The organism is Haloplanus sp. (assembly GCF_028275055.1).
Lineage (GTDB): Archaea > Halobacteriota > Halobacteria > Halobacteriales > Haloferacaceae > Haloplanus.
On the sequence record NZ_JAQCNJ010000025.1, the window covers coordinates 1 to 82,010 of the forward strand.

The window sequence follows — 82,010 nt, forward strand, 5'->3', positions numbered from 1 at the left end:
AGCGAGTGGCCGGGAATAACGTTCGCTGAGCCGTCGTCGTTGAACTTGTCCATCCGCGGGCCGACCATGTACGCGGCGACGAGGCCACACACGCCGCCGGTCATGTGGACGACCGCCGCGCCGGCGAAGTCCTGAAAACCGAGGGCGGAGAGAAAGCCGCCACCCCACGTCAGGCCCGTCGCGACGGGGTAGATGAGTGCCCCGACGAAAACGGTGAAAACGAGGTACCCACGGAGTTGTGCGCGCTCGGCGACGGCCCCGGAGACGATGGACGCCGCCACCATCGAGAACGCGGCACCGAAGAGGATGCTCGCCCACGCCGTCGAACCGGCGCCGTAGTGGGCAAGGGGCGAGGAGAAGCCACCGCCGGACGTGACCCCGGCGATGACAGCGGATACGCCGACGCCGACGATGAAGTACGCGAGAACACCGATTCCCCACGTGAGCACGTTTTTCGTCAACTGGTTTGCGACGTTTTTCGAGCGGACCTGCCCGGATTCAAGCATTCCGAAGCCGGCGTGCATGAAGAACACGAGGAACGTCGCGACCATCACCCAGAGCAGGTTGACGCCCTCGGCGATGACCTCGGGGTCGGCTTGGAGGAGTACGTCCACCTCAGCGTCCCCCCGTTAGCCCGTTGCTGTCGTTCGGTGTCGGTACGACTCGGCTTGTTCCAGACGAGGTCTGAACAACGACCACGTCGATTCCGTCATCGTGCATGTGTATCCACATCCAACCGAACAAAGTCCTTTGATATAAAGTTTTGCTGAACGCGATATATTTCCAGTTATGTAGAGTATTCACCGTGTTATTTCGATAATATGGTTTCGTAATACCATTACATTCTGGCTGTCGTTCCGGAAGTTTTAATTTAAACACTCCCGACCCAACTAATTGAAATGGCGCAAGTAAGCACCCCTGAGGTCGAGCACCCGCTCGATCCCCTGACCGCGGCGGAGATCGAACTGACCACGGAGATCCTAGAGAAGCGGCCGGAGGTCGATGACGGCGTCGGGTTCTACAGCTACCAGCCGGTTGAGCCACCGAAGGACGAACTGTCCGAGTGGGAGAACGGCGACCCGTTCGACCGCAAGGTGACGGCCGTTCTCCGGGACTTCGAGGAGCGGAAGACCTACGAGGCGATCGTCTCCCTGACCGATAGCGAGGTCGTCTCGTGGGAGCACCTGCCGGACGCGATTCCACACATTCCGGACATGGACGTCCGCGAGGCGGAACAGGCGGTCATCGAGAGCGAGGCATTCCGCAAGGCCGCCCGCAAGCGCGGTGTGGAAGAGTTCGAGCACGTGATCGTCGACCCGTGGCCGGTCAACGCCAGCGAGTTCGTCCCCGACGAGGTCGAGGACCGGCGTCTCGCCCGCGGCCTCGCGTGGGTCGGCCGCGACGAGACGGACAACGCCTACTCCCGTCCGCTCGAAGGGATCCACACGTTCGTCGATCTCGACGAGATGGAGGTCGTCGAAGTCGTCGACAACGGTGTCGTCGACGAGGACAGCCCGCTACCGCCCGAGCGTGCCGACTTCCGAGCCGACGAGGTCGACACCCGGGACACGCGGGAACATCTCGATGTCGTCCAACCCGACGGCGTGAGTTGGGAGGTCGACGGCCGCGAGGTTGAGTGGGAGAAGTGGTCGTTCCGCGTGGGCTGGACCGACCGTGAGGGACTCGTTCTCCACGACATCACCTACGACGACGACGGCGAGGAGCGAAAGATCCTCCACCGACTCGCCGCGTCCGCGATGTCGGTGCCGTACGGCGACACCGACCCCAACCACAACTGGAAAAACGCCCTCGATATCGGCGAGTTCAACGTCGGCCGGATGGTGAACTCCCTCGACGAGGGCTGTGACTGCCTCGGTGTCATGCACTACTTCGACGCGGTCACCAACGACCGGAACGGGGAGATTCTCGAGTTCCCCAACGCCATCTGCATGCACGAGGAGGACGACGGACTGCTGTGGAAACACACCGAGGTCCGCAAGGGCAACACGGAGGTTCGGCGGCGGCGGCGGCTGGTCGTCTCACAGATCGCCACCGTCTACAACTACGATTACGCCTTCTACTATTACTTTTATCAGGACGGTCGGATCGAGGCCGAGATGCGGTTGACCGGCATCGACTCCAACGGTGTGGTGCCCGAAGGAACGTCCGCCGAGGACACGGGCGGCTTCTACGAGGTGGCCGCCCCACAGATCAAAACCTCGCTCCACCAGCACCACTTCAACTTCCGGATGGACTTCGATATCGACGGTGAGGAGAACTCGGTGTACGAGGTTCACAACGAACCGGTCGACGACATGGCCTGGAACCACGAGGAGTCGGACAACCCTGCGGGACAGGGCTGGTATATGGAGGAGACGCTGCTTGAGTCCGAGCAGGAAGCGCGGATGGATATCGATCCGAACAAGGGTCGATACTGGCAGGTCGTCAACCCCAACAAAACGAACGATTACGGCTACAACCCCGGGTACAAACTCCACCCCAAGACGAACGTGGAGTCGCCGATGCAGCCCGGGTCGCCGGCCCGCCGACGAGCCGGGTTTATCGACAACGACTTCTGGGTGACCCCGTACGACGAGGGCGAGATGTACGCCGACGGCGAGTACCCGACCCAGAACGACGATCCCTCTGGGCTCCGTGAGTGGACCAGTCAGGACCGCGACATCGTCGAGGAGGACCTCGTTGTCTGGTACACGCTCGGTGTCAACCACCGCACCCGACCCGAGGACTGGCCGGTGCTGCCGGTCGAGGTTGCGAGCTTCGAACTCGCGCCGGAAGGGTTCTTCAACGAGAACCCCGCTATCGACGTGGCGCCGGAGCCGTCGGCCTGCGAACACGACGCTCCCGACGCCCACGCCGACGACGACTGACCGGTCGGCGGGTCGCGGCCCAAGCGAACCGGGTTATTTCCACGGATTCGACACGAAATCGGCTTGAACCGTCGCGCCGACTTCGATCCGACAGTCGGATCTGGGTTCGGCCACACAGAACAAAACGTAGCCCGCGTCGTTGTGCCGGGGCCTTAGCGCACGCTGGCGGTGTGGACGAGATCACCCGCAAGCAACCGCCCGGTACAGGTGCCACAGGCTCCGTACAGACAGCCGTACGGGAGTCCGAGTCCCTCCCGCTCGGCCGCCTCAACGACGGACTCGCCTTCGGCCACGTCGACGGGTGCCTTTCGCCCGTCGCGCCACTCAAAGGAGACCCGGTGGCTCACTGCCAGACGTCGCTGGTGCAGTCGCCACCGGGCCACCGGATTTCGTGGGCACGGGCCGGGCCGCCGGGGGCGTCGCCGAAGTCGACGACGAACTCCTCGTCGAGAACCATCCGCCCCTCCTCGGGGACGACGTCCGCTTTCAACATCAGCGACCCCTCCTCGCCGATGTCGGGGTAGAACTGGTTGTCCCACGACGAAAAGAGGGAGGTCGTCCAGTAGAGCCGCCGCCCGTCGCGGGAGAGTTGGAGCATCTGTGGGGCGCCGCGGATATCGTGGCCGGCGACCGTTCCCCGGTCACCGAAGTTCCCGCCCGCCCAGACGCGGTCGACCAGTCTCGGGGTGGCCGGATCGCTCACGTCGTACATCCGCACGTCGCCGTGCAGCCAGTTGGCGAAAAAGAGGTACTGGTCGTCGAGCGAGAGCAGGAGATCGGTCGGCAAAGCCGGGACCGGCATGTCCCAATCCGGGTGTTCGCGGTCCTCAAGATCGATGGCCACATCCCAGTCCCACCCGCTGTCGGTCTCGTAGAACCGGATGATGTTCGAGGAGAGCGCCGCGCCGACATAGCCCTGTGTCTGCTCGGGATTGTGGAACATCCGGACCTCAAGCGGAATCAGTCCATCCTCGCCGAAGGTCAGCGTCTGGTCGTGTTCGCGGTCCGCCCAACTCCAGACGTGGATGCTGTCGCAGCGTGTCATAGAAGTCTTCACACACTATAGTTAGAATTATTATCTTTACAGAGAGATACGGTCTCAAAAGAGCGTGCACTAAGTGCACACCGCTCAAAATCAGTCAGAAACGGGTATTTTGTCTCCGAATAGTGATATTTCCCGTCCAGTTAGCTCGATTGAGCTTAGCGACTATGATCTCTGTAGAGTCGCAAACAGCAAGTTCAGATCTGTTAACGCTGAATCCACCGAGAAGTATGAGAACGGTTCTATGACACCGTCGTGGATGCTGTCGCCGTACTTGCCGGCCTCCACGTCCTCGAGGTCGAACCCCGGGTAGTACGTTTCGGGGGCGGCCCACTCGCTGGAGATCATGATGTCGTGACGGGGCTAATACCAGTAGTCGTAGTTCATCTCCATTGGGCCGGGGTCGGCCTCCCAGCGGCCGTCGATGGAGAAGTCCTCCTGGTCGAGTTGAAGGAAGCCACCCGGGAGTTCGCCGTCGGCGTCCCCGAGCATACTGATGACGATTTTTCCCTCGGGCGCGCAGTGAACCGTATGTGGCGCCGAGAGGTCGTGTTCGAACACCGCCTCCGGTTCGATCACCGTCCCTATCTCCGGGCTTCGCGGGTTCTCGGCGTCTATGATGTGGATGCGTGAGGACCGTTGTCCGGGAACGATCAGGTGGTCGCGTGCCAACCCCTCGGCGTGACACGACGAGGAGCAGGCGTTCCAGCCGAAGTGGTGGAGTTCGTCGCCCTTGTTCGGCATCTCGACCGTGTCGATCAACTCGGCGTAGGTGTCCGACTCGGGGTCGACGTCGACGACGCCGACGAAATCCGGGGCGTCGACGTCCATCCCCACCCGGAGTCCCATGACGAACGCGGTCTTTTCGCGTTCCGACTCTGTACGCATCGCCGCGGGTGTCGGGTAGCCGGGGCGGTCGGACTCGTGGTCGTGGTCGTGTGACTCCGCGGTCCGAGACGGCTCATCGGTGCTCATAATCGTGTGAACGTTGAACACGGTCCAACATAATACTGACTCGACTGAAACGATCGGCGGATCCCCGGACGACGTTTTTAGTGGGTCGGCAAGAACACGCCAGTATGGGTTCGTTGGATACGACCGTCGCCGACCACAGAGCGGACCGATGGTAGAGGTTGGCCTCTCCGCCGCACGGCTACTCGTCGCGTTGGTTCTGGTGGTGTTGAACGGCTTTTTCGTCGCCGCGGAGTTCGCCTTTGTTCGGGTCCGCGCCACGTCGGTCGAACAGCTCGTCGATGACGGGACCCCGGGTGCGACGGCCCTCCAAGCCGTAATGGGCGATCTCGACAACTATCTGGCGGTGACGCAACTCGGGATCACCCTCGCCTCGCTTGGACTCGGGTGGGCCGGCGAACCGGCCATCGCGTCCCTCATCGAACCCGTGCTTGGCTCGGTTCTCTCCCCGACGCTCGTCCACCTCGTCGCCGTCGCCGTCGGCTTCTCGGTCATCACGTTTCTCCATGTTGTCTTTGGCGAACTCGCGCCGAAGACGTTCGCTATCGCACAGACCGAGCGGCTCTCGTTGTTGCTCGCGCCGCCGATGAAGCTCTTTTATCTGCTGTTTTACCCGGGGATTATCGTGTTCAATGGGGCGGCCAACGCCTTCACGCAGGCGTTGGGCGTGCCACCGGCCTCCGAGTCCGACGAGACGCTCGGCGAGCGCGAGATCAGGCGGGTCCTCGCACGCTCCGGCGAGGAGGGCGACATCGACGTCGATGAGGTGGCGATGATCGAACGCGTGTTCGAACTCAACGACACCACCGTTCGCGAGGTCATGGTTCCGCGGCCGGACGTGACGAGCGTCCCGGCCGACGCCACGCTGCCCGACCTCCGGGAGACCGTATTCGACGCGGGCCACACGCGGTATCCGGTCGTCGAGGCCAACGGTCCGAACCAGGTGGTCGGATTCGTCGACGTCAAGGACATCCTACGCGCCGGCGAAACGGCGGATACGGCAACGACGGCCGACGACATCGCACGCGAGATCATCGTCGTTCCGGAGACGACCGCGATCAACGACCTTCTGTTGCAGTTCAGAGGGGAGCGCGGGCAGATGGCCGCCGTGATCGACGAGTGGGGGTCGTTCGAGGGTATCGCAACGGTGGAGGACGTCGTCGAGGCGGTTGTCGGTGATCTCCGAGACGGGTTCGACGTCGCGGAGCGCGAACCCACGATCCGCCGGCGGGGCGACGGCGGCTTCGACGCCGACGGTGGGGTCGCCCTCGCTACGGTCAACGACGCACTCGATGTCGACATCGAACACGAGACGGTCGGGACGATGGGTGGCGTCGTGCTCAGCCGACTCGACCGTGCGCCCGAGACCGGCGACCGGGTCGAGGTGGCGGGCCGTGTCGTCGAGGTGACCGGCATCGACGGAACCCGTATCTCGACGGTTCGGATTCATACGCCCGACACCGAGTCGGCCGACGAGTAGGTCGGCGGGCGTCCGGCGGGTGGCGGTATCGACGGCGGTCGACACCGGACGGGGCCGCCGTTTCCGGACCGATTCAGTTCGTGACGGCCGACCGCCGCCCGGCGTAGCGGCGGTATCCCTTCCGAGTCCCGACAGCGAGGAGGACGCCACCGACGAGTGCCAGTAGCCCCGCCTCAAGCGTCGCGGGGACGGCGTCGACGACGCCCAACCCGGCGACGACGCCGACGACGAACCCGATCTGCAGGAGACAGACCGCACCGAGTGCGACCCTGCGGGTGGTGGCGTACAGCGAGCCGACGGCCGCCGTCTCCGCCATTGCGTGAACCGCGAGGACGGCCGCACCCGCGACGCCGAGCGTCGCGTCGGCGGCATAGAGGGTGGCGAGGGCGGTCCCTTCGAGGCCGCGGTGGAGCGTCACGGCCCCCAGCGCGGCGTCCGTACAGGTCCCACAGCCCGTGAGGGTACGTCCGCGGACGGCAGCGCCGAAGCCCGCACCGGTCGCGACGCCGAGGGCCGCACTGACTGGGGCCCGGTCGAGGGCGAGCACGACCGAGAGGCCACCGAGGACGACGAACAGAGGGGAGACGGCCCGGATCGGAAAGGTAAATCGGCCGGCGACGGCGAGGACGAGGCCGCCACCGAACAGGCTGGCTCCGACCGAGGCGACGACGACGAGCGGGAAGCCGAGTCCGGTCTCGGCGGTCCCGACACCGTGTGCGGCGACGGGCGTCGAGAGGACGCCACTCCCGAGGGCGACGAGCAGAACGCGACGGCGGAGACGGGTCACCTCCACGGGTTCGGCACGAGGTCCGCCTGGATCTCGGCTCCGACCTCGATCCGACAATCCGAGCGTGGTTCGGCCACACAGAGCAGGACGTAGCCGTCGCGTCGGTGCCGGGCTTTCAATCCCCGGGGGCGTTCGACGTGGACGAGGTCGCCGTCCAGTAGCCGGCCGGTGCAGGTGCCACAGGCACCGTACAGACAGCCGTAGGGGACACCGAGTCCCGCACGCTCGGTCGCGTCGATGATCGTCTCACCCTCGGCGACGTCGATGGTTGCGTCCCCCCCGTCGCGCCACTCCAAGGTGACCCGGTGGCTCACTGCCAGACGTCGCTGGTACAGTCGCCGCCGGGCCACCGGATCTCGTGGGCACGGGCCGGGCCGCCCGGGGCGTCACCGAAGTCGACGACGAACTCCTCGTCGAGTTCCATCCGTCCCTCCTCCGGGAAGACGTCCGCCTTCAGCATCAGCGACCCCTCCTCGCCGATATCGGGGTAGAACTGGTTGTCCCACGAGGAAAAGAGGGAGGTCGTCCAGTAGAGGCGCTTGCCGTCCCGGGAAAGCTGGAGCATCTGAGGCGCACCGCGGACGTCGTGGCCGCCGATCGACTGTCGCTCGCCGAAGTTGCCGCCGACCCAACACTGGTCGACCAGCCGCGGGTTCCCCGTATCGCTGACGTCGTACATCCGCACGTCGCCGTGGAGCCAGTTCGAGAAGAACAGGTACTGGTCGTCGAGCGACAGGAGGGTGTCCGTCACCAGTCCCGGTACGGGCATGTCCCAGTCGGGGTGTTCGCGATCCTTGACGTCGATGACCGTCTCCCACTCCCAGTGGCCGTCGTCCTCCTCCCAGAACCGGATGATGTTCGAGGAGAGCGCCGCACCGACGTAGCCCTCCGTCTCCTCGGGGTTGTGTGGCATTCGGACCTCCAACGGGATCATCCCCTCCTCACCGAACGTGAGCGTCTGCCGGTGCTCTTTGTTCTCCCAGTCCCAGACGTGGATGCTGTCGCCGTACTTGCCGGCTTCGACATCCTCCAGATCGAAGCCCGGATAGTACGTCTCGGGGGCCGCCCACTCCGTCGAAATCAGCACGTTGTGCCGGGGCTGGTACCAGTAGTCGTAGTTCATCTCCATCGGACCGAGGTCGGCCTCCCAGTGGCCGTCGATGGAGAAGTCCTCTTGATCGAGTTGGAGGAAGCCGCCGGGGAGGCCACCGTCGGCGTCGCCGAGCATGCTGATGACTATCTTGCCGCCGGGGACGCAGTGGACGGTGTGCGGTGCCGAGAGGTCGTGTTCGAACACCTCCTCGGGTTCGATGATTTTCTCGATTTCGGGGCTACGCGGGTCGGACGCGTCGATAATGTGGACGCGTGAGGACCGTTGCCCGGGGACGATCAGGTGGTCCCGAACCAGTCCCTCGGCGTGACACGACGAGGAACAGGTGTTCCACCCGAAGTGGTGGAGTTCGTCGCCCTTGTTCGGCATCTCGACCGTGTCGATCAACTCGGCGTATGTGTCCGACTCGGGGTCAACGTCGACGACGCCGACGAAATCGGGTTCATCCACGTCCATACCCACCCGGAGCCCCATAACGAACGCCGTCTTCTCGCGCTCCGACTGGGTCCGCATCGCCGCGGGCGTCGGATACCCCGGTCCCTCTACCTCGTGGTGTTCGTGTCCGTGTTCCTCGGTCGATTGGCTTGGTTCGTCAGTGCTCATGGCAGATAATACCACTCACGACGCGAGCACAGATAATGATTGAGTTGTCGAGCGACAACTCCTGTCGGCCGAGGCTAGGGAACCCTTTTGACCTGGCCGGCGTATCGAAGAGGTGTGTCCGTGATGTCCGGCGACGACCCAGAGGATGCCTGATGCGTGAGTTCGCGTTCGATATCGAGTACGAACCGGGCGTCGACGCGGTGATGGACGTGTTCATCGAGCATCCGACACTCGTCGCCGAGGCGTTACACGGCTGTGTGACCGAGGACCGCATCTGGCGTATCGAGCGGCTGATCGGTCCGACGGCGGCGCTCGACGAAGTCGAACGGCTCCGCTTCGACGGGACGGTGCGGGCGGCGTCGGTGACCGAAGCGGACTGTTCGGCGACGCGGTACCACGACGTGTTGGACCGCTCGGACGACGAGCGGGTGATCTACACCCACGTCGAGGACACCGGTGGCGGCGAATCCGTACAGACGCTCGCCGCCCGGTATCTCCCCCACGGCTCGCTCTACTGCACCACGAGACGGGGGAGTCGCCACAGTTGGCGCATCTTCGTGAGATCCGACGAGAAGGTGGGCTGCTGTACGACGCCCTCGGCGCGACGTTGCGGACGGGCCTCTCCTTTCGCATGGGCCACCTCCGCGACGCCGACGGTTGGGGCACGACTCGCTGGGGTCGGTGGCGCTCCCCCCAAAACAGCGAACTACCATGCGCGCAGCCCTCAACCACGGCTACTACCGGACGCCACGGGAAGTCACGTTGGACGGCCTCGCGGCGGAACTCGGCGTGCCGCGGTCGACGCTCTCCTATCGGTTGCGTCGGGCGGAAGAACGGCTCGTTTCGGGGTATCTCGGCGAAACCTAGCTACTCGTACAGCCAGGTCTCGTCGATTGTCTCGTAGTCGACGAGTTCGTCCTCGTCGAAGAAGAGGTCGATCTCCCGGACGTTTGCGCCCTCGTCGGCGTGGTCGGAGCCGTGGATGACGTTCCGACCGAGGTCCAAGCCGAAGTCGCCGCGGATGGTACCGGGGTCGGACTCGGCGGGGTCGGTCTCGCCCATCATGTTTCGGACCTGCCGGGTGGCGTCTTGGCCCTCCCAGACCATCGCCATCACGGGACCGGAGGTGATGAACTCCACGAGGCCGTCGAAGAAGGGCTTGCCCTCGTGTTCGCCGTAATGTTTGTGGGCCAACTCCTCGGAGATTCGCATGAACTTCGCGCCGACGAGTTTCAGGCCGCGCTCCTCGAACCGAGAGATGATCTCACCGATCAGCCCACGTTGGACGCCGTCGGGCTTGACCATCACGAACGTTCGCTCGGTGTCGCTCATTCCTCACCCGCGTCGCCGCCGCTCGCCCGTCCCTCGGCGGTCCACTCCAAGTCCCGGGGCTCGCGCCCGAGGAAGTAGTTTTTCTCGGCTTTGGAGTCGACGAAATGCAGGACCGTCCCGTCCCTTTTGACGTACATCGTCCCCGTGCCGGGTTCGATTTCTTCGCCCGAATAGTCACAGATGCGTGTATCGACCATTACTGTCCTCCGATGGAGTCAGCGTCACGCTGTGTCTCGCGCAACTGGAGTATATCGCCCTCTCGGACGGGGCCAAGCACGTTGCGCGTGATGATGCGGCCCTGATTCGATCCCTCCTGAATGCGACATTTGACCTGCATGGCCTCGCCGTGCATGCCGGTCTTGCCGACGACCTCGATTACCTCCGCAGGCATCGAGTCGCTGGCACTCTCTTCGGCGCTCATGATGGCTTACCGGAGGTCCTCGACCTTCGTGGCGATGTCTTCGGCGCTCTCCTCGGCGTCGCCCGCGTCGACGATGGCGGCCGCCGCGCTCCCGACCTCAAGACCGGCCGCGTGGCCGACGTCGTCCTGCGTCTCGACGAAAACGTACGGAATGCCCTTCTCGTCCGCGAGTTCCGGCAGGTGCATCACGATTTCCTCCGGTTGAACGTCCTCCGCGATGACGACAAGGTCGGCGTTGCCACGCTCGACCGCCTTTGTCGTCTCGTTTGTTCCTTTTTTGACACTACCCGTGTCTCGCGCTACTTCGAGCGCCTCGATGGCGCTCTCGGCGAGATCCGCCGGGACATCGAAATTGACGTAAACTGACATGATTTGTACCCCCCGCCCGTAGGCTCGCACGCCCCACCAGACTGAGTCCCTGATGGCGGGGCGCGTCATCAACCCCGGGCAGGCCGTAGGATCCAGTAGCAGGGGGGCCCATAAAAGCGCTTTCAAACGCGAGACGGGGTGTGAGGCCGACACACGCGGGGCCGGTCACTCGTCCGTGGCCGAGACATCAAGCGGCGGCAGACCGGATTCGATCTCCTCGCGCCGGGCTTCCAACCGCTCGGGGAGAACGAGACGATCGCCCAGTGTGTCGAGAGTCTCGTCGGCGGTGTACCCCGGTTCCGTTGTCGCGTACTCTAAGCGGACACCACCCGCGGTGCGGGCGTACACCGACTCGAACCACTTGCGGTCGACGACCGCCGTCGGTCGGAGACCGTGAGCTGTCAGCACGTCGCGCCACTCGGACTGCTCCTCGCGGGTCACCCGGAAGGCGACGTGGTGGACCGTCCCCGCGCCGGGACGACCCTGTGGGCCGTCGGGAACCGCCCGCACGTCGACGGCGTAGCCCAGGTCGCCGTCGCCCTCGAAGCGCCGCCGGTCGCCCGCCGTCTCCGTCTCGTCGAATCCCATCGTCTCCAGAAGCGTCGCCATCCGTTCGGTATCGGCGAGTGAGATGGTGACGCTGTGGAAGCCACGGATCGCGTTGTCGGCGGGGACCGGACCGACCGGCGGGTCACCCGCCGGGGCGTCCGTGCGTGCGACGAGTTCCAACGGGAGTCCGTCGGGGTCTCGAAAGGGGACAACGGTGTCGCCAAACCGTTCTCGGGGTCGGTCGGTGTCGACACCCGCGTCGTCGAGGCGGTCGATCCAGTAGTCGGCGGCCGAGGCCGGGATCAAAAACGAGACCGCGGTCGCCTGCCCCGTCCCCGGCCGACCGGGGGACACGTCGGGGTAGGTAAAAAACGTCATACTCGTCCCGGGCGACCCGCCGTGGTCGCCGTAGAACAGGTGGTAAACGGAGGGATCGTCCTGGTTCACGCTCCGCTTGACGAGGCGGAGCCCGAGCGTCTCGGTGTAGAACTCGGCGTTCCGAGCGGGGTCGCTCCCGATTGCGGTGACGTGGTGGAGGCCCGGGATGTCGGCAGGCATACCCTCCGGTAGGTGGTGAACGGGCATAACCGCCACGAGACATCGCCGTCATCGCGGGGCACCGGTGTGCAGATCGGAGGACAAGGCCCTTACTCACCGGCGGAGTACGGCGACACATGGATCTTGAGGGCGCCGTCGTCGCTCTCGTCGCCGAGGCGGAACGGGCGAACGAGCGACGGCTTCTCGTTCTCGCCGGTGGCCGCGACCGCGGCCTCAGCGCCGCCGACACCGCCATCGAGGTGCTGGACGACCCGGCAGCGACGGTCGTCACGACCCGGGAGCGCCGGGGCGACCGCCTCCATCCCGACGACGCCGCCGACCTCCTCGGTGTCACGCGTGATGTCGTCGTGGTCGACGCCCACGAGGGGTTCACCGCGAACGTCCTCGGACGCGTCGTCGGCGCCGTCGACGGCGGCGGCCTCCTCGTTCTCGTTGTTCCACCGCTCGACGGCTGGCCGGCACACCGGGACGTGGCCGACGAGCGATTCGCCGTCCCGCCGTTCGGCGTCGAGGACGTGACCGGGCGCTTCCGTCGTCGGCTCGTGGAGACGCTCCGCGAGCATCCCGGTGTCGCCATCGCGAACGTGGACCGTGGGCGACTGAAGCGGTCGGGGCTGACCGACCCCCGGCCGGCCCGGTCCCGATTTCCCGCCACCGCCCCGGTCGACGCCGCCTTGCCGTCGGCGGCCTACACGGCCTGTCTCACCGCCGACCAGGTCGAAGCCGTCGCCACGCTCGAGCGTCTCCGAAAGCGTGGCGCGGCCGTTGTCGTCGAAGCCGACCGTGGCCGGGGAAAATCCGCCGCCGCCGGCCTCGCGGCCGCCGGCCTCGCCGCCGAAGGTCGGGACGTACTGGTGACGGCCCCCACGTACCGCAACGCAGAAACCGTCTTCGACCACGCGGCCGATCTGCTCTCGATGCTCGGAGCGGCGAGCCACGACGAGAAGGGCCACGTCCTGTCTGTCGACGGGGGCGAAGGGCGGGTTCGATATCTCGACCCCGACGAGGCGGTCGGTCTCCCCGGTGCTCCCGACGTCGTGATCGTCGACGAGGCTGCCACCCTTTCCGTCGACCGGCTGGCGTCGTTCGTCGAGTCACCGGATCCGCCCGCTACAGCGTTCGTGACGACGGTTCACGGCTACGAGGGGACCGGCCGTGGCTTCGAGGTTCGGTTTCGTGACCGTCTCTCGGCGGGTGACCGCGAGGTGAGCGACGTCCGACTCGACGACCCAATCCGATACGCCGCGGGCGACCCCGTCGAGGTGTGGGCGTTCCGCGCGCTCCTTCTCGATGCACGCCCGGCCGTCGACGGACTTCTCGATGGGACGACGCCCGCCGACGCGACCTACCGGGCGCTCACCCCGGCGACCTTGCTCGACGACGAGTACCTACTCCGAGAGGCGTTCGGGCTTCTCGTTCTCGCCCACTACCAGACGGAACCGGACGACCTAGCCCGCCTGCTCGACGCGCCCAACCTCGTCTGTCGGGCACTCACCGTCGACGGTCACGTCGCCGCCGTTGCCCTTCTCGCCCGCGAGGGTGGTCTCCCGAAATCGCTCCGAACCGAGATGTACGAGGGAACGCGCGTCCGGGGGAACATGCTCCCCGACGTGCTGACGAGTCAGTTACGCGACCTGCGGGCAGGGGTCCCCATCGGCTACCGTGTGTTGCGGATCGCAACCCACCACGCGGTCCGGTCCCGAGGGTTCGGCTCGCGGCTCCTCGACGGCATCCACGACGAGTTCGACGACGAGGTCGACTGGTTTGGCGTCGGCTACGGCGCGACGCCGCGTCTGGTTCGGTTCTGGGAGCAAAGCGGCTACCGGACCGTCCACTGCTCGACGACGCGCAACGCCGCGAGCGGCGAGCACTCGGCCGTGATGCTCCGCGCGACGACTCCGGTGGGGCGGGAGCTGCGCGAGCGACACGGCCGCCGCTTCCGGCGGCGGATGCGGGATGTGCTCTCCGACGCCCTCCGTGACATCGATCCGGACGTCGGTCGGGCGGTCCTCGGGGCGACAGAGGGAGGCCACGACCCCGACCTCACCGACCACGAGTGGCGCGTCGTCGCCGCCGCAGCAGACGGCCCCGGCCTCTACGACGCCGCCCCCGGAGCGTTCCGAAGACTGGCGCTCGCCCACCTCACAGCCCCCGTGGCCGACCTCTCTGCGCGCGAAGAACGGTTGCTCGTTCGGAAGTCGTTGCAGGGCCACTCATGGGAACGGGTGGCGGCCGACCTCGACTACGCCTCGACACGAGAGTGTATGCGCACGCTTGGGGACGCGTACCGGCCGCTGCTCGATCGGTACGGGACCGAGACAGCCCGCGAGGAACAGCGGCGGTACGATGGCGACGGCTGAGTCAGTTTTGCACACCCGTCATACACCGTCTGTGCCGGCCGCGTACCGACGATCAGCTCTCCGAGAGCCACGTCGCCAGCATGACCTCGTCGACGTAGTCGCCATCGATATGATAATGATCCTCTCGGATCGCCTCAACCACCCAACCCCGGGACTCGAGAAATGCGACCGCCGACTCGTTGGTCGACGGGACACTGTTGTACAGCTTCTCGAAGTCGCGTTCGTCGGCCCACCGGACACCGCGTTCGAGCAGCGTACTACCGATGCCGTTGCCGCGGTACTCGGGGAGGAGGCCAACGGTCAGTACGGCGGTGTGAGACAGTTTCTCCATCTCGGGGAGGTTGAGGTGGACCCAGCCGATCACCTCCTCGCCGACGGTAGCAACAAACACCATCCGAGACTGGACATCGTTGTGTCGGAGGATCACCTCCTCGTGGTCGAGCAGGTCGGCGACCGTCTCGGCCTCGATGTACACCCCTTCCTCCGCAACCTCTCGGATGACGGCGATCAGTCCCGAAAGATCCGATTGCTTTGCGGATCTGATGGTGTAGGCGGGGTCCGCGGCGTCGTGGTGCTCGACCGACTCCTCCTGATAGGCGACACGGAGGTGGTTCTCCTCCTGACGGATGTAGCCGTCGCGTCGCAGTACCGTAACGTGGTGACCGAACGCCTCCGGATCGAGGTTCAGCGCCCGACGGGCCTCGTCGGCCCGAACGGTCCCCTGAGCCTCGATGTGGTCGTAGATGTCCCTGCGGTCCTCGTGATCGAACTGCAGCCGTTCGGTCAGTTCCATGTTGACGTATACCACTGTTCGTAACTTAATTATTCGTGATAGAACGGGTCGCGCCTCAGACGCGGTTCTCGCGGGCCGGATCCACGTCGATGGCGTCGACCGGACAGACATCGACACAGAGCATGCAGTCGATACACTGGTTCTCGTGGGTCGGGTGGGCTTTGACCTCGCTCTCGGGGTGGTCGGGGGAGTCGACCCACTCGAAGACGTCGACCGGACAGTCCTCAAGACAGGCTTCGTCCGCCAGACAGATATCGAAATCGACCGCGACGTGGGTGCCGTGGATGCCCAGTTTCGTGGGCGGGTCGACCGGACCCCAGACGGCGATACCGTCCTCCTCGTCGACCTGTTCTCTGGTGCGCTCGAAGTTCGGATCGATGGTCATGTTCCCGTTCCGCGGTCCGGACGCATAAACCTGTGACCCGACGGGCCGGTCAGTCGGCACTCGCCGGGAGTGACCCGTCAGGGACGACACCGTCGTCGGTCCAGCCACGGGCGTCGTAGTAGGCGTCGAGTGCCGTCTCGAAGTTTGGCAGGTCGTACGGGAGGTCGTCGTCTGACCGGTCGAACCCCCGTCGGTTGTTGAAGTGTCGTTCGAGTTCGACGACACGGCCGCCGACCGCGAGGAGGTCGTCGAAGTCGGCGTCGAACAGCGTCTCGAAGCGTTGCTCGGTCATCGTCCCCCGAGAGAACCGGCAGACGACGCCACAGTCCTCTAACGCGCGCTTGTTTTCCAGTTCGACGAGCCGTCGGGCCTTGGCCGGCGAGAGTCCCTCGGGTGCGAACGCCTCGGCGTCGTCGACGAGGGGGTACTCGTAGGCGTAAAACGTCGCGTACATATGGTCCGCGCCGCGGTTCGCGGTCGCGAATCCGAGTCCTTGACCGTTGAGCGTGCGGCCGTCGTGGGCGGAGAATGTCATACCCTTGACTGTCCAGTCCTCGACGCCGAATTCGTCGTGGAAGCGGTGGATACCCTCCGCAAGACGGTCACCGTCGCCCGCTCGGTGGGCGATCTTCTCGACCGTCTCGTGGATCAACTCGGAGTCACCGAAGGCGTCGTTTGCCTTCAGGTATGCCGCAACCGCGTTGCCACACGAGATGGTGTCCATTCCGAGGCGGTCACAGAGCTCGTTCGACTGCATGATCGAGACGATGTCGTCTACCGCACAGTTGCCGCCGAAGGCCATGATCGTCTCGAACTCGGGGCCTTCCGTCTCGACGCCCGCCGTCTCGTCTTTCGTCGGCAACTTGCAGGCGAAAGCACACTGCGAGCAGGTCCCCTTTTTGTGTTTTTTCTCCTCGACCCGGTCGCCGTTGATCTTCTCGTACTCCTCGTAGCGGACGTCCTCGAAGTAACGAGTGGGAAAGGAGCCGATTTCATTTGCGAGGTCGGTGACGCTGCTCGTCCCCTGACGTTTCATGATGTGGTCGCTGGTCGCGGCCTCGCGGTGGATCGCTTCGGCCTCGGCGTCGACATCGACCGTCGGAACGGCGTCGCCGTCGAAGGTAAGCAGTTTCACCCCCTTCGCTCCGAGAACGGCCCCGAGGCCGCCACGGCCGAACGCCCGCGTCTCGCTCGTCATCAGCGAGGCAAAACGGACCCCGTTCTCGCCCGCCGGGCCGATACAGATGATGTGTTCCGCGCCGAGGTCGTGTTCGTCCTCAACATACTCCGTGACCTCGGGCACCTCCGCACCCGCCAACTCCGGCACCGCCTCGAACTCGACCCCGTTCTCGCGAACGTGGACCGCGAGGAGGTTCGGGCTCGCCCCGACGAGTTCCACAACCGCACTACCGGTCCCGAGCAGGTTCCGGGAGACGAACCCGCCGGCGTTCGAGGAACACAAGCCATCGGTCAGCGGCGAAACGGCGGTTGCCGAGGCGCGGCCGGTGAAACTCATCCCGGACGCCTGCATCGGTCCCGTGGTGAGGTAGAGACGGTTCTCCGGGCCAAGCGGGTCAACGTCGAAAGGGGTGCGATCGTGGGCGAGGCGGGTCGCGACACCTCGGCCGCCGATGTACTCGGCGAGCACGTCGTCGATGGAGTCGGTCTCGACGCGTCGCGATCCCACGTCGATGGTACGGAGCGGCCCCTCGATGTGGAGCATATCCCGAAACCGGGGATCACGATATTAAACCGTTGGCCCGCGACGGAGCTCAGGATGGTCGCGCGCTGTATCAATCCGACGGGCACACCGGGAGCGGCGACCTCTGAACGGACCGTTTCACACGCAAGCGGGGCAGACGCGTTCGTGGCGGTCAGCAACGCCGAACCGTACGGCCGGTCGGAACCGCGCCGGTAACAGCATCGGACCCCGCTGAGGTGTATTCGGACACACCGTTCTCGGGCGGAGACTCGGCGTCAGCGATGGGCGAGGTACGCGACCGACGCCGTGTCGTCGGCACCGTGACTGTCGACGCGGGCGAAGCCGATCCGTTCGAACTGGACGAGTTCGTCTATCGCCGTCGATCCGAACCGGGGTTCGGCGACACCGGTCACATCGCCGTCCATCGTACGCAGGCGGACGGGGACGCCGCCCTCGGCCGGCACCCAGTGAACCACCGGGACGCCCTCCTCGCGAACGGCCGTGATGTCGTCACCGACGTACTCGAAGTCGCCGTCGACGTGGCGGACACAGCCAAAGCCTTTCAGCCAGACGCGGTCGCCGGCCGGCGGCACGTCGTCGGGTTCGACGAGGACACCACCCGGAACCGGAATCTCGCGACGGCCCCGGTCCTCGTGGTCGGGGTGGACGGGTGGATTGCCGGCGTCCGGACCACCCACGACCGCCTTCTCGACACCGTTCCGGACGAGAAAGTGTCGGTCTGCATCGTCGTCGATCAGATCGCGGTTGGTCGCGTAGACGGCGCTCATCGACAGGTCCACGTTGCTTGTCGAGGTGCCGAGTTCCACCATGGCGTCGACGATGGCTTCGCCACGGATTCCCCGTCGCCGGAGGCTGGCAAGGGTCGGTGCGCGTGGGTCGTCCCAGCCGTCAAGATCGCCGGCGTCGATCAGCTCCTTGATCGTCGACGTCGAGAGTTGCACGTCGTACGCGTCGACCTGTACGTGCCCCCAGTGGACAACTTCGGGGTACTCCCAGTCGAAGTAGTCGTAAACGAACCGCTGGCGCTTCGCCGAGTCCTGCAGGTCGATGCCGCGGATGATGTGCGTGACGCCGGTGAGGTGGTCGTCGACGCCGGACTGGAAATCGAGCATGGGCCAACACCGGTAGTCCGCGGCCTCGGGTCGGGGGTGGGGCCGGTCGATCATCCGGAAGGCGACCCAGTCCCGGAGCGCGGGGTTTTTGTGGGTGATGTCGGTCCGAACCCGAAGGGTCATCTCGCCGGCCGAGTAGCCGCCGTCGACCATCGCCTCGAACTCCTCGCGTGTGGTGGCGGTGTCCTTGTCCCGGTGGGGGCAGGCTTGGCCCGCGTTCTTCAGGTCCGAAAACTCCGCTTGCGGACAGGAGCAGGTGTAAGCCCCGCCGCGGTCGATCAGTTCGCGGGCGTGGTCGTAGTACGTCTCCAATCGGTCGCTCGCACACAACACCTCGTCGGGGTCGAACCCGAGGTAGTCGATGGCGTCAAGGATGGCGTCGTATGCGTCGAGGTCCGGGCGCTTGGTCTCGGGGTCGGTGTCGTCGAACCGGCAGAGAAAGCGGCCGTCGTACCGCTTCTTGTACGTCCCGATGACCGCGGGCATCCGGGCGTGGCCGAGGTGCCATGGACCGTTCGGGTTGGGAGCCGCACGCATCACCACCTCTGCGTGGTCGTCGACGTTCGGCAGGTCGGGCAGGGGGTGGTCGTCGCCCTCGTCGTCTGCCTCGAGTTCGGCCAACTGCTCGGGGGCCAGTTCCTCGAGTTTCGCCCGACGCTTGGCGGCCGGAAGGTCGTTTACCTCGGCGACGACACCGCCGACGACGCCCGGAATCTCGTCGGCGTGTTCCCGAAACTCGGGGTGTTCGCCCAGCAGCGGCCCCATGACCGCACCGACCTCGGCATCGCTGTCGTACTTCACGGCGTTCAACAGCGCGTGCGTCCGCGCCGCCCGCTCGACGCGGTTGCGTAATTCGGAGTCCATCGTCCCGTTCTATCGGCCCGCGAGTAAAAACTGGCGTGGGTTGAGGGCCGCCGGTAGAGGTACGGTGTGTGTTATCGTTTTACACGTAAAACCCTTCTGCAGAACCGGATCCCGCCGGCGACGGGCGCGGCGCCCCAACGGGAGATCCACAAGCGGTTTGACGGTCGGACGGGACGGAAGCGTATGAAACGCGCACGCATCGCGGTCGACGGTGAGGTTCACGCCGGGACGTACCGAGACGGTGTCGTCGAAACCGACGCGGGAACGTTCGCCGTCGGCGAGGACGGCCGCCTCGCGCCGCCCTGTGACCCCTCGGCGCTCTACTGTGTCGGCCGGAACTTCGCAGAAACGCTCGATCAGATGGAGTACGACGTGCCCGACCAGCCGGCCTTTTTCATCAAGCCACCCGCCTCGGTCGTTGCACACGACCGGCCGGTTCCATACCCCTCCTTCTCCGAGGAGGTGACCTACGCGGGCGAGTTGGCGGCCGTGATCGACGAGCGGTGCCACCGGCTCGACGCCGGGGAGGTGCCGGAGGTGATCCGAGGGTACACGATTATGAACGACCTCGACGCACTCGATCAGCCGGGCCGCACCGCCCGGAAAGCCTTCGACGCCTCCGGTCCGCTCGGCCCGTGGATCGAGACCGACCTCGATCCACACGGGATCGACATGCACACCGACGTGAGCGGGGAGCGACGGCAGGAGGCCAACACGGAACTCATGTTGTTCGACCCACACGAGATCGTCTCCTTTTTGTCCGAGCGGTTCACCTTCCAGCCGGGCGACGTAATCGCCTTCGGCAGTCCGGCGAACCCCGGCGTGGTCGAACCGGGCGACACCATCGAGATCACCTACGAGGGGGTCGGCACCCTGCGAAACGAGGTCGCACCGCCCGAGCGTTAACGAACCTGATTCTCCAGCCCCTCGGTGTCGCCGGTTTCGGCCATCCGCCGGAGGTTCCCCGCGAGGATGTCCGCGAGTCGGTCGTGGTATTTCGGCGTGTTGCCGGCGTTGTGTGGCGTGATCTGGACGTTCTCGAACGACCAGAGCGGGTGGTCGGCCGGGAGGGGTTCGGGGTCGGTTACGTCGAGCGTTGCCCCCCGAATGTCCGTCCTGCGAAGCGTCTCGACGAGGGCGTCGGTGTCGACGATCGGCCCCCGGGCGATGTTGACGAGGAGGGCGTCGGCCCGCATCGACGACAGCGCGTCGGCGTCGATCAGGCCCCGCGTCGTCTCGGTGAGCGGGCACGCGAGGATCACGTAGTCGGCGCGAGCGAGCGCCGAGTGCACCTCGTCGAAGCCGACCACCTCGTCGGTCGGGCCCCCTTTCTCGGGCGTGTACCGGACGCCGATCGTTTCGACGCCGAAGGGGCCGAGGCGGTCGACCAGCGAGGTGCCGATTGCACCGAGGCCGACGACCGCCGCGGTGCTCCCCCGGAGTTCGCCGACGGGGTACGCTTCCCAGTGGGCCCGCTCCTGTTGTGCCCGGGCGCGCCGAAACCGACGTTCGTGGGCGATCAGCGAGCCGATGACGTACTCTGAGACGTTCGAGCCGTGGACCCCGGCGGCGTTGGTGACGGCGACGCCCGCTGCCTCGAACGCCCCGATATCGAGATGACCGGTTCCGGCGTACGCACACGCGAAAAGGTCGAGATGCGCCGCGAGGTCCAGCCATTCCGGATCGAAGCGGATACCCGTCGCCACGCTGGCGCGTGAGAGCAGGTCCCGCTCCTCGGCCGGCGTGGTCGCGACCGCCACTCCGTGGTCGGGGAGGCGGTCGCGGAGCTTCGCACCGTACGACTCGGGGGACATCCCGTGGATCTTCTGTCGCAGAACGACGACATCGGTGTCGGTCATGCGAGGGGGTGTGACCGCCGGGGTGATAAGTCTACGAGGTCGGAACGCGCCGGCGAACACGGCGATCCGATCCGGTCGATTAATACCGCCGCCGGCAAGGATGTGTGGTATGGAACAGGTCGACGTCGCCGTCGTCGGCGGCGGCCCCGCCGGCTCCGCGGCGGCACACGCGGCAGCCGAAGCCGGCGCGTCCGCGCTCGTTCTCGAGAAGGGGGTCCCGCGCGAGGACCGGTCGGGACTTGGTCCCGACTCGACCGACGCCGCCGGCATCCTCGACTACTGGGTCGACATCATGGGTATCCACCCCGACGAGTTGCCCGACGACGTCCTGTTGTCGGAACTCGATCGGGCGGCGTTTGTCGGGCCGTCGGAGTCCTGTGTGCTCCGGTCGACCGGCATCGGGGCCTCATACGACGCTTTCGGTTACACCTTCCACCGCGCGCGCTTCGACGACTGGCTCCGCGACCGGGCCGAACGGGCCGGGGCCGACTACCGTGTCGGCGTCTCCGTCCGGGACGTGGAGACGACCCCCGGTGACGACCCACGTCACGTCGTGCGAATCGCCGGGGGCGACCCGGTCGGGGCCGAGTTCGTCGTTCTCGCCGACGGACCACAGCGCACCGTCACCAACCGAGTGTTGGATCGGCTTCTCCCCTACCCGGTTACCGACCGCCTCGACACGACGAGTGTGAACCATATCGCGTATCAGGAGCATCGTCGTCTCCCGCCGGCCGTCGCCGAGGACCTCCGCGGTGCCATCTCGTTCTGGTGGGGGTATATGCCGGGCCACACGGCATACCCGTGGATCTTTCCGAACGACGACGACGTGGCCCGGATCGGGCTGACGATGCCTATCGGTCTCGACCTGTCGTCGGTCGCGAACCAGGAGTCGTACGCGTTGCTCCGGCCCGACGATCGGACGGTTCCGAGCGGGAGCGAGTATCTCCGCCGGTTGCTCGAACACGAGTACGGCGACGAGTACGACGTACCCGGCGACTTTCCGCTGGTGGAGAGCCGCGGCAAGTCGGAGGGAACCGAAACCTACCCCATCTCCTCGACACGGCCGATCGACTCGCCGGTCGGGGCCGGGGTGGCCGTCGTCGGCGGCGCGATGGGAACCACCTCGGCGTTTCACGAGGGCGGCGACCACGTCGCGGTCCGAACCGGAGCCATCGCCGGCGGGTTGGCCGGCAGGGGCGACCTCTCGGGGTACAACGGTGCGTGGAAGGCCGCGATCGGAGACGAGATCCGCCGTAACGTGACCATGGCCGACATGGTCCGGGAGTACGACCCGGACGACTGGGACCGGGTCTTCCGAACGGCCCGGAGGATGGTCGCCGACGAGTCGGGCGGCGGGCTGTTCGACCGGCGCTTTGCCGCCGGCTGGGACGCGACGAAGCTGTTCGCCCGGTATAAGTGGCACAAACGCCGTCTCCGGAAAGGCGGGTACGTCTCGATCGCCGCGAGCGACTACGTCTACTGACCAGGGGTTAAATCGCTGGGGCGCATATCCACAGTTGCGTGCCATCAGTCCCCGCCCGAGCACGCCTACGAGGGCGCGATGACGCGCGGCGAACCCGGGCACGTGACACGGGTGATTCGTGATTCCACGAATCGCCGGCAAGGCCGTCCGAGCGACGGCCCGTGACGCCGTCCCACGCACCCGACGGCCGCCCGGCACGAGGGTTAGCCGGCTGACTCGGCACGCCGCCAGGGATGAGGTCGGACGTTAGTGTTCCGGGCGCACATTTCAACACACCGCACCGCTCAGCCGTCACGACGGACAACGGAAACTAGGGTCGTAGGGGTCTCGGCGAGGTGCGAGAACACACCACCGAAGACGGGGCGTGGGTTCGGCACGGCGGTCCGGGACCTGAGCCGGGTTCACATGTCAGGCGTCCGTGCTTGGCGGCCCGTAACCCCGCCTTCCGCGGGGTCGGGCTTCTTACTGGAACGGGTGCGCTAGCCTGAAACGTTTTCGGGTGGCGATAGCTCCCGTTCGAACTCGTCGAACTCGTCGAACGATTCGGGGAACTCCATCGGGAGTCGTCGAGTCTCGCGGTTGTCCGGAAGCGGGCCTAGGTCGTCGGCGACCGACTCCCAGCCCGGTTTGATTTTGACGCTTTTCGCCGGCGATCCGGCCGCGATGTGGTGGGCCGGGACATCACCCAGCGTTTTCGCCCCCGCGCCGACCATAGCGTTTCGTCCGACTCGGCAACCGGCACTGATCATCGCTCCGTGCCCGAGTCGAACGTCGTCCTCTAAGATCGTCTCGTAGGCCGTCACGTCCGTCTGGTCGACGGTGTCGTGAGCGTGGGTGTGAATGTGACTCCGGTCCGCGATGGAAACGCGGTCACCGATCGAGAGCGTCCCGCGGTCGTCGAGAAGCACGTCGTTGTGGACGACGACGTTGTCCCCCATGACGATGTTGTGTCCACACTGGATCTTGATGCCGCCGAACAGACGGAGTCCGTCGTCGGCGTCGGCAAACAGGTGATCGGCGAGGGTCTCCCGAAACGGGAGGGCAAAAGCGAGGTTGTTCGACAACGGCGACAGATCGAATCCGTTCCAAAGATACCGCAGACATTTCGTTTCCTGTAACGCCGACAGCTCCTGTTCGGCCCAGTGTTCGGTTTCGATGAGTGCGTTTCGTGGGTCGTAACTCCGGAGCCGGTGTCGAGTCATCGGCGGGACCGACTCACCGCTTCGATACCGCTTGTAGGCGTCCCAGTCGCCGAACAGGTCGGCGAGTAGCTCCGCGACGGTGGGAGCCAGTGGCTCCTCGGCGAGCCGGGTGTCGATCCGGTCGATCGTGTCGTCGATCGCCGCCTGTGCCTCCGCCGGGACCTCGACGTGGCGTTTCGTCATCGTGCCTCCGGAACCGCCGCCGGGCGGTGGCACGATCCCACCGCCGAATCGAAGGTTAGTGAACGATTCAGGTGCGTTTCCCCGTTCATACAGACGTACACTGTACTATACGCTATTAAAGATGAATTTACGATCACTTCTTGCGGAACGGCTGTGAGGTGTCGAACGGCGGCCGGTCCGTCGAGGGGCGACACGACAGGGGGGTTGGCTCGGTCGGTAGCCCGGCGTCGCACCGCCGACGGGTCGGCGACCACGCCGGAAGGAGCGGAGCGACGCGTCAGCTTATTGATCTATCGGCCCCGTATTGGACCCGATGGTATCGATCAGTGCCCTACTCGGATCGGTCGTCTGGACGGGCATCGGGGCCGTCGTCGCGTGGAACGGATGGACGTCGTATCGAGGACAGGCGGACCGCGTCGAGAACGCGACCGAGGTGCCGGCGGAGATCACCGACGTCGGCGTCTCGGCGCAACGGCAGGCCATCGACGACGACGAGGGCGGTACGGGCGCGACCAGAACGGAGTACGTCCCGACGGTGACGTTCGAGTACACGGTCGACGGGGAGCAGTACACCTCGTCGAACGTCGGACCACCCTCGGACGGCCTGGACGGGACGCATCGATACCCCGGCAAAGCGGGGGCCCGCGACCACTTCGACTACGAGGTCGGCGACGCGGTGACCGCACACGTCGATCCGGCGCGGCCCGACGAGGGCTTCCTCGACCCGGAGACGGACGCCGCTCGAAACCTCGCGTTCGTCGCCGCCGGGGGCGTGATGGTTCTGCTCGGAGCCGCGTTCGCCGCTGCGTCGGTGGTCGTCCTCTGAGGCCGGCGGGGACCGATCGCGTACGGCGTGATCGGCGGAGCGAACTCACGCCCCACTGGCGACCGCTTGCTGGAGGACCTGCCCAACGTAGCCGATGGCGGGCACGGCGAAGACGAACGCGTGGACCCACGCGTCGTAGGTGATACCGGACGGCTTCGTCACGAGAAAGAGGCCGTAGACGGCGATCATGACGGCAATCCAGAGGACGGTGATGACGAGAAACGGGACGGCGTTGCGGACGGCGTCGGCGACGGACGCTCGCGGGCTGGTGGCCATACGCCCTCGTTCGGCGGGCCGAGATTAAATGTGGGTGCCGACGAGGGTCTCACCGCTCGACGACGCGGAACTCCGTCTCCGGGGCCATGCGCGCGGTCATGCCGGCGATCATCGGCGTGTCGTCGGCGTCGTCGCCGGGCCAAGCGAGGTGGTACTCGCGGCCGATGGCCGCAAGCGCCAGTTTCGCCTCCATCAGCGCGAACTGGCGGCCGATACAGCGGCGGGGGCCGCCACCGAAGGGCGCGTACGCGAAGTCGGGGATGCGCTGGCGGAGGTCGCCGTCCCACCGCCCCGGGCGGAACGTCTCGGGGTCGTCGTAGAACCGCGGGTCGCGGTGGACCTGATCGACCGTGAGCCACGTCGGCGACCCCTCGGGGACCCGGTGGCCGTCGACGGTCACGTCGGTCGTCGTCTCGCGGGGGATGGTGTACACCGGTGGGTAGAGGCGAAGCGCCTCGGTGACGATCCGTTCGGTCACGGCGAGGGCGTCAAGATCGTCGATCCCCACCGAATCGAGGGCGTCGACCTCGCCGTGGAAGCGGTCCCGCACGTCGGGGTGGGTCGCCAGCTCGTAGAACGCGAAGGCGATGGCGGTCGAGGTGGTGTCGTGGCCCGCGAAGATCATCGTCACCACCTGGTCGCGGATGCGGTCGTCGCTCAGGGCGTCGCTCTCGACGCCGGCCTCGCGGAGGCCGACGAGCAGGGAGAGGAGGTCGTCGGCCGCGGTCGGGTCGGCCGGCGGGTCGCTGGCCTTCTCGTCGAGCAGTTCCGTAGCGACCCGCTGGAGCCGTCGCTTGCCACGTTTGAATCGCCAGCGCGCGGGCGTCGGGACCCACTGGGGAAGCGGGTACGACGTGGGGGCGAACCAGTGTTGGAGCCGGTCGGCCGCCGTCCGGACCTCCTCGTCGCCGTCGACCTCGAGTTCGCGACCGAACAGGGTCGCAAAGAGCACGTCGAGGCTCAACTGGCTCGTCTCGTGGGTGAGGTCGATCCGGGTGCCCGGCTCCCAGCGGCGACTCCGGCGGCGGATCACCTCGACCATGCCGTCGGCGTAGTCGGCGAGGCTGTCGCGGGTGAACAGCGGTTGGAGGGTCTCCCGCTGTCGCCGCCACGTCTCCCCCTCGACGGCGACGAGGCCACCCTCGAACGCGATGCGGAAGTCGTCCGATTTACGGAAGTTCTCGCGGTCGTTCAACAGGACGCGTTCGAAGTGGTCCGGGTGGCCCAGATGGTAGACGTCGCCGGGGCCGAGGAGTTTGATCCGGACGAAATCGCGGTCGGCCATCGCTCGGTCGCGGAAGCCGAACACGTCGCGCATCGATCCGACGGTGTGGAGGAGGGGGTGCCCGACGGTGTCGGGGTACGGCGGGAGCGGCGGGGCGGTGTCCGTCGTCGTCGCTCGCCCGGCGGTCGTCTCGTCCGACATACGTGCCCCATACCGACTCGGACGCTTATAATCCCGGGAGGCGGCGTCCCGTCGCCCGAATGGGCCGGAACCTCAAACTCTTAGTGGCTCCGGTGGGTCGCACCGGCCAATGACCGAGGGCGACCAACCCGACCCGGAGGAGACGGTGCGCGAGGCGGTCGAAAGCTCCCGGAGCGGCGCACCGGCGGTCGGCGAGGTCGTCCGCGACCGGTTCTCGACGGACGAGGTGTTTCAGCGCATCGTCGCCGCCGCCGACGAGGAGATTACCGCCGGCCCCCGAGAACTGTTTTTCTCCGGGTTGGCAGCCGGGTTCGCGATCACCATCACGTTCCTGCTGTACGCGTCGCTGACGTCGGCGACCGACGGCCACCCGATCCTCGGGGCGATGCTGTACCCACTCGGGTTCATCTACATCATCATCGGCGGCTACCAACTGTACACGGAGAACACGCTCCCGCCGGTGGCGCTGACGCTCGAACGCCTCGTGAGCGTCCCGGCGCTGTTACGCAACTGGATCGTCGTCCTCCTCGGGAACTTCGCGGGCGGGACCGTCGGGGCCGCCGCGCTGGCGTGGGGTGGGATCTTCTCGGCCGAGACGGCAGCGACGGCGGTCGACCTCGGCCGAAAGGGCGTCGAGACCGCACCCGGGACGCTGTTCGCCAAGGCGGCGTTCGCCGGCCTGATCGTCGCCGGTGTCGTCTGGGTCGAGTACGCCGCCCGCGACACCATCTCCCGGATCGTCGTGGTGTATCTCGCCTTCCTCTCCGTGCCCCTCGGGAACTTGTTCCACATCGTCGTCTCGTACACCGAGATGGTGTATCTCGTGTTCGTCGACGACCTCTCGGTGGTCGTCGGCCTGACCGAGTTCGCCATCCCCGTGTTGCTCGGCAACACCGTCGGGGGGGTCGTGTTGGTGACGGTCGTCAACTACTTCCAGACGACGGAACACCGCCTCGAATCCGCACGGTTCGAGGGTGCGAAACGACAGCTTTCGTCCCGGGAGTGGCTGTTCGGCAGCCTCGCCGGCCGATCGTACGTCCCCCTCGTCAACACGGGCGACCGGACGGCGGACGAGAACGGCCCGTACCGGATCGTCGTCCCCATCTCGAACCCCCGGACAGAGACGCGGCTGATCGAACTCGCCTGTCTCATCGCCGGCGAACGCGAGAAGGCCGTCGTCCACCCCGTCCACGTCGTTCAGGTCCCGGGTCGGCGGGCAGGCGGGTACGGCTCCGGCCAGCACAGGCGCATCATCGACGAGTCCGACAGCAAACTCGGGGACATCCGGGCGCGCATCGAGGGCCACGGCGTCGAGTCCGAAACCTCGACCATCGTCTCGCACCGCTCGTTCGAGGAGATATTCGACGTCGCCGAGCGCGAAAACGCCGACCTCCTGATGATCGGCTGGGACGACGACCGGTCGTGGACCGCGGGGCGGGGCGGGCGGTCGCTGACCGATCTGGGCGGCGAACCGCCGTGTGACTTCCTCGCGCTCCGGGATCGGGACCTCGATACGTCCCGGTTGCTCCTCCCGACGATCGACTCGCCGGACTGTGGGCTCGGGGCCGAAGTCGCGCGGGCATTGACCACGACGACCGACGCGGAGAGTACGCTCCTCCACGTCGTCGACGGCCCGGACGACCGAACGGCCGGCGAGGAGTTCCTGAAGCGGTGGGCGACGGACTACGGCCTCGACGACGCCGAACTGGTCGTCGACGACTCCGGGGACGTCGAATCGTCCATCGCGAGGGGGGCGACCGACCACTCGCTGGTCGTCATCGGCGCGGTCGAGCGGGGGCTGTTCACCCGTCTGGTGGCCGACTCGCTCCGCCTCGACGTGGTCGACGAACTCGACTGCTCGGTGCTGCTCACCGAGCGGCCGGGACACCGGAGCCTCCGTGAACGGCTGTTCGGGCGGCGGACGGAGCCCCGGGAGCCGACCGACCGGTAGCCGGCCGCCGCTCGCGTCGAACGTTTATAACGATCGGTCGAGACGGTGGGATCGAAAATGGAGTACAACGCCACGTCGCTCTGGGTGAGTCGGGTCGTCGAGTGGGCGCGCGAGTACGTCGGCCACCCGCTCGTCGCCGGGCTAGGCACGATGGGGTGGATCCCGGTCGTCGCGACGGTCGTCGCGGTCGATCCCGCGGAGGCGTCGACGGCGTTTCTGGTCGGACAGGCGCTCGCCTGTCTGATGGTGGTGAGCGCGCCGTTCGACGTGTGGTACTACGACGAGCGGCTACTCCCCAAGTTCTTCGACGACATCGAGCGGATCACCGCCGAGTCGGACCGGTCGGCGCTCGACGCACTCGCGACACGGTACGACACCTACTACTCGCGGTACTGGTGGGTGAGCACGCTCGTGTGGGTCGTCCTCGTCCTCCTCGTGTTCGTCGTCGGGCAAGGCTACTTCCGGTCACAGGGGATCACGACCACGGTCGAGCGCGGGGCGTATCTCGCCTTCTTCTGTTACTGGCTCCTGTTCGCGGGTCTCCGGGCCCACGGGGGCTTGCTCACCGTCCTCGTGATCCGGGCGTTTTCCGAGCGGATCTCCCTCGACATCGACCCGCTCCACCCGGACGGGCTCGGCGGCCTCAGCACCGTCGGCACGTTCGCCATCCGGATGACGCTCATCATCTCGCTCGGCTCGCTCGCGCTCCCGCTTTCGTTCCAGATCGCCTCCCATATCGCGTACGCCGAGATCGTCTACGCCGGGGTCGCCCTGTTCGTCCTCCTGGTCGCGCTCAATTTCCTTTATCCAACGTACAAAGTGAACCGGCAGGCACAGGAGCTCCACGAGCGAATGCTCGACACCCAGCGCGAGCGGATCCGGCGACTCGAAGACAGGCTCGCGCTCCTCCATCAGGGAGCCGAAAGCGAGACGCTCCCAGTGACGGACCTGCCCGACCAAGGCCTGCCGGACGACCCGCTCGCGAAGACGGACGACGAACTGCTGGAACTGGAGATACGTCGCGCACGCCGCGAGTTCGAGGATTACCAGAACGTCCAGCTCTACCCCCTCTCGATCGGCATCGTCACCCGGCTCATCAGTTCGATCCTGCTCCCGATCTTTTTCATCGTGTTCGAACTGTTCATCACCGGGTCGCTGTGACGATCAGAGCCCGCGGACGAGGTCGAGACGGCCGACGGTTTCGAGGGCCATCCAGCCCAGAAAGAGGGCGTACAACCCGAGGAGGGCGTACGCCTCGGCGACCGAGAGTTCGAGTCGGTGCGGGTGAAGACGATGAACACGAGCGTCGCGGCGGCGAGAAACCCCATCATCGGGACGGCGACGAGGAAGTCGATGGTGGCCGACCCCGCGAGCAGGACGCCGACAGGGATGGCGACGAGGAGGTTGAACGTGTTGCTCCCGAGGACGTTCGTGAGGCTGGTCACGTCCTCGTCGTCGCGGGCGGCGCGGACGCTGACGAGGGCGTCGGGGAGGCTGGTCGCGGCGGCGATGACGGTCACGCCCCAGAGGAAGGCAGGGGTACCGAAGTACGCGCCAAGCCAAGCGCGGCGCTGACGATGCCTTCGACGCCGACGGAGATGAGCCCGAGCGCGAGGGCGAGGGTCGCCCACTCCCGACGGACGTCGATGTCACCCGGCGGCGGGGAGACGTAGTCGCGGGTGTCCTGATACTGGAGGAAGACGTAGATGCCGTAGGTGAGCAGGGGGACGAGCACGAGCGCCGGCGTGAGGATCGCCGCCTCGTTGGTGCCGCCGGGGACGTACGTCGCGCCGAGCGCGAACGTGATGAAGAGGACGAGGACGCTGATGATGTAGAACTGCGCGTCCTTGTGGACCACGTCGCGGGTGGCTCCGAGCTCCTCGCTCACGAGCGCCGACACGGCGGGAATCACGAGCAGATTGAAGATCGCACTCCCGACGATCGCACCGACGCCGAGCGAGAACTCACCGTGGAGGAGCGTGCTGATGACGACGGAACTGAGTTCCGGGAAGCTCGAGCCGATGGCGACGACGACGGCTCCGTGGACCGCCGCAGGCAGGCCGTACCGTCGGCTGAGTCGGCCGGCTGAGCGTTCGAGTCGGGTGCTCCCCGCCCAAATAACCGCCGTCGAAACGACCGCGAGTCCGAGCAACGCGAGAGAACCGAGCACGACGGAGGCGTCTCGGGCCGACGACAAAGGCGTGTCCCCACGGTCACCGGTCGAACCACACACGCCGGCGGTCGGTGAGGCGGGCGTGTCCGACCGGTGGCTCTACGCGTGTGGACTCACGTCGATATGGCTGTCCGACGCCTCGCCGATGGGCTCCGTGCCGTCGAACTCGGCGACGGTCCGGCGGCGCTTGTCCGTCTCGCGGCCGCCATCGCCGGCACGTTCTTGCTGGGACGATCACCGGCTGCCGGCCCGGCGTCCGGGTCGTTGAGGGTGGTAGACGCGTCGGCGCCGGGGAGACAAAGGAACGAACCGGCTCACCGGGACGGTGGCTCAGGGGGTGACGACGAGTTTCCCGAGCGTCTCGCGGTCGCGCATCGCCGCGAAGGCGTCGGCCGTCTCGTCGAGGGGGTAAGCCCGGTCGATCCGAGGATCAAGGTCGCCGTCGGCGACGAGGCCGACGAGTCGTTCCAAGTCGGCTTGGGTCCCCATCGTGCTGCCGATAACGCGTTTGTGTGTCCGAAACAGGTGTCCGATGTCGAGTTCCGAGGTGGGACCGGCGGTTCGTCCGCAGACGACCATCCGACCGCCTCGGCGTAGTACGTCGAGGCCGAGGCCGGTGTACGCCCCGCCGAGGTGGTTGATGACCGCATCGGGCGTCCCCACCTCCCTGACCGCGTCGCGGAGGTGGTCGGGGTCGGTTCCCTCGATGGTGTGGTCCGCACCGAGGTCGGTGAGGGATTCGAGTTTCGACGCCGCCGACGAGGTGCCGATGGAGCGGACACCCATCACGTCGGCGAGTTGGACGGCCGCAACACCGACGCCGCCGGTCGCTCCCGGAACGAAAAGAAGGTCGCCGGGTTCGAGCGCCGCCCGGCGGAGCATGTGGTAGGCTGTCAGGTACGCCGTCGGAAGCGCCGCGGCTGTCGTCGTTGCTACCCCGTCGGGAAGGTGGATGAGTCGGTCGGCCTCGACGCGGGCGTCCTCCGCGAGACCGCCGTGGTACAGCGCGTACGACGCACAGAGGTTCTCCGGCCCTTCCCGACAGAAGCGACAGGAGCCACAGGTCAGGTTCGGACAGAGCACGACCCGATCGCCGGACTCGACGCCGGTCACACCGTCGCCAACGGCGTCGACGACGCCAGCCACGTCGAGACCGGAGACGAAAGGGAGGTCCGTCGGGTCGATCATCGCGGACGCCCCGTCGAGAATCCAGAGGTCGTGGTGGTTGATCGAGCACGCGTCGACGTCGATCCGGGCCTCACCCGGACCGGGCGACGGTGTCTGTTGCTTGACGATGGCTACCCCGTCCGGTCCGGTCAGGTCGGTGAAAGCTGCGGCGCGCATCAGCCCCCGTTTTCTCGGGATCGGCAAAGGTTTCGCGATGTCACGTGAGACACGATAACGAGCGTCTCCGATGACTTAACCGTCCCCACGGCGTAGCGTTTGTATGAGCGAAGAAAGCGGGCGACGGGACCTCCGGATGCCCGACGACGACGAGTTGTTCGCGGTCGTAACAGAGCACAACGGTGGAAATCACGTCCGTGTCCGGTGTGAGGACGGCGAGAACCGGATGGGGCGTATTCCCGGCCGGATGAAATACCGGACCTGGATCAACGAGGGCGACGTCGTTCTCGTCGAGCCGTGGTCGTGGCAGGACGAGAAGGCAAACATCGAGTGGCGCTACTCCGGGCAGGACGCCGACCAACTCCGCCGTGAGGGCCACATCGACTGAGCGCCACGCCGGGGACGGACGGGGCGAGATGGACCGGGACGCCGGCCGAACGCACGACGGCTGTGGCGGGGGCGTCTCCGTCCCGAACGGGCCGTCGTAAGCCACGGGCCACCAAACGGTTTTGTGCGCGCGGGGTGTCGGCCGATGTATGGATTCGACCCCTGATATCGACCGGTTCGACTCGCGTCGGTCCACGGTGTATGCACAAAACGGCGTGGTCGCAACCAGTCAGCCACTCGCCGCCGAGGCGGGCGTCACGATGCTACGTGAGGGCGGCAACGCCTTTGACGCCGCGGTGACCACGGCGGCCGCGCTGAACGTTGTCGAACCGATGAGCACCGGCATCGGCGGCGATGTGTTCGCGCTCTACCACACCGCAGACGGCGACGTCGGCGCGTTCCGTAGCTGTGGTGGCGCACCCGCCGAGGCGACGCGAGACGCCGTTCGAGAGCGCGTCGGCGGCGACGCGTCGGCGGCGATGCCGTCGGCCGGTCCGTTGTCGGTCACGGTCCCCGGAACCGTCCGCGGCTGGGAGCGACTGCTTGAGGACCACGGCCGCCGGTCGCTGGCCGCGGCGCTCGATCCGGCCATCGAGTACGCCACGGAGGGGTTTCCGGTGAGCGAGGTGATCGCCGAGATGTGGACGGTCGCCGAGGCGTTGTTCGACGAGGCCGACGCCAGAGAGGAGTACCTGCTCGACGGGCGGTCGCCCGAGGTGGGCGAGATGATGCGGCTCCCGGATCTGGGATCGACGTTCCGGACGCTGGCCGAGGCGGGGGCCGACGCGTTCTACGAGGGGCCACTCGCCGACCGTATCGCGAGCGCGGTTCGCGAGCGTGGGGGGCTGCTCGCGGCCGACGACCTCGCCGGCTTCGAACCGGAGTACGTCGACCCGGTCTCGACGACGTACCGTGGGGCGGAGGTGTACGAACTCCCGCCGAACAATCAGGGACTGATCGCACTCGAGGCCCTCAACATCGCCGAGACGGTCGACGCCGGCTCCTACGCCTACGACTCGGTCGAACGCGTCCACTACTTTGTCGAGTCGCTCAAACGTGCCTTCCACGATGGCCACCACTACATCACCGATCCCGAGTTCGAGGCGGTGCCGGCGCTGGGATCGAAGTCGTACGCGGCGGATCGGGCGACCACGGTCGGACAACGCGCGGGGAGCGTTTCCGTCGGCGGCCCGGGAGCGCCGCCCGAGGACGGCGACACGGTGCTTCTGACCGTCGCCGATGAGGCGGGCAACGTGGTGTCGTTGATCAACTCCATCTTCGGGCAGTTCGGGAGCGGCGTGGTCGTCCCCGGGACGGGGATCACCCTCCAGAATCGCGGGAGTTCGTTCTCGCTCGACCCGGAGCACCCGAACCGACTCGAACCCGGCAAGCGGCCGTTTCACACCCTGATCCCGGGGCTCGTTCGCTTCGACCGCGACGACTGGGCGGCCTTCGGCGTGATGGGCGGGTCGATGCAACCACAGGGACATCTCCAGGTGCTTGCGAATCTGCTCGACTACGACATGCCGTTGCAGGCCGCGATGGACGCGCCGCGGTGGCGTTACTTCGAGAACGGATCGCTCGCCGTCGAGGACCGGTTTCCGGAGGGTATCCTTCCGAAACTCACGCGCCGAGGCCACGACGTGACGGTTCGACCCCCGACGGCGTTTGGCGGCGGCCAGATCACGCGGCTGTCCGGTGGCGTCATCTCGGGGGCGACCGAACCCCGGAAGGACGGGGTCGCGACGGGGTTCTAACCCGACAGCTCTCGGGGGTATCAAACGGTTCGGCGAAGGCGGGTGAGGGCGTGGTAGCCGACAACGCCGACGACAAAGGCGACGCCGACGTTTGTCAGAAGGGCGACGACACCGACGGCACCGGTCAGGAGGGGGTCGTCGGTGTCGACGCCGGCCCGGCCGAGTTCGACGGCGACGAGGGCGAGCACGACCCCAAGAACGGCCATCGGGAACGCCGCGACGGCGTCGACGGCAACGAGCGCGAGGAGGACGTAGCCCCCGCCCAGAAGCAGGTTCGAGGTGGCGGTTCGCGCACCGAAAGCGTACTTCCCGGCGACGCCCCCGCTCCCGTGACACATGGGCATCGCGCCGAGGGGGAGAGCGAGCAGATTCATCAGTCCCATACTCGCCGAGAGGTCGTCCGGCGACGTATCGGCGTCAAAGTACTCCCCGACCAGCAGTGACGTGGCGACGGCGGCGTTTCCGACGGTCATCGCCAGCTGACCGAGCGTCGCGCCGAGGGTGTTCCGGGAAAGGGAGAGACTCGCCGGGTCGACGAGAACGAGCGACGGAAGTCGTGGGGTGATCGACCCGGCCGCCGAAACGGCGAGCACACCGCCGAGAAGGAGGACCGCAAGCGGTGCGAGGCGCCGGTAGCCAACGAGGACGGCCACAAGGGCGACGACCCCCGAGGCGGCCGCGAGCGTGGGGTCTGCAAGCCCTGTCGTCACGCCGGTCCGCAGGAGGATCAACCCGACACCGAGTTGGATGCCGCGGACGACCGGTTCGCCGACGTACGGAGCCAGCCGATCCAATCCGCCCGCGCGGCCGACGACCAACAAGACACCGCCGGCGAGCAGGCCGGCCATGACGTACTCGCCGGTCGAGAGCCCGCCGGCGATTACCAACGCCGCGAGGGCCTTCATCGGCTCAACGGACATCGGGTAGCCGTAATGAAGCCCCCAGACGACCTGGAAGACGCCGAAGCCGAGCAACAACCGAGCGAGCGAGAGGTCGGTGAGCGCCGCGACGGCGACGACGATAGGGAGCACGGTCACCGCATCGCCCACCGCACCGGTCACCTCCCCGAAGTCGACCTCGAACCGCGACCTCGACTTCGCGTACCGTTCCCGTTCCGGCGTTCCCATCGCCGCGGTCTACCCCTCCGATACATAAAGAAGTATTGAAAAACTTATACAAACTACGATCGGGACGATACGTTACGTATTTCGGTTACACCAGAATGGGACAGGGGTTCGGCAAGGGTCGAGCCGTCCCGTCGGGGGTGACGACCGCTACCGACGGTATAAACTGTTTGAACCATTCTGTGTCGGTTGTAAAACGAGGTGAACGACACGACCGATTCCGCTGGGGGTTCGAACACACCTGAAGCCAGTCCAACGATTTGACCGTTATATGAACGTGGAGTGGAAAGGGGCGGGTGGAGCCAGTCATCATGTCCGTCCCCGAGTCCACCGCCGTTGCACGCACCGCCGTTGAGTCGCTCTCGGTCCCCACGGTCCTCCGGCGGGCCGCGTCGCTTGCGGCGCGGGCCGTTCGCTTCGTCGCGTTCTGGCTGGCGGCGCTTCTCCCGTTCAGTTATCTCCCCCTGCTGGCGACGGGACTGGCCGCCACACACCAGTTCGCCTTCGGCGGACTGGTCGGTCTCAACGCCGTCGCGTTCGTGATGGGGCACTCACACAACACGGAGTGAGCCGCGGTGGGGCAGACCCGGTGATGGACTCGACTCCCGTGGGCGGGCGGACCGGAATCCCTTTTCGACCGCCGGCGTAACCCGACGACATGGAAGTACGCGAAATCGAAGCGCTCGGGCCCGAAGAGCGCGCCGCGCTGTTCGGCCGCGACGCCGGCGTCGAGGAGGTCCGGAACGACGTCCGCAGGATCGTCGGTCGGGTTCGGGACGAGGGTGACGTGGCGGTACGGGAGTTCTGTCGCGAGTTCGACGGCGTCGAGGTCGGGAACATAGACGTGACCGACGCGGCCGAACGGGCCCACGAACGCGTCGACGACGACCTGCTGGACGCGATCCGGGCGGCCGCGGACAACGTCCGCGAGTTCCACGAGAAACAACTGCCCGCGGACTGGCGTGAGGACTTCGACGGGCGGGAACTCGGGCGACGATTTCGGCCGCTTGAACGGGTCGGCGTCTACGTCCCCGGCGGCGCGGCCGCCTACCCGTCGAGTGCGCTGATGGGGGTCGTCCCCGCGACGGTGGCTGGCGTCGGCCACGTCGCCGTCGCCACCCCACCCGCCGAGGAGATGAACGACGCGACACTCGCGGCTATCCACGAGGCGGGAGCGGACGTCGTCTACAGCATCGGGGGAGCACAGGGTGTCGCCGCACTGGCATACGGCACCGAAACCGTCGACGCCGTCCAGAAGATCGTCGGGCCGGGCAACCGGTGGGTGACCGCCGCCAAGGCCGAGGTGCGGGGTAATGTCGATATCGACTTTCTCGCCGGACCGAGCGAGGTGCTCGTCATCGCGGATGAGACGGCGGATCCCGCGTTCGTCGCCGCGGAGCTGCTCGCACAGGCCGAACACGACCCCCACGCGTCGGTCGTCGCGGTGACCGCCGATCCGGCCCTCGCCGACGCGGTGGCCGAGGCGGTCGACGACCAACTGCCGGACTGCGGGCGCCGCGAGACGGTCGAGGCCGCCCTCAACAACGATGCCAGCGGAGTTCTTCTCGCGCGGTCGATGTCCGAGGCGGTGCTGTTCGCCGAGGAGTACGCGGCCGAACACCTCTCGATCCAAGCCGAGGACGACGAGGCGGTACTCGATCGCATCGACAGCGCCGGAAGCGTCTTTCTCGGGCCGTACACACCGGTTGCGGCGGGGGACTACGCCTCCGGCACCAACCACGTCCTGCCGACTGGCGGCGGGGCGAGGCGCTTTGGCGGGCTGTCCGCCGAGACGTTTCTCCGGTCGACAACGGTCCAGCGTCTCGACAAAGAGGCCCTCACCGACCTCTCGGAGACGATCACGACCCTCGCGGGGGCGGAAGGACTCGACGCACACGCCGAGAGCGTTCGTCGGCGTTTCGAGTAGCCGGCGTAACGACGAGTCGTTACATCCTCCCGTCAGGGTTAACACGCTTGACCCTGTAACCACGTTTATGAGCACCGAAACCGTGGACGGGACGACCGACCGGGTCGTCGAAATCACCCCCGACGCGGCGGATCAAGCGTTGTCGCTGATGGACCGGGAGGGGATGGACTCGGACATCGGCGGACTGCGCCTGTTCGTCCAACAGGGTGGCTGTGCCGGACTCTCGTACGGAATGCGATTCGACGACGAACCGGAAGACGATGATATGATAATCGAAGCACACGACCTCCGAGTGTTCGTCGACCCGGCCAGTGCCGACTACATCGGCGGATCGGTGCTTGACTTCGAGTCGGGGTTACAGGCCGAGGGATTTCACGTTGAGAACCCGAACGTCGTCTCCGAGTGTGGCTGTGGCGAGTCCTTCCGGACCTGACGTGTCGCCCGGGGAGTATACCACACCGGCCGACACAGTCGTCTACGTCCACCGCGATGTCGCGAGCGTGGCCCCGAGGCCGAGTTTTCTCACCGTATCGGAGTGACCGATAGGGCCGCCGTAGCGGGTGCGGGACGTTCGACAACGCGGGTAACGCGACGGGTCACGTCAAATGCACTCCGTGGCACCCATCCGAATCCGGACCGCTGGGACGCGGCGCACGAGTAATGAGAGTGTGGTAACACTTATCATCCGACACCCCGTATATGACGATACATGGCCCCTGTTACCATGCCACCCATAGAGGAGGCACGAGACATCTTCCGGCGCCTTGGCTACTCGGTCAAGGACGACGGGGGCGAACTCCGTGCCGAGCGAAAATGGCGGACCGTCCACGTGACCGCACTCGACGCCGATGAAGCGTCGTCGCCCCGAACACTCCGGGCCGACGGAGGGCGAGCGGAGTATCGGCTCCGATGTTTCGTCACGTGGATGACCGCTGCAGGGGACCTGCGAGACCGTCTCAGCCGTCTCGATCCGGCGTACGAGTGGGCGGTCATCGGCGTCGAGGACGACGGCTACGAGGTTGTCGACAGCGTGGTCGCCTGAGCCCGCGACAGCGTGATCGCCCGAGAACAACGGTATTACCCACCGTTCCTCCACGAGTTCACCTACCGAGCGGTCCCGACGTAACGTATGCTCGACGTGTTACAGTCGTCGCTCGTCCGGGGTGTGTTCGCCGACTTCCTGAGTCGACTGGTCGACGCCGTGCCGACGCTTATCACGGGCGTTGTCTTTCTCGTGTCGGCGGCGCTCCTCGTCAAACTCGTTTTGGCCGTCCTGAAGACGGCGCTCGCCCGAGCGATGGCCGGGGAATCGCCCGTCTACCGCCGGTTTATATCGACAGTCGTCGCGGGCTCTCTCTGGTTCGGAGTCGGGCTTTCGACGCTTTCGGTGGTCGGTCTCGACGGCATTGCGACGTCGCTGGGGACCGCCGCCGGCTTTCTCGCCCTCGGTGTCTCATATGCGACCAGCGAGATGATTGCGGACGCGGTGGCCGGGGTGTATCTCCTGCGGGACCCCGATTTCGAGGCCGGCGACCGCATCCGCGTCGACAGCATGGAGGGTATCGTCGAATCGATCGAACTCCGGAAGACCCGGTTCAGCGTCAAGGGCGACACCGTCGTCCGCGGGAACGCCGACATCGAAGCCGGGTGGACGAAGGTCGGCACCGAGAAGGCGTGAGTCCTGTTTTCACGCCGTCCGGATAACTTATGCCCGGTGGCCACGGACATGATCGTATGTTCGTTGGCCACGCCGCTCTGGCCTTTGCCCTCGTGGCCAGCGTCGCACTCGCCAGCGGGTGGGACGCCGACCGGGTGTTCGCCGTTGGCTTTCTCGCGGCCGGGTTTGCCACACTCCCCGACGTCGATATGGCGTACGCCGTCGTCGGTGTTGCGGGTGTCGTAGGCGGCGACAGCCTGACGCTTGCGAGTGCGTTCTGGTCGACCGGGAACCTCGTCCATCGCGCCGTGACACATTCGCTCGTCCTAGCAGGGCCGGTTGCCCTGCTTGCCGCGCTCCGAACCGCCGCCGCCCATCGCGTTCGGTGGCTCTCGGTCCCGCTCGCGGTTCTCGTGGTCGGCGCCGTCGGCGCCGTCAGCGGGGCGCTCGGAACCATGGTGACGCTCCTGTTCGTTCTCGGTGCTGTCGCCCTCGGCGAGGTCGTCGCCCGTCACACGAGCCTCGGCATCCGGCACGTCTTCGTCGCCGGACTGGTCGGCCTCCTCTCCCACCCGTTCGGCGACCTCCTCACCGGAGAGCCGCCGGCCATGTTCTACCCGATCGATGTGACGCTCGTTGGGGAGCGCCTCGCCCTCTCGGCCGACCCGACCCTCCATCTCCTCGGCGCGTTCGGCGTCGAACTCGTGACGATTTGGGCGGCCGTGATCGTCGGCTGTGCCGTTGCCGGCCTTCGACCGACGACCGCAATCAGACCGCGGGCGACGCTCGGCGCGGGCTACGCGGCGAGCATCGTTCTCATCCCGGCCCCGACACTCGACCTCTCGTACCCGTTCGTGTTCACCGTGCTCTGTGTCGGTGCCCTCGGTCTCCGCCCACGGATCCGGTTCGAGAACGCCCGCCGACCGACGATCGAATCGCCAGGCTGGCTCCCAGCACTCGTCACCGGCCTGTCGGCCATCACGGTCGCGTGGCTCGCGTACGGCCTCGTCTACGTGGTCGTTGGCTGAAAGAGCGCTCAGTAGCCCCGGGAGATGAGGTACTCGGCGATGTCTTCGAGCATCGACCGGGCCTCGTTGTCCGGGAGCGCCTTGAGATCCGACTTACTCCGCTCGACGAGCGATCGGGCCTTCTCGCGGGCGTACTCGATGCTTCCGGCCTGTTCGAGCGTTCCGACCGCGGCCTCAACGGCTTCGTCGGTCAGCGACGTGGCGTCGTCGGCGTCGACGAGGCCGTCGACATCGACGCCCTGCTGGCGAGCGTGGAGCGTAATGAGCGTCTCTTTGTTTTCGACGAGGTCGGAGCCACGTTGCTTGCCGAGATGCTCCGACGGGACCGTCAGGTCGAGCACGTCGTCTTGGATCTGGAAGGCCGATCCCGAGTGGATGCCGTAGTCATAAAGCGCGTCCACCACGTCGTCGTCGGCGTCGAGCAGGATCGCTGGCGTCGCGGCGGCGTCGCCGTACAGCACCGCGGTCTTTGACTCGACCATCTCCAAATACTCCTCGGGAAGCACCGTTTTCCGGTGTTCGAACTCGACGTCGAGGGCCTGTCCCTCACAGATACGGGTGCAGGTGTTCGCGAGCATCCGCATCGCCTCAAGCCCGTTCGCGGGGGCGGCTCCCGTCTCGGCCATGATCTCGAAGGCGGTGGAGTAGAGCGTATCCCCCGCCAGAATGGCGGTATCGACATCGTATGCCTCGTGGACAGCGGGAACGCCCCGGCGGAGGGGGTCGTCGTCCATGATATCGTCGTGAATGAGCGTAAAGGACTGAATGATCTCGAGGCTTACAGCCCCGGCCATCACGTCCACCTTGACGCCGTCGGCGGTGGGAAACGCCCGGTAGTCGACGGAGAGCGGCGGCACGTCCGCGACAGCCTCGGCGGCCAAAAGCGAGACGGTCGGCCGGAGACGCTTGCCACCCGCCTTCAGCAGGTAGCGTGAGGCCTCGTACAGCCGTTCGGGTGCCGCGAGTGGGAGGTCCTCGTCGATTGCCGCGTTGACCTGCCCGCGACGCTCCCGAACCGCCGCGAGCACCCGCTCTTCCGTCGGATCGGTCGTCATTCCACCAGTTGAATCATGTTGCCGTTGCGCGTGATATGCAGGTCACGACCCACGGCGTAGCCCTGTCCCTCCACTAGATCGACGTAGGGCGCGTACCCTTCGAGGCTTTGGTGGGCGGGAATGACGTGTTGTGGCTGCAACGCCTGCAGCATCTCGTAGTGGCCTTCCTCTCGGAGGTGGCCCGAGACGTGGATGTCGTCGTAGATGCGCGCGCCCTGCATACGGAGCAGGCGCTCGGACTGGTAGCGCTGTCCCTCGTTGGTCGGCTCCGGAATCACGCGGGCCGAGAACATCACCTTGTCGCCGTCCTCCAGTTCGTACGGCGTCTCGCCGCGGCCCATCCGCGTCAACATCGCGCGCGGTTCGCCCTGATGGCCCGTCACGATGGGCAGAAAGTTCTCCTTGCCCTCCTTCATGATCCGTTTGAACGTGCGGTCGACCGACTTGCGGTGGCCGTACATCCCGAGGTCATCGGGGAAATCCACGAAGTCGAGCCGTTCGGCGGTGCCCGAGTACTTCTCCATCGACCGGCCGAGCAGAACCGGCTGGCGGCCGATGTCCTTTGCGAACTCAACCAGACTGGAAACGCGGGCGATGTGTGAACTGAACGTCGTGGCGACGATGCCGCCGTCGTAGTCCTCCACGGAGTACATCGTGTCACGGAGATGTTTGCGTGCGACGGACTCGCTGGGGGTTCGGCCCTTCCGACCCGCGTTGGTGCAGTCCTCGATGTAACAGAGAACACCCTCGCCCTCGCGACCGATCTCGCGAAACCGCTTCATATCGATCGGGTCGCCGATGACCGGTGTGTGGTCCATCCGTTTGTCGAGGCCGTAGACGACCGACCCCTCGGGTGTGTGGAGCACCGGGTTGATGGCGTCGATGATCGAGTGGGTGACGTTGACGAACTCGAGATCGACCCTGCCCGAGTCGCCGATAGACATCGTCTCGCCCGCGTCCATCTTGGTCAGATCGTTGTCGACGTTGAACTTGTTCTCGCCGTCGATCTGTTGTTTCACCAGTTCGATGGTAAACGGCGTCGCGACGATGGGGGCGTCGTAGCGGTGTGCCAGTTTGCTGATCGCGCCGATGTGGTCGAGGTGACCGTGGGTCGGGACGATGGCCTGTACGTCGCCTTCGAGATCGCTCATCACCCGGTCGTCGGGGATGGCACCCATGTCGATCAGGTCGAGACTGTGCATCTGTTCGGTTTCGACGTTGTCGTGGATCAGCACCTGCGAGAGGTTCAGACCCATATCGAAGATAACGACATCGTCGCCGGCACGGACGGCAGTCATCTGCCGACCGACCGCTTCGTAACCGCCGATTGTTGCGATTTCTATTTCCATGGTTTTCGGTTCCCGAGCATCGAAACGCCACTAACGTGGCACGCTGCTCATGCAAATCCCGTCTGGGGGTCACCGGCCCCGGCTGCTCACGGCACGTCGGTCGCGCCGGCGCCGGCGTCTCACGGCACGTCGGTCGTTGGTCCCCGCGTGCGACACACCGCGTGTCGCACTTACCCGCGGGCTACTGGTACGTCACCGTACGCCCCGGGGTAATAAAAAACTACGTGGGTCCGTCGCGCCGGCGACGGCTACAGATCGTCGACGAACTCGAAGGCGACGCCGGCGCGGTCGGCGGTGGTCGCGTCACGTTCCGAGTCGCCGACAAACAGCGCCGAGGCGGGATCAACCCCGAGGCGGTCGAGGGTCGCGAGCAGGGGTTTCGGATCGGGTTTGTGCGTCGGCACCGAATCCCGGCCGACGACCGAACCGACGTGATCAAGAAGGCCGTGGCGGTCGAGTGCGCGTCTGCAGGCGGTCTCGGCGTTGAGCGAGCAGACGCCGACCGGGACGTCCCGTTTTGCGACCCGGTCGGCAAGGGGGAGCCGAACCGAGCGCTCGGCCCCGCGGCGCTCGTGGGCCGTGAGCACCGACTCCAGTTCCTCCGCAAGGCCGTGTTCCGGGGCTGTCTCGAACAACGACCAGAGGTCGGCGTCCGCGGCGTCGACACCCGCGTCGGCGAACACCGCCGTGGCGTCGCGGGCGGCGGCGTCCCAGTTGACCGTCAGCCGAACCAACGTCCCGTCGAGGTCGTACACCACAGCCCCGTGGTCGGTACGAGAGGTCACGACCCGAAGGAGGAGCGCCCGGGCAATGTGGGCTTCGGTCGCGGTGGCGGGGCGTGAACACCCGCGTCGGCGTGGCCCAGTCACCGGTCGTTGGAGTCGGGTGGCCCGGCTGATCGGCCGCCGGTGCAAAGCCGGATCGACCGTGACAGCCAGTGGTATTTTACAACCGGCCGATATGGATGCGCCTATGGGACGAGCTCATATCGTCGTGGCTCTGACCGTCGCTCTGGCTCTCGCTTCGGTCGTCGGAGTCGCGGGAACCGCGGTTGCACAGTCGGGTGAGACGGTTACAGTCACTGTTGCCGTCCGCGATTCGGCGGGTAACCCGATCAGCGACGCCGATATTGACGCCGAGTGGGACGGCGGCTCGACAACGGCGACAACCGCCGGGAACGGAAAGGCGTTCATCGACGTTCCCGAGGGCACGGAGGTGTCGGTCGAGGTGGAACACCCGCGGTACGTTCGGACCAGTCCGTACACCATCGCCGACGCGTCCGAACGCGAAGTCGAGGTCGAGGTGTTCCGAAAGAGCTCGGTGCGTCTTGAGGTGAGCGACGACGACGGCCCCGTCGGGAACGCGGAGGTACTGATCGAACGGGGAGGACTCGAGATAACGACGGGTACGACCGACTCGGACGGTGTGTACGAGTCGGATATCATCCAAGCGGGTGACTACCGGGTCACCATCCGCAAGCCCGGCTACTACACCGAGCAGAAGTCGCTCGAAATCGACGGCAACGTCACGAACCGGGTCGCCCTGCGGGCCGGCTCCGTCTCGGTTGACGTCACCGTCATCGACCCGCATTTCGACTCGCCGCGGTCGGTCAACGACGCCCAGGTGAATCTCACCGGGTTCGCGACATCGCGGACCGGGCCGGACGGACGAACCGTTCTCGGCACGCCGGTCAACGTCCGGACGACACTACAGGTCGACAAGGAGGGCTACCGGGGCAAGTCCCGTGACGTGCGGATCGGGGAGTCGGATACGAACGTCACGGTCGAGATATCCCGGGAGCCGTCGCTCACCATCGAAGCGACAAACGAGCGTATCGTCACCGGCGAGCGAGTGCCGGTTGTGGTGGCGAACGCGTACGGCGAACCCGCGCCGGGGGTGACCATCACCCTCGACGGTGACACCGTCGGGACGACCGATACGGAAGGCGAGTTCGCGGCCCGAATCAACGAGTCCGGCGGCCACACGCTCCGGGCCACCGACGGTGGCGTCCGCTCGAACGAGGTCAGCGTCGAGGCCATCGCGCCGCCGGGCAGCGACACGGCGACCCCCGCCTCACCGACGCCCGACGCCACCGCGACGGCGGCGACCGAGACGGAGGCGGTTACCCCCGGGTTCACGGCCGTAATCGCCGTGTTTGCGCTTCTCTCGGCCGCGTTCCTCCTCCGGCGGCGCTAGTCGCGTAGCGCGTCGACGACCGTCTCCGGGTCGGCGTCGAGGCCGCCACCCTGTGCGAACGTCGGCCCGCCACCGCCGCAGCCGCCGAACCGGTCGGTCAACTCGTCGACGACGTCGTCCGCGTCGGTCCCGGCGTCGTCCGTCGTTGCGACGACCACGTATGGGGTGTCCGTCTCCCCGACGACCGCGACCACGTCGGCGTCGGCGTCGTCGCCGTCGCCGACCCGGTCCTGAACGGCGTCGTCGACCTCGTTGGGGCCGAAGTCAGTGACGGTCCCGACACGCCGGCGGTCGCCGTTGGCCTCGACCGTTCGGAGCGTGGACAGACGCGCGTCGAGCACCTCGGATTTGTACGCCGCGCACTCGGCTTCGAGGGCGTCGCGGTCGGCCCGCAGGTCGGAAACGGCATCGGGCAGGTCGGCCGCGTTCGTCCCGAGGGCACGCGAGGCGTCGAGGGCGGCCCGGTGGAGCGTCGCCCGGCGCTCGATGGCCGTCGGGCCGACGGCGAACTCGACGCGCGTGAGGCCCTCGCCGGGGTTCGACCGGCGCAGCACCGACACGGGGCCGATCTCTCGGGTGTTCGAGACGTGTGTCCCGCCACAGGCCGCCACGTCCCAGCCGGCGACCTCGACGAGACGGACGGTGTCGGCGTTGTCCATCACACCCTCCTCGGTTTTGGTGTTGAACGCGACGTCGTCGCGGGCGCGGGCCTCCTCAACCGGCACCCGCTCCCACGAGACGGGGCGGGAGTCCCACACCGCCTGGTTGGTGAGGCGTTCGAGTGTCACCAAGGTGTCGTCGTCGATGTCGGTGGCGGTGGCGAAGTCGACCCGGACTTTCTCCTCGTCGATGCCGAACCCGCCGTAGCCAGGATCCTCGAGGAGCCGCCGGCCCGCGCCGTAAAGGAGATGACTTGCGGTGTGTGCGCGGGTACAGTATGTACGGAAGTCGTCGTCAACGACACCGAGAACCGTCTCGCCGGTGTCTGCGTCGGGAACCTCGGCGAGATGGTGGACAACGGCGTCGCCGTCGGCCTGCACGTCGGCCACGGGGACGCCGGCGAGGGTTCCGCGATCCGCGGGTTGGCCGCCGCTTTCGGCATAGAAATATGTCCGGTCGAGAACGACCGCCCGGCCGTCGTCGAGGCGGCTGATGGTCGCTTCGAACTCCCGTACCTCGGGGTCGTCGGGCGCACGCGTCTGCATGGCCGGTGGTCGGACGCCCGAGCGATAAAACCGTTCCCTACTCGTCGACGAGGTCGATACCCAGTCGGTCCGCGACGGCGCGGACGACCGACCCGCCGACACCGGCGCGGGCCGCACGACCCTGTTCGAGGGCGAGAACGTCGTCCTCGTCGGCGTCGACCGCTGTTGCGAGTTCCGCGAGGGTGAGGCCCGCCTCCTGTCTGGCTGTCTCTACCCGGTCGCCGTACCCCGAGATGAGGTACGGAAGGCGGTCGTCCTCGTAGTTGGTCCCCTCCTCCTCCCAGTTTTTCGTGTCGCTCTTGGCGGCGTCGTGCATGCGGGCGGTGTTCTGGGCCGCGCGCTTTCGCCGGCTGGGTTCGTCGGCGTCGGTTCGTGACCCCGACGACCCGGACCCGGACCCGGAACCCGACCCCCGGCCACCGGCCCCGCCGTTGCCGCCGGAGTCGTCGTGAGGCGTGCAGTCCGAGCAGACGAGTAGGTTCGCGCCGGCGACGTTCGCCCGTTCGAGGTTCGACGTCTCGTAGCCACAGAGTTCGCAGGCGTCGCCGTCGCCGCCGCCCCGATCGGGGCCGGTCGAGTATTTCGTCATACAACGATGTACTCGGTCGTGGTATTTTAACTCCCGGTCCTGTGCGGGATCACTCCGGGAACAACGGCGGCGACAGGCTCTCGCGTTCGATGAGTTCGATTTCGTGGCCGTCCTGATCCGTCGTGAACGCGTACATATCGTCACACGAGGCGGGGTCGCGATAGTCGGCCGCCCCCCGTTCCATCAGCCGCGACCAGTCGTCGTGGAGACCGTCGACCCGGACACAGAGATGCCCCCAGGCGTCGCCCATCTCGTAACTCCGGCCGTCGTAGTTGTAGGTGAGTTCGACCGACATCGCCTCCGGTGGCGCGCCCGCGGGGTCGGTGAAGTAGTTGGCGAAGGTGTCCGACTCCCAGCGGCCGGCGGGAACGTGTCCGAACTTCCGGACCCAGAAGCCGAGGGCGGCGTCGGCGTCCTCGACGCGGATCATGGTGTGGTCGAGGCTCCAGCGTGCGCCGTGGTCGCGTTCGACGAGTTCGACCTCGTGGCCGTCCGGATCCGTCACGAACGCGTACCCACCGCCACAGGAGTCGGGGTCGCGGTAGTCCTCGACGCCCGCATCCATCAACTCCGCGTACGCATCGTACACGTCGTCGACACGGACGGCGATGTGGCCCCACGCGTCGCCCATCTCGTTGGGGCCACCGTCGTGGTTGTGGGTGAGTTCCAACATCGCACCATCGTCGTGCATGGCTTCGGGGCCGAGGTAGACGATGGTGAAGTCGTCGGCCTCCCAGCGGTCCTTCTCCTCGTAGTCGAGATGCGACCGGTACCAGTCGAGCGAGTCGTCGAGGTCGGCGACTCGCATCATTACATGATCGAGTGTGCCGGACATACGCGGTTCGAGAACGGGCGCGCCGAAAAGCGTACCGTTCGGTCCCGGTCACCCCTTCTCGGCGAACGGGCGGGTGTACACCACCCACGCGACGACGAGGCAGGCAACGGCCCCCAGCGGCCACGCCGCCCGGTCGGGCTGAAACGAGAACCCGCGTGCGAGGCTCATCTGCGCGACGGCCGCGGCGACGAGAAGTCCAGCCGTCACGCGGCGGTCCTCGCGGCCGACGACCCGGCCTGCGATGGCGCTTGCAAGCGCGAGGAGATAACAGCCGACCGAGAGCGGCCACGCGAGAATGTACGACGGCAGTCCCATCGTATACCGGAACAGAAAGTCCCAGAGAAAGGCGACGCCGAAGGGATCGGTGTTGAGCAGTCCCCACGCGAAAACGTACGTCGGCGGGCGACCGCCGGTGAACGTCTGGATCGACCACGGCACCGCGAGGAGGGCGAGCATCGCCGCGAGCGTCGGGCGGTCGGTCACCGGTCTACCGTCGGGCGACGACGCGCATCACGTCCTCGTCGTGTAGTTCGTGGTCGCGGCCGACCTGTTGTTCGTCATGCTGTGCGCTCGACCCGGTGACGCGGGCGAAGCGGAACCGCTCGTCGAGCGTTCCGCCGAGTTTGGAGAGGGCGTCGCTGACGGTGTGTTCGTCGCGCCGGAGAACGAGGGGCTCCTCGTAGTCGACGCCTCGGCTCGGCTTGTCCATGTACACGCGGATGAGTCCGAGGGCGTCCCAAATCTCGTCTTTGAGGGCGTCGAGCCCACGCTCTTCCTCGGCGCTGATGAAGATCACGTCCTCCGGGTCGAGGCCGTGGTCGCGGAGCTCCTTTTTCACCGTCGGGAGGTAGTCGGTGTCGATCAGATCGGCCTTGTTGACCGCGACGATCGAGGGGAGGTACACGCGGTTGTCCTGAATCCCGTCGATGAGTTCGTCGATGGTGCAGTCGCCACGGATCGTCACGTCGGCGTTGACGTAGCCGTGTTCCCGTAGAACGCTCTTTACCGTGTTCTCGTCGAGTTCGACGTTGTCCGTGGTGGTGACACGCAGGCCGCCCTTGCCGGTCTTGTTGATCGAGAGATTTGGCGGTGACGTATCGAGGCGGACCTTGTTTGCGTACAGTTCCTCGCGGAGGCGGTCGTACTGTTGGATCTCGAACACCGAGAGGAGAAAGACGACGAGGTCGGTCGTCCGCACGACCGACAACACCTCCTGTCCGCCGCCGCGGCCGCCGGCGGCGCCTTCGATAAGCCCCGGCACGTCGAGGACCTGGATGTTCCCGCCGTTGTGTTTGAGCATCCCGGGGTTGACATCGAGGGTCGTGAACTCGTACTCGCCGACCTCGCTTTCGGCGTTCGTGAGGGCGTTGAGCAGGGTCGACTTGCCGACGCTGGGAAATCCAACCAGTCCGACCGTCGCGTCGCCGGTCTTCTCGACGGCGTACCCCTGCCCGCCACCGGAGGAGGCCTGGCGTTCGAGCTTCTCCTTTTTTTCCGCGAGCTTCGCCTTCAGCCGACCGATGTGCTGTTCGGTCGACTTGTTGTACGGCGTCTCGGCGATCTCCTCACGGAGGTCCTCGATCTCCTCCTCCAAACCCATTACCCGACGTTCCGCCGTCGCCGTCGAAAAACCTGTTCTTTCGTATTGGCTCGACCACCACGGCGAGCGACCGGCCGGCCGAACACCGGCACCGGTGTCTCGGTTCCGGGTCGGCGGTGACACCCCGTAACGTCAGATCGGGTGCGAGACAGCGCCCGGAGTGTCACCCCTGTGGGTCGCTCGTCCGGGCCGGGAACCCCTGACCGCCTTCGCGATCACGGTGTTTGCGGCCGGCAAGGCTCCTCGCACCACCGGGAGCCCGACCGAAACCGAAGGGCTCGGTCGGTCTTCGAACCACGTGGCGCCGACATCGCGTGATCGAGCGGCGTGTCGACACGTTTTCTACGGTCGCTTGCGTAGGTCGTGTATGGACGAGCAACCGGGGTTGAGCGATCAGTATCGGCGGGCGAGTCCGTGGCCGTTGTTCGTCGCGTTGGGCATCCCGATCGCCGAGGTCGGCATCCTGTTTGACGTCTTCGCCGTCGCCGTCGCCGGCCTGCTCTTGTTCTGTGGGAGTGTGACGGGCATGCTCCGCGAATCGGGGTACGCAGAAACCCCGTGGCGGCCCCTCGGCGCGTTCGCAATCCTGCTCTTTGTCGTCGGCGGGACGCTCGCGTTCACCGACGTGAATCTCGTGACGCGAGGGTACGCCATCATCACGGCTGGGGGCCTCTTGGCCGCCGCCGGAATCGGGGGGGAACTGTTCGTTCCGAAAAGAGAGGCGGTCTGACAGCGCGTGTCGGTTGTAGAAGGTTGTGGAGCGATGAAAACCTATTTGTCCGGGGTGTGCTATGAAGCAACCATGGCGAAGACCGTGTTCGACAAGGAGATGTTCCTCGATCTGGTGGTGAATTTCATCCCGCTGTTCATCCTCCTGTTTTTCATCGTCGGATACACCGTATACAACCCGTTCGGAATCGACACGACGTTCAGGAGCCTCCAGTACGCCCTGATCGTGACGCCGTTCATCATGCTGACCATCCTCACGTACCTGTCGGCAAAGGCAATCGGAACGAGCGAGCGGGACGCGCCGGTGTACCTGCCGGGCGGCGCGACGGTCGACGGTGCCGAACCGGTCGAAGAACACGAGGAGTAGTCCGGCGATCCGCGTGCGGTCCGGCGGCCGATGGGTCGTGGCGCACCCGAATATTTCTTAACCCTGGGTTCCTGAGCACTTCCCATGCAAATCACCGGACAGTTGGCGTTGACGGTGGTCATGGGGTTGTTCCTCGTGGTCATCGCCGCGTGGCTCGCGCAGATCGAGGACTGGCGGTCGTACACGCCGATCGGGAGCGGCGGGGCGACCGGCGAGTCGGGGTACGTGTCGAAGGAAAAGCCGGCCGGAATCAGTCGCTGGCTGACAACAGTCGATCACAAGGACATCGGCCTGTTGTACGGTGCCTACGGCGTGATCGCGTTTGTCGTCGGCGGTCTGATGATCATGCTCATGCGGATCGAACTGCTCGATCCGGAGATGACGCTCCTGTCGAACTCGTTCTACAACTCCCTGTTGACGAGTCACGGGATCACTATGCTGTTCCTGTTCGGGACGCCGATCATCGCGGCGTTCGCGAACTATCTCGTCCCGCTTCTCATCGGTGCGGATGATATGGCCTTCCCCCGGATCAACGCCATCGCTTTCTGGCTGCTTCCCCCCGGCGCTTTGCTCATCTGGGCCGGCTTCTTCCCGCTTGGGGACATCGTTCCCGCCCAGACCGCGTGGACGCTGTACACGCCGTTGTCAGCGGGCGTCGGCGGCGGAAGTCAGGCCAACGCCGGCGTCGACCTGATGATCCTCGGTCTCCATCTCACCGGCGTCTCGGCGACGATGGGGTCGATCAACTTTATCGCGACCATTCTCACCGAACGCGGCGAGAAGGTGACGTGGGCCAACCTCGACATCTTCTCGTGGACGATTCTCACCCAGTCGGGGCTGATTCTCTTTGCGTTCCCGCTGCTGGGGAGCGCGCTGATCATGCTCCTGCTTGACCGGAACCTCGGGACGACCTTCTTCGCCATTGAGGCCGGGGGGACGATGCTGTGGCAACACCTGTTCTGGTTCTTCGGCCACCCGGAGGTGTATATCCTGGTCCTCCCGCCGATGGGCATCGTCAGTTACGTGCTCCCACGGTTCTCCGGGCGACGGCTGTTCGGGTTCAAATTCGTCGTCTACTCCACGCTCGCCATCGGTGTGCTTTCCTACGGCGTCTGGGCCCACCACATGTTCGCGACGGGGATGGATCCCCGCCTGCGTGCCTCGTTCATGGCGGTGTCACTCGCTATCGCCATCCCGTCGGCGGTGAAGACGTTCAACTGGATCACCACCATGTGGAACGGGCGGGTTCGGCTGACGACGCCGATGTTGTTCTGTGTCGGCTTCATCTCGAACTTCATCCTCGGCGGCGTCACCGGTGTCTTTCTGGCGTCGATCCCGGTCGATCTGGTGCTCCACGACACGTACTACGTCGTCGGCCACTTCCACTACATCGTCATGGGAGCCATCGCATTCGCCGGATTCGCCGGGCTCTACTACTGGTTCCCGATGTTCACCGGGCGGATGTATCAGCGCCGCCTCGGGAAGATCCACTTCTGGACGTGGATGATCGGGTCGAACATCACGTTCTTCGCGATGATCGTCCTGGGCTACGGCGGGATGCCCCGTCGGTACGCAACGTACCTGCCGCAGTTCGCGACCTTCCACCAGGTGGCGACGCTCGGCGCGGTGCTGATGTTCATCGGCGGTCTCGTCTGGACCTACAACTTCGTCGTCTCGTGGCTGGAAGGTCCCAAGGTCCAAGACGGTGACCCGTGGAACCTCCGCGAGGACGGCATGTACACCAACGAGTGGCAGTGGTTCGAGAACAAACAGGAGACGGCCCTCGCCGACGGCGGCGACGAGGAAGAAGCGGTCACGGACGGTGGCACGACCGAGGCCGAGGCCGAAGCCGAAGCCGAGGACTGAGGCCGCGAGGGGTTCGGAAGTTTCTAAACCGCGAGCAGGATTCCGGTTGCGAACATCAGAAGTGCGATCCCTCCGAGGATGAGTCCGAGGAGGTCCGTGTTGCTCATATCTCAGGTCACGACGCGTACGGGCAAAGGCCCATCGATCGGAATGGAAAACGCTAATCCGTCGGCTCACGCATGTGACGACGTGTCCGAGACGCAGACGCAAACGCACCTGAACGGTCGCCGGTTCGTGTTGTTTCTCTACGTTACCATCGTCGTTATCGCCGGGGTGTTCGGGTTCGTTCTCGGGGAGGTGGTCGACATGGGAGCGGCGCCACGGCTCTTCTTTCTCATCACCCTTCCCCCGACCGGCGTCGGGTTCGCCGTTTACGGCGTGGGGACCATCGCGGTCGTGCTCGGAGTGCCGTTGTCACTCGTCGCGGCGCTCTCGCGGCGGGCGGAGGAGTAAAGACATTTGAGTGTAGCAGACCGAGCGATAGATATGTATGATGTCGTGATCGGCGTTGACGACAACAAGCAACGAGCGGTTTCGTGTGTACGCGCCGCCGCCGACCTCCCGGGAGACGCGTCGGAGAAGCGCATCACCCTCATTCACAGCTTTACCGACAACCCGAGCGGCGCATCCGCGACCCAGCTCGGATCCGTCCGCGAGGCGACCGAGATACTCGAAGAACACGGCATCGACGTGCGGGTGACCGAGTCGAGTGGCGATCCGGCCGATCAGATTCTCGACGCCGCCGAAAAGGAAGACGCCGACCTCATCGTCGTCTCGGGGCGCAAGCGCTCGCCAACAGGCAAGGCGCTGTTCGGGAGCGTCACACAATCCGTGATCCTGAGCGCCGATCGGCCGGTGATGGTCGCCGGCGACGTGAACTAGTACACCTCGTCGAAGCGGTCGGCGTACTCCGATGGCGGCTTACGGCCGGCGATGGTCGTGGCGAGGCTGCCATCCCGGAAACAACAGACGGCAGGGGCGGTGTCGACCGCGAACGTCCGGCGGAAATCGGGGACGGCTTCGCCGTCGACACCGGCCACGGCGACGCCGTCGGGAAGTTCCGACAACACGTCCTCAAGATCCGTTTTCAATGCCTTACACGGCGTACAGTCGTGTCGCCACACGGTAACAACGGCGTCGGAGGCGTCGTCAAGAAAAGCCTCCCACTCGTCGTCATCGAGTGCCGCAACCGCGTCGGGGACGGGTGATCCGACCGAGATCTGTGCGGCAAGCGCCGCCATGACACCCAGTCGCTCGTCGCCGACGTCGTCGAGACTGGACCGCAACGTGAGGTACGCGATCAGTTCCTCGCGCGTGACCTCGCCGTTGTCGAACCTCGCCGACGCGGTCGCCTCGTCGATGTCGAAGAGATCGGTGATCGTCTCAACGATCACAGCCTCGTCGGCATCGGCGTAGGTGTCGCGGTAGATGCGACGGGTCGATTCGAGAGTCTCCGTGGCGACGAGCGTTCCGTCGGGGAGTTCCTCGACGAGCCCCGCGTCGATCAGGTCGTCAAGCGCCGCCTCGGGGTCGAGATTCGAGTCCGGATCCGCGTCGGTCATACGCCGAGGTACTGTTCTCGGGTCTGTTCGTCCGCACGGAGCTCGTCGGCACTTCCCCGGAAGACGGTCGCGCCCTGATCGACGACGTACGCCCGGTCGGCGATGTTGATCGCGGCGGCGGCGTTTTGCTCAACCAGAAGTATCGTCACCCCCTGATCGTTGATGCGCTCGATTGCCGACTCAACGTCGTCGACGATCTGTGGGGCGAGTCCCTCGTACGGTTCGTCCAGAAGGAGGAGATCGGTGCTCTGTTTGAGCGCACGGGCGATGGCGAGCATCTGTTGTTCGCCACCGGAGAGTGTGCCGGCGATCTGTGTCTTTCGTTCTCGGAGCCGCGGGAAGTCGTCGTACACCTGGTCGGTGGACATCGACTGACCGGTTGAGGTAAGCCGCCGCCGCCACGTGTTGGAGGCGTTGCGCGACACGTCGGCAATCTCGAGATTCTCCGCAACGGTGAGGTTGGCGAAGACCCGCCGTTCCTCGGGCACCAGCGAGATGCCCTGCATGGCGACGTCGTCCGCGTGCATTCCGGTAATATCGTCGCCTTTGAACTGCACCGTTCCCTCCTCGACGGTAGGGGGTTTCGCTCCGGAGATCGACCGGAGCGTCGTCGTCTTGCCGGCGCCGTTGCGACCGAGCAGAGCACAGATCTCGCCCTCTTCGACCGTCAGCGAGAGATCACGCAGGATGTGGCTCTCGCCGTAGTAGGCGTCGATCGAGTCGACCTCAAGCAGGCTCACAGGTCGACACCTCCGAGGTAAGCCTCCTGAACCTCGTCGTCGCCCCTGATCTCGTCGGGTGTCCCTTCGGCGATGATCTGTCCGCGGTTGAGAACGACGATCCGATCGGAGATCCGGAAAACGATCTCCATGTCGTGTTCGATAAGAACGAACGTCAACCCGAGTTCGCGCTTGACCTCCTCGATCAGGTCGACGGTCGACTCCGTCTCCTCCGGCGACATGCCCGCCGTGGGTTCGTCCATCAGGAGCAGGTCCGGTTCGGCCGCGAGCGCGATCCCGATTTCGAGCCGTCGTTTGTCGCCGTACGGCAGGTCGGCGGCCGTCCGGTCGGCCTGGCCGAGTAGTCCGACGGCGTCGAGGGTGTCGGTGGCTCGGTCGTGGACTCCGGTGAGGCTCTCGCGGTGTTGGAGAAACTTGAACCCGAACGAGCCGTTTTCGGCCGCAAGCGCGGCTATCTCGGCGTTTTCCCGGACTGTGAGTTCGGAGAAGATCGACGCCGTCTGGAACGATTTGCTGATGCCCATCTGAACCACCTCGTGAGGGTCGCGGCCGACGATCGACTCCCCTTTGAACTGGATATCACCCTCTGTCGGGTCGAGGCGGCGCGTGATGAGGTTGACGAGCGTCGACTTTCCGGCTCCGTTAGGGCCGATGATCGAGACACGTTCGTTCTCCTCGACCGAGAGGTTCACGTCGTCGGTGGCGACGAGGCCGCCGAACTTCTTGACCAGTCCGTCGGTTTTGAGTAGCGTCACTGGTCGTCACCGCCGGTGATGTAGTCCCGAACGTCCTGGAAAAAGCCCCAAATCCCCCGCGGGAACGTCCAGATGGTGATAACGAACACCAGCCCGAGGATCAGGTGCCAGAACGGCCCGACCGTATCGAAGCCGCTGACGATGTTCTCGACGTACAGGTAGAGTCCGGCACCGATGATGGGCCCGAACAACGACCCTGTCCCGCCGAGAACGGTCATGATGACCACCTCGCCGCTCTCGGTCCAGTACAACGACGAGAGCGGAACGTACGACCCGTGGATGGTGAACAGGCTGCCGGCGATGCCGGCAAAGAGCCCGGAAAGAACGAACGACATCAGCTTGTACCGCCAGACGTTCAGGCCGACGAACTTGGCACGCTGTTCGTTCTCCCGGATCGCACGGAACACCATGCCGTACGGCGACTGAAGGATTCGGTAGGCCAGCGCGATACAAAGGAGCGTCAGAACCGCGACAAAGGCGTACAGGGTGGTCCCGAGCAGTTCCCCGAGTATGGACGGAAGGTCCTCCTCCAGCGGGATCATGCCGAACAGTTCGGCGGTTTCGACACCGGTGAACCCGTTCTCGCCGTCGGTGATGAACGCGAGCGGCGAGGAAGCCATGTAGAACAGCATCTGGGCGAACGCGAGAGTGAGGATGGCGAAGTAGATGCCGCCGCGGCGAAGCGAAAGAAATCCAAGAACCCACGCCAGAAGCACGGCGACGAGTGTGCCGGCAACGACCATGAGCACCGGCGATCCGGTGACGTGTTGGCTGAAGACGCCGGCCCCGTACGCCGCGCTCCCCCAGAAGGCCGCGTGGCCAAAGGAAAGCAGTCCGGTGTAGCCGAGCAGCAGATCGAAGCCAAGCGCGAAGATACCCCAGATGAGGATGAGCGTCGTGAGACTCTGGTACCCCTGAAGCACGTCGCTCACGACGGGCATCCGCGCAAAGACGAACGGGAAGAGTGCGAGAACGATGGCCGTCGCGATGAGGGTCTTGAGTTCGTTACCATAGAGCGTAAAGACGCCGGGCACGTCGGCAGGTGTCTCCTCGCCCGTCTCGGCCGCTGTGGCGGGTTCGTCGCTCACGGCGCCACCTCCTCTTCACCGAGAAGTCCCTGTGGCCGAAGGAGAAGCACGATGGCCGCGATGGCGTAGAGACCGACCTGTGCCCACGCCGAGTACGTCGACACGAGGATGGCCTGCGTGATGCCGAACAAGGTTCCGCCGAGAACGGCACCGGCGATGGACCCGACACCGCCGATGACGACCGTCAGGAAGGCGGGGACCAGGATTTCGTTACCGATGGTCGGGTTGACGGGATTGAGTGGACCGCCGACCACCCCGGCGACACCCGCAAGTGCCGCTCCGATACCGAACACGAGAAGATACGGGCGGCTCAGGCGAATACCGAGCAGTTCGACCATCTCCGGGTCACGGGTCCCGGCACGAACCACGAGGCCGAAGTCGGTGTACTCAACGAGCAGGTAGACGATGAGAACGAGAACGGCCGTGATGCCGATAACGTAGTACCGCCACTGCGAGATCGGGATGGCGGAGAGAAATGGCACCGACGGTGCGCCCTGTGCCCACGTCGGCTGGCTGAACGGGAGGCTACCAGATCCGAACATCGCCCGGAACAGCTCCTGAACGATGATTGCCAACCCGAACGTAACGAGGATCTGGTCGGTGTCCGGGCGGTTCTTGAACGGTTCGACGACCAGCCGCTCCATCGCCAAGCCGACAACGAACACGACCACCGGGACGAGAAACAGTGCGGGGATGTAGCCCAGACCGAGACCCAGTTGGCCGTAGCCCCACTCCGCGAGAAGCCCGCTGGTGAGATTGACATCCAACGCGAGCAAGAGGCCGGCGTACGTGCCGATCAGATACAACGCCCCGTGGGCGAAGTTGACGAACTTCAGCGTACCGAGGATGATCGACAGTCCCACCGCGAGCAGGACGTAGATGGCTCCCTGCTGAAGTCCGTTCAGGAGGATCGTGATCACCTCGATGTGAAAGCTCATCGATGCACCTTGTTCGGTCTCCCCCGGTCAGCCGATCGACGGGGTGAGGTTACCGATATCATGTCTGTGTACAGATTGATCATTGTCGACTATAATGTTGTGTTGTCGGAAAGCGGCCAGCGAAAGGGGTGGTGGCTACTCGTCTCCGTACTCGCCGAGGGAACACGCCGCGGCAGGACCGGCGTCGCACCCGTATCCGAGGTCGTCACGGCCGGTCAGATTGACGAGTTCGTAGTACTGTCCCGTCTGCTGTTCGGACTCCGGCAGCCCACGGACGACCGGTACGTCGCGCTGGGCCTGATGATCGCAGGCGCGCATCGTCTCCGCCCCCATACCGATGTTGTCGTACTCGTACCCTTCGAGTTCGCGGATGACCTCCGGCGGGTAGAACGTCCCGGCGCGCTCGACGGCGGCCGCGTACTGGAGCGTCTGGGCGTAAGCAAGCTGTGCCGGTCCCGAGGGGATGCGGTCGTACTCGTCTTGGAACGCCTGGAGAAACTCTTGGGATGGCGTGTTGTCGATCTGAGAATCCCACGCGACGGTGCCGAACACGCCATCGATGGCGGCGCCCGCAGCCTCGGCCATCGGCCGGTTGTACAACGGGACGACGAGTTCCATGTCCTCGTCCAAGCCGGCGTCGACCGCCTGACTCACCGACGTTGCGCCGTCCAGTCCGTAGTGGTCCAGCAGAAGCACGTCGGCCCCGGAGTTGGACGCTTCGGAAAGGTACGACGAGTAGTCGCTGGTCCCGAGCGGCGTGGCGACGGAGTCGATCTGTTCCCAGCCGGCCTCGGTCAGGAACTGGTTCATCGACTCTTCGACGGTCTGGCCCCAGCTGTAGTCGGCGTAGAGCTGGTAGAACTGCAGATCCTCGCCGTACTCGTCACGGAGGACCGGCGCGAGCGCCTGCCCGGTCATGTAGGCGTTGAACACCTCGCGGAACCCGTAGCGGACGCAGTTCTCCCCGGTCGTGTCGTTGGAGTGGGTCAGACACGCCATGAACATGGTCCGTTCGCGTTGACACAGCTCCTGGACGGCGATGGCGACCGCCGAGGAGGAGCCGCCGGTGACCATGATGACCTCGTCACGCTGGATCATCCGCGACGCCGACTGGCGCGCGGCGTCCGCGTCGGTCGCGGTGTCGCCGCTCACCGAGTCGATCTGGTAGTCGAGTACACCGTCACCTGAAAGATCGTCGAACTGGGAGTCGACCCACCCGCCGCCGTTGTTGAGATGGTCGACCGCGAGTTCGTACGCCCGGAGTTCGTCCTCCCCTTCGGAGGCGTATGGGCCGGATTGTGGGACGTTGAAGCCGAACACCGCCGTATCGCCTTCGATGGGGTAGTTGCCGAGTTCGGGAAAGTCCGACCCGCCATCGCCGCCGCCACCGTCACCGTCGCCGCCGCCACCGCCACCGTCACCGTCGCCGCCGCCACCGCCACCGGAACAGCCTGCCAGTCCGGCCAGGCCAGCTACACCAGCCGCGCCGGCCGCCTTGAGCACGTCACGCCGATCCGCACCACCACTATTGCTAGACATACAGTGTGTGGCGGCGACAATATTAATAATAGTTTCTGTTGGACATGATGCGATCGGTGAGCCTCACCGGAGACCGTCGGCAACGGCGGGAAGCGCCGACACCCGAGTGTCGGGGGTTGCACCGATGGTCTCCGGGGGGTCACGGTGGCGGTTGATCCACGTGGTCGCCATCCCCGCGTTCCCGGCCCCGGCCACGTCCCACGCGTTGGCGGAGACGAGTCGACACTCCTCGATGGGCCGGTCGAGCGTCTCCGCAGCGTGGGCGTACACCGCGGGGTCGGGTTTGAACGTCCGAACGCCGTCTGCGCTGACGACATCGTCGAGGTGGGCCCGGAGTCCGGCGTTCGAGGCGAGACGGGAGAGCATCTCGGGGTTGCCGTTCGAAAGCACGACAACCTCGTGGCCGGCGTCGGAGAGTCGGTCGAGCGTCGCGGCCGCCTCGGGGAACGGAGCGAGGTGGTCGTACGCCGAGCGGATCCGATCACGGACCGTGACCGCCGGGTCGAGGTCGTACGCCGCGAGCGCGTAGTCCAAGGCACGGGCTGTGAGCTCCCAGAACGGTTCGTACTCGTTCATCTGTGCGCTCTGATATGAGTACTGGAGCTGTTTTCGCCGCCACGTCTCGTCAACCGCCGCGACCAATCGGTCGGAAATGTCGAGTTCCGCGCCGAGACGGTCCCGAACGCTACTCGTGTCACACAGCGTCCCGTACATGTCGAAACAAAGCCCGGCCATACGGACACAACAACGACCGGCCTTTTATTCATTCCCCGTCGAACGGCGACCATTTAAGACTCGGGGTCGCCCACGTGCATCGTATGGACATCCGCGAGGCCACGACGGCGGATATCGAGGGGATCAGGACGGTTGCCCACCACTCCCTCGCAGCGTCGTACGGGCACGTGTTGGAAGACGACATCATCGGACAGGCCGTCGAGCGGTGGTACGACGAGGAAACCCTCGCCGACGACCTCAACGACGCCGACACCGAGTTCCTGGTCGCAGCCGGCGACGACCGCCTCGTCGGCTTCGCGCAGTGTTACGTGGTCGACCGCCGGGACGTCGTCGGCGAAATCGACTGGCTCCACGTCGAACCCGACAGTCGAGGGAGCGGTCTGGGGGACCGATTGCTCTCGGCGCTCGAACGACGACTCCTCGAACACGGTGTCGGCCGGATCGAGGGGCGTGTGCTTGCGGACAACGAGGCCGGCACCGACTTCTACGAGAACGAGGACTTCGAGGCTGTCGGCGAGCGGACGGTTGAGGTCGGCGGCGAACCGTTCGTCGAACGGCTCTACTCCAAGTTCCCCGACACCGGCGGCCGACAGGTGCTCACCGAGGCCGCGACTCTCCCCGACGGCCGGCAGGTGTACGCCGCCCTCGATGAGAGCCTCCGTGGCTCCGATGGCCCGTTCTACACGGTGTATCTCGACCGTGACCGCGACGAGCGCTACGGCTACCTCTGTGGGAACTGTGACAGTTTCGCCGTCTCGATGGACACGATGGGGCGGGTCGTCTGCAACGACTGTGAGAGCAGACGCAAGCCGACCCGGTGGGACGCCAGCTACCTGTAACGGTATTAGTCGGTTATAACACAAAGTATTATAGCGTCGGCAACACACCAGCGGCCATGCACACGCCCGGAACGGTCGCTCGGTTCGGTGGTGGGGCGACGTGGTGAGAACGATTGTGTTGTTCGGACTGCTGACCGTCGTGTTGGTCGCCTTCACCGCGTTCGGCGCGTGGTTCGCCCGCGGACGAATCGAGACGGTTGAGGACTACATCACCGCCCGGAACTCCACCGACGGCGGAGCGTTGACCGCCACCCTCGTCGCGTCCAGTATGGGGGCGTGGATCCTCTTCAGTCCCGCCGAGGCGGGCGCGGCGTTCGGCGGTGTGACCGCCGTCGCCGGCTACGCCGCCGGGTCGGCACTCGCACTGGCCGCCTTCGCGGCGCTTGGCCCCCGAATCCGGGGGCTGATCCCCGACGGGCATAGCCTCACGGAGTACGCATACGCCCGCTACGGAACGGCGATGTACGGCTACGTTCTGGCGGTAAGCATCGCCTACATGTTCGTTTTTCTCGCCGCCGAGTTTACCGGCATCGCGGGCGCGCTCTCCTTGCTCGCGGGCGTTCCCGGGTGGCAGACAGCGACGGTCGTCGGCGTCACCGTTCTCGCGTACACCGGCTACGGCGGGCTCCGTGCGAGCATGGTCACCGACACCGTTCAGACGGTGCTTATCCTGCCGCTGTTGATCGTGAGCGTCGTCGTTACACTCCTGTCGTTGGGTGGCACCGACGCCGCTCACGCCGCCATCGTCGACGCCTCGCCGGAGCTGCTCGCGGTGGGGACACCGGCCGGCGTCGAGTTCGGCGTTTACGTCGTTGTCGCCGTCGTCGGTGCGGAGATGCTGAATCAGGCGTGGTGGCAGCGCGTGTACGCCGCCCGCGACGGGCGGACGCTCCGGCGGTCCTTTCTCGTTGCCGCCGTCGCCGTCGTCCCCATGGTTCTTCTCGCCGGCGTGTTCGGCCCCGTCGCCGTCGGTCTCGGCCTCGTCGAGGGGCCGGGCGATGCCAGCGTCGCCTTTTTTCTCGTCGTGAACGAGGTGTTGCCCGACACCGCGGTGGCCGTCGTTGCCGTTCTCGCGACCCTGCTCGTCATTTCCAGTGCCGACACGCTCTTCAACGCCATCGCGAGCATCGTCACCGTCGACCTCCCTCGGGTGTTCGACGTCTCCGACGCCGGCTTGACCGCGGCCGCCCGCGGGGTGACCGTTGTCGTCGCCGCCGCAGCCACCGTCATCGGCGCGCAAGGCTACTCGGTGCTCACGCTTTTTCTCCTCGCCGACCTCCTTGCGGCGGCGACGTTCATTCCGCTTCTCCACGGGCTCTACTCCTCGCGGGCGTGGTCGGGCGGGGCGCTTCTGGCCAGCGGGGCCGGACTCGTTGTGGGCATAGCCTTCTTTCCACCGGCACGGGGCGTGCTCCCGCTCTCGGCGCTCCCCGCGGCCGCTTATTTCAACGCCTTTCTCGGGGCCGCGGCCGTCTCGACGGGGCTGGCCGTTCTGACGGCACGGCTCGTCGACCGGCCGTACGACCTCAACCGGTTGAGCCGCGACATCCGTCGGCTCGACGACACCGACGTGTCGGCCGACGGAGGGTCGGACCGATGACGGCGGCTTTGTCCCCACTCGGCTTTGCCACCTTGGTCTGGGGAGCGGTCGCGCTGGTGGGTGTCGTCTTTCTGTACGAACTGGTGGCCGTGTGGCGCGAACGGAAACCGGAAGCCGAAACCGGGTAGCGCGGCCGTGCCTCAGTCGCCGCTGATCTTACCCTGGATGTCGTCGACGATGTCGGGGTTGCGAAGCGTCGACGTATCGCCCAGTTCGGCCTCGTTGGCGATGTCCTCTAACAGACGGCGCATGATCTTGCCGGATCGGGTCTTTGGCAGGTCAGGTGAGAAAACCACCTGTTCCGGGCGTGCGATCGGGCCGATGGCGTCCTCGACGCCCGCGACGATGCGCTGGCGGAGGTCGTCGTTTTCATCGTAGCCCTCCTCGGTGATGACGTAGGCGTACACCGCCTCCCCTTTCATCTCGTGGTCGCCGCCGACGACCGCCGCCTCGGCGACGCCTTCGACGCCGACGATGGCCGACTCGATCTCCATCGTCCCCAGTCGGTGGCCGGAGACGTTGATCACGTCGTCGACGCGGCCGAGAACGGTGATGTAACCGTCGTCGTCGATCTTCGCGCCGTCCTCTGGGAAGTACACCCAGTCGTCGGGGTCCGAGCTATCGGTGTCGGAGTACTCGGCCCAGTACTCCTCGATGTACCGCTCGTCGTTGCGGTAGAGGGTGCGTAGCATACCGGGCCACGGCTTCTGGACCGTGAGATGGCCGGCACGGCCGGCCGCCACCTCGTCGCCGTTCGTGTCGACGATCTGTGCGTCGATACCCGGGAGGGGCGGTCCCGCGCTCCCGGGTTTCATCGTTTTGACGCCCGGAAGGGTGGTGACCATCATCCCGCCCGTCTCGGTCTGCCACCACGTGTCCACGATCGGACACTCCTCGCGGCCGATATGCTTGTAGTACCACTTCCACGCCCGCGGGTTGATCGGCTCCCCGACCGTTCCCAGCAGTCGGAGGCTGGAAAGGTCGTGACGCTCGGGGTACTCAGTGCCCCACTTCATAAACGCCCGGATGGCGGTCGGCGCGGTGTAGAGTTGGGTCGCGTCGTAGTCGTCGACGATCCGCCAGAGGCGGTCACGGTCGGGGTGGTCGGGTGTCCCCTCGTACATCATCGTCGTCGTACCGAGCGCGAGCGGTCCGTAGACGATGTATGAGTGGCCGGTGATCCATCCGATATCCGCCGAGCAAAAGTACGTGTCCTCGGGTTTGATGTCGAGCACCGCCTGCCCGGTCCATGCGGCCCACGCGAGGTAGCCGCCGGTGGTGTGTTTCACGCCCTTTGGCTGGCCGGTCGTCCCGGACGTGTACATCAAAAAGAGCATGTCCTCGGCGTCGCGCCGAACCGGATCGACCGTCTCGCCCTCGTGGGCGGCGACGAGGTCGGCATATGTCTGCTGGTTCGCTGCCAGGTCGTGGCCGAAGCCGTCGCCGTCCAGCAGTCGTTCGGCGACGATCACGTCCTCGACGTGGCCCTCGACGCCGTCGAGGCCCTCGGTTGCCTTTTCGAGGTGGTCGAGCGGGTCTCCCCGGCGGTAGTAACCATCGCAGGTGACCAGATACTCCGAATCGGCAGCGTCCATCCGGGTCGCCAGCGCGTCGGCCGAGAACCCGGCGAACACGACGCTGTGTGGCGCGCCGATGCGCGCACACGCCAGCATGGCGATGGGAAGTTCGGGGATCATCGGCATGTACATCGTCACCACGTCGTCCTCGCTGACACCCAGATCCCGCAGTCCCGCGGCGAACTCGTTGACCTCGCGGTGGAGTTCCTCGTAGGTGTAGGTTCGGTTGTCCTCCTCGACCGGTTCGCCGACCCACTCGATAGCCGCCTCGTCGCCACGCTCCTCGAGATGGCGGTCGAGACAGTTGGCCGACGCGTTCAGCTCTCCTCCGGTGAACCACTCGTAAAACGGCGGGGTCGAGTCATCGAGTACCTGCCCGTACTCCGTGTCCCAGTCGAGTAGGTCGGCGGCCGTTTCCCAACACTCCGGCCAGTTCTCCTCGAACTCCTCGTAGATTCCCTGATCCGAGACGTTCGCCTGTTCGACGAACGCGTCGGAGGGATCGAACGCCGCCTGTTCTTCGAGGCGCGCCTCCAGTTCGATGTCATCGTCGGACATATCTCGTAATGAATTTTCAAACCATTCGGCATAAACCTACGCCACCGGATCGGGGTGGGTCGGTGTCGGACCGGGCGGTGCCGCCGTGCCCCGGCGGTGACGGAGCCGACCCCCCGACCACGAGCGCGATTACTGTCCGTTTTTGCGGGAATCCGAACCATTCAGAAGGCTTTTGCCCGGTCCGATGATAAGTCGCCTACAGCATGCCTGCGGACTTCAACTGGGCGATCGGTGGCGAGGCCGGCGACGGCATCGACTCCACCGGGAAAATCTTCGCCCAGGCGCTTTCGAGGGCCGGTCGGCACGTGTTCACCTCAAAGGACTTCGCGTCGCGGATTCGCGGCGGGTACACATCATACAAGATTCGGACGGCGGTGTCACAGGTCCAGAGCGTCGTCGACCGCCTCGACGTTCTCATCGCGTTGACTCAACGCACCATCGACGAGAATCTGAACGAACTCCACGAAGGGAGCGTTATCATCTACGACGGGGACCGGACGACGATGCAGGACGTCGAAATCCCCGACGGGATGATCGGTCTCGATGTCCCGCTGAAGGGACTCGCGGAGGAGGCCGGAGGGGCGATTATGCGCAACGTCGTGGCCCTCGGCGCGGCATGTGCGGTCGGCGAGTTCCCGATCGAGAACCTCGACAGCGCACTCGAAAAGCGGTTCGGCGACAAGGGACGGTCGATCGTCGAAAACAACATGACAGCCGCACGGAAAGGCCGGGACTACGTCGAAGCGGAGTTCGATGCGGACTTTGGCTACGACCTCGAGTGTACCGACGAGAACTACGTGCTCCTGAACGGCGACGAGGCGATCGGCATGGGCGCTATCGCCGGTGGCTGTCGGTTCTACGCCGGCTACCCGATCACGCCCGCGACGGCGGTGATGGAGTATCTCACGGGTCGGATCGAACGCTACGGTGGCCACGTCGTTCAAGCCGAGGACGAACTCTCGGCGATCAACATGGCCCTCGGGGCGGCACGGGCCGGCGCACGGGCCATGACCGCCACCTCCGGGCCGGGGATCGACCTCATGACCGAGACGTTCGGGCTGGTGGCGACAAGCGAGACGCCGCTGGTCATCTGTAACGTGATGCGGTCCGGCCCCTCGACCGGAATGCCGACCAAACAGGAGCAGGGCGACCTGAACGCCATGCTTTACGGCGGCCACGGCGAGGTACCGCGGTTCGTTCTCGCGCCGACGACCATCGCCGAGTGTTTCCACAAAACCGTCGAGGCGTTCAACCTCGCGGAGAAGTACCAGATCCCCGTCTACCTCACCGCCGACCTCTCGCTTGCGGTCACCGAACAGACGTACGCGCCGGAGGAGTTCGACATGGACGCCGTTGAGATCAACCGGGGCAAGGTCGTCGACGAGGACACCGTCGGCGAGTGGCAGGACGAGGATGGGCGGTTCAGACCCCACGCCCTCACCGACGACGGGGTGAGCCCCCGGGCGTTCCCCGGTACCGAGGGTGGACTCCACATGTCCACCGGCCTCGAACACGACGAACTCGGCCGGCGGACGGAGGACACCGAGATGCGCGTCCAACAGGTCGACAAACGGAGCCGAAAGGTCGAGACGGCACGCGAGCGAGAACCGTTCGAGCCACGGGAGTTCGGCGACCCCGACGCGGAGACGCTCGTCGTCTCGTGGGGGTCGAACGAGGGCGCGATGGTCGAGGCGATGCGACTCCTCGAGGACGAGGACGTCGGCGTGCGGTTTCTCTCGGTTCCGTACGTCTTCCCGCGTCCCGACCTGACCGAGGCCGTCGAGGCCGCCGAAGAGGTGATCGTCGTCGAGTGTAACGCGACCGGACAGTTCGCTAACATACTCGAACACGACACGCTGACCCGTGTAACGCGGCTGAACAAGTACGACGGCGTCCGGTTCAAGGCGGACGAGTTGGCCGAGCGGATCGCGACGGCGCTCGGACACGAGGCGGCCGAAGAGGAGGTAACCCCATGAGTTCAAACGTTCGATTCACCGATTTCAAATCCGACGCACAGCCGACGTGGTGCCCGGGATGTGGCGACTTCGGCACCATGAACGGAATGATGAAGGCGCTGGCCGAGACGGGAGCGACCCCCGACGAGACGTTTATCATCGCGGGCATCGGCTGTTCGGGCAAGATCGGGACGTACATGCGTTCTTACGCCATCCACGGCGTTCACGGGCGCGCGCTCCCGGTCGGGTCCGGCGTCAAACTCGCCAATCCGGGCATCGAGGTCATGGTCGCCGGTGGCGACGGCGACGGCTACTCGATCGGCGCGGGCCATTTCATCCACGCGGTCCGTCGCAACATCGACATGACCTACGTCGTGATGGACAACCGGATCTACGGGCTGACGAAGGGGCAAGCCTCGCCGACAAGCCGTGAGGACTTCGAGACGTCGACCACGCCGGAGGGGCCACAGCAACCGCCGGTAAACCCGCTGGCGCTCGCACTCGCCGCGAGCGGTACCTTCATCGCGCAGTCGTTTTCGACCGACGCACAGCGACACGCCGACATCGTCAAACAGGCCGTCGAACACGACGGCTTCGGCTTCGTCAACGTGTTCTCGCCCTGCGTGACGTTCAACGATGTCGACACGTACGACTACTTCCGCGACCACATCGTCGACCTCACCGACACCGACCACGATCCGACCGACTACGAGGACGCCCGGTCGCGGATTCTCGACCCCGGGAAGGAGTATCAAGGCGTTCTCTACCGGGACGAAGACTCGGTCCCGTACAGCCGGAGCCACGGCATCGACGCGGACATGACGGAGATTCCCGACGGCGCGCCGGAGGACGCGACGGACCTCGTCCGCGAGTTCTACTAACCGGCACAGGGCGCCGGTGGGCTGAACGGCCGGCTCCGATCGAGTCCTACGTTCCGTGTCCTCGGCGGGCCGTTACCTGTCGTCCGCATCGTCGATCCGGTCGTGGTCGTTCGTCCGACGGGTGCCCACAGAGCGTGACGAACCTCCGTGCCTCGTCAACCGACGGATCGGTGACGGCGCGGCCGCCGACCCCGTTCAGCAAGACTGATTACCCTCTCGTAATATCGAAACATATGTCCGACCGTTTCGACGTGATCGTCGCCGGTGCTGGGCCTGCCGGGGCCCAGTGTGCGCGCGACCTCGCTCAGCGGGGGTACGACGTCGTCGTTCTTGAAGCCGAGGCCGAGGACGGGTTCCCACGCCAGAGCAACAAATCCACCGCCGGGACCTTCCACTCGATGATGGCCTCCTTCGGCGTCCCGGACGACGTGGTGATGAACTACACCGACGACGTGGTGCTCGAATCGCCGAACCATCACTACGTCCAACAGCAACCCGGCGCGGTTCTGGAGTTTGCCGATTTCAAACGGTGGTTGGTGAGCGAGGGCCGAGAACAGGGTGCGACGTACCGGTTCGACGCTCGCGTGAACGGGCCGATCATGGAGAACGGGGCGATCTCCGGCGTTCGATACGCGGGCGACGAGGAGGTGTACGCCGACATCGTCGTCGACGCCACGGGGCCTGCCGCCCCCCTCGCCACCGAACTCGGCGTGAGCGACCTCACCCGGGAGAAACAAGCCATCGGCGTCGAGTGGGAGATGGAGGGTGTCGCGGTCGACCATCCGGAGTTTGCGGACCTCACGAACTCGATGATGCTCCGTCTCGACCACGACCACGCCCCCGGCGGGTACTCCTGGATCTTCCACACGGGCGGCGACACCGCGAAGGTCGGGATCTGTTACCTCCAGAACGAGGGCCACCGGAAGTACGGCCGCGATGGCGCGGGCATCGACGACTACCTCGAAGGCTGGCTGGAAACCGACCCGCGCTTCGCCGACGCGGAGCGCATCTCCGGCAAGCAACAACACCGCGGCTCGGCGCACATCCAAATGCCCGATAATCTTTGTACCGACGGGTTCATGGCCATCGGCGACACCGTTCCGACGATCGATCCGCTGTGGGGCGAGGGGATCCACAAGGGGATGAAGTCCGGGCGGATGGCCGCCATCACCGCCGATCGGTGTTTCGCAAACGAGGAGGCGGACACCTCCACAGAGGCGATGTCGGTGTACAGCAAGCTGTGGCACAGCGAGGTCGCACCCCGGATGCGGGAACGACTTCTCATGACGGAACTGCTGTATCTCGCACCCAACGACCGGTACGACACCCTGATGTCGGATCTCAAAGCCACGGGCAGCGACACGCTTGCAAAGGCCAACGCCGGCAACGTCCGGGCGATGTTGCGACTGCTCCACCTCCGAGACATCCCCCTTCTCGGGGCGTTCGCCAAGGAACGGCTGAGCGAGTAACCGCCGGGTAGCGGCACGAACCGATCCTTCCACAACCCATTTCGGCGTCTCGCCTCTCATATCGGTATGTCTACGTCCTCGAACAACGACGTATCGCTGACGACCGAAATGCCGGCCTTGGGGCTCGGTACCTGGCAGAACACCGATCCGGAGGACTGCGCGGCGGCGGTCGCAACCGCACTGGAGATGGGGTATCGGCACATCGACACGGCACAGGCGTACGGCAACGAGGAGGACGTCGGCGACGGCATCGCACGGGCCGATGTGGCACGAGACGACGTGTTTCTGGCGACAAAGGTGTGGATCGATCAACTCGCGGCCGACGACGTGCTTGCCTCGACGGAGGAGAGCCTCCGAAAACTCGGCGTCGACGCCGTTGACCTGTTGTACGTCCACTGGCCCGCCGGCGCGTACGACCCCGAGGAGACGCTCGGGGCGTTCGAGAGCCTCCACGAGTCGGGGCTGATCAACCGAATCGGAATCAGCAACTTTCAGCCAGAAGGGGTGGCCGAGGCGGTCGAACTGACGGACGCACCGATCTTCGCCAACCAGATAGAGTGTCACCCCCTGCTCCCACAGGAGGAGCTTCGGGCCCACTGTGCAGACCACAACATCGAGGTGGTGGCGTACTCCCCGTTGGCCCGCGGCGAGGTGTTCGGCGTGCCGGAACTCCGGTCGGTGGCGGAGAAACACGGCGTCAGCGAGGCACAGGTGTCGCTCGCGTGGCTTCGCGAGAAGGGCGTCACCGCCATTCCGAAGGCGACAAGCGAGAGCCACATCCGCGACAACTGGGAATCGGGATCGCTCGGCTTGGACGACGAGGATGTGGCCCGCATCGACGGTATCGACCGCCGTGACCGACGGGTCGACCCCGACTTCGCGCCCTGGTGAAGGCAGGAACCGTCCGGTCGCCTCCTCACCCCCCGTTCGCGTCGTCCCGTTGGCACCGTCGCGGTGGCGTGGAGGCCGGCGGGCTACAAACGAGGGTGGCAACCGCAGGGCACGCGTCGGATCGGTGAACACGCGTTTTTATTACCGACGCGTTCGGTAAACGTGAGAAGGACAATAATTCGGTGATGCTGGTTTTCGTACTCGTCGGCTCTGCGTCGGTCAAAGCGGCGGGGACGACGGCACAGAGCGGAACAGCACGGATGGAAACAGGGGAGCAAACGAGCGTGTCCATCGAGGCATGGACGGGCGAAAACGGTGGTTGTCGGCGGCGTTATCATAGGCGATGGCGGGGTGGTGGTACACGACCAGTCTCGACGAGGGGAACGTCCTCGGACGCGTCGTGGGTTCCTCGGGGTACCTCGGAGTCGGGACACACCGTAACGTGACCGTCCGGCCCAACCAACCATTCCCGGCCGACGCGACGCTGATAGCGATGGCCCGCCGGGATACGGACAGTGTACTCCTTCACCGCCGACAACGGGGAGACCGACGGTCCCTACACGGCTGATCGGAGCCCCGATACCGGCGGCACCGGTGCCACCGTTTCGGCGACGGTGTCGATGAGCGCCCAACCGACCGATGGGTTCTCGGTGCGATGTTACTGGTCGCGCGCGGCCGGTAAACTGCACGGAGAAATCGGGAACGGGTCAGGACCGATCAACCGCCTCGCGGTCAGGGTCCGGATCCGGCTCTGGATCGGGATCGCTCGGCCCCCCGGTTCCGGCTCCGGCCCCAGTCTCGGTCTCGTCGGCGAGGCGCGCGCCGACGTGGACGCCGATCAGCGAGACGACGATAGCCGAGACGACAAACATCGCGAGGCGGTGCGTAGGAAAGACGGTGACGTCGGCCACACGCAGGTGACCGAGCACCGACTCCCGTTCGAGAAAGTACCCCGCAAACCCCCGGACGACGAGGCCGAGAGCGGCGATGCCGAAAGGCAGGTTCAGATACGGCCGCGGGAGGCGGTCCGCGTCGATGAGTTCATCGAGGAGTTGACCGGCGCTCGCGGTCAGTGCCGCCAGTGCCAGCCACGGAATACTGCTGTAAAGAAACAGCATGACCGGGACGAGAACGGCTCCATCCGAGACGGGCGAGACGGCGAGTGCGCCGAGAAAGGCCCCGACGAGGGCGAGACCGATCGCGACGGCGTAGGTGACGACCGACACCTGTCCGGAGTAGAGCGCGTCCCGAGTCTGGTCGGGAAGACGGGCAATGTAGGTGTCGATCGCCAATCCCTTATATAGGACCGCGGCCCCGAGCAGAGAGGCGAGACCGGCGAGGGCGACGCCGGCAGAAAACCGGACGAGCAACACCGGAAGAAGGAGAAGACCGACGCCGAGTGGAACCAGCACCGTCGACCGGAGTTGTTCGTCCGCGAGAAACTGTTTGAGGAGGTAGTACGTCGACTCGATGTCCCGCGCCTGTCTGACGACGATCCGGTCGACTCCGTCGACCGGAAGGCGGCTCTCGACGACCGGAACCAGTCGCTCGTCGTCGGCGCTGTCGGTAACGATGATCGCCGAGTCGGGGGCGTGGCACTCAAGCAGTCGGTCGATCTGTGCGGCGACCGATCGATCGGCGTCGACGGCGGTATCGCCGGAGCCGGAGACGGCGGCGACGACCGCCTCCTCGCCGTCGTCCCGAAGGTCACGCGTGACACGAAGCGCTTCGAGCAGGCAGTTGACCGTCGAGTCCTCCGGGTCGGCCAACCCGACATCCGTCGCCAACGACCGGACCGCGTCCCAGCCGTCGACGGGCATCGACACGCCGGTCGTCCGCCCGATGCCGTTCGCGCGGTCGACACACAGGACGAGCGTCGTCACGGTCGGCAACACCACCTGCTGGGATAAATATCTCGTGCCGAGGGTTCAGAACCGGAGGCGGAAGCCGCGTTCGTCGTCGCCGACGACGCTCGCGACCCCCGCCCCGAAGGCGTACGCGACGGCGGTCGCACCGCCGCGGAGACGGTCGGTGAGCCCCTGTTCGGGGTCGAACTCACGGACGGACACCTCCGTCTCAAGGATGTCGCTGACGTGGTCCTCGACGTCGCCCCGGTCGCCGATGTCGTCGACCAAGCCGAGTTCGTGCGCCTCGTTGCCGAGGTAGACACGCGCCTCGGTGTCGCGGATCGCCTCGGGATCCATTCCACGACCCTCCGCGACGCGGTCGACGAAATCGTCGTAGAAGCCGTCGATGAGTCCCTGCAGGTACTCCCGCTCGTCCACGGAGAGTTCCTTCAGCGGGGTACCGGCATCCTTGTACTTCCCCGCAGCAAAGCGCTCGTAGGAGACCCCCAGTTCGTCGGCCAGTTCGGAGACGTTCACACGCGAGCCGATAACGCCGATGCTGCCGACGATGCTCCCGCGCCGTGCCCAGAGTTCGTCACACCCGCTCGCGATCCAGTACCCCCCGCTCGCACAGACATCGGTGGCGTAGGCGACGGTCGGACCGTCGAAGTCGGCGGCCGCGCGACGGATGTCGTCGCTGGGGACGACCGCTCCACCCGGCGTGTCGAGTTTCATCAACAGGGCATCGGCCGCCTCGTCCTCGTCGGCGCGTTCGATCTGTTCGACGACGTCGTCTGCGGTCGCCCCTCCCGCTCCGGGGAGCGGGCCGGGCGTTGACCCGTCGCGGGTGATCGGCCCTTCGACGGCCACCTCGGCGGCGTTGTAGTCGGGAAACATCGAGTCCGCGAGACGGCTCGCACCGCGTGCGCCGAAGCCGATAACCACGAGCGTCAGCACCACCCCGAAAAGCTCCGTGAGCGATCCGGGAACGACGATGAAAAGGGCGACGCCGAGAACGGCCGAGAGCAGGACGCCGCCGAAAACGATCAGGAGTCGGTCGACGTCGTCGCCGTCACTCACACTGTGTCACCATACGCATCGCTGGGGGTGGATCAGTATAAAAAACACGCACGTCGCGTCGGCGTCCCCGGTTTACAGAAGCCCCGTCTTCTGGAGCTTCATCAGGTCCTCGGTGTCGAGGGTCTCGCCTTCCTTGAACTTCTGGTAGATCTCCTCGGCTTCCTCCTTGGCGGCTTCGCGTTCGGCCTCGCGTTCGTCCTGTTCTTCCTGTTCTTCCTCCTTGTCGAGTTCGCGCAGACGCTTCTGGACGCGGACGAAGTCCTCGTGATGGCGGTCGGCCGCCTCCTGCGCTTCGACGAAGAGGTCGTGCATCTCGTCGGCCTTGTCGCGGATCTCGTCGGCCTCGCGGTAGGCCTCGATCATCTGGTTGTGGTGCTCTTGGGCCTCGTCCGCGAGTTCGGTCACCTTCTGGTGGTGCTGGGACGCCTCGGACCGGACCTCCTCGGCCTCCTCGACGAGCTCGTCGAGTTCGCTCGCGTCGTCGAGTTTCTCCTTGCGTTGTTGGTACTCCTCACGCTTGGCCTCGATCTTCTCGATGAGTTCGCGCTCGTCTTCGGTACTCAGCACCTCGGTCTGCTGGCGGAACTCGAGGTCCTCGATTTCCTCCTCGAGCTCCTCGAGATCCTTTCCGTCACCGAGTTCGAGATCCTGCTTCAGCTCCTCAACCTGGTCGAACAGCTCGTTTGCCTCCGCGTTGAGCTCGTTGCGGCTTTCCTTGTGTTCCTGAACCTGCTCGTTGAGCTCGTCGCGTTTCTCGCGGTGCTCCTGTGCTTCGTCGACCTTCTCGCGCGTTTTCGCGTTCAACTCGTCGCGCTCGGAGGCGCGCTCCGACGCCATCTGATTGAGTTCGTTGCGTCGGTCCCGGAGCTGGCCGGCGAGTTTGATAAGCTGTCCCTTCGAGTCGTTTTCGAGTTGGTCGTCGGTGAGTTCGACGTTGTCCGCTTCGTCGAGCGCGTCGACGTCGAATTCGCCGAGTACTTCTTCTGTTGTTACCATTGTTGAAACCTCGATACCATCGCTCCGTGCGTGGAGGCGACTACCGGTCGCGCAGTCTGCCGTGGATAAGAGTTCCCGATCATTCTGCGTGCGATGCCACCAATACGCCGGAGGCGCGTTGGTACCAACAAGTACAGCGGTTACATATATAAACACTTTGGTGGACGAACCACTGAAAACGGCTACCAAGGCCCGGTGTACCGCCCGTGTGAAGCGTTCACACCGTTCTCCAAGGGATATAAAAGACGCCCTCCCGATCGGTTTCAGTTTCAGTTTCACCTCGGGGATGGCCGAGGTTCATATCCGGTGGAGTGTAAGTCGACATATGATCGAAAACATCACCAACACGTGCGAGGGCTGTGACCGTTCTCTCGGCGAGAACGCGCTCATGCTGTCGATGCGGACGGAAGGCGGGGAGCGGCGGGCATACGAATGCGCGTGTGGTGCCGTGACGGTGACCGTCACCCGATGACCGTCGGGGATCGGAACCCGTATGCCGGACAGCGGCCGACACCCACCATGCGAGAGGTGATTCACGCACGCGGCCACGAACATGTCGCTGCGACCCACCGAAGTACGTTCGAGGTGACGACCGACGACTGGCTGACACCGGCCGGCGACTGTATCGTCGGCGTCGAGGCCGACCGCGCCCCGGCCGACTTCGACGATAACTTCGTCGCCGCGTGTCGCGACCCCGACGCGAGCGTCACGCTGACGCTCTCGACGGGCGGCCGATCCGAGTCCGTCGTCGCGCGGGGGCACCCCGACCTGACCTTCGAAAGCGGGCGAAGCGCCGTTGTCCGGACGAGCACGTACGTTGACGACCGAACGGTCGCCGTCGGTGCCGACGCCGCCGCCACCGACCTTGCTCGCGACCTCGTCGATTGCCTCGCCACCGGCGCGGCCCTCACCCTCACGCTGACCGTTGAGTGACGCCGCGCCGTTTCCCCGCGGCGACCGACGCCGCGCCGTTTCCCCGCGGCGACCGGCGCCGCGCTTTTCTCTCACAGATCCCAACTCCGACCCGTGTCCGACGAACCCGACGAACCCGACGAACCCGCCGAGAACATCGGCGGCGGCATTGAGGCGGCGTTTGACGCCGGTGACCCCGAGACGCGGGCCGAAGCCGTCGTCGACGTCCTCGGAGATATGTACTGGCGGAAGGCCTACGGCGGCCGGGACGCCTTCCCCTGTCTCGTCCGAACAGTCCTGAGCCAGAACACGAGCGACGTGGCCAGCCAACCCGCGTTCGACGCCCTGATGGAGCGATACGACGATGAGACGGATCTCGCGGCGACCCTCGCCGGCACCGACCGCAAGCGACTGGCAGAGACGATCGAATCCGCGGGGCTGTACAATCAGAAATCGCGCGTGATCGTCGAGAGCGCCGAGGAGGTCGTCGCAGACTTCGGGGACGCCGAGACGTTCGACCGGTTCGTCCGCGAGGGCGATCCCGACGAGGTGCGCGAGCGACTGCTCTCGATTCGTGGCGTCGGCCCGAAGACCGCCGACTGCGTCCTCCTCTTTTCGGGCGGACGGGGCGGCGTCTTTCCCGTCGATACGCACGTCCACCGCGTCGCCCGTCGGCTGGGACTCACACCGGCCGACGCGGACCACGAGGCAGTTCGGAAGGCCCTCGAAGCGTCGGTACCGGCCGAAAAGTGTGGCTTCGGGCACACCGCGACCATCCAGTTCGGGCGCGAGTACTGTTCGGCGCGGACGCCGGCGTGTCTAGACGGGCCGGAGGCGTGTCCGCTCTACGACTCGTGTGACCGTGTCGGCGTCGACGTCGAGACGGGCGAGGTCGTCGACCCGGCGGACGCTATTTGAACCGGAACGTCTCGAGGTTCTTCGGCGCGAACGTCCGCATGTTGTAGTCGTGGTACAACGCCGAGGAGAGGTCCTGTACGGATCGTTCGTCCCCGTGGACACAAAGCACCTTCTCCGGCCGTGGGTTCATCGTCTTGACGAAGTTCTCCAGTCCCTGCCTGTCCGCGTGCCCGGAGAACCCGTCGACGGTTTCGACACCCATTTCGAGCGAGAGCGTATTCCGGCGGCCGCGACCGTCACCGCGGTCGTTCATCGGAATCTCGTCCCAGCCGTTCTGGATGCGTCGACCGAGGGTCCCCTGTGCTTGGTAGCCGACGAACACGAGGTTCGAGTCCGGGTGAGGGCCTAGATGGCGGAGCCACGACATGATCGGCCCGCCGGTCACCATCCCGGAGGTCGACAGGATGATCGACGGGTCGCCGTCGGCGACTTCCTGCCGTTCGTCCTCGCCGGCGTCGATATGGTTGAACTCCTCCGCGAGAAACGGGTTCTCGTCGTCGTGGAAGATCCGGTCCCGGAGGTCGTCGCGGAGGTACTCGGGGTACGTGGTGTGGATGGCGGTCGCCTCCCAGATCATTCCGTCGAGATGGACCGGCATCTCCGGAATTTTCCCGCTGCGCATCGCCTGTTCGAGAACGAGCATGATCTCCTGTGACCGTCCGACCGCAAAGGCCGGGATGAGCACCTTGCCGCCCTGATCGTGGGTGTCGTTGATGATTTCTAAAAGGTCTCGCTCGGAGTCCTCTTGATCGGTCTGGTAGTCGTTCCGACCGCCGTAGGTCGATTCGAGAACGAGCGTCTCCACCCGTGGGAAGTCGTTGACCGCGCCGTTGAACAACCGGGTATCCTCGTAGTGGATGTCGCCGGAGAAGGCGACGTTGTAGAGGCCGTCGCCGATGTGGAAATGGGAAACCGCGGAACCGAGAATGTGGCCGGCGTTGTGGAACGTGAGTTTCACGTCGGGGGCAATGTCGGTCACGTCACCGTATTCGAGGGGGACGGTGTGTTTGATCGCCTCGCGGACCATCTCGCTTTCGTATGGCGGTGTCCGGCCCTCCTTGACGGCAACGTCGAGATAGTCAAGCGTGAGAAGTCCCATCAGATCGCGGGTGGGTTCGGTGCAGTAGATCGGCCCGTCGTAGCCGTATTTGAACAGGAGGGGGATGAGCGCGGAGTGGTCGAGGTGGGCGTGGGTGAGCACGACCGCGTCGATGGAGTTCAGGGGGGCGGCCTCGGGTACCTGGAGGTACGGCACCTCGCCGTCCGCGCCGGGTTTGTCGCCACAGTCGACGAGCACGCGGGTTTCGGCGGTCGAGAGAATAAAGCTCGCGCGGCCGACCTCGCGACAACACCCCAGCGTGGTGATGCGGACCCACTGCTCGTCGGACATCTCCTCGCGGTGGATCTGTCTGCCGACGCGTTCGAGGATGTCACGGCGCTCGTCGCGTTCTTGTTTCAGGAAGTTGCGGACGTTCGAGACGGTCGAGGACTCGATGGGTGGGGTACGGACCACCTCCGGCGTCCAGCCGATGGCCTGCGTGATCTCACGGAGGGTCGCGCCGTGGCGGCCGATCACCATCCCCGGCTTCTCGGCCTCGATAACGACCTCACCGGTGTCGGCGTGGAAGTCAAGATCGGTAACCCCGGCGTCGTCGGGGATCACCTCTCGGATCCGCTCGCGGGCCTTTGGCACCTCAGTCAACACGTCGGGGTCCGGACGAACGGTGATACGCTTGCGGAGTTTGCTTGCGAGCGTCCGGATCAGGTCGCCGTCGCTGGCGAACTCCTTGGGGTCGTGCGTGTACACGACCAGTTCGGGGCCCTCGTACTTTACGTCGGAGACGGAGATACCAGGGGGTAGTTCGTCCTCGATCTCTGCTTTCATGTCCTCAAGTTGCTTGTCTACGGAGCTCATGTGTACCGGTTGAGAGCCCTCCGAACAGCCGTCGTCGCCGAATGCCCCGGACACGTCGAGGCAGACCGGTCGTCGTGTCGTGAAGGTACATCGGTGAATGGGTGCTGTACGGTAGGTGCTTGACCGCGGGAAGAGGCAGTGAAAACCCGCTTAGATCATCCTATCAGGCCAGCATTATAAAAGCCTTCGCAAAGTCGAAGTGGGTATGCGACTCACACCCGAAACCGTGGCGACCGAACACGAGTGGGTGCGGGGACACGCACCGACCGTGGTCCCACTCATAAACGAGACGCGATCTCACCTCGCCGATAGCTTCGGCGTCGATGTCGACGACGTGACGCGTCAGGCGTACCGTGAGGAGGTCGACACCGTCTTCGCCGACGGCGACCGCGGCGTCAACGTTGCCGGCTACGTCTCCCTGCTCCGCCATCTCGATGTCGAGGGCGACTACCCGGGGTTCGTCGTCGACGAGACGCTCGGCCGCGCACTCGCAAAGACCATCGCCGGCGGCGATCCCTTCGCGACGCTCGCCGGCGCGACCTTCCATGTCGCCGACGTGACGGTTCATACGTCCGGCGGTGCGGGCGAAGACGACCTCGACGCCGCGCTGGTGGCCGGGTTCCAGACCCGCTTGCCCGGGTGGGAGTGGACCGCCGAGAAGAGCCCGTTCGCCGTCGACGTGGAGTGAGAATGAGTTAATTGCCGCCGGGGCGAGGTGGGAGTGTGCAACCGAAGACGGTTCTCATCACGGGCAGTTCGTCCGGCATCGGTCGCGCGACCGCCGAGGCGTTTCTCGACGAGGGATGGGAGGTGTACGCCACAGCGCGCAACCCGGCGGACGTAGAGACGCTGGGAGAACGTGGGTGTTCGATCGCCACCCTCGACGTGACCGACGACGACGACGTGGAGCGGGTTGTCGACCGAATCCTCGACGAACAGGGGGAGATCGACTGTCTGGTCAACAACGCGGGGTACGCACAGTTCGGCCCCATCGAGGACGTGCCCGCCGACGCCGTCCACCGACAGTTCGACGTGAACGTCTACGGGCCCCACCGACTGACACGGGCGGTCCTCCCCCACATGCGCCGCCGCCGCGAGGGAACAATCGTCAACGTCTCCAGCGTGGCCGGGCGGCTCTCCTTTCCCGGCGGCGGCGTTTACTGCGGGTCGAAGTTCGCTCTCGAAGCCATGACCGACGCCCTCCGGGCGGAGGTCGACGAGTACGACATCGACGCCGTCCTGATCGAACCGGGTCCGGTCGAAACGTCGTTTACCGACCGCGCGGCCGACGAACTCGACGGCGTCGAGCGGTCGGGTGCATACGAGGCGTTCTACGAGGTGTTCGAGGACACACAGGCCATCGGTGGCGGCGGCCCGGGTGCGGTAGCGCCCGAACGGGTCGCCGAGGACATCGTCGACGCCGCGAGTTCGACCAAGCCGTCGAGCAGGGTGCCGGTCGGGACCCTCGCCCGGGTGAGCGTTCTCGGGCGGTTCGTCCCCGACGCCGCCCGTGACCGCTTCTTTTCGCTGCTGGATCGGCTCCGCTAGTCCAGACAGGTCGCGACCACGCGGAGCGCGCGTTCACCTTGCACCTCGTCGGCGAGCAGGGGTACCCGTTTCACATCGTGTCCTCGAAACAGGTCGGCCGCACGGCGGAGCGCGTCTTGCTGGACGTCCCACCGGCGCTGACAGAACTCGCACTCGTTTAGGTTCGGCGCGACCACCCACTCGGGGTCGATGTCGGCCACGTCCGCAGGATCCTCCATCACGCGGTTGACAACGACGGTTCCGACCGGAATCGAGAACTCCTCGAGTCGGGCGAGCAGCCGCTCCGACTCGACGACACTCATCTCCTCGGGGACCATCACGACCCGGAAATCCGTCCGGGCGGGATCCTGCAACACGGCACGGAGTCGGTCGATCCGCTCGCCGAGTTCGTCGAGATCCGGCCCGTCTTCGCCCTCCTCGCCGACGCCGAACATTCCCTTGAACCCCTCCATCATCCCCGAGAACTTCTCGCGCATCGAGAGCAGGCGTCCGACCATCGAATCCAGCACCTCGGGGAGTTCGAGCAGTCGGAGGGTGTGGCCCGTGGGGGCCGTATCGATCACCACGCGATCGAACCGTGGGTCGTCGAGATACTCGAGCAGTTGCCGCATCGCCGCCGCCTCGTCGGCTCCGGGCATCGACCCGCCCATCAGCGGGTCGACACCGTTCTCGCCGAGCATCTCGCCCATCTCGCCGAGTCCGCCGAGGGGCGCGTCGTCAACGCCGATGCCGCCCTCGCCGAGGAGTCCCTCCTCCATCGCGGCCTCGGGATCGATTTCGACCGCCCACAACGGGGCGGACTCGCGGATCCGCGTCGGTGTCGCCGGGATATCCGTATCGAGCGTGTCCGACAACGAGTGTGCGGGGTCGGTCGAGACGACGAGTGTCGCGTCGCCGCCGGCGGCCGAGGACAGCGCCGTTGCCGCCGCCATCGTCGTTTTGCCTACGCCGCCCTTGCCGCCGTAAAGGACGTACTCCGGCGCGTCGACGCCGGCAGGCAGGTCGGTCGTGGCCTCAACGGCGATCGGATCAGGGCCGGCGTCGGCGTCGTCGCCCTCGTCGGTGACCGTCTCGACCGGTTCCACGTCGAGTTCGCTCATACGCGATGCGACGCGGGCCGGACGGGAGAAGCCGTCGGTCCCGGCCGGCTCAGAGGCCGTCGTAGTCGGCCAGTCGCCGGGCCGCCTCCTCCGCTCGCGGGGTGACCAATGCGAACCGGACCCACCCGTCGTGTGTCCCGAACGTGTCGCCGGGCATGCAGGCGACACCTGCCTCGTCGACCAGTCGCTCGACGTTATCGAGGGTTCCGGGAAAGCCGTCGAACCGGGCGAACACGTAGAAGGCCCCGTTGGGAACGATATACTCCGCGCCGGCGGCGTCGAGAGCGTCGGTGAAAGCGTCGATACGGTCCCGGAGGAGATCCCGGGAGGCCTCGTAGTACTCGGGACCGGTCTCGCGGAGCGCCCGGAGAACGGCCGCCTGTGAGGGGCGTGCGCCCGCGACGTTTACCAGCATATGTCGCGTGCGGGCGGCCTCGGCCAGTGCGGGCGGGAAGACGCCGTACCCGACCCGGAGCCCCGTCGCCGCCATCGACTTCGAGAAGGAGTTGGTCACGACGGCGTCGTCGGTGACCGAGAGCGCACTCGCAAAGTGCCCCGAGTAGTCGTAATGGTCGTACACCTCGTCGGAGAGCATGACGGCATTGTTGTCGGCGGCGAGGTCCGCCACCGCGGCCATCGTCTCCTCGTCGTACACCGCGCCGGTGGGATTGTTCGGCGAGTTTACAAGAATCGCCGCCGTCTCGGGACCCGCCGCCTCGCGCATCGCCGCCAGATCGAGGCCGCCGTCGTCGGCGACAGGGACGAGTCGTACGTTCGCCCCGAGCATCCGCGCCTTACCGGGGTAGTAGGGGTAGACGGGATCGGTGAGGAGGACTTCGGACCCGGCGTCGCGGTCGAGTGCGCCGGCCATGGCGAGGTAGTTGGCCTCGCCCGCGCCGTTCGTGACGATGATCCGGTCGACATCGACACCACGGCGGGCGGCGACCTCCTCACGGAGGGCGTACAACCCGTCGCTGGGCGGGTACTGGAACTCGTCGGGGTCGGCGTCGGCGTACTCCCGGAGCCCGTCGCGGAGCGCGGGCGGCGGCGCCCAGTCCGGGCCGCCGCTCACGAGGTCGATCACGTCGCGGTCGGCCTCGGCCGCGTACTGCATGACGTGGAAAAAGAGGGGTGTGTCGTACTCCATGATCGCTTTGTGGACGGCCACCGAATGGGTTTTTCGCTCCGCACCGACGCCGGTAGTTTCGAGTCGTGGGGGGTCGAACCACCGGGCGGATGAACAAGAAAGGACACGTTCTCAACGCGGCGTTGCTGAGCGTCGGTCTCGGAGTGGTGCTGGCGTCGCCGACGACGCTCTCGGCGTCGGCCGTGCTCGACACCGCCGAGAAGGTGGCTGAACTCTCCGTTCCGATCGTTCTCGGTGCGCTCTTTCCCGACGTGGACACGGCCTTCGGCAAACATCGCAAAACCCTCCACAACGTGTTCGTGCTCGTGATCGTTGCGGCGTTTCCCGTGCTCTTTGGCAATCTCCAGTACGTTTGGATGGGGGTCGCCACACACCTGTTGCTCGACGTGGTCGGGAGTCGTCGAGGGATCGCCGTTTTCTATCCTCTGACCAGTCAGGAGTGGGGGCTCCCCTCGGGCGTGACGACGAGCAGTGCACGCGCCGATCTGGTGACAGTGGTCATCACCGGCGTCGAACTGGGTGTGCTCGCGGCGGTCCACGTTTACGTGATCTCACTTGACAGGACGGCGAGCGTCGTGGGCGCTATTCCAACGAGCGTTGTGAACGCGCTTCCGGTGTAGCCGGCCCCATCAGTAGACCGTCAGGTCGTCGAACCGGCCGTCGTAGGCGATGTGGCTGGGATGGGTCGGTTCGGTCCCGGAAAGAAAGAGCCGGTCGATCTTGCCCCACGAGTTCTCGTAGCCGAGATGGGCGAACTCCACGAGACTACGGAGGTGGTGATCGGGGCCGCTCCGGCGGACGACTCGGCGTGGCGTCTCGGATCGGAGCGCGGCCACGAGATCCGCCTCGGTGTCGAGGTTCGCGCCGAACTCGGTCCACACCTCGCCGACCGTGGCCCGGAAGTGAGCGTACGACGACCCGAAAACGGGTAACTCCGTCTCGCGTGCGATAGCTCCAGCCCGGCGGTTCTGGTGTGGGAGACATTTGGCGTTGTGCGTCTCGACGGCCGCGAAAGCGTCGGGGTCGGCGGCCACGTCTGCACGCGAGCAACTGACGTTCAACATCTCGGGGTGTGGCGCGAGAACTGCCGCGTCCTGTCGGTCGAACTCGGCGAGGGCGCCACGGAACGTAATAAAATCGGGAACGGGGTCGGAGAGACCGATCACGAGAACGTGCCGGCGGGCGTGCCACGGTCCGGTGAACACCTCACGTGCGGGGACAACGAGGAGGGTATCGTCGGAAAAGCGCGCGGCGCGGTCCCGGATCGCCGGTAACCGTGTAAAGTGTGGGGCGTACACCAGTGCGTCGAGGTCACGATTCTTCGCCCGTTCGACAACGCGGTCGTCCAACACTTTCACGTGCATGTCGATGCGTGTCTGCCCTGCCGTCGTCACGCCACACTCTGGTCGGACCCCGAAGTTAGTGGTTACCATTCCGGCGACACGGTGTCATCCGGTAGACAGGAAATCGCGGATCGTCGGATGTGAATCGAACCGCCTCGCTGTCGTCGGTCGGCGACCGACCGCCGGAGGAACGCGTTAGCGTTCGTCGCTGTCGAGTACCCGAATCTGATCGCCCCGGACCGTCACGGGGATCGGAACCGTCGCCTCGTACAGTTCGACGGTCACCTGATCTTTCCCCTCGTCGATTCGCTGGACGCGGGCCTTTTCGCCTTTG

79 protein-coding genes and 6 pseudogenes are annotated in these 82,010 nt (G+C 65.8%); 38 read left to right on the plus strand and 47 right to left on the minus strand.

Going from position 1 to position 82,010, the window contains the following annotated elements; translation table 11 throughout:
• A partial coding sequence (locus tag Q0925_RS03145) for an ammonium transporter (protein ID WP_414652087.1) occupies positions 1 to 551 on the minus strand: 551 nt, incomplete at its 3' end.
• 348 nt (positions 552 to 899) lie between these two features.
• On the opposite strand from Q0925_RS03145, the gene Q0925_RS03150 reads away from it, so the two are divergent.
• Positions 900 to 2,888, plus strand: coding sequence for a primary-amine oxidase (locus tag Q0925_RS03150; protein WP_299331843.1), 1,989 nt, complete (start codon positions 900 to 902; stop codon positions 2,886 to 2,888).
• A 33-nt stretch (positions 2,889 to 2,921) separates the two neighbouring features.
• On the opposite strand, the pseudogene Q0925_RS12365 reads toward Q0925_RS03150, so the two are convergent.
• From Q0925_RS12365 to Q0925_RS03170, 3 pseudogenes are all read right to left on the minus strand, one after another.
• Positions 2,922 to 3,241, minus strand: a pseudogene (locus tag Q0925_RS12365) (2Fe-2S iron-sulfur cluster-binding protein).
• Positions 3,232 to 3,915, minus strand: a pseudogene (locus Q0925_RS03160) (selenium-binding protein SBP56-related protein); the annotation flags it as partial. The pseudogenes Q0925_RS03160 and Q0925_RS12365, both read right to left, overlap by 10 nt.
• Positions 3,916 to 4,185: 270 nt before the next feature.
• Positions 4,186 to 4,905, minus strand: a pseudogene (locus Q0925_RS03170) (selenium-binding protein SBP56-related protein); the annotation flags it as partial.
• 148 nt (positions 4,906 to 5,053) lie between these two features.
• Here Q0925_RS03170 and Q0925_RS03175 point away from each other — a divergent pair.
• Positions 5,054 to 6,382 carry a hemolysin family protein gene (locus Q0925_RS03175; protein ID WP_299331849.1) on the plus strand — a complete coding sequence of 443 codons (1,329 nt, stop codon included), beginning with the start codon at positions 5,054 to 5,056 and terminating at the stop codon, positions 6,380 to 6,382.
• A 73-nt stretch (positions 6,383 to 6,455) separates the two neighbouring features.
• On the opposite strand, the gene Q0925_RS03180 is transcribed toward Q0925_RS03175, so the two are convergent.
• Genes Q0925_RS03180 through Q0925_RS03190 form a run of 3 tightly spaced genes read right to left on the minus strand, consistent with a single transcriptional unit; the run spans position 6,456 to position 8,883 of the window.
• Entirely contained in the window at positions 6,456 to 7,169 is a 714-nt protein-coding gene (locus Q0925_RS03180; protein WP_299331851.1) for a hypothetical protein, read from the minus strand.
• Positions 7,166 to 7,489 (minus strand): 2Fe-2S iron-sulfur cluster-binding protein, encoded by a 324-nt coding sequence (locus Q0925_RS03185; RefSeq protein WP_349254383.1) that lies wholly within the window; start codon positions 7,487 to 7,489, stop codon positions 7,166 to 7,168. Before Q0925_RS03185 ends, Q0925_RS03180 begins: the two co-directional genes overlap by 4 nt.
• Complete coding sequence (locus Q0925_RS03190; RefSeq protein WP_299331853.1) at positions 7,480 to 8,883, minus strand: selenium-binding protein SBP56-related protein; 1,404 nt, start codon at positions 8,881 to 8,883, stop codon at positions 7,480 to 7,482. The genes Q0925_RS03185 and Q0925_RS03190 overlap by 10 nt, the downstream gene beginning before the upstream one ends.
• Positions 8,884 to 9,086: 203 nt before the next feature.
• Here Q0925_RS03190 and Q0925_RS12465 point away from each other — a divergent pair.
• Positions 9,087 to 9,404, plus strand: a pseudogene (locus Q0925_RS12465) (bacterio-opsin activator); the annotation flags it as partial.
• A 190-nt stretch (positions 9,405 to 9,594) separates the two neighbouring features.
• Positions 9,595 to 9,750 carry a helix-turn-helix domain-containing protein gene (locus Q0925_RS03195; RefSeq protein WP_299331855.1) on the plus strand — a complete coding sequence of 52 codons (156 nt, stop codon included), beginning with the start codon at positions 9,595 to 9,597 and terminating at the stop codon, positions 9,748 to 9,750.
• On the opposite strand, the gene ndk is transcribed toward Q0925_RS03195, so the two are convergent.
• The 5 genes from ndk to Q0925_RS03220 form a co-directional block, all read right to left on the minus strand.
• A complete protein-coding gene (gene ndk, locus Q0925_RS03200; RefSeq protein WP_299331856.1) occupies positions 9,751 to 10,215 on the minus strand; it encodes a nucleoside-diphosphate kinase in 465 nt (154 codons plus the stop codon).
• On the minus strand, positions 10,212 to 10,412 hold the full coding sequence (locus Q0925_RS03205) for a 50S ribosomal protein L24e (RefSeq protein WP_299331858.1): 201 nt from the start codon (positions 10,410 to 10,412) through the stop codon (positions 10,212 to 10,214). The genes ndk and Q0925_RS03205 overlap by 4 nt, the downstream gene beginning before the upstream one ends.
• Entirely contained in the window at positions 10,412 to 10,636 is a 225-nt protein-coding gene (locus tag Q0925_RS03210; protein WP_299331860.1) for a 30S ribosomal protein S28e, read from the minus strand. Before Q0925_RS03210 ends, Q0925_RS03205 begins: the two co-directional genes overlap by 1 nt.
• A 6-nt stretch (positions 10,637 to 10,642) precedes the next feature.
• On the minus strand, positions 10,643 to 11,005 hold the full coding sequence (gene rpl7ae / locus Q0925_RS03215; protein WP_299331862.1) for a 50S ribosomal protein L7Ae: 363 nt from the start codon (positions 11,003 to 11,005) through the stop codon (positions 10,643 to 10,645).
• A 165-nt stretch (positions 11,006 to 11,170) separates the two neighbouring features.
• On the minus strand, positions 11,171 to 12,112 hold the full coding sequence (locus Q0925_RS03220) for a VOC family protein (RefSeq protein ID WP_299331864.1): 942 nt from the start codon (positions 12,110 to 12,112) through the stop codon (positions 11,171 to 11,173).
• 116 nt (positions 12,113 to 12,228) lie between these two features.
• Here Q0925_RS03220 and tmcA point away from each other — a divergent pair, with 116 nt between their 5' ends.
• The gene (gene tmcA / locus Q0925_RS03225) at positions 12,229 to 14,472 is read left to right on the plus strand and encodes a tRNA(Met) cytidine acetyltransferase TmcA (protein WP_299331865.1); all 2,244 of its coding nucleotides are present in this window, start codon (positions 12,229 to 12,231) and stop codon (positions 14,470 to 14,472) included.
• 52 nt (positions 14,473 to 14,524) lie between these two features.
• Here tmcA and Q0925_RS03230 read toward each other — a convergent pair whose 3' ends face one another.
• The 4 genes from Q0925_RS03230 to Q0925_RS03245 all read right to left on the minus strand — a co-directional run bounded on the left by Q0925_RS03230 (position 14,525) and on the right by Q0925_RS03245 (position 19,349).
• Positions 14,525 to 15,265: a bifunctional helix-turn-helix transcriptional regulator/GNAT family N-acetyltransferase gene (locus tag Q0925_RS03230; protein WP_299331866.1), complete on the minus strand. Its 741-nt coding sequence runs from the start codon at positions 15,263 to 15,265 to the stop codon at positions 14,525 to 14,527.
• 55 nt (positions 15,266 to 15,320) lie between these two features.
• Positions 15,321 to 15,650, minus strand: coding sequence for a 4Fe-4S dicluster domain-containing protein (locus tag Q0925_RS03235; RefSeq protein ID WP_299331868.1), 330 nt, complete (start codon positions 15,648 to 15,650; stop codon positions 15,321 to 15,323).
• 49 nt (positions 15,651 to 15,699) lie between these two features.
• On the minus strand, positions 15,700 to 17,373 hold the full coding sequence (locus Q0925_RS03240; RefSeq protein WP_299331869.1) for an aldehyde ferredoxin oxidoreductase family protein: 1,674 nt from the start codon (positions 17,371 to 17,373) through the stop codon (positions 15,700 to 15,702).
• Between the two features lie 254 nt (positions 17,374 to 17,627).
• Complete coding sequence (locus tag Q0925_RS03245; protein WP_299331871.1) at positions 17,628 to 19,349, minus strand: glutamate--tRNA ligase; 1,722 nt, start codon at positions 19,347 to 19,349, stop codon at positions 17,628 to 17,630.
• 183 nt (positions 19,350 to 19,532) lie between these two features.
• On the opposite strand from Q0925_RS03245, the gene Q0925_RS03250 reads away from it, so the two are divergent.
• Positions 19,533 to 20,255, plus strand: a complete 723-nt coding sequence (locus tag Q0925_RS03250; RefSeq protein ID WP_299331872.1) for a fumarylacetoacetate hydrolase family protein — start codon at positions 19,533 to 19,535, stop codon at positions 20,253 to 20,255.
• Here the strand turns inward: Q0925_RS03250 and Q0925_RS03255 are convergent.
• Positions 20,252 to 21,208, minus strand: a complete 957-nt coding sequence (locus Q0925_RS03255; RefSeq protein WP_299331873.1) for a D-2-hydroxyacid dehydrogenase — start codon at positions 21,206 to 21,208, stop codon at positions 20,252 to 20,254. The two genes, Q0925_RS03250 and Q0925_RS03255, sit on opposite strands and share 4 nt — an antisense overlap.
• Positions 21,209 to 21,317: 109 nt before the next feature.
• On the opposite strand from Q0925_RS03255, the gene Q0925_RS03260 reads away from it, so the two are divergent.
• Positions 21,318 to 22,691, plus strand: a complete 1,374-nt coding sequence (locus tag Q0925_RS03260; protein WP_299331875.1) for an NAD(P)/FAD-dependent oxidoreductase — start codon at positions 21,318 to 21,320, stop codon at positions 22,689 to 22,691.
• 479 nt (positions 22,692 to 23,170) lie between these two features.
• On the opposite strand, the gene Q0925_RS03265 is transcribed toward Q0925_RS03260, so the two are convergent.
• Positions 23,171 to 24,076, minus strand: a complete 906-nt coding sequence (locus Q0925_RS03265) for an acyltransferase (RefSeq protein WP_299331877.1) — start codon at positions 24,074 to 24,076, stop codon at positions 23,171 to 23,173.
• A 313-nt stretch (positions 24,077 to 24,389) separates the two neighbouring features.
• Between Q0925_RS03265 and Q0925_RS03270 the strand changes: the two genes are divergently transcribed.
• On the plus strand, positions 24,390 to 24,902 hold the full coding sequence (locus Q0925_RS03270; RefSeq protein ID WP_299331879.1) for a DUF3592 domain-containing protein: 513 nt from the start codon (positions 24,390 to 24,392) through the stop codon (positions 24,900 to 24,902).
• 45 nt (positions 24,903 to 24,947) lie between these two features.
• On the opposite strand, the gene Q0925_RS03275 is transcribed toward Q0925_RS03270, so the two are convergent.
• Positions 24,948 to 25,178, minus strand: coding sequence for a hypothetical protein (locus Q0925_RS03275; protein WP_299331881.1), 231 nt, complete (start codon positions 25,176 to 25,178; stop codon positions 24,948 to 24,950).
• Between the two features lie 49 nt (positions 25,179 to 25,227).
• Positions 25,228 to 26,604: a cytochrome P450 gene (locus tag Q0925_RS03280; RefSeq protein ID WP_299331883.1), complete on the minus strand. Its 1,377-nt coding sequence runs from the start codon at positions 26,602 to 26,604 to the stop codon at positions 25,228 to 25,230.
• 109 nt (positions 26,605 to 26,713) lie between these two features.
• Here Q0925_RS03280 and Q0925_RS03285 point away from each other — a divergent pair, with 109 nt between their 5' ends.
• Positions 26,714 to 28,555 carry a formate/nitrite transporter family protein gene (locus Q0925_RS03285; protein WP_299331885.1) on the plus strand — a complete coding sequence of 614 codons (1,842 nt, stop codon included), beginning with the start codon at positions 26,714 to 26,716 and terminating at the stop codon, positions 28,553 to 28,555.
• Positions 28,556 to 28,612: 57 nt separating this feature from the next.
• A complete protein-coding gene (locus tag Q0925_RS03290; protein ID WP_299331886.1) occupies positions 28,613 to 29,716 on the plus strand; it encodes a hypothetical protein in 1,104 nt (367 codons plus the stop codon).
• 3 nt (positions 29,717 to 29,719) lie between these two features.
• Here the strand turns inward: Q0925_RS03290 and Q0925_RS03295 are convergent.
• Together Q0925_RS03295 and Q0925_RS03300 are read right to left on the minus strand one after the other, a co-directional pair.
• Positions 29,720 to 30,725 (minus strand): annotated as a pseudogene (locus Q0925_RS03295) (sodium:calcium antiporter).
• 333 nt (positions 30,726 to 31,058) lie between these two features.
• Positions 31,059 to 32,072 carry an alcohol dehydrogenase catalytic domain-containing protein gene (locus tag Q0925_RS03300; RefSeq protein ID WP_299331888.1) on the minus strand — a complete coding sequence of 338 codons (1,014 nt, stop codon included), beginning with the start codon at positions 32,070 to 32,072 and terminating at the stop codon, positions 31,059 to 31,061.
• Between the two features lie 103 nt (positions 32,073 to 32,175).
• On the opposite strand from Q0925_RS03300, the gene Q0925_RS03305 reads away from it, so the two are divergent.
• Both Q0925_RS03305 and ggt read left to right on the plus strand, forming a co-directional pair.
• A complete protein-coding gene (locus Q0925_RS03305; protein ID WP_299331889.1) occupies positions 32,176 to 32,460 on the plus strand; it encodes a translation initiation factor eIF-1A in 285 nt (94 codons plus the stop codon).
• Between the two features lie 148 nt (positions 32,461 to 32,608).
• Positions 32,609 to 34,216, plus strand: coding sequence for a gamma-glutamyltransferase (gene ggt / locus Q0925_RS03310; protein WP_299331891.1), 1,608 nt, complete (start codon positions 32,609 to 32,611; stop codon positions 34,214 to 34,216).
• A 20-nt stretch (positions 34,217 to 34,236) separates the two neighbouring features.
• Here ggt and Q0925_RS03315 read toward each other — a convergent pair whose 3' ends face one another.
• Positions 34,237 to 35,343, minus strand: coding sequence for a putative sulfate/molybdate transporter (locus tag Q0925_RS03315; RefSeq protein ID WP_299331893.1), 1,107 nt, complete (start codon positions 35,341 to 35,343; stop codon positions 34,237 to 34,239).
• A 293-nt stretch (positions 35,344 to 35,636) separates the two neighbouring features.
• Here Q0925_RS03315 and Q0925_RS03320 point away from each other — a divergent pair, with 293 nt between their 5' ends.
• From Q0925_RS03320 to Q0925_RS03345, 6 genes are all read left to right on the plus strand, one after another.
• A complete protein-coding gene (locus Q0925_RS03320) occupies positions 35,637 to 35,909 on the plus strand; it encodes a hypothetical protein (RefSeq protein WP_299331895.1) in 273 nt (90 codons plus the stop codon).
• Between the two features lie 89 nt (positions 35,910 to 35,998).
• Positions 35,999 to 37,267, plus strand: coding sequence for a histidinol dehydrogenase (gene hisD, locus Q0925_RS03325; RefSeq protein WP_299331897.1), 1,269 nt, complete (start codon positions 35,999 to 36,001; stop codon positions 37,265 to 37,267).
• 67 nt (positions 37,268 to 37,334) lie between these two features.
• Positions 37,335 to 37,700 carry a HesB/IscA family protein gene (locus Q0925_RS03330; protein ID WP_299331899.1) on the plus strand — a complete coding sequence of 122 codons (366 nt, stop codon included), beginning with the start codon at positions 37,335 to 37,337 and terminating at the stop codon, positions 37,698 to 37,700.
• 276 nt (positions 37,701 to 37,976) lie between these two features.
• The gene (locus tag Q0925_RS03335) at positions 37,977 to 38,309 is read left to right on the plus strand and encodes a DUF7116 family protein (protein ID WP_299331901.1); all 333 of its coding nucleotides are present in this window, start codon (positions 37,977 to 37,979) and stop codon (positions 38,307 to 38,309) included.
• A gap of 87 nt (positions 38,310 to 38,396) precedes the next feature.
• The gene (locus Q0925_RS03340; RefSeq protein WP_299331903.1) at positions 38,397 to 38,945 is read left to right on the plus strand and encodes a mechanosensitive ion channel domain-containing protein; all 549 of its coding nucleotides are present in this window, start codon (positions 38,397 to 38,399) and stop codon (positions 38,943 to 38,945) included.
• A gap of 56 nt (positions 38,946 to 39,001) precedes the next feature.
• Positions 39,002 to 39,952: a metal-dependent hydrolase gene (locus Q0925_RS03345; protein WP_299331904.1), complete on the plus strand. Its 951-nt coding sequence runs from the start codon at positions 39,002 to 39,004 to the stop codon at positions 39,950 to 39,952.
• Between the two features lie 8 nt (positions 39,953 to 39,960).
• On the opposite strand, the gene idsA3 is transcribed toward Q0925_RS03345, so the two are convergent.
• The 3 genes from idsA3 to Q0925_RS03360 all read right to left on the minus strand — a co-directional run bounded on the left by idsA3 (position 39,961) and on the right by Q0925_RS03360 (position 43,141).
• The gene (idsA3, locus tag Q0925_RS03350; RefSeq protein WP_299331906.1) at positions 39,961 to 41,007 is read right to left on the minus strand and encodes a geranylfarnesyl diphosphate synthase; all 1,047 of its coding nucleotides are present in this window, start codon (positions 41,005 to 41,007) and stop codon (positions 39,961 to 39,963) included.
• A complete protein-coding gene (locus tag Q0925_RS03355) occupies positions 41,004 to 42,356 on the minus strand; it encodes a ribonuclease J (RefSeq protein ID WP_299331908.1) in 1,353 nt (450 codons plus the stop codon). The genes idsA3 and Q0925_RS03355 overlap by 4 nt, the downstream gene beginning before the upstream one ends.
• A gap of 248 nt (positions 42,357 to 42,604) precedes the next feature.
• Positions 42,605 to 43,141, minus strand: coding sequence for an HAD family hydrolase (locus tag Q0925_RS03360; RefSeq protein ID WP_299331909.1), 537 nt, complete (start codon positions 43,139 to 43,141; stop codon positions 42,605 to 42,607).
• A gap of 187 nt (positions 43,142 to 43,328) precedes the next feature.
• Here Q0925_RS03360 and Q0925_RS03365 point away from each other — a divergent pair, with 187 nt between their 5' ends.
• On the plus strand, positions 43,329 to 44,552 hold the full coding sequence (locus Q0925_RS03365; RefSeq protein WP_299331910.1) for a carboxypeptidase regulatory-like domain-containing protein: 1,224 nt from the start codon (positions 43,329 to 43,331) through the stop codon (positions 44,550 to 44,552).
• Here the strand turns inward: Q0925_RS03365 and Q0925_RS03370 are convergent.
• From Q0925_RS03370 to Q0925_RS03390, 5 genes are read right to left on the minus strand one after another with little or no spacing between them, the layout of a single operon-like run.
• Entirely contained in the window at positions 44,549 to 45,757 is a 1,209-nt protein-coding gene (locus Q0925_RS03370) for an alanyl-tRNA editing protein (RefSeq protein ID WP_299331911.1), read from the minus strand. The two genes, Q0925_RS03365 and Q0925_RS03370, sit on opposite strands and share 4 nt — an antisense overlap.
• A 37-nt stretch (positions 45,758 to 45,794) precedes the next feature.
• On the minus strand, positions 45,795 to 46,346 hold the full coding sequence (locus Q0925_RS03375; protein ID WP_299331912.1) for a helix-turn-helix domain-containing protein: 552 nt from the start codon (positions 46,344 to 46,346) through the stop codon (positions 45,795 to 45,797).
• Positions 46,347 to 46,395: 49 nt separating this feature from the next.
• The gene (locus Q0925_RS03380) at positions 46,396 to 47,181 is read right to left on the minus strand and encodes a VOC family protein (protein WP_299331913.1); all 786 of its coding nucleotides are present in this window, start codon (positions 47,179 to 47,181) and stop codon (positions 46,396 to 46,398) included.
• A gap of 48 nt (positions 47,182 to 47,229) precedes the next feature.
• Positions 47,230 to 47,664, minus strand: coding sequence for a TIGR04206 family protein (locus tag Q0925_RS03385; RefSeq protein ID WP_299331914.1), 435 nt, complete (start codon positions 47,662 to 47,664; stop codon positions 47,230 to 47,232).
• Between the two features lie 4 nt (positions 47,665 to 47,668).
• Entirely contained in the window at positions 47,669 to 48,781 is a 1,113-nt protein-coding gene (locus Q0925_RS03390; protein WP_299331915.1) for an OBG GTPase family GTP-binding protein, read from the minus strand.
• A gap of 367 nt (positions 48,782 to 49,148) precedes the next feature.
• Here Q0925_RS03390 and Q0925_RS03395 point away from each other — a divergent pair, with 367 nt between their 5' ends.
• The 5 genes from Q0925_RS03395 (at position 49,149) to Q0925_RS03415 (ending at position 52,625) form a co-directional block, all read left to right on the plus strand.
• The gene (locus Q0925_RS03395; protein WP_299331916.1) at positions 49,149 to 49,511 is read left to right on the plus strand and encodes a DUF7541 family protein; all 363 of its coding nucleotides are present in this window, start codon (positions 49,149 to 49,151) and stop codon (positions 49,509 to 49,511) included.
• A 72-nt stretch (positions 49,512 to 49,583) separates the two neighbouring features.
• Positions 49,584 to 49,877: a DUF6684 family protein gene (locus tag Q0925_RS03400; protein WP_299331918.1), complete on the plus strand. Its 294-nt coding sequence runs from the start codon at positions 49,584 to 49,586 to the stop codon at positions 49,875 to 49,877.
• A gap of 120 nt (positions 49,878 to 49,997) precedes the next feature.
• Positions 49,998 to 51,743: a cbb3-type cytochrome c oxidase subunit I gene (locus tag Q0925_RS03405; RefSeq protein ID WP_299331968.1), complete on the plus strand. Its 1,746-nt coding sequence runs from the start codon at positions 49,998 to 50,000 to the stop codon at positions 51,741 to 51,743.
• A gap of 189 nt (positions 51,744 to 51,932) precedes the next feature.
• Positions 51,933 to 52,196, plus strand: coding sequence for a DUF7520 family protein (locus Q0925_RS03410; protein WP_299331920.1), 264 nt, complete (start codon positions 51,933 to 51,935; stop codon positions 52,194 to 52,196).
• A 33-nt stretch (positions 52,197 to 52,229) separates the two neighbouring features.
• Positions 52,230 to 52,625, plus strand: a complete 396-nt coding sequence (locus Q0925_RS03415; RefSeq protein WP_299331922.1) for a universal stress protein — start codon at positions 52,230 to 52,232, stop codon at positions 52,623 to 52,625.
• Here Q0925_RS03415 and Q0925_RS03420 read toward each other — a convergent pair.
• From Q0925_RS03420 to Q0925_RS03450, 7 genes are all read right to left on the minus strand, one after another.
• A complete protein-coding gene (locus Q0925_RS03420; RefSeq protein ID WP_299331924.1) occupies positions 52,622 to 53,305 on the minus strand; it encodes a thioredoxin family protein in 684 nt (227 codons plus the stop codon). The genes Q0925_RS03415 and Q0925_RS03420 overlap by 4 nt on opposite strands.
• Positions 53,302 to 54,045: an ABC transporter ATP-binding protein gene (locus Q0925_RS03425; RefSeq protein ID WP_299331926.1), complete on the minus strand. Its 744-nt coding sequence runs from the start codon at positions 54,043 to 54,045 to the stop codon at positions 53,302 to 53,304. Before Q0925_RS03425 ends, Q0925_RS03420 begins: the two co-directional genes overlap by 4 nt.
• The gene (locus Q0925_RS03430) at positions 54,042 to 54,800 is read right to left on the minus strand and encodes an ABC transporter ATP-binding protein (protein ID WP_299331927.1); all 759 of its coding nucleotides are present in this window, start codon (positions 54,798 to 54,800) and stop codon (positions 54,042 to 54,044) included. Before Q0925_RS03430 ends, Q0925_RS03425 begins: the two co-directional genes overlap by 4 nt.
• Positions 54,797 to 55,888 (minus strand): branched-chain amino acid ABC transporter permease, encoded by a 1,092-nt coding sequence (locus tag Q0925_RS03435; RefSeq protein ID WP_414652086.1) that lies wholly within the window; start codon positions 55,886 to 55,888, stop codon positions 54,797 to 54,799. Before Q0925_RS03435 ends, Q0925_RS03430 begins: the two co-directional genes overlap by 4 nt.
• Positions 55,885 to 56,826 carry a branched-chain amino acid ABC transporter permease gene (locus Q0925_RS03440; RefSeq protein WP_299331929.1) on the minus strand — a complete coding sequence of 314 codons (942 nt, stop codon included), beginning with the start codon at positions 56,824 to 56,826 and terminating at the stop codon, positions 55,885 to 55,887. Before Q0925_RS03440 ends, Q0925_RS03435 begins: the two co-directional genes overlap by 4 nt.
• A 135-nt stretch (positions 56,827 to 56,961) precedes the next feature.
• Positions 56,962 to 58,365: a substrate-binding protein gene (locus Q0925_RS03445; protein WP_349254382.1), complete on the minus strand. Its 1,404-nt coding sequence runs from the start codon at positions 58,363 to 58,365 to the stop codon at positions 56,962 to 56,964.
• 63 nt (positions 58,366 to 58,428) lie between these two features.
• Complete coding sequence (locus tag Q0925_RS03450; protein WP_299331930.1) at positions 58,429 to 59,100, minus strand: haloacid dehalogenase type II; 672 nt, start codon at positions 59,098 to 59,100, stop codon at positions 58,429 to 58,431.
• An 83-nt stretch (positions 59,101 to 59,183) separates the two neighbouring features.
• Between Q0925_RS03450 and Q0925_RS03455 the strand changes: the two genes are divergently transcribed.
• From Q0925_RS03455 to Q0925_RS03465, 3 genes are all read left to right on the plus strand, one after another.
• On the plus strand, positions 59,184 to 59,939 hold the full coding sequence (locus Q0925_RS03455; protein WP_299331932.1) for a GNAT family N-acetyltransferase: 756 nt from the start codon (positions 59,184 to 59,186) through the stop codon (positions 59,937 to 59,939).
• Between the two features lie 100 nt (positions 59,940 to 60,039).
• Positions 60,040 to 61,539 (plus strand): sodium:solute symporter family transporter, encoded by a 1,500-nt coding sequence (locus Q0925_RS03460; protein ID WP_299331934.1) that lies wholly within the window; start codon positions 60,040 to 60,042, stop codon positions 61,537 to 61,539.
• Positions 61,536 to 61,667: a hypothetical protein gene (locus tag Q0925_RS03465; protein ID WP_299331935.1), complete on the plus strand. Its 132-nt coding sequence runs from the start codon at positions 61,536 to 61,538 to the stop codon at positions 61,665 to 61,667. The genes Q0925_RS03460 and Q0925_RS03465 overlap by 4 nt, the downstream gene beginning before the upstream one ends.
• A 12-nt stretch (positions 61,668 to 61,679) precedes the next feature.
• Here the strand turns inward: Q0925_RS03465 and acs are convergent, their stop codons facing one another.
• Positions 61,680 to 63,674: an acetate--CoA ligase gene (gene acs, locus Q0925_RS03470; RefSeq protein ID WP_299331938.1), complete on the minus strand. Its 1,995-nt coding sequence runs from the start codon at positions 63,672 to 63,674 to the stop codon at positions 61,680 to 61,682.
• A gap of 203 nt (positions 63,675 to 63,877) precedes the next feature.
• Here acs and Q0925_RS03475 point away from each other — a divergent pair, with 203 nt between their 5' ends.
• From Q0925_RS03475 to Q0925_RS12470, 5 genes are all read left to right on the plus strand, one after another.
• Positions 63,878 to 65,650, plus strand: coding sequence for a 2-oxoacid:acceptor oxidoreductase subunit alpha (locus tag Q0925_RS03475; RefSeq protein WP_299331940.1), 1,773 nt, complete (start codon positions 63,878 to 63,880; stop codon positions 65,648 to 65,650).
• Positions 65,647 to 66,510, plus strand: a complete 864-nt coding sequence (locus Q0925_RS03480) for a 2-oxoacid:ferredoxin oxidoreductase subunit beta (protein ID WP_299331942.1) — start codon at positions 65,647 to 65,649, stop codon at positions 66,508 to 66,510. Before Q0925_RS03475 ends, Q0925_RS03480 begins: the two co-directional genes overlap by 4 nt.
• A gap of 233 nt (positions 66,511 to 66,743) precedes the next feature.
• A complete protein-coding gene (locus tag Q0925_RS03485; protein ID WP_299331943.1) occupies positions 66,744 to 67,979 on the plus strand; it encodes a digeranylgeranylglycerophospholipid reductase in 1,236 nt (411 codons plus the stop codon).
• Between the two features lie 108 nt (positions 67,980 to 68,087).
• On the plus strand, positions 68,088 to 68,870 hold the full coding sequence (locus Q0925_RS03490; protein ID WP_299331971.1) for an aldo/keto reductase: 783 nt from the start codon (positions 68,088 to 68,090) through the stop codon (positions 68,868 to 68,870).
• Positions 68,871 to 69,213: 343 nt separating this feature from the next.
• Positions 69,214 to 69,438 carry a DUF7282 domain-containing protein gene (locus Q0925_RS12470; protein ID WP_422653623.1) on the plus strand — a complete coding sequence of 75 codons (225 nt, stop codon included), beginning with the start codon at positions 69,214 to 69,216 and terminating at the stop codon, positions 69,436 to 69,438.
• Positions 69,439 to 69,577: 139 nt separating this feature from the next.
• Here Q0925_RS12470 and Q0925_RS03495 read toward each other — a convergent pair whose 3' ends face one another.
• The 3 genes from Q0925_RS03495 to Q0925_RS03505 form a co-directional block, all read right to left on the minus strand.
• Positions 69,578 to 70,753, minus strand: a complete 1,176-nt coding sequence (locus tag Q0925_RS03495; protein ID WP_299331945.1) for a DUF373 family protein — start codon at positions 70,751 to 70,753, stop codon at positions 69,578 to 69,580.
• A 45-nt stretch (positions 70,754 to 70,798) separates the two neighbouring features.
• Positions 70,799 to 71,797, minus strand: coding sequence for a signal peptide peptidase SppA (sppA, locus tag Q0925_RS03500; RefSeq protein WP_299331947.1), 999 nt, complete (start codon positions 71,795 to 71,797; stop codon positions 70,799 to 70,801).
• 72 nt (positions 71,798 to 71,869) lie between these two features.
• Entirely contained in the window at positions 71,870 to 72,793 is a 924-nt protein-coding gene (locus Q0925_RS03505; RefSeq protein ID WP_299331948.1) for a coiled-coil protein, read from the minus strand.
• Between the two features lie 325 nt (positions 72,794 to 73,118).
• Between Q0925_RS03505 and Q0925_RS03510 the strand changes: the two genes are divergently transcribed.
• From Q0925_RS03510 to Q0925_RS03520, 3 genes are all read left to right on the plus strand, one after another.
• Positions 73,119 to 73,265: a hypothetical protein gene (locus tag Q0925_RS03510; protein WP_299331950.1), complete on the plus strand. Its 147-nt coding sequence runs from the start codon at positions 73,119 to 73,121 to the stop codon at positions 73,263 to 73,265.
• 47 nt (positions 73,266 to 73,312) lie between these two features.
• A complete protein-coding gene (locus Q0925_RS03515; RefSeq protein ID WP_299331952.1) occupies positions 73,313 to 73,726 on the plus strand; it encodes a DUF371 domain-containing protein in 414 nt (137 codons plus the stop codon).
• Positions 73,727 to 73,819: 93 nt separating this feature from the next.
• Positions 73,820 to 74,623 (plus strand): endonuclease III domain-containing protein, encoded by an 804-nt coding sequence (locus Q0925_RS03520; protein ID WP_299331953.1) that lies wholly within the window; start codon positions 73,820 to 73,822, stop codon positions 74,621 to 74,623.
• Here Q0925_RS03520 and Q0925_RS03525 read toward each other — a convergent pair.
• Positions 74,616 to 76,538, minus strand: a complete 1,923-nt coding sequence (locus tag Q0925_RS03525) for a beta-CASP ribonuclease aCPSF1 (protein ID WP_299331955.1) — start codon at positions 76,536 to 76,538, stop codon at positions 74,616 to 74,618. The genes Q0925_RS03520 and Q0925_RS03525 overlap by 8 nt on opposite strands.
• A gap of 205 nt (positions 76,539 to 76,743) precedes the next feature.
• On the opposite strand from Q0925_RS03525, the gene Q0925_RS03530 reads away from it, so the two are divergent.
• The gene (locus Q0925_RS03530; protein ID WP_299331956.1) at positions 76,744 to 77,226 is read left to right on the plus strand and encodes a hypothetical protein; all 483 of its coding nucleotides are present in this window, start codon (positions 76,744 to 76,746) and stop codon (positions 77,224 to 77,226) included.
• 35 nt (positions 77,227 to 77,261) lie between these two features.
• Positions 77,262 to 78,086, plus strand: coding sequence for an SDR family oxidoreductase (locus Q0925_RS03535; RefSeq protein WP_299331958.1), 825 nt, complete (start codon positions 77,262 to 77,264; stop codon positions 78,084 to 78,086).
• On the opposite strand, the gene Q0925_RS03540 is transcribed toward Q0925_RS03535, so the two are convergent.
• Together Q0925_RS03540 and Q0925_RS03545 are read right to left on the minus strand one after the other, a co-directional pair.
• The gene (locus tag Q0925_RS03540; protein ID WP_299331960.1) at positions 78,083 to 79,186 is read right to left on the minus strand and encodes an ArsA family ATPase; all 1,104 of its coding nucleotides are present in this window, start codon (positions 79,184 to 79,186) and stop codon (positions 78,083 to 78,085) included. The genes Q0925_RS03535 and Q0925_RS03540 overlap by 4 nt on opposite strands.
• A 49-nt stretch (positions 79,187 to 79,235) precedes the next feature.
• Positions 79,236 to 80,333 carry a pyridoxal phosphate-dependent aminotransferase gene (locus Q0925_RS03545; protein ID WP_299331963.1) on the minus strand — a complete coding sequence of 366 codons (1,098 nt, stop codon included), beginning with the start codon at positions 80,331 to 80,333 and terminating at the stop codon, positions 79,236 to 79,238.
• Positions 80,334 to 80,422: 89 nt separating this feature from the next.
• Here Q0925_RS03545 and Q0925_RS03550 point away from each other — a divergent pair, with 89 nt between their 5' ends.
• Entirely contained in the window at positions 80,423 to 80,953 is a 531-nt protein-coding gene (locus tag Q0925_RS03550; RefSeq protein ID WP_299331965.1) for a metal-dependent hydrolase, read from the plus strand.
• A 9-nt stretch (positions 80,954 to 80,962) separates the two neighbouring features.
• Here the strand turns inward: Q0925_RS03550 and Q0925_RS03555 are convergent, their stop codons facing one another.
• Together Q0925_RS03555 and Q0925_RS03560 are read right to left on the minus strand one after the other, a co-directional pair.
• Entirely contained in the window at positions 80,963 to 81,697 is a 735-nt protein-coding gene (locus Q0925_RS03555) for a PHP-associated domain-containing protein (protein ID WP_299331973.1), read from the minus strand.
• Positions 81,698 to 81,871: 174 nt separating this feature from the next.
• Positions 81,872 to 82,010 (minus strand): annotated as a pseudogene (locus Q0925_RS03560) (transcription elongation factor Spt5); the annotation flags it as partial.

What these genes read in the sequence shown, in the direction of transcription:
- Q0925_RS03545 (WP_299331963.1), bottom strand. Translation starts at nt 80,333, where the DNA reads ATGGAGTACGACACACCCCTCTTTTTCCACGTCATGCAGTACGCGGCC.
- Q0925_RS03260 (WP_299331875.1), top strand. Translation starts at nt 21,318, where the DNA reads ATGGAACAGGTCGACGTCGCCGTCGTCGGCGGCGGCCCCGCCGGCTCC.
- Q0925_RS03400 (WP_299331918.1), top strand. Translation starts at nt 49,584, where the DNA reads ATGGCGAAGACCGTGTTCGACAAGGAGATGTTCCTCGATCTGGTGGTG.
- Q0925_RS03250 (WP_299331872.1), top strand. Translation starts at nt 19,533, where the DNA reads ATGAAACGCGCACGCATCGCGGTCGACGGTGAGGTTCACGCCGGGACG.
- tmcA (WP_299331865.1), top strand. Translation starts at nt 12,229, where the DNA reads ATGGATCTTGAGGGCGCCGTCGTCGCTCTCGTCGCCGAGGCGGAACGG.
- Q0925_RS03190 (WP_299331853.1), bottom strand. Translation starts at nt 8,883, where the DNA reads ATGAGCACTGACGAACCAAGCCAATCGACCGAGGAACACGGACACGAA.
- Q0925_RS03175 (WP_299331849.1), top strand. Translation starts at nt 5,054, where the DNA reads ATGGTAGAGGTTGGCCTCTCCGCCGCACGGCTACTCGTCGCGTTGGTT.
- Q0925_RS03485 (WP_299331943.1), top strand. Translation starts at nt 66,744, where the DNA reads ATGTCCGACCGTTTCGACGTGATCGTCGCCGGTGCTGGGCCTGCCGGG.
- idsA3 (WP_299331906.1), bottom strand. Translation starts at nt 41,007, where the DNA reads ATGACGACCGATCCGACGGAAGAGCGGGTGCTCGCGGCGGTTCGGGAG.
- Q0925_RS03300 (WP_299331888.1), bottom strand. Translation starts at nt 32,072, where the DNA reads ATGCGCGCCGCAGCTTTCACCGACCTGACCGGACCGGACGGGGTAGCC.
- Q0925_RS03365 (WP_299331910.1), top strand. Translation starts at nt 43,329, where the DNA reads ATGGGACGAGCTCATATCGTCGTGGCTCTGACCGTCGCTCTGGCTCTC.
- Q0925_RS03375 (WP_299331912.1), bottom strand. Translation starts at nt 46,346, where the DNA reads ATGACGAAATACTCGACCGGCCCCGATCGGGGCGGCGGCGACGGCGAC.
- rpl7ae (WP_299331862.1), bottom strand. Translation starts at nt 11,005, where the DNA reads ATGTCAGTTTACGTCAATTTCGATGTCCCGGCGGATCTCGCCGAGAGC.
- ggt (WP_299331891.1), top strand. Translation starts at nt 32,609, where the DNA reads ATGGATTCGACCCCTGATATCGACCGGTTCGACTCGCGTCGGTCCACG.
- Q0925_RS03490 (WP_299331971.1), top strand. Translation starts at nt 68,088, where the DNA reads ATGCCGGCCTTGGGGCTCGGTACCTGGCAGAACACCGATCCGGAGGAC.
- Q0925_RS03455 (WP_299331932.1), top strand. Translation starts at nt 59,184, where the DNA reads ATGGACATCCGCGAGGCCACGACGGCGGATATCGAGGGGATCAGGACG.
- Q0925_RS03420 (WP_299331924.1), bottom strand. Translation starts at nt 53,305, where the DNA reads ATGACCGACGCGGATCCGGACTCGAATCTCGACCCCGAGGCGGCGCTT.
- Q0925_RS03465 (WP_299331935.1), top strand. Translation starts at nt 61,536, where the DNA reads ATGACGGCGGCTTTGTCCCCACTCGGCTTTGCCACCTTGGTCTGGGGA.
- Q0925_RS03380 (WP_299331913.1), bottom strand. Translation starts at nt 47,181, where the DNA reads ATGTCCGGCACACTCGATCATGTAATGATGCGAGTCGCCGACCTCGAC.
- Q0925_RS03540 (WP_299331960.1), bottom strand. Translation starts at nt 79,186, where the DNA reads ATGAGCGAACTCGACGTGGAACCGGTCGAGACGGTCACCGACGAGGGC.
- Q0925_RS03335 (WP_299331901.1), top strand. Translation starts at nt 37,977, where the DNA reads ATGGCCCCTGTTACCATGCCACCCATAGAGGAGGCACGAGACATCTTC.
- Q0925_RS03340 (WP_299331903.1), top strand. Translation starts at nt 38,397, where the DNA reads ATGCTCGACGTGTTACAGTCGTCGCTCGTCCGGGGTGTGTTCGCCGAC.
- Q0925_RS03240 (WP_299331869.1), bottom strand. Translation starts at nt 17,373, where the DNA reads ATGCTCCACATCGAGGGGCCGCTCCGTACCATCGACGTGGGATCGCGA.
- Q0925_RS03390 (WP_299331915.1), bottom strand. Translation starts at nt 48,781, where the DNA reads ATGGGTTTGGAGGAGGAGATCGAGGACCTCCGTGAGGAGATCGCCGAG.
- acs (WP_299331938.1), bottom strand. Translation starts at nt 63,674, where the DNA reads ATGTCCGACGATGACATCGAACTGGAGGCGCGCCTCGAAGAACAGGCG.
- Q0925_RS03525 (WP_299331955.1), bottom strand. Translation starts at nt 76,538, where the DNA reads ATGAGCTCCGTAGACAAGCAACTTGAGGACATGAAAGCAGAGATCGAG.
- Q0925_RS03355 (WP_299331908.1), bottom strand. Translation starts at nt 42,356, where the DNA reads ATGGAAATAGAAATCGCAACAATCGGCGGTTACGAAGCGGTCGGTCGG.
- Q0925_RS03505 (WP_299331948.1), bottom strand. Translation starts at nt 72,793, where the DNA reads ATGGTAACAACAGAAGAAGTACTCGGCGAATTCGACGTCGACGCGCTC.
- Q0925_RS03265 (WP_299331877.1), bottom strand. Translation starts at nt 24,076, where the DNA reads ATGACGAAACGCCACGTCGAGGTCCCGGCGGAGGCACAGGCGGCGATC.
- Q0925_RS03345 (WP_299331904.1), top strand. Translation starts at nt 39,002, where the DNA reads ATGTTCGTTGGCCACGCCGCTCTGGCCTTTGCCCTCGTGGCCAGCGTC.
- Q0925_RS03290 (WP_299331886.1), top strand. Translation starts at nt 28,613, where the DNA reads ATGGAGTACAACGCCACGTCGCTCTGGGTGAGTCGGGTCGTCGAGTGG.
- Q0925_RS03555 (WP_299331973.1), bottom strand. Translation starts at nt 81,697, where the DNA reads ATGCACGTGAAAGTGTTGGACGACCGCGTTGTCGAACGGGCGAAGAAT.
- Q0925_RS03195 (WP_299331855.1), top strand. Translation starts at nt 9,595, where the DNA reads ATGCGCGCAGCCCTCAACCACGGCTACTACCGGACGCCACGGGAAGTC.
- Q0925_RS03220 (WP_299331864.1), bottom strand. Translation starts at nt 12,112, where the DNA reads ATGCCTGCCGACATCCCGGGCCTCCACCACGTCACCGCAATCGGGAGC.
- Q0925_RS12470 (WP_422653623.1), top strand. Translation starts at nt 69,214, where the DNA reads ATGGCGGGGTGGTGGTACACGACCAGTCTCGACGAGGGGAACGTCCTC.
- ndk (WP_299331856.1), bottom strand. Translation starts at nt 10,215, where the DNA reads ATGAGCGACACCGAGCGAACGTTCGTGATGGTCAAGCCCGACGGCGTC.
- Q0925_RS03255 (WP_299331873.1), bottom strand. Translation starts at nt 21,208, where the DNA reads ATGACCGACACCGATGTCGTCGTTCTGCGACAGAAGATCCACGGGATG.
- Q0925_RS03270 (WP_299331879.1), top strand. Translation starts at nt 24,390, where the DNA reads ATGGTATCGATCAGTGCCCTACTCGGATCGGTCGTCTGGACGGGCATC.
- Q0925_RS03370 (WP_299331911.1), bottom strand. Translation starts at nt 45,757, where the DNA reads ATGCAGACGCGTGCGCCCGACGACCCCGAGGTACGGGAGTTCGAAGCG.
- Q0925_RS03475 (WP_299331940.1), top strand. Translation starts at nt 63,878, where the DNA reads ATGCCTGCGGACTTCAACTGGGCGATCGGTGGCGAGGCCGGCGACGGC.
- Q0925_RS03245 (WP_299331871.1), bottom strand. Translation starts at nt 19,349, where the DNA reads ATGGACTCCGAATTACGCAACCGCGTCGAGCGGGCGGCGCGGACGCAC.
- Q0925_RS03330 (WP_299331899.1), top strand. Translation starts at nt 37,335, where the DNA reads ATGAGCACCGAAACCGTGGACGGGACGACCGACCGGGTCGTCGAAATC.
- Q0925_RS03550 (WP_299331965.1), top strand. Translation starts at nt 80,423, where the DNA reads ATGAACAAGAAAGGACACGTTCTCAACGCGGCGTTGCTGAGCGTCGGT.
- Q0925_RS03230 (WP_299331866.1), bottom strand. Translation starts at nt 15,265, where the DNA reads ATGGAACTGACCGAACGGCTGCAGTTCGATCACGAGGACCGCAGGGAC.
- Q0925_RS03480 (WP_299331942.1), top strand. Translation starts at nt 65,647, where the DNA reads ATGAGTTCAAACGTTCGATTCACCGATTTCAAATCCGACGCACAGCCG.
- Q0925_RS03205 (WP_299331858.1), bottom strand. Translation starts at nt 10,412, where the DNA reads ATGGTCGATACACGCATCTGTGACTATTCGGGCGAAGAAATCGAACCC.
- Q0925_RS03440 (WP_299331929.1), bottom strand. Translation starts at nt 56,826, where the DNA reads ATGAGCTTTCACATCGAGGTGATCACGATCCTCCTGAACGGACTTCAG.
- Q0925_RS03515 (WP_299331952.1), top strand. Translation starts at nt 73,313, where the DNA reads ATGCGAGAGGTGATTCACGCACGCGGCCACGAACATGTCGCTGCGACC.
- Q0925_RS03445 (WP_349254382.1), bottom strand. Translation starts at nt 58,365, where the DNA reads ATGTCTAGCAATAGTGGTGGTGCGGATCGGCGTGACGTGCTCAAGGCG.
- Q0925_RS03405 (WP_299331968.1), top strand. Translation starts at nt 49,998, where the DNA reads ATGGGGTTGTTCCTCGTGGTCATCGCCGCGTGGCTCGCGCAGATCGAG.
- Q0925_RS03510 (WP_299331950.1), top strand. Translation starts at nt 73,119, where the DNA reads ATGATCGAAAACATCACCAACACGTGCGAGGGCTGTGACCGTTCTCTC.
- Q0925_RS03395 (WP_299331916.1), top strand. Translation starts at nt 49,149, where the DNA reads ATGGACGAGCAACCGGGGTTGAGCGATCAGTATCGGCGGGCGAGTCCG.
- Q0925_RS03285 (WP_299331885.1), top strand. Translation starts at nt 26,714, where the DNA reads ATGACCGAGGGCGACCAACCCGACCCGGAGGAGACGGTGCGCGAGGCG.
- Q0925_RS03415 (WP_299331922.1), top strand. Translation starts at nt 52,230, where the DNA reads ATGTATGATGTCGTGATCGGCGTTGACGACAACAAGCAACGAGCGGTT.
- Q0925_RS03315 (WP_299331893.1), bottom strand. Translation starts at nt 35,343, where the DNA reads ATGGGAACGCCGGAACGGGAACGGTACGCGAAGTCGAGGTCGCGGTTC.
- Q0925_RS03530 (WP_299331956.1), top strand. Translation starts at nt 76,744, where the DNA reads ATGCGACTCACACCCGAAACCGTGGCGACCGAACACGAGTGGGTGCGG.
- Q0925_RS03305 (WP_299331889.1), top strand. Translation starts at nt 32,176, where the DNA reads ATGAGCGAAGAAAGCGGGCGACGGGACCTCCGGATGCCCGACGACGAC.
- Q0925_RS03150 (WP_299331843.1), top strand. Translation starts at nt 900, where the DNA reads ATGGCGCAAGTAAGCACCCCTGAGGTCGAGCACCCGCTCGATCCCCTG.
- hisD (WP_299331897.1), top strand. Translation starts at nt 35,999, where the DNA reads ATGGAAGTACGCGAAATCGAAGCGCTCGGGCCCGAAGAGCGCGCCGCG.
- Q0925_RS03280 (WP_299331883.1), bottom strand. Translation starts at nt 26,604, where the DNA reads ATGTCGGACGAGACGACCGCCGGGCGAGCGACGACGACGGACACCGCC.
- Q0925_RS03275 (WP_299331881.1), bottom strand. Translation starts at nt 25,178, where the DNA reads ATGGCCACCAGCCCGCGAGCGTCCGTCGCCGACGCCGTCCGCAACGCC.
- Q0925_RS03235 (WP_299331868.1), bottom strand. Translation starts at nt 15,650, where the DNA reads ATGACCATCGATCCGAACTTCGAGCGCACCAGAGAACAGGTCGACGAG.
- Q0925_RS03210 (WP_299331860.1), bottom strand. Translation starts at nt 10,636, where the DNA reads ATGAGCGCCGAAGAGAGTGCCAGCGACTCGATGCCTGCGGAGGTAATC.
- Q0925_RS03450 (WP_299331930.1), bottom strand. Translation starts at nt 59,100, where the DNA reads ATGGCCGGGCTTTGTTTCGACATGTACGGGACGCTGTGTGACACGAGT.